The organism is Amycolatopsis sp. NPDC043885, from assembly GCF_056435685.1.
The window spans coordinates 54,430-166,448 of the sequence record NZ_JBWKEA010000008.1 but is presented as its reverse complement, the minus strand read 5'-3'; the positions used below and the strand labels follow the sequence as shown (position 1 = coordinate 166,448).

The following is a 112,019-nucleotide window of genomic DNA, read 5'->3' as shown; positions in this document are numbered from 1 at the left end:
TGGACACGAACGCGCCGAGGTGTGACTTGATCGAGTCCGAAGAGTGCCGATCAAGCCGCTGCCTGCGGTAAACCGCCAGGTGATCTACTGGTGAGTCACTTAGCCGGGTGCCCCGTCCCACGTGGTGGACTTTCCTGGTCCGGCTACCTCTTGTCAGCAGGTCACGGCCATACGCGACTACCCTTCGCGTCCGGACTTGACTCACCCGTTTGGGTCTCCTAGCGTCGTCGCGGGCGGAGCGGACCACGCTGTGTTGATCCGGCTATCGGATCCCGCGGGTAGGAATCCCCGGCGACCCGACACCAAAAACTGCCGGAAGGAAAACGGACCACGGTGAAGCAGAATTCCCTTCGACGAGGCCGCGGCTCTTCGATTCGTTCGCGCGTTCTGACGATCGCGCTCATTCCGAGCATCGCGCTGATGCTGGTCGGTCTGGCGATCGGCGGGTACCTGATCTCCGACGCGGTCGACGGCCGTGACTACGCGCAGCGAATCCGTGACTCGGAAGCCCCCTCTCTTCCCTTCTTCGTCCAGGTTCAGGAAGAGCGGCGCCTGACGCTGCGCGAGCTCGCCGGCGACCGGTCGCAGCACGCCACGCTCACCGAGCAGCGCGCCAAGACCGACGCCGCCGCCCAGGGCGTCGCCGCGCATCTGCAGAAGTTCGTCGGTGACTCGCCCGACAGCGTGCAGCGCAACATCGCCACGCTGAACGGGCTCCTGCAGAAGGCGCCGCAGATCCGGCAGTCGGCCGACTCCGGCCAGCTCCCGCTGCTGGACGCCTTCACTTTCTACAACCAGATCCTCGACCAGTTCGTCGAGGGCCTCACCGGGCTGGCCCAGGACGCGCCGAACGCAGAGAACGCCTATCAGCGGATCACCGCGGTCCCGTTGTTCACCGCTATCGACCAGATGCAGCGCGCGAACGCCCTCGCCGCCGCGGCCGTCGCCGGCGGCGGCTTCACCGACGAGACCTACCGCGCCTACGTGACCGAGGTCGGTTCCTACCGCTCGCAGCTGGAGTCGTCGGTCTCGCGGATGCTCCCGGACGTCAAGGCGAAGTTCGACCAGCTCGTCGCGAGCGATCCGTGGAAGGCCGTCACCACGGTCGAGAACACCTTCCTGCAGAACAGCAAGGCCACGCTCCCCATCCCCGAGCAGACGTGGCTGCAGGCCGCACGCGGCGTCAGCGACGCGATGATGCGCGGCTTCGTCGAGCAGAGTGGTACGGCCACGACGCAGGCGGTCGACGACGCCGACCGGACGCTGATCACGTCGGCCATCGCCGCGGCCCTCGCGCTGCTGGTGGCGATCGGCGTGTTCGTCATCGCCCTGCGGCTGTCCAACCGGCTCATCGGACGGCTGGCGCGGCTGCGTGAGGACACCCTCGACGTCGCCGAGATCCGGCTGCCGGAACTGGTGGACCGCGTGCGGGCGGGCGAACCCGTCGACCTCGACGACAAGGGCCACTTCCTCGACCACGGCGACGACGAGATCGGCCAGGTCGCCGAGGCCTTCAACAAGGCGCAGCAGACCGCCATCGCGGCCGCGGTCGAAGAGGCCAAGACCCGTGAGGGCACCAAGACGGTGTTCCTCAACATCGCGCACCGGAGCCAGGTCATCGTGCACCGCCAGCTCAAGGTGCTCGACCAGGCCGAGCGCAAGCAGGAGGACCCGGAGCAGCTGGAAACGCTCTTCCAGCTGGACCACCTCTCGACCCGCGCCCGCCGCAACGCGGAGAACCTGATCATCCTCGGTGGCGGACAGCCCGGCCGTCAGTGGCGCAAGCCGGTGACGCTGGCCGAGCTGACCCGCGGCGCCTCGGCCGAGACCGAGGACTTCGCCAGGGTGAAGACGGCGAAGATGCCCGCGATGGCGGTGCAGGGCCCGGTCGTCGGCGACCTCGTGCACCTGCTCGCCGAGCTGATCGACAACGCGACCTCCTTCTCGCCGCCGCAGTCGCGCGTCGAGCTGCGGGGCAACGTGGTCGGCAAGGGTGTCGTGATCGAGGTCGAGGACCAGGGCCTCGGCATCGAGCCAGAACAGGCCGCCGAGCTGAACGCGATGTTGGCCGATCCGCCAGACTTCGGCATCATGGCCCTGTCAGCCGAGCCACGGCTGGGCCTGTTCGTGGTCGCGCGCCTCGCCGCGCGGCACGGGATCTCCGTGCACCTGCGCGAATCCGCGTACGGCGGCACCAGGGCCATCGTGCTCGTCCGCACCGACCTGCTCGCGCCGGTCCCGTCTGATCAGCCGGAGGACGAGGTGGACCCCGAGAGCACCGAGGTGCCGGAAGCCGCGCCGCTGCTTCCGGGCCGTCGTGCCCGCCACCGCACCGAGATCCCCGCGGAGCGGCCCGAGCTGCCCGTGCCGATGCCGGTCGCGCCGCAGCCGCAACCCCAGCAGCAGGCCCCGGAACAACCCGGATCCGCGTTGCCGCCGTTGCCCCCACGTCCGCCACGGGTTCCCCGGCCGGAGACTCCGCGGCCCGAGCCGATCCGCCCCGAGCCCGTGCGTGCCGAGGGTCGTCCGCAGCCGGCGTGGCCGCCCGCCGACACCCGGCCGCAGGACGGCCGTCCGCCGCAGACCCGGCGGCCCGGCCCCGAGGCGCCCGGCAGGCCACCGCTGCCGCAGCGCCGCCGTCAGGCGAACCTGGTCCCCCAGCTGATGGAGGACCGGCCCGCCGCCCAGCGCGAGGACGTCCGCGAGGACACCCCCGAGCTGGCGAGGAACCGCCTCGCCGCGTTCCAACAGGGCACGCGCCGCGCGCGGGACACCGAACCGACCGACGATTACACCGACCTCGACATGTACGGAGATCGTGACTAGATGGCCAACGCGGGAGTCAGTGAACTCGACTGGTTGCTGGATGACCTGGTCAAGCGCGTCAGCGGTGCCGACAGGGCGGTAGTCCTGTCCTCCGACGGCCTGCTCATCGGTCGGTCCGGGAACCTGTCGGAGCAGGACGGTGAGCACCTGTCCGCGGTCGCGTCGGCGTTCCAGAGCCTCGCGCGGGGCACGGGACGGCATTTCGGTGGCGGCAACGTCCGCCAGACCATGGTCGAGATGGACCACGCCTTCCTGTTCGTCACCGCGGCGGGCCGCGGTGCGTGCCTCGCGCTGCTGGCGAAGGAGGACGCGGACATGGGCCTCGTGGCCTACGAGATGAACCTGATGGTCAAACGGGTCGGCGCGGTGCTCACCTCAGCGCCCCGCGCCGCGACTCCCACGTCGCCATGAGCGGGCGGCACGAGTCGTGGTTCGAGGAGGAGGCCGGGCCGCTGGTCCGGTCGTACGCCGTCACGGGCGGGCGCACCCGCTCGGACACGATCGGCCTCGACCTGATCACCCTGGTGGTCGCGATGCGCTCCTCGCAGGAGGTGGCGGGCTTCGAGCCGGAGTACGGGCGGATCCTCAACCTGTGCCAGAGACCGACTTCCGTCGCGGAGGTCGCCGCGCGTATAGACCTGCCGCTGCCGGTGGTGAAGGTGCTGCTGAGCGACCTCATCGAACAGAACCTCGTGCTGTTCCGCACCGCGACCCCGGTCACCGACACCCCCAACAAACACGTACTCCAGGCGGTTCTTGATGGCATCCGGAAACTCTGAGCCCCGGCGATCCTTGACCGCGAACGCGGTCAAGGTCCTCATCGCCGGCGGGTTCGGGGTCGGTAAGACCACGATGGTCGGTTCGGTCAGCGAGGTTCCCCCGCTGCGCACCGAGGAGGTCATCACCGCGGCGTCCGAGGGCGTCGACGACCTCACCGGTGTCGAGAAGAAAACGACCACCACGGTGGCGCTCGACTTCGGCCGGATCACCATCAACCCCGAGCTGATCCTTTACCTGTTCGGCACGCCCGGACAGGACCGGTTCTGGTTCATGTGGGACGAGCTGGCCGAAGGCGCGCTGGGCGCGGTCGTGCTGGCCGACACTAGGCGGCTCGACAGCTGCTTCGCGGCCGTGGACTTCTTCGAGCGCCGCGGACTGCCGTTCGTCGTCGCCGTCAACTGCTTCGACAACGCCTACCGTTACGGCACCGAGGAGGTCCGGCAGGCGCTCGACGTCGGCATGGACGTCCCGCTGCTGCTGTGCGACGCGCGGGAACGCGATTCGACGAAGCAGGTGTTGACCGTGCTGATGGAGCACGTGCTGACGCTGTCGGACCTGGCCGCGGGGCTGCCGCAGGGCCGCTGACGCCCCTCGCCGTTGTGCAATGAAAGGTCCTTTCCTCGCAAATTTTGCGAGGAAAGGACCTTTCCTTGCATCGGTGGGCGATCAGGACTTGCGGCGGCGGAGCAGGGTGTCGAGCGCGTAGGTGCCCGGTCCCACCACCGCGAACAGCAGGAAGATCCAGGAGTACAGCGCGGCCGTCTCGCCCTTGTTCTGCAACGGCAGCAGCGCGTCGGGCTGGTGTACGACGAAGTACGCGTACGCCATCGTGCCCGAGAGCAGCACCGCGACCGGGCGGGTGAACAGGCCCGCCAGGATCAGCAGCGAGCCGACCGTTTCGATCACCCCGGCGTACCAGCCCGGCCAGGTGGCGAACGGTACGGCGGGCTTGTCGAACAGGCCCATCTTCTGCAGGCCGTGGCAGAGGAAGAGGAACGAGACCACAACGCGGACGACGGAGAGGGCCAGTCCCTGCCACTTGGGAGAGGTCGGGCCGACTTCCGTGGTCGTGGCGGCGGCTGTCTGGGTCATGACGCATCCTTCCGGCTCAAGGTGGTCTAAACCATTGATGCGATAGAGGATGCCGGATACCCCCATCGGCAGGGAACTTTCTTTCGGGGGGTAATTCCATGGTATGCCCCGTTTATTGACAGCGAATCGACAGGTTCGCGATAAAAAGGCCCCTTTCCTGGAATGGTTCCAGGAAAGGGGCCTCGCGTTTTCCGTTCAGCGGCGGCGGCGCAAGGTGTCGAGGGCGTAGGTGCCCGGGCCGATCGCGGCGATCAGCAGGAAGATCCAGCAGTAGAGGGTCGACAGCTCGCCCATGTTCTGCAGCGGCAGCAAGCCTTCCGGCGCGTGCACGGTGAAGTAGGCGTAGGCCATGACACCGGAGAGGAGCACCGCGACCGGCCGGGTGAACAGGCCGACCAGCACGAAGGCGGCGCCGACGAGTTCGATCACGCTGCCGTACCAGCCGGGCCAGGAACCGAGCTCGACCGAGCCGCCCGCACCGTCGACGCCACCGAAGAATCCGAATCCCTGCAAACCGTGGCAGAGGAAGAGGAACGAGACGACGATCCGGACGGCGGACTGGATCGCGCCCTGTGCCTTGGCGGCACGCGGGGTGGTGGTGGCGGCGGTGGTCTTGGCGGGGGTGATGGTCTGCGTCATGGTTCCGGTCCTTCCGGGAGTGTCTGTCGGGCGGCTTCTGACAACGCGTCGGACAGGCTCGGCGTGAATCGACATCCGCGCGGAAACTTTTTTCGCGGGCCGGTCACATCACCCGGTCGGAGCAAGGCCAGACTGGACGGCATGGCGGGTAAGACGAGTGCCGGGATCCTGCTCTTCCGCAGGTCGGGCGAGGTGACCGAGGTGCTGCTCGGGCATATGGGCGGGCCGTTCTGGGCGAAGAAGGACGCGGGCGGCTGGTCGGTGCCCAAGGGCGAGTACGAGCCGGACGAGGCACCGGAGGTCGCGGCGCGGCGCGAGTTCCAGGAGGAACTGGGGTTGCCGGCGCCCGAGGGGGAGTACCTCCCGCTCGGCGTCGTGAAGCAGTCCGGCGGCAAGGTCGTGACGGTCTGGGCGGTGGAGGGCGACCTCGACCCGGCTCAAGTGGTGCCGGGCACCTTCGAGATGGAGTGGCCGCCGCGGTCGGGCCGGACGCAGGAGTTCCCGGAGGTCGACAGGGTCGCCTGGTTCGCGCTGGCCGAAGCGGAGGAGAAGCTGCTCAAAGGCCAGCGCCCGTTCCTCGTCCGGCTGGGTGAACTGCTCAACGGTTGAGTAACTCGCCGAGTGGTTTGTCGGCCAGCGAACCCAGTACGAGGTCGGCGTGGTCGAAGTTCAGTACCGCGGTGATCTCGTTCGGCACGGCGACGCATTCGAGCCCGGCGGCCTTCGCCGCGGTGACGCCGTGCGGTGAGTCCTCGAACGCGATCGCCTCGGCCGCGGGCAGGTCCAGCGCGGCGAGCGCGGCAAGGTAGAGGTCCGGGCTCGGCTTCGCCTCGTGGAGGTCACCGGTGAGGACGGCCTCGAACGCGTCCGCGAGGCCCAGGCGGTTCAGGTGCGTGGTGACCCAGTCGCCGGTCGAACTGGACGCGATGGCCAGCCGCAGCCCGTGCTCCTTCGCGTCCGCGAGGTACTTCACGACGCCGGGACGTGGCCCCGCCGACTCCAGCAGCTCGGTGACCCTGGCGCGGACGCCGGTGCGGACCGCGACCCTGTCCAGGTTCTCGTCGTTCTTCTCCAGTAGTTCGAACATCGCGACGGCGGTGTTCTGCGTGCCGATCACGGTGTGCCAGACGTCGAGGGGGAGCTCGCCGCCGCGAGCGCGGAAGGTCTCCTGCCAGGCCGCGAGGACGGCCGCCTCGGTGTCGACCAGCGTCCCGTCGAAGTCGAAGATCAATGCGCCGGTCATGGGACGAGTCTACGTCTTGACTCACTGAGTGGTACGGATTACCGTACGCATTCGTTAGGAAACTTACCAAACGAACATGTGTACTCGAAGTGAACGCCGCGCACCCGTCCCTCTCAACCCGCCGCCACGGATTCCCGGGGAGATCGATGTGAAGGCCCGAACCCGACTACTGCCACTAGGCGCGGCCGTCATCCTGTTGCCGACGCTGCTCAGCGGTAACGCACAAGCCGCTGATGTCCTTTTGTCCCAAGGTAAACCCGTCCTCGTCTCCTCGGTGGAGAACTCCTCTTACGGCGGTCCGCTCGCCGTCGACGGCAAGAGCACCACCCGCTGGGCGAGCGCGGAAGGCGTGGACCCGCAGTTCATCCGCGTCGACCTCGGCGGCCCTTCGGCCATCAACCGGGTCAAGCTGAACTGGGAAGCGGCGTACGCCACCGCGTACCGGCTGGAAGTCTCCAACGACGGCTCGGCGTGGACCTCGATCAAGTCCGTCACCAACGGCAACGGCGGGACCGACGACCTCACCGGGTTGGCCGCCCGCGGCCGGTACCTGCGCCTCGTCGGCACCAAACGCGCCACCAGTTACGGCTACTCCCTTTGGGAGATGCAGGTTTACGGGACGTCGGACTCCTCCGGCGACACGCAGGCGCCCACCGCGCCGGCGAACCTCAAGGCCGGTTCGGTCACCGCGTCCACTGTGGACCTGACGTGGACCGGCTCGACGGACAACGTCGGCGTCAGCGGCTACGAGGTGCTGCGGAACGGCCAGGTCGTCGGCACTACGGAAAGCGCTTCCTATACCGACAGCGGGCTGAGCGCGTCGACCGCGTACACGTACACCGTCCGCGCGAAGGACGCCGCCGGCAACACCTCGGCGGCCAGCAACCAGATCCAGGCGACCACACAGGCGGGCGGTTCGTCGTTCGTCCTCGCCGCCTCCGGCGACATCGCCGAACAGTGCACCGCTTCGTCGTCTTCGTGCATCCACCCGAAGACGGCCGCGCTGGTCGGCCAGATGAACCCGGCCGCGGTCATCACCATGGGCGACAACCAGTACGACGACGCCCACATCGAGGACTTCACGAAGTACTTCGACAAGACCTGGGGCAAGTACAAGAACATCATGCACCCGGTCCCCGGCAACCACGAGACCTACGACCACACTCCGCTGGGCGCCTACAAGCAGTACTTCGGCAAGATCGCGACGCCGAACGGGAAGACCTACTACAGCTGGGAAATGGGCAACTGGCACTTCGTCGCCATCGACAGCACGGAGTTCTCGCCCGGCCTCGCCGCGAACGCGATCAGCGACGAGCAGCTGAACTGGATCAAGCAGGACCTGAAGAACAACACGAAGCCCTGCGTCGCCGCGTACTACCACCACCCGCGCTACACCTCGGGTGACCACGGCGACAACAGCAAGATGGCCACCCTCTGGGAGACCCTGGTCCAGAACAAGGTCGACCTGGTGCTCAACGGGCACGACCACCACTACGAGCGGTTCTACCCGCAGAACGCCGACGGCGACAAGGACCCCGCGGGTCCGGTGCAGATCATCGGCGGCGGTGGCGGGGCGAGCCTGTACCCGGTCAAGACGGAGCACCCGGCCACGGCGAAGGCGATCTCGACCTACGGGGTGCTCAAGCTGAACATGTCGGACAACGCCTTCTCGACCCAGCTGATCGGTCTCGACGGCAAGACCATCGACTCCTCTCCCACCTACACCTGCCACTGATCCCCGTGAGGAGGTGCCGCGTCGCGGCCCGGCACCTCCTCACGGCGCTGGAGGTCTCCCATGTACATAGCCACCAGTAGAGGAGCGGACGCCGCGGCGGATGTCCCGAAGAGCGGTGTGAAACGGGCCGTCACCGGGAACGTCGTCGCGCTCGGCCTGGTCAGCCTGGTCACCGACATCTCGTCGGAGATGGTGACCGCGGTACTCCCGCTCTACCTCGTCCTCGGCCTCGGCCTGAGTCCGCTGCAGTTCGGTGTGCTCGACGGCCTCTACTCCGGTGTCACCGCCGTCGTCCGGCTCGTCGGCGGCCACCTCGCGGACCGCTGGCAGAAGCTCAAGGCGGTCGCCTGCTTCGGTTACGGGCTCTCGGCACTGGGCAAGATCGGCCTGATGCTGGCGGGTTCGTCCACCGTCGCGATCGGTGCCGTGCTCGCGGCAGACCGCACCGGCAAAGGCGTCCGGACCGCGCCGCGGGACGCGCTGATCACCTTGAGCAGCGACCCGGAACACCTCGGCCGCGCGTTCGGTGTGCACCGCGCGATGGACACCTTCGGCGCGTTCCTCGGACCGCTGGTCGCGATGGCGGTGCTCTGGCTCAGCCTCGGCAGCTACGACTCTGTGTTCTTCACGAGCTTCTGCATCGCCGCGATCGGCGTGATCATCCTGGTGGTGCTGGTCAAGGACCATCAGCCGAAGCCGCGAGCCGAGCGGCCCAAGGTCTCCTTGCGCGAGACCGCCGGCCTGATCCGGCAGGCGTCGTTCCGCCGGATCTGCGTCTGGGCGGCGCTGCTGGGCCTGGTCACCCTCAGCGACTCGTTCCTCTACCTCGTGCTGCAGCGCCGCTGGGAACTCGGCGCGGTCTTCTTTCCCTTGCTGCCATTGGGAACCGCCGGTGTGTACCTGCTGCTCGCCGTTCCGCTCGGCAGGCTTTCGGACCGGATCGGCCGCTGGAAGGTGTTCCTCGGCGGGCACGTCGCGCTGGTCGTCGCGCTGCTGGCGCTGCTCGGGCCGGTGGACGGCGGCATCCTCGCGGTGCTGGCGCTCGTGCTGCACGGTGTCTTCTACGCGGCCACCGACGGTGTCCTGATGGCCGCCGCCGGCCCGCTGCTGCCCGAGCACCAGCGGGCGAGCGGGCTGGCGCTGGTGCAGACCGGGCAGGCGACCACGCGGATGCTCGCGTCCGTCCTTTTCGGACTCGCCTGGACCACGTGGGATCTGCACGCCGCGGTCCTGGTCGCCGCGGGCGCGCTGGCCGTGGTGGTCGTCGTCGCCGCCGTGCTCCGTCCTTTGCGGACATACGCATGAAGGCGCGGATCCTCGGAGTGGTGGCGGCCGTCGTCGTCTTGATCGCGGCGGCCGTCGGCTACGGTGTCGTCTCCCGGGACCGCGGCCCGGACGTCAACGCCGTCGCCGTCGTGTCCGGGCAACCCGTTTCGGTGCAGGCGAAGGGACAGCTACTGTTCCGCAACACCGCCGAAGGCCCCGACTTCGGTCATCTCGCGACCGTCCCGGTCGACCGGCCCGGCGAGCCGAGGAAGGTGTCCGGCCTCAGCTGCGACCGGTTCGCCGCCTCGGCGGGGACCGCGCTGTGCCTGGCCGCGCAACCCGGCGTGCTGCCGCCGATGACCGACGTCATCGTGCTGGACAAGGACCTCAATGAGATCCGCCGGATCGAACTGCCCGGCACCCCCAGCCGCGGCCGGGTCTCGCCGGACGGGAAGCTCGCCTACTGGACGCTGTTCGTCAACGGGGATTCCTATGCGGAGACAGGGTTTTCGACCAGGGCGGGGATCTTCGACCTGACGACCGGGAAACTGATGAAGAGCATCGAGGAGATGGGGCTCCTGCTCGACGGCAAGCCGTACTACTCGTCCGACGTGAACTACTGGGGGATCACCTTCACCCCCGACGGCAAGCGCTTCTACGCGACTGTGGGGACGAAGGGGAAGACGTACCTGGTCGAGGCGGACTACGAGAAGCTCGTCGCGAGGATGATCCGGGAGAACGTCGAATGCCCGTCGCTCTCACCGGACGGGAAGCGGATCGCCTTCAAGAAGAAGGTTTCCGCCGACCTCGCGGCGCCGTGGCGGCTCGCCGTCCTCGACCTGGCCTCCGGGAAGGAGACCATGCTGGCCGAGACGCGCAGCGTGGACGACCAGGCGACCTGGCTCGACGACCGGACCGTGGCGTACGGCGTGGACTCGGCGATCTGGGCGGTTCCGGCGGACGGGAGCGGGGCGGCCCGGGTGGTGGTCGAGCAGGGTAGTTCGCCGGCGGGCGTGTAGTGGGCTCGTGAGTGGTAAGGACGGTTCTATTGAGGGGAAGGGCGAACGTGGCGTGATCGACTCCCTGTCACGCGGGCCGTCTTCGCCGGCTTCGTGATGAGATCGGCCGACTCCGGCGTGAAGTGTCCATCTGGGACGCTTCACGCCGATTGTGCGCCCGATTGATGTCATGATGTCCGCTTCTTGCCGGGGTCGTGAGTGACAAAGACGGTTAGAGCGATCATTGCCACTCACGACCCCCACGCAAAGCGCCCAAATCGGGCACGCGGGGTGTCTTTGTGTCCCTTGTGGACAGTGGGGTCGCGATCAGCCCGGCAGGCCGTGCCTCCAGCACGCAGCACGCCACATTTGCCTTACCCCTCAATAACCGTCCTTACCACTCACGAGGCCCATGGCTTCCGCCTGCTCGCGGAACACGTCGTAAGCGGGCTTCCCGAACAGTGCGAACCGCACCAGCTCCACGGAGCACGACCCGGCCGAGAGTGTGTTCACCACGGTCTCGAGGGCGATCTCCGCCGCGGATTCGACCGGCCATCGGTAGATCCCGGTCGAGATCGCGGGGAACGCCACGGTGTGCGCGCCGAGATCGGCGGCCACGTGCAGCGAGTTGCGGTGGCTGGCCGCCAGTAGTGCGGAGCGGTCTTCGGAATCGGACCACACCGGCCCGACGGTGTGCACCACCCAGCGCGCCGGGAGGCGGCCCGCCGTGGTGGCGACCGCCTCTCCGGTCTTCAGTCCCTTGCCGTAGTGCCCCGCGCGCAGCGCCCGGCATTCGGCGAGGATCTCCGGCCCGCCGCGGCGGTGGATCGCGCCGTCCACCCCGCCGCCCCCGAGCAGTGACGAGTTCGCGGCGTTGACCACGACGTCGACCCGCTGCTCGGTGATGTCGCCTTCGACCAGTTCGATCATCGTGATCGCTCCGTCAGTCGGTGAAGTACTCGATCAGGACCGGGGCCACGGCCTTCGGCTTGAGCATATGCGTCTGGCCTTCGATCGTGCGGTGCTCGGCGCCGGGGACCGCCTTGGCCAGCGCGGCGACACCGTTGCGGACCCACGCGGGGCTCTTGCCGCCGTCCATGACCAGCGTCGGCACGGACACGCTCGCCCAGTGGCCTTCGGGCAACGGGGTGCCGTCGTGCAGACCGTCGAACAGGGCGGCGTCGTAGCGCAGGGTCGGCGCGACCTTCTTCAGCTTCGGCCAGGCCGGCATGAACTGCATCATGAAGACGACCGGAGCCGGGACACGGACGCCTTCCCGCATGAAGGTCTTGATCGCGGTGCCGGGTTTGCCGGTGGCGATGGCCTTCTCCAGCCGTTCGGCGTAGTCGGCCGGGACCGGCGGGCGGGTGTCGTCGACGACCAGCGGGAACTCGTAGACCGCAAGTTTCGTGATCGGGAGCCCGGCTTTCGCGGCTTCGAGGGCGAGCGCGGCGCCGGACGAGATCCCGTAGACGTAGGCGGTCCCGCCCGCTTCCTTGATCAGCGCGGCGATGTCCTCGACTTCGCGGGCGACGGAGAACGGCGCGGTGTCGCCGCTTTCGCCGCGGCCGCGGCGGTCGTAGGTGTAGACGGTGAAGTGCGCGGCCAGTTCGGCGGCCAGCGGCGTGGCCGGGCCGAACTCCCGGTGGCACATCGCGCCGTCGACCAGGATGACGGCGGGGCCGGAGCCGATGCGGGTGTAGGCGATGGTGGTGCCGTCTTGCGAGGTCACGGTGCTCATGGCGGTAAGTCTCCTGGATGTGTTCAGCGGTTGGTGCGGAGGATGACGGCGGTGACCCAGCCCCAGGCCAGCATCACGGTGGCCCAGAAGGCGAGCATCACGACGGCGTTCGCGTTGCCGGAGCTCATCGTGGCGAAGGCGGCGAAGAACGCGATGCCGGTGGAGCGGGAGTAGACGGCCCAGCCGCGGCTGCCCTCACGGGAGAAGCGGCTCGCGAACACGAAGGTCGCGACGATCAGCGACAGGAAACCGATCGAGCCGGCGGCCATGTGCAGGACGCCCGCGGTGCTGAGGGTGGCGGGGCCGGTGCCGACCGGGAAGCCGTTGCCGGGGTCGGCCTTGAAGACCGCGGCGAACAGCAGGCTGACGCCGAAGACGCCCAGCAGCCGTGGCCCCCACGTGCTGCCTCTGCCCGATTCGAGCGTCCGGCTCAGCCCGATCGCTCCCGCGATCATCAGGACCCCGGTGACCAGGAAGTTCGTCACCTGGATCCAGCCGGCGTCGCCGTTGCTCAGCATGCTCGCCGGGTGCTTCGCCGGGTCGAAGCCGTCGCGTACGGCGGCCTGGGTGAGCGAGGTCAGGAAGTACAGCGGACCCGAGACGGCGCCGCAGGCAAGCAGGGCGCGAGTGGGGAGCGCGACGTGGGTTCGGGTGGCGGTGATGGTCATCGTTTCGGCCTTTCGGGGCGGCTAATGCGTTGGCACAACTCTCGCTCCGAAAGCCTCAGTTGTCAAGACAAAAAAATTTGTCGGTGGTGGGTGGTGCGACGCCGGAGGTGTCGCGACCCGGTGACTACTTGCCGTTTCGCAAGGTCAGGAGAGTGATCTCGCTCGGCGCGAAGACGCGCAGCGGCGGTCCCCAGAAGCCGGTGCCGCGGCTCGTGTAGAGCTGCGTGCGCTCGCCGTGGCGCGAAAGCCCGGCCAGTACGGGCTGGTCGAGCCGGACCAGGAGATGGAACGGCCAGATCTGGCCGCCGTGGGTGTGCCCGGAGATCTGGAGATCGATACGGGCTTCGGCGGCCTGCTTGACCTGCTTCGGCTGGTGGGCGAGCAGGACGACCGGAGTGCTCGCGGGGACGCCGTCGAGCGCGGCGGGCAGGTCGGGGCCGTGGCCGGGCAGGCCGGAGGCGGCGCCGGTCGGGTCGTCGATACCGGCGAAGACGAGCGTGTCCCCGCCGCGGCCGACGGGCACGTGCCGGTTGTGCAGCGTCTCCCAGCCGAGGTCGCGCATGTGGTCGAGCCAGGCCTGCGCCTCGCCGAAGTACTCGTGGTTGCCGGTGATGTAGAACTTGCCGAGCTTCGCCCGCACCTTCCCGAGCGGCGCGACCTGCTCCTGCCGCTTGGCGACGGTACCGTCGGCGAGGTCGCCCGCGTGGGCCACGACGTCCGCGTCGAGCTCGTTCACCACTTCGACGACCTTCTCCGACCACGTCGTCCGGTTCAGCGGGCCGAAGTGGGTGTCGGTGATGATCGCGAAGCGGAGACCGTCGAGCCCGGCGCCGAGGCGGGGGAGCACGACGTCGAGTTCTTTGAGCCTCGGCACGCGCCGGGCCTCGAACATCCCGTACGCCGCCAGCGCCGCGAAGGCGACCAGGACGACGCCGGACACGATTCCCGCCGCACTGTCCACTCCGGACACGGCGAGGACGAGCCGCAGCACGTTTCCGAGTACCGACAAGGAGAACAGCAGCCAGATCAACCCGAGCGAGAGATCACCGATCTTCGCCGCGAGATCACGCTGCCACGGGCCGTGGCCGAGGACCATGCACGCGGGGACGGCGACCGCGGCGGTGGCGAACACGACCGTGCCGAGGACTTCGAGCGCGGCCGGGAGTGCGGGGGAGCCGACGATCGTCCACCACGGCACTCCGAACAGGAGGGCGAGAACGGCGATCAGCGCGGCGACGCGGACAAGGATGCGGGGCATGATGTCGGCCAGACTAACAGACCATTGGTCTCTACCGTCGTCTTCGCTGAGGGCGTCTCAGGTACGTAGATGGGCGTACGCATGGTGTCGCTTCACGGCCGACGCTTTTCGTCTCGCCGCGGAAGAGACTCTTCGGCATGAAGACACGGACGATCGAACGCGTCGCCTACGCGACCGGGGCGCTCCTGTTCCTCAGCGGTCTCGTGCACGCGGTCGTGCTGGTCGCGTCCGGCGGTTCCTGGACCGGGCCGCTGTCGATGCGGAAGGCGGTCACGTTCGGCCTGTCGTTCGGGCTGACGCTGATCACCGTCGCCTGGGCGACGTCTTACGTCGCGGTGCGGCCGCGCGTGCGGAACATGCTGCTCGGCGTCTTCACGGTGGCGAGCGTCGTCGAGACGGTGCTCGTGAGCATGCAGGCCTGGCGCGGGGTGCCGTCGCATTTCAACTTCGAGACCGGCCTCGACAACGCTGTGTCGACGACACTCGCCGCGGGCGGCGGCGTCATCATCCTGACGGCGGTCTCGTTCACGGCCGCGGCGCTGCGCGGCGAAGGGGAGACCACGGCGAGTATGCGGCTCGCGGTGCGGTTCGGCCTCGTCGCGCTGCTGGTGGCGCTGGGCGCGGGCGCGGCCATGATCGCGAGCGGCGTCGTGGCGGCGCGGGGCGGGAACCCGCAGGCCGCGTACACCACCGCCGGTGCGCTGAAGCCGCTGCACGCGGTGGCGATGCACGCGATCCTCATCGTGCCGGGGCTCGCGTGGCTGCTGCGGTTCGCGGACTGGGCGGAACGGCGGCGCGTGCGGCTCGTGTGGGTGGCGATCGGTGCTTACTCGGTGCTGACCGCGGTGGTGGGGCTGGAGTCGGTGACCGGGGTTTCGCCGGTGGCGGCTTCGCCGGTCGAGATGGTGACTTCGGGGGTCGCTTTGGGGGTGCTGGGGCTTATCGGTGCGGTGGGTGCTCGTGAAGCGGTTCGGCGCCGGTCCCACGTGCTATGAAAGGCCCCTTCCTTGCGAAATTTGCAAGGAAGGGGCCTTTCATGGCACGCGCTAGCGGCCCACGTAGGTGCGAAGGTGCCGCGCCGTGAGCGTGTCACCGGAGGCGACCAGATCGCCCGGAGTCCCCGTGAACACCACCTGACCCCCGTCCGAACCCGCGCCCGGCCCGAGATCCACGATCCAGTCCGCGTGCGCCATCACCGCCTGGTGATGCTCGATCACCACCACCGTGTTCCCGTCGTCGACGAGCCGGTCCAGCAGGCCCAGCAGCTGGTCGACGTCGGCGAGGTGCAGGCCGGTGGTCGGTTCGTCGAGGACGTACGTCGCCGACTTCTCCGCCATCCGGATGGCGAGCTTGATCCGCTGCCGTTCCCCGCCGGACAGGGTCGTGAGCGGCTGCCCGAGCCCGAGGTAGCCGAGGCCGACGTCGGAAAGCCGGTCCAGGATCGTCCGTGCCTGCCCCGAGGGGAAGAACTCGCGCGCCTCGGCGACGGGCATCGCGAGGACCTCGCTGATGTCCTTGCCCCGCAGCTTGTACGTCAGCACCTCGGCGGTGAACCGCTTGCCCTCGCAGTCCTCGCAGACCGTCGCCACGCCGGCCATCATCGCCAGGTCCGTGTAGATCAGGCCGATGCCCTTGCACTTCGGGCAGGCGCCTTCGGAGTTCGCGCTGAACAGGGCCGCCTTGACGCCGTTGGCCTTGGCGAACGCGGTGCGGATCGGGTCGAGCAGGCCGGTGTAGGTCGCCGGGTTGCTTCGCCGCGAGCCGCGGATGGCCGACTGGTCGAGCACCACCACGTCGTCCCTTGTGGACAGTGAGCCGTGGATGAGCGAGCTCTTGCCCGAACCGGCGACGCCGGTGACCACCGTCAGCACCCCGAGCGGGATATCCACGTCGACACCGCGCAGGTTGTGCCGGGTCGCGTTCCGGATCTCGATCTGCCCGCGTGCCACGCGGACGTCGGTGCGCAACCGCGCCCGGTGGTCGAGGTGCCGCCCGGTCAGCGTGCCGGACGCGCGCAGTCCGGCGACGTCACCGGTGTAACAGATCTGCCCGCCGTTCGGCCCGGCGCCGGGGCCGAGGTCGACGACGTGGTCGGCGATCTCGATCGTCTCCGGTTTGTGCTCGACCACGAGTACCGTGTTCCCCTTGTCCTTCAAGAGAAGGAGGAGACCGTTCATCCGCTGGATGTCGTGCGGGTGCAGCCCGACGGTCGGTTCGTCGAAGACATACGTGACGTCGGTGAGGCTGGAACCCAGGTGCCGCACCATCTTCACGCGCTGCGCCTCGCCGCCGGACAGCGTCCCCGATTCACGGTCGAGGCTCAGGTAACCGAGGCCGATCTCGACGAGCGAGTCGAGGGTGCCGCGCAGGGTCTGCATCAGCGGCCCGACCGACGGATCGTCGATCTTGCGGAGGAAGTCCGCCAGGTCGTTGATCTGCATAGACGAGCAGTCGGCGATGTTCAGCCCCTCGATCTTCGAGGACAGCGCCGCCTGGTTGAGCCGCGCGCCTTCGCACGCCGGGCACCGCCGGAAGGTGATCGCCCGGTCCACGAAGGCCCGGATGTGCGGCTGTGTCGCTTCCTTGTCCTTCGACAGGAACAGCCGCTGCACCTTCACGAGCAGGCCTTCGTAGGTGGTGTTCATCCCGCCGAGCTTCATCTTGGTGGCGGGCTTGTGCATGAAGTCTTCCCACTGCTGTGGGGTGTAGTCCTTCAGCTTGACCGCGGGATCGACGAAACCGGACTCCGCCAGCCCCTTCCAGTACCAGCTGCCGGGCGTGAAGTTCGGGACGGTGATCGCCCCTTCGTCGAGCGAAAGCTCCTTGTCGACCAGCTGGTCGATATCGATGCTGGAGACCTTGCCCAGCCCCTCGCATTCGGGGCACATCCCCTCGGGAAGGTTGAAGCTGAACGCTCCCGACGTCCCCACGTGCGGCGTTCCCAGCCTGCTGAAGACGATCCGCAGCATCGTGTGCGCGTCGGTCGCGGTGCCGACCGTGGACCGGGAGTTGGCGCCCATCCGCTCCTGGTCGACGACGATCGCGGCGCTCAGGTTCCGCAGCGCGTCCACGTCCGGCCGTCCGACCGGGGCCATGAAGGACTGGATGAACGCGGTGTAGGTCTCGTTGATCAGCCGCTGCGACTCCGTGGCGATGGTGCCGAACACCAAGGACGACTTCCCCGAACCCGAGACACCGGTGAAGACGGTGAGGCGGCGTTTGGGGATGTCGACCGAGACGTCGGCGAGGTTGTTCTCTCTGGCTCCGCGCACCTGGATCATGTCGTGGCTGTCGGCGGCCGAAGGCATGGCTCTCCCCTGGTTGGAACTCTTTAGCCTGTAAAGTGAGGGTAGCAGAGGTTAGTTTATGCTGTAAGGAGTTGGCAAGTGGTCGTCTACGCGGCGCAGGGGGACCCCCGGCGGTCGATGGCACTGCTGTGGCGGACCGAGTCGCGGGACGCCGAGCGACCCGGCCCCAAACCGGGGCTTTCGGTGGATCTGATCGTCGAAACCGCCATCGCCATCGCGGACGCCGAAGGTATGGCGGGCCTTTCGATGCGGGCGGTCGGGGACCGGCTCGGCCGCACGGCCATGGCGCTCTACACCTATGTCCCGAGCAAGAGCGAACTCGTCGATCTCATGTACGACAAGGCGCTCGCCGAGCTTTCGACTGCTTACGACGGAGATGGCTGGCGGGCCGACGCCGCACGCTGGGCCGAGGACCTTTGGGACTTCTACCTGCGGCACCCCTGGGTCCTGCAGGTCTCGCAGGCGCGGCCGGTGCTCGGGCCGAACGAGTACGTCGTCCTGGAGGCGCTGGTGAAGATCCTGCGCCGGACCGGATTGCGGCCGACGGCGTTGCGGCGGCTGGTCGGCGCGCTGTACTCGTGCGTGCGCGAGCCTGCCAGGACGGCCTCGGAGGCGCGGCTGGCCGAAAAGGTGACCGGGCAGTCCGACGACGAGTGGTGGTACGCGCGCTCCGTGCATCTGAAAGAGGTCTCGCCGGACTTCGCCGAACGTTTCCCGACGTTGACCTGGATGGAGAGTGAGCACGCGTTCCGGATGGAGGACGAGACGGTGTCCTATCTGGAGCAGGAGGCGAGGGAGGCCTTCGAGTTCTCGCTGGCGGTCATCCTGGACGGAATCGAAGTCGCGACGAAAGCGGAGTAGCCTTCTCCGCATGCCCTCCGATTTCGCCTTGAAGACCATGAACGCCGTCCACCGCGTCATCCAGAAGGTCAGCGGCGGCCGCGCCGGCTGGCAGGTCGCCGGGATGACCGTCCTGGAGCTGACCACCATCGGCCGCAAATCCGGCCAGCCGCGCACCGTGCTGCTGACTTCGCCGCTGCGCGAGGGTGACGCGTACGTCATCGTCGCCTCGCGCGGCGGTGACGACCAGCACCCGGCGTGGTTCCTCAACCTCCGAGACAACCCCGACGTCCAGGTGACCCTGAAGGGCGAGAGCGCGAAGCCGATGGTCGCGAGCGTGGCCGACGCCGAGCAGCGCGCCCTCCTGTGGCCCAAGATCACCGCGGACTTCAAGAACTACGCGCAGTACCAGACCAAGACCGAACGCGAGATCCCCGTGGTGCTGTTGTCGCCCAAGGCGTAGGTGCGTGTTCGGTCCGGTTGGTCGTGAGTGGCGATTCGGGTTCTAACCCGAATCGCCACTCACGACCAACCGGCCCCATCCCCCGCACGGGCCGGGTCCATCGGCCCTACCGGCGAGTCGGTAAGCCGGGGACCGTGGATCTCGACGAACCACACGACGAGAACGCGGGGATGCCGATGTCCGACTCCTTGGGTCTCGCGACGCTCGGCCGCGAGCAGTGCCTGGCACTGCTCGCGGGTGCAGGGCTCGGCCGGGTGGTGTTCACTTCGCGGGCCATGCCTGCGATCCAGCCCGCGCGGTTCGCGCTGCACCACGGCGCGATCGTGGTCCGGACGCCGTCGCAGAGCGCGTTGTTCGCCGGGATACTCGACAGTGTGGTGGCGTTCGCCGTCGACGAGTTCGGAAAGGACCTGGGGACGGGCTGGTTCGTCACCGTCGTCGGCCGCGCCTCCGAGGTGCGTGATCCAATCGTGATCGCCGAACTCGAGACCCTGCCGCTGAGCTGCTGGACTGGTCAGGCGGATTTCCGGTACCTTCGCATCCCGATCGAATCGGTGACCGGTCGAAGGATCCTCGGCGCTTGCAGTAACGAAGCGCTGTCTGTGATCGACGCACCAGATGAGCTATCCGGGCGCGTCTGTCATTCCTGACCCCACTGCCCGGGGAGTTACTCCGGGACGGTGACGTCAGTGCGGCGGATGAGTGCGGCGAGCGACGCCAAGGCGCCCAGGATTCTGGACGCGGTGGCCGGGATCGCCCACGATCTCAGCCTCTCCGACGTCCTGCGGCGGATGGTCGAATCCGCCTGCGAGCTGACCGGTGCGCCGTACGGGGCGCTGAGCGTGCTCGATTCCGACGAGTTCATCCGCTTCGGCGACGCATGGGAGCTGCCGCCGTCCGAGGACGAGTCCCGCGTGATGCCGATCCGCATGCGCGGGCGCATCTTCGGGATGCTGTACCTCGCCCGCAAACCGGACGGCGAGGAGTTCACCGAAGCCGAAGAGGATCTGCTCGTCGCGCTCACCGCGGCGGCCGGTGTGGTGATCGAGAACGCCGCGCTGTTCGAGCAGGTGCAGCGGCGCGAACGCTGGCTCGAAGCCTCGTATCACGTCACCGGCGCGCTCCTGACCGACCAGGATCTGACCGCGACCCTGCGCCTGATCGCCGAGCGCGCCCGCGTCGTCGCCGGTGCCACCGCGGGCGCGGTGGCCCGTCCCCGCGGCGACGGGCAGCTGATCTTCGAGGTCGTCGAGCCGCCGGGCCCGGACGCGGACCGGCTCGCCGGGATGGTCGTGCCGACCGAGGGCACCGCGACCGGGATGGCGTTCACCACCGGTAAACCCGTCGTGGTCCGGGACTACGGCGAGAAGGTCGTCGAGTACCAGAGCGGGCGCGGTGCCGTCATGCCCGCGGCGATCAAGGACCTCGACTCCACGGTCGTCGTCCCGCTGATCGCCGGCGAGGAGAAACTCGGTGTCCTGCTGGTGGCGAAGTTCCGCGACAGGACCCCTTTCTCCGCCTACGACGTCCAGCTCGCGGAGACCTTCGCGGCGCACGCCGCGCTCGCGGTCGAATTCGCCCGCGCGCAGCAGGACAGGCAGCGGCTCGCCGTCTTCGAGGACCGCGATCGGATCGCCCGCGACCTGCACGACCTGGTGATCCAGCGGCTGTTCGCGATCGGGCTCGGTCTGGAGGGACTCAGCAGGCTCGCGGTCGAACCCGCCGTCGCCGGTCGCGTGACCGGGTTCGCGCACGAGATCGACCGCACGATCCGGGAGATCCGCAACAGCATCTTTTCGCTGCAGGAACCGGCGGAAGCACAGGGCAGCCTCCGGTCGGAGCTGCTGCGCGTCGCGCTGGACGCGGGCTGCGCGTCGGAACCCCGGGTCGGGTTCGACGGGCCGCTCGACTCGAGCGTGCCGGACACCGTCCGCTCGGACCTCATCGCGACCCTGCGCGAGGCACTGTCCAATGTGGTCAGACACGCCGCGGCGACGACGGTTTCGGTCGACGTCTCGGTCGACCGCGACGGGCGACGGCTGAAGCTTTCGGTGGTGGACGACGGCGTCGGCATGCCCGCCGAACCAGGTCATCGCAGCGGGGTGGCGAACCTCGCCGAACGCGCGGCACGCTGGAACGGGTCGTTCAGCGTCGAAGCGAGGCCGGAGGGCGGGACGAGGCTCGACTGGTCGGTGGAGCTGCCGGCCCGACAGGGGAGCGTGGGATGACGATTTCGGTGTTCCTGCTGGACGATCACGAACTCGTCCGCACCGGGCTGAAGACCGTCTTCGAGGCCGAAGACGATCTCACCGTGGTCGGCGAGGCGTCCACGGCCGCCGAGGCCTACGTGCGGATCCCCGCGGTCAAACCCCAGGTCGCGGTGCTCGACGTCCGGCTGCCGGACGGTGAAGGGGTCAGCGTCTGCCGGGAGATCCGGGCGTCCGTCGATCCGCCGCCCGCCTGCCTGATGCTGACCTCTTATTCGGACGACGACGCGTTGTTCGGCGCGATCATGGCGGGTGCGGCCGGGTACATGCTCAAGCAGGTCTCCGGCGACGCGCTCGTCAAGGCCGTCCGCACGGTCGCCGCGGGCGGATCGCTCCTGGACAGCACGCTGACGGCGTCGGTGATGAACCGGCTGCGCGGGGAGAGCGACCTCCAGGACCCGCGATACGAACAGCTGAGCCCGCAGGAGCGGCGGGTGCTCGACCACATCGCCGACGGGCTGACGAACCGCCAGATCGCGGAAAAGCTGTACCTGGCGGAGAAGACGGTCAAGAACTACGTGTCGTCCCTGCTGCACAAGCTCGGTTTCGAACGCCGGACCGCCGCCGCCGTCTACGCCACGCAACGCCGCAGGTCCCCCTCCTAGAAGAAGGTGAACCCGCCGGCGAAATCGGGATCCTCGCGCAGCACCCGGCGCAGTTCGTGGAGCGCCCGGTGCTGGGTGACGCGGACCGCGCCCGCGCTCGCCATGCCCAGCGCGACGGCGGTCTCTTCGGCGCTGTACCCGTGGACCACGCGCAGCACCAGCACGGCGCGTTGCTTCGCCGAAAGGATTTCGACCAGCCGCGACAACCGGCGGCCGCGGTCCGCCTTCTCGACCTCTTCGAACGTCGGATTCCACGGCCCGTCCTGTTCGGGCTCCGGATCGGGCACCGGCGCGGACGGGTCGCGGGCGAGGTTCCGGCGGACGTCGGCGACCTTGTGCGAGGCGATCCCGAAGACGTACGGCAGGAAGCTGACGTCCTGGTAGCTGTAGCGCGGCAAGGCGACGAGGACGGCCATCAGGACCTCCTGCGTGCAGTCGTCGGCGCTGGAGACGCCGCGTGTCGTCATGCCCAGCCTGCCCACGCAGTATCGGAACACGATCGGCCGGAGAAGCGCCAGCAGGCTCCCGACGGCCCGCCGGTCACCCTTGATCGCCGCACGGATCAGTTCACCGTCCGGCTCTCCCGGGCGGGGCTGATATGTCGGGCGTACGGCTTCGGACACGGTCATCACGCCGGATCGGCCGTTCTCGGCGCGCCCCTGTGCGTTTTCATCGTCCCCACCTCCCGAAAGCCCCCAGGCCTGTCTGGCCCTCTTGACGTTACGGAGCGCGTCCGCGCGTCACACCGGTACAGCAGCCCGGAGTAGTCGGGTCTTTAGGCCCTGGTGTCCCCGGGGTATGGACTTTCGCCAGATTGGTCTAGACAATTAGCCCAGCGCGGCGGCAGGCCGCCCTTTCACGGAGGAATCGCGATGAGGCGTTCCAGATCCTTGGCTTTCCTGGCCGTTTTGGTGCTCACCTTCACCGGCCTGATAACGGGCGGCGGCACCGCGAACGCGGCCAACCTGCTCCTCAATCCCGGTTTCGAGGCGGGTTCGACGTCCGGCTGGTCCTGCGCGGCGGGCGCGGCCGTGAGCACACCGGTCCGTTCGGGTGGTCATGCCGTCGCGGTGACGCCCGGCTCGACGATCGGCAAGTGCGCACAGACGGTATCCGTCCAGCCGAACACGACCTACGCGGTTTCGGCCTGGGTGAACGGGAACCCGGTGTATCTCGGGGTCACTGGCGGGCCGTCGACGTGGACCGCGGCGACCTCTTACACGCAGCTGTCGCTTTCGTTCACGACGGCGGCCACACAGACGACGGCGGAGGTGTACGTCCACGGCTGGTACGGGTCAGGCACCTTCTACGCGGACGACATCAGCCTCGACGGACCCGGCGGTGGCAGCCCTGGAGCACCGCCGACGCCGGGAAGTCCGGCCGTGGGCACGGTGACGAACTCGTCGATCGCGCTCTCGTGGGGCGCCTCGGCGGGGACGGTGACCGGCTATCGCGTGTACGAGGGCGGGAACGTGGTCGCGACGGTGACCGGCACTTCGGCGACGATCTCGGGACTGACGGCCTGTTCGTCGCACAACTACTCGGTGGCCGCGTACAACAGCGCGGGCGAATCGCCGAAGACCACGGAGGCGGGCGCCACGACCTCCGGTTGCGTCGATACCGGCCTGCCGAAGCACGCGCTGATCGGCTACTTGCACGCGAGTTTCGCCAACGGTTCCGGCTACACGCGGATGGCCGACGTCCCGGCGGCGTGGGACATCGTCAACCTGGCCTTCGGCGAGCCGACCTCGGTGACCTCCGGCGACATCCGCTTCACCCGGTGCCCGGTCGCGGAATGCCCGGCCGTGGAAAGCGACGCGGACTTCATCGCCGCGATCCGCGCGAAGCAGGCGCAGGGCAAGAAGGTCCTGATCTCCATCGGAGGCCAGAACGGACAGGTGCAGCTGACCACGACCGCGTCACGCGACGCGTTCGTCGGTTCGGTGTCCGCGATCATCGACCGGTACGGACTGAACGGGCTCGACATCGACTTCGAGGGCCACTCGCTGTACCTCAACTCCGGCGACAACGACTTCCGCAACCCGACCACGCCGGTGATCGTCAACCTCATCTCGGCGCTGAAGACGTTGAAAGCGAAGTACGGCGCGGGATTCGTGCTGACGATGGCGCCGGAGACGTTCTTCGTGCAGACCGGATACCAGTACTACGGCGGCCTCGGCGGCGCCGACAACCGGACGGGCTCGTACCTGCCGGTGATCCACGCGCTGCGGGACGCGCTGACCGTGCTGCACGTCCAGGACTACAACTCCGGGCCGGTGATGGGGCTGGACAACCAGTACCACTTCATGGGCGGCGCGGATTTCCACATCGCGATGACCGACATGATCAAGGCGGGCTTCACGGTGTCCTCGACCGGCTTCCGGTTCCCGGGGCTGCGTGAGGACCAGATCGCGTTCGGCCTGCCGGCCGCGGTGAGCGCGGGCAACGGGCACACCGCGCCGGCGGCGGTGCATGCGGCGCTGAACTGCCTGGTGAAGAACTCCGGATGCGGGTCGTATTCCTTGCGCGGCGGCGCTTCGCCCGCGTTGCGGGGGCTGATGACGTGGTCGATCAACTGGGATCGGTACTACGGGTGGGAGTTCCAGAACGCCCACGAGCCGTTCCTGAACGCCCTGCCCTGACCGCTCCGCGCATGGGGTGCGTTCTGACTTTCCGTGAAGGCCTCCTTCCCTACCCTCAAAGTAGGGAAGGAGGCCTTCACGGACCGGCTCGCGGCCTCCCGCATTCAGAGGACTAATTGCGGGAGAAAGGAGCGGGCCCGCACCGTGCAGCATCGGTGCGGGCCCGCGGTTCGAAGGGGACGTCAGAAGGCCGCGGTGATCCGCGTGAAGTCCCAATCGTTCTGCGCGATGCCACTGCAGTTCTCGGCGACCCCGCCGTTCGGGCAGCCCCGGTCACGGTTGGCCGACCAGAACGCGAGCCTGGCGATCTTGTTGGTCTTGGACCACTCGGTGATCCGAGTCCAGGTGTCGAGACTCGTCAGCTCCCGCTGGTCCGAAAGACCGTTCATCCCGCTGATGCCCAGGTGGCTGTACGCCGTGGCGTCGTTCCACCCGAAGGTCGACTTCAGCTTGTCCCGCAGGCCGTTCGCGGCCCGGATGGTGTTCCCGTACATGTCCGCGCCACCACCGAAATCGAACGGCATGATCGTGTAGACGTCGATCCCGGCGTTCAGCGCCTTCGACTGGTCGATGAGCCGGTTGCCCCAGGAGTTCGGGCCGCTGGTCGTCGTGCCGAAGGTGAGGATGGTCTGGATGCCGGGGTTGTTCGCCTTCACGATCTTCAGCGCGTTCAGCACGCGGTCCTGCACGACCGCGTTCTCGAACTCGTCGGTGTTCTCGATGTCGATGTCGATCGCCTTGAGAGCGTAGGCGTCGATCACCTTCTGATAGGCCCCGGCGAGCGCTTCCGGCGTCGAGCAGTTCGGGCCGAGTTTGTTGCCGCTCCACCCGCCGAAGGACGGCACGATCTGCCCGCCCGCGGTCTTGATCTGCGCGATCGCGTTCGCGTCGACGCCGCCCTGCAGCGGACGGCTGCCGTCCCAAGCGGGATTGCACCCACCGGACGACAGGATGAACGCCATCGTGAACCACTTGATCCCGGTCGCGTTCATGACCGTCTGCGGGTTCGGCGGGCTGCCCCAGCCCATGTACAGGTACGGCGCGCCACGGCCGCCGGGCAGCGGCGGGTTGCTCGTGGTCGTCGTCGAAGAGGTCGTGGTCGTGGTGGTCGGCGTCGTGGTCGGACCGCCCCCGCCCGGATCGCAGGACCCACCGTTGATCTTGCAGTTCGCCGGGGCGACGTAGCCCCCGGAGTACTTGACGTTGAAGCCGAAGCTGGTGGAACCGCCGTGGGAAAGGTTGCCGTTCCAGGTGTTCTTCACCGTCACGTGCTGCCCGGAGACCGAGTAACTGCCATCCCACAGCGAAGCGATCGAGTGCCCCGCGGGGAGGTCGAATTCGACCGTCCACGAGGGAAGGCTCGATCCGGAGTTGTTGCTGATCGTGTACTTGCCTTCCCAGCCGGAGCCCCAATCGGAGCCCTTGCTGAAGGCGGCGCCGACGCCGCCGGCCGCGGAGGCCGGCGCGATCACGAGGACCGCGCCGGCCGTTGCGGCAGCGGCGGCCAGGCCCACGGCCTGGATCCAAGTCCGCTCAGCCACTGTCAACCTCTCAGTTCAGGCCGTTGCGCATGGCCGTGACGAGCTCACCGTTGGAGGTGTCACCACTGAGTTCCCAGAAGAACGCGCCGCCGAGACCCTGGTTCTTGGTCCAGCCCATCTTTCCGTTGATGGTCGCGGGAGTGTCGTAGCTCCACCAGTTGTTGCCGCACTTCGCGTACGCGGTGCCCGCGATGGTGCCGGTCGACGGGCAGCTGTTCTTGAGGATCTTGTAGTCCTCGATGCCCGCCTCGTAGGTGCCCGGTGCCGCGCCGGTCGCGGTGCCGCCCGGGGCGTCCTGGGTGACGCCGGTCCAGCCTCGGCCGTAGAAACCGATACCCAGCAACAGTTTGCTCGCCGGGACACCCTTGGCCTTGAGCTTCTGGATGGCGTCGTCGGAGGTGAAGCCCTGCTGCGGGATGCCGGGGTACGAGGTCAGCGGCGAGTGCGGGGCCGTCGGTCCCTGCGCCGCCCACGCGCCGAAGAAGTCGTACGTCATGACGTTGTACCAGTCGAAGTACGCCGAAGCGGGGCCGTAGTCGGCGGCGTCGATCTTGCCGCCGCTGCTGGCGTCCGCGGTGATCGCGGCGGTGACCAGGAACGAAGAACCGAACTTGGTGCGCAGCGCCTGTGCCACGTTCTTGATCGCGGCGGGGCCACTGGTGTCACAGGTGAGACCGCAGGCGTTCGGGTACTCCCAGTCGATGTCGATACCGTCGAAGACGTCGGCCCAGCGCGGGTCCTTGATGAGCTTGTAGCAGGATTCCGCGAACGCGGCCGGGTTCTTCGACGCCTGGCCGAAGCCGCCGGACCAGGTCCAGCCGCCGAACGACCACAGCACCTTCAGGCCCGGGTACATCTTCTTCAGCTTGCGCAGCTGGTTGAAGTTGCCGCGCAGCGCGCCCGCGTCCCACGAGTCCGCGACACCGTCCACACTGGACCCGGCGTCGTAGAACTTGTCGTAGTCGGCGTAGGTGTCGTCGTTCGCCGTGCAGGAACCGTTGGTGACGTTGCCGAACGCGTAGTTGATATGCGTCAGCTTCGCCGCGGAACCGGAAGTGTGAATGTTCTTCACGTGATAGTTGCGGCCGTAGACGCCCCACTGCACGAAGTAGCCGAGGTTCTTCTTCGCGCCCGGGTTCGGGTTCGAAGTCGTGGTGGTCGGCGGGTTGCTGGTGCTGGTCGACGTCGGGGGATTGGACGTCGTGGTGGTCGGCGTGGTCGGCGTCGTGGTCGGGTTACCGCCGCCCGGGTCGCACGAGCCGCCGTTGATCTTGCAGTTGGCGGGCGCGGTGTAAGCGCCGGAGTACTTGACGTTGAAGCCGAAGCTGGTGGAACCGCCGTGGGAAAGGTTGCCGTTCCAGGTGTTCTTGACGGTCACGTGCTGGCCGGAGACGGTGTAGCTGCCGTCCCACAGCGAAGCGATCGAGTGCCCCGCGGGGAGGTCGAATTCGACCGTCCACGAGGGAAGGCTCGATCCGGAGTTGTTGGTGATCGTGTACTTGCCTTCCCAGCCGGAGCCCCAGTCCGACCCCTTGGTCAGAGTGGCTCCGACGCCACCGGCCGCGTTCGCCGGCACGGTCACCAGACCGACCGCCAGCGCCGCCACGGCCGTGAACAGGCCGACCAGATGCCATCTTTTTCTCGACATTTCACTCCTTACAACCCGGTGCAGGGAAATGATCTTGGAGATGATTTCGTCAAAGGGAAATCAGCGACATCGCGTTGCCGCGGCCGGAGCCGGGCAGGCGGGGATGCGTCTTCATCGACCACCTCCACGGGAGAACGCTTTGTTGCGGGAGACGGTACGTGGTCTGGACCAATATGGGAAGCATCACTACGTAGAGTGGTGATTTTCCTGCGAACGGCCTAATACGTTCGACAGCGTTAACCGTTCACTGGTTCGGTGCCGCCTATCGGCGAAAATCGTCCATTTCGCCGAGCCGGGCGATATTCGCCGATTCGTCGGGGTCGGGCAGGACACCGGAAAGGAACACGTCGGTGATTTCGACGGCCACGTCGGGGGCCAGCCGTTTGAGGCTCAGCGCCAGCACGTTGGCGTCATTCCATTTGCGCGCGCCCGCGGCGATCCAGGTGTCCCAGGCCAGCGCCGCGCGGACCCCGGGGACCTTGTTGGCCGCGATGGCCGTACCCGTCCCGGTCCAGCACATCACCACGCCGAAGTCGGCCTCGCCTTCCGCGACCGCCCTGCCGACCGCCGCGCCGAGTTCCGGCCAGACGTCCGACGTCGCGGGGCGGAGCACCTCGTGGCCGGCCTCGGCGAGATAGGCCTGGACGGCGTCCGTGGTGGCGTTCCGGTCGTCGGCGGCGAAGGCGATCCTCATGTCCGGATCGTAACGCCGCGTCGACGGGTGACGAACCGGAAGTCATGGGAGGATCGCGGCGTGGACTCGTCTGCGGAGGAGCACCAGGTCCAGCGTGACCAGGAGATCGCACGGACACGGATTCTCGACACCGCCGCCCGCCTGATCGGCGAAGCAGGTTTCGCCCGGCTGAAGATCGGCATGATCTGCGCCAGGACCGGCTATCCCAGCGGCGTCGTCTACCAGTTGTTCGGTTCGAAGGAGACGCTGGTGCAGCGGCTCGTCGAGTTCGCCGCGGAGAAGTTCGCCGACGTCTTCAGCGCCGCCGTCGCCACCCGGACCGGCGGGCTGACCCCGAGCCCGATGGACATGCTGCGCGCCCTGCTGGACGTCTTCTTCGAGCTGCTCACCGACATGCCGCCGCTGAACCGGGCGTTCGTGGTGCTCTGGACGGACGCGACCGTCGGCGATCCGGCGGTGCGGTCGGCGATGACCGAGGCCGATCGCCGGTACCGTTTCGCCATCGCGCAGACCGTCGCCGCCGGGATCGCGGACGGCTCCATCACGGGCGTCCGCGACCCGGACGCGTACGCGGCGGCGCTGGTCGGGCAGCTGCGGGGGATCGCCGTGGCCTCGATCATCGATCCCGGCGGCATCGACCTGCGTGCCGTCCGCGCGGAGATGGAGTACGCCGTGGACCGGCTCGCCTAAACCTTGGTCAGCGCGGCCGCACCGAAGGAGACGCTGAACCGCTCGCACCAGATGGTCACACTCGAATAGCGCGCCAGATCGATGCCCGCGGGCAGTGTGTAGTTCTGACTTCCCTTGTTGCCCTTGAGTTTCCCGGCGCTCACGTACGCGCCGTCGTCGAACACGAACCAGCCGTCCTTGCCGGGGATGACCGGCGCGTCGGTGAGCCAGACCCGCAGATCCGGCCCGTTGCTCGTGTCGAGGTTCTCCAGGCGCAGCACCAGCGATCCGTCGGCCGCGCGCAGGATCCGGACCTTGCCGCTGGTCGCGTGCTCGTGGCTGATCAGTTCGCCGGTGGCCACGACCGAGGGCTCTTTCGGGGCGGACGTGGCACTTTCCGAGGGTTGAGCCGTCGGCTGAGCCGAGGACTGGGCGACGACGGGCAAGGCCTCCTGGACCGTTTCGTTCACCCAGAGCTTCCACGGCTGGAACCAGTAGAGGCCCGCGGCCACCGCCACCATCAGTCCGGCCGCCACGACGGCGAGCACCCGCTTGCGTTTCATGGGGGACATTCAACCGCGCGAACCGTCCGGATCGCCCGGTTCGCCTGGTTACCGACTTCTTACGGCGCCGATCGGGCGGGGTCACGGCTGGGTTTCGGTACCTTGACCCCGTTCACGCCGCTTGACACGATTGCCGAGCTGAAAAGGGCATATCGGACGGAGGCCCCTCGATGGGTTCGGCGATGTTTTCCATCCTCCTGCCGGTAGCGCTGGCACTCGTCATGTTCGGGCTGGGGCTGACCCTGACCGTCGGCGACTTCACGCGCGTGCTGAAGTACCCGAAGGCAGCCGTCATCGCGCTGGTGTGCCAGATGATCGTGCTGCCCGTGATCTGCGTCGGCCTCATCGTGGTGTTCGGCCTCGAAGGCGTGCTCGCGGTCGGCATGATGCTGCTCGTCGCCTCGCCCGGCGGGACCTCGGCGAACCTGTTCAGCCACCTCGCCGGCGGCGACGTCGCCCTCAACGTCACGCTCACGGCGATCAACTCGGTACTGGCCGTGTTCACCCTGCCGCTGGTGGTCGGCCTGTCGATGGCCGAATTCCTCGACGGCGGCGCCTCGGTCGGGCTCCAGCCCGCGAAGTTCGTGCAGGTGTTCGCGATCGTGCTGATCCCGGTCGTGATCGGGATGGCGGTGCGGCACCGGTTCACCGACTGGGCCGAGCGGATGCGCAAACCGGTCAAGATCGGCTCCGCCGTGGTGCTCGTCCTGGTGATCGCGGCGGCGATCGCGCAGGAATTCCGGACGCTGGTGGACAACATCTGGACGCTCGGTCCGGTGGCGCTGGCGCTTTCCGTGCTCAGCCTCGTGATCGGGTACTACGTGCCGCGGCTGTTCCGGGTGGACCGCGGGCAGTCGATCGCGTCCGCCATGGAGATCGGTGTCCACAACGCCACGCTCGCGATCGCGGTGGCGATTTCCGTGCTCGGTGACAAGGCGATGGCCGTACCCGCCGGGATCTACGGCGTGCTCATGTTCCTTCCCGCCGGGATCGCGGCGTTCCTGTTGTCCCGCAGCAGGGAGGGCGCGCCGGTCTGAGCTAATTTGGGGGAGTGCCTCGTTCCCCCATCGGTGAATTCCTCGACGTGAACGGCGTCGCCGTCCACGTCCGGCAGGACGGTGCCGGGCCGCCGTTGGTGCTGCTGCACGGGTATTGCGGGTCGGTGCACTGGTTCGACAGGCTCACCCTCGGCCTGGCCGCGCGACATCGGGTGATCCGGGTGGATCTGCTGGGACATGGGTGCACCGGTGGTTCGTCGGGTTTCGACGCGGCGTCGCAGGGGCGCATGGTGGCCGCCGTCCTCGATGCGCTGGGCGTCGAGGATGTCCTGGTCGCCGGGCACTCTTTCGGTGCGGACGTCGCCTTGGCGCTGGCCGCGATCTCCCCGCGAGTCGGTTCCCTGGTGCTGATCGGACAGGCGCCGGACTACAGCTACGCGTCCTTTCCACCGGGCAGTTCGGTGCTGCTGCCGATGGTCAGCGCGCTGGTGCGGCGGGTCGCCGATCGGCGATGGGTCCGGTTCGCTTCCCGGTTCCGCCGAGGCGGCTGGTTCGACGATCCCTTGCGGGACTTGGCCGATCACGCCGTCACCGCGCCGGCGATGGTCCGGGTGGTGCTCGTGGAACGTGCGCGACTACTCGCGTTTCGTCCTCTCGATGCGCAAGTGGCGGCCTTGGGGTTGCCGTGCCTGGTGATTCTCGGGCGACGGGACCGTTTTTACGACTGTGACAAGACTTTCGCGCGGTACTCGGCGGCAGGGGCCCGCGTGGAGGTCGTGGAGGACGCCGGGCACTCGCCGTTCTTGGAGCGGCCGGGCGAGGTCGCTCGGTTGCTTCGCGAGTTCAGTGGGTCGTGAGTGGCGTTTCGGGTTGTTGAGGGGTAAGGCAAATGTGGCGTGTTGCGAAAGCCACTTTCGCACCGTCAGTTCAAAGTGATCGACCCGGGTGGTGGTGAAGGCCTCCTTGCCTACTCTGAAGGTAGGGATGGGGCCCTTCGCTACGCCGTCGACGTGGCTTTCGCGACACGATCGAAGGCGGCCATGAGCGGACCGCCCACCGCACCCGACACGTTTGCCTCACCCCTCAATAACCCTCTTTGCCACTCACGACCCCCTCGCCAAACCGCGCGAATCGCTCAACTCGGGCACTGACACCTCGGAAAACGTCCCTTATGGACAGTCAGGAAGGTGCCTCTTCGACGAGTCCCGCTCCTGCCGCCGACTTCGGCACGCCACGTTTGCCTTACCTCTCTATAGAACCCGAAACGCCACTCACGACCAGCGCGCCCCACGACCGACTTTGCCTCTTACGTGCTTGCTTCCCCGATCGCCTGATCCAGCACGGCCAGCCCTTCCGCCAGTTCGTCCTCGGTCGCGGTCAGCGGGGGAGCGATCCGGAAGACCCCGCCCATCCCCGGCAACTGCACGATGTTCATGTGCAGCCCCAGTTCGAGGCACCGCCGCGTGACGAGCGCGCCGAGTTCGTCGGAGCTGCGTTTCGTGGCTCGGTCCACGACGAGTTCCACGCCGACCAGCAGACCGCGCCCGCGGATGTCGCCGACGACGGGGTGACGGGCGGCGAGGTCGTCGAGACCGCGGCGGAGGAAGGCACCCAGTTCGGTGGCGCGTTCGTCGAGCCGGTCGCGGGTGAGGACGTCGAGCACGGTGTTCCCGACGGCCGCCACCAGCGGGTCCGCGACGTGCGTGGTGAAGAACAGGTAGCCGCGGTCGTGCGCCTCCTGCTCGATTTCCGCGCTGGTGATCACCGCCGCCAGCGGGAGTCCGGCGCCCAGCGTCTTGGAGAGCGTGAGGATGTCGGGGACGACGCCGTCGCGTTCGAACGCGTACCAGTTTCCCGTGCGGCACAAGCCGGTCTGTGCCTCGTCGAGGATCAGCAGCATCCCGCGTTCGCGGCACTTCTCTCGCAGAGCGGCGAAATACCCCACCGGTGGTTCGATGATCCCGCCCGAACTGAGGATCGGTTCGACGATGCACGCCGCGAGGCTGCCGACGGACTGGGCGTCGATCATCTCGAACCCGAAGTCCAGCTGCCGCTTCCAGTCCAGTTCCCCTTCCGGGGTGAGGAAGTCCGGCCGATAGGCGTTCGGCGCGGGAATGGCGAAGTTGCCGGGCGAGGTCGGCCCGTATCCCTTGCGGCCCGCGCTGTAGGTCGCGTTCGCCGCCGCTTGCGTCATCCCGTGCCACGACCTGGCGAACGACACGATCTCGTGCTTCCCGGTCACGAGTTTCGCCATCCGGATCGCGGCCTCGTTCGACTCCGCGCCGGTGGTCAGCAGCAGCGCCTTTTCCAGCGGTGACGGCAAAGTCTCGGCCAATCGTCGTGCGAGGTCGACGACGGGGCGGCTCAGCATCCCGCTGAACAGATGGTCGAGCGAGCCGATCTGCCGTCGTACGGTCTCGACGATCTCGGGATGCGAATGCCCGAGGATCGCGCTCATCTGCCCGGAAGTGAAGTCGAGGATCCGCCGCCCGGACTCGGTGAACAGGTAGCTCCCGGCGGCGTGGTCGATGATCTCGCGGGTGAAGTCGCCGGCCCCGGCGTAGCGCACGAGGTGCCGGTCGGCGTCGGCCCAGAAACGGTCGGCGGTGGACAGGTCGGTGATGGGAGCAGCCATGTCTCGACGGTAAGTCCCCGCCGAGCGACACGTCCATCTCGCGATTCCGGCTGTGCTGTGCGGCTGATCCGTACAACAATGGCGCCATGCTCAACCCCTGGAGGCTCAGCCTGCTGAGCAGGCTGGACACGCTCGGCACCGTCCGCGCGGTCGCGAAAGCGGCCAACCTGAGCGCGTCGAGCGTGTCCCAGCAGCTCGCGGTCCTCGAGGCCGAGACGCGCACGCAGCTGCTGGAGCGCACCGGTCGCCGCGTCCGGCTGACCCCGGCCGGGCGGATGCTGGCCCGCCGCGCGAGGGAGATCCTCGACCACATGGACACCGTCGAGGCCGAGCTGCGCGGTCTGGGTGAGGGACCGGCGGGGCTCGTCCGCCTCGGCGCCTTCCAGAGTTCGATCCACACCATCGCCGTCCCCGCGGTGAACCGGCTGGCGCGCTCGCATCCGCGCCTGCAGATCGAACTGCTCGAACTCGAACCGCACGTGAGCATGCCCGCGCTCCGCGTCGGTGACGCCGACGTCATCATCACCACCACGGACTTCGTCGAGCAGCCGCTGGGGCCCGACGTCGAACTCGTACCGCTCGCGACCGACCCGATCGTGCTCGTCGTCCCGCCCGGTCATCCGGCCGCGGGCCGCGGCCCCGCCGACCTCGCCGCCTACGCGAGCGAGCCCTGGGCGTTCGACGTCCCCCAGTCGTACATGGCGAACCTCGCCACCCGGCTCTGCCGCGAAGCCGGTTTCGAGCCGCGCGTGATCGCCCGGTTCAGCAACTACATGATGACCTTGCAGCACGTCGAGGCCGGGCTTTCGATCGCTCTCCTGCCCGGCCTCGCCGTCGACCGGCGCTACCGCGTCGCCACCCGTGAGCTCGCGACGCCGGTCGACCGCTCCATCACCGCGGCGATCAGGCGCGGGTCCGCGCCTCGCGCCGCCGTCGACCTGGTTCTCGAGGCGATCCGGAGTCATCCGGAACTGCCGCTGTGAACCCGTGCCGCCGCGCCACCAGCACCACGGCCAGCGTCGGCACGAGCAGCACCAGGACACTCCAGGGGAACGACCCCGCGCCGAAGCCGTCGAGGAGGACGCCACCGGCGATCCCGCCGCCCGCCATCGCCGCGTTCCACAGGGTGACCAGCATGGCCTGCGCGATGTCCGCCGCGCCGCCCTTGTCGCCCGCCTGCGCGGCGGCGGTCTGCAGCAGCGTCGGGATGCCACCCCAGCCGAGCCCCCACAGTGTCACCGCGAGATAGACCAGTGCCGGGTTTTCACCCGGCAGAGCCAAAATCGTCGCTCCGAGCGCCACGAGAAGGGTGCCGCCGACGGTCAGCGGACGCAGCCGGCGGTCGATGAAGAGGCCGACGAACCAGATGCTGACCATCGACGCCAGCCCGAACACCAGCAGGATCCGATCGACCGAGCCGCCCATCGACACGTGTCCGAGGAAGGTGGCGATGTAGGTGTAGAGGATGTTGTGCGCCAGCACGAACGTCAGCGTCACGAACAGGACCGCGGCCACGCCGGGCACGGCGAGGGTCCGGCGCACCGGGAGCCTGCCGCCCTTGTCCTGCCCGGGGAAGTCGGGGACGGCCAGCGCGATCCAGCCGAGCAGGCCGAGCGCGAGCGCCGACATGAGCGAGAACGTCACTTGCCAGCCGAAGAGGCCGCCCAGGAAGGTGCCGGCGGGGATGCCGAGCGAGAGCGCGAGCGGGATGCCGGTCATCACGACGGCGATCGCCTTGCCCCGCACCGGTTCCGGCGCCAGCCGCCGGGCGTAGCCGGCCAGCAGGGCCCAGACCACGCCCGCCGCGATGCCGGCGACGAACCGCGCGCCGAGGGTCAGGGGATAGTTCGTGGACAGCGCCGTGACCGTGTTGGCGACGGCGAAACCGGCCACTCCGGTCAGGAGCAAGCGTTTGCGGCGCCAGCCCGCGGTCGCGGCGGACAGGGGGATCGCGGTCAGCGCGGTGCCGAGGGCGTACACCGTCACCAGTTGCCCGGTCGCCGCTTCGCCGACGCCGAGGCCGGCGCTCATCGCGGGCAGCACCCCCGCGGGCAGGGCTTCGGTGAGGACGGTGACGAACGCCGCCGTGGTCAGCGCGAGCAGCGCGCCGAGTGGGAGTTTCGCGGTCATGCTCCGTATGCTCGAACCATCACATAGATGTGAAGGTCAAGTCGGCCGGGGTGAGGTGGCGCACATGCGGATCGGGAAGCTGTCGGAGCGGACGGGCACGTCGCGCCGTCTGCTGCGGTACTACGAGGAGCAGGGACTCATCGTCTCGGAGCGGCTGCCCAACGGCTACCGCGACTACGCCGAGCCGTCGGTCGACCGGGTCATCCAGGTCCGCGGCCTGCTCGACGCCGGGCTGCCGACCCGGATCATCAAGCAGATCCTGCCGTGCCTGGACAAACCCCGGCAGATCTACTTCCCGGACGCGACCCCGGAGATGCTCGGAACCCTGGAAGCCGAGCGCGACCGGATGACCCGGCGTGCCGAATGCCTGCTCCGCAACCGGGACGCCATCACCGAGTACCTCGACGCCGTCCGCGCCTACGACCCGGCGTCCTGAGCCGAAGGGACTTTCCTCGCACGGCCTTGACAGGGCGAGAAAGCGCTTTCAGGATGTGGGCAGGAAAGCGCTTTCAAAGGAGAACGGATGACCACGCGGAAACTCGGCGTCGTGATGAACGGCGTCACCGGGCGGATGGGCTATCGGCAGCACCTGGTGCGCTCGGTCCTGGCGATCAGGGAGGCCGGCGGGGTCGAGCTGGCCGACGGTTCGCGGGTTCAGCTGGAGCCGGTCCTGGTAGGGCGCAACGCGGACAAGCTCGAAGAGATCGCCACCCGGCACGGCCTGACCCGCTGGACCACCGACCTCGACGCCGCGCTCGGCGACGACGACCTCCCGCTCTACTTCGACGCGCAGCTGACCGCGGTCCGCGAGAAGTCGATCGTCCGTGCCATCGACGCGGGCAAGCACATCTACACCGAGAAGCCGGTGGCCGAGTCGGTCGAAGGCGCGCTCGCCCTGGCGCGGCACGCCGAGGCGGCCGGGGTCAAGAACGGCGTCGTCCACGACAAGCTGTACCTGCCCGGCCTGCTCAAGCTGAAGCGCCTGATGGACAGCGGCTTCTTCGGCCAAGTGCTGTCCGTGCGCGGCGAGTTCGGCTACTGGGTCTTCGAGGGCGACTGGCAGTCGGCGCAGCGCCCCAGCTGGAACTACCGCGCCGAAGACGGCGGCGGCATCGTCGTCGACATGTTCTGCCACTGGAACTACGTACTGGAGAACCTCTTCGGGGCCGTCAACGCCGTGACCGCGAAGGCCGTCACGCACATCCCGGAGCGCGTCGACGAGAAGGGCGACCGCTACGCCGCCACGGCCGACGACTCCGCGTACGCGATCTTCGAGCTCGAAGGCGGGATCATCGCCCAGCTCAACTCGTCCTGGTGCGTGCGGGTCCACCGCGACGAACTGGTCGAGTTCCAGGTCGACGGCACCAAGGGCAGCGCAGTCGCGGGCCTGCACAAATGCGTCATCCAGCCGAGGGAGGCGACGCCGAAGCCGGTGTGGAACCCGGACCTCGCCGAGACGCGGTCGTACCGTTCGCAGTGGCAGGAAGTGCCGGACAACGAGGACTTCGGCAACGGTTTCCGCGCACAGTGGGAGCAGTTCGTCCGCCACGTCGTGGAGGACGCGCCGCATCCCTACGACTTCATGGCGGGGGTGCGCGGCATCCGGCTCGCGGAAGCCGGCCTGGAGTCCTCGCGCGAGAACCGCCGGGTCTCGCTGGGCTAACGCCCGAAAACCGCTCTCGGGTCTTCCGCGATCAAAACAGAGATCTCCCGGATCTTGCGGTTCGTGTGCTGTGACGCCTCGGTAAGCCAGCGGAAGGCTTCCTCGGCGTTCAGCTCCAGACGTGCCATCACGATCCCCTTCGCGGTGGCGATGGCGTCCCTGGTCTCCAGCGCGGTGACCAGGGTCTCCGCCTGTCGTTCGGCGGCGGCCCAGCGGGACGCGGTCAGGATGATCGCCGAAATCGCCGAGGTGAACATCGCGACCAGGGCCGCCTCGACCGGGTCGAAGGCGTTCTCCTGGAAGCTCCAGACATTGAGGGCACCGGCCAGCGGCTCGGTCTCGCGCCGCTTGAAGTGGGATTCGCCGGGGACGAACAACGGGCAGGCCAGCGCGGTCCGCACGCCGAGCTGGTCGGCGGCGGCCGCGAAATCCGGCCAGCGCGCGGCCGCGTCGGTGTCCAGCAGGGTGCGGACGATCGACGCGCTCTCGGCGGCTTTCAGGCAGGGGCCTTCGTCCGCGCTGTACTGCGCCTTGTCCAGGGCCAGCAGGGACTCGTCGGTGGCGGCGACGGTGCTCGGCTCGTTGTCGGAGTACAGCGTCACCGTGGCCGCGTCCGCGCCCGGCAGCAGCCCGACCACCTTCTTCGCCACCCGTTCCAGCAACTCGTCGCGGGGCTCGTCGAGCCGCATCGACTCGGTGAGCTCCCGCAACGCCGAAGCGGTGTCGCGAAACTGATCCATCATGGCCCTTTCCCTCGGACGACGGATTTCGCCGACCACCAAGAACGTACTCGTTCCGGCTAGCCGGGCATTGGCCGATTCGGGCTAACCCGTGGCCGGTGACCCGCCGGTTCGGTGCTCATCAGGCCCTCGCCGCGGGTGAGCCCGGGCAACCGCTGCTCGAACCGGGCGACCTCTCCCGTGGGCAGGACACCCGTCAGCTCGGCCCGGTCGCCCCGCGCCACCGAGCCGGTGACGGTGCCGCCGCGTTCGACCAGCCGGGAGAGTGTCGCGGTCACCGAATCGGCGGGCAGTTCCACCTCGATCCGGCTGACCGGTTCGAGCACCTCGGTCCCCGCCTCCCGGAGCGCTTCTTCCAGCACGAACGGGGTGATCTTGCGGAAGTCGCCCGCCGCGCTGACCGGGCTGAAGTAGCCGGTGTGGGTGACGGTCACCACGCAGTCGATGACCTCCCGGCCGGACGGGCCACGCCGCAGCGTCGCGTCGACGGTCTCCTCGATGGCCTTGTGGAAGGCGAGCGGGAGGGAGCCGAGTTCGACGTCGAGGCCGAAGGTCAGCCCGGTGCCGATCGGCCGTTCGACACAGACCGGCAGGGTGAGGCTGAACGTGACGTCGAGGCCGTGCTGAGCGGCGATCGTCTCCGCGATGATCTCCTTCTGCACCTCGCCGTGGAGCCGCACCGAGATCCGGCGGGTCTCGTCGTCCTGCCGGACGGTGATCAGCGGATCCAGTTCCGCCAGTTCCCGCAAGGCCGCGAACACGGCGGGCGTTTGGGCGGGCAGGGCGGGGCTGGCCACGGTTTCCAAGGCGGGCGGCGGAAACCGCGTGGTGGCGTCCTCGCCCTCGGGAACGCCGATGAGGTCGCCGATCCGGATTTCCTTGAGCCCGGTGACCTTGGCGATCTGACCGGCTCGCGCGCGGCCCTCGACGGTCTCGTCGCCGAGTTCGGAGACGTGCACCGAGCTCACCTTCCCTTCCGCCGTGACCGCCCCGCCCGGGCGGTGGAACCGGACGTGGTCCCGCGCGCCGATCTCGCCGGAGAACACGCGGACATAGGCGATCTTCTCGTGCGCGCGGCCGCGTTCGATTTTGAACACCGTGGCGCGCAACCGGCTGTCCGGCACCGGTTTTGCCGCTCCGGCAAGGAATTCGCGGATACCGGAAGTCAGCTCGGCGATCCCCTCGCCGCTGCGCGCGGAGCCGAAGAATACGGGGGAGACGTGGCTGAGCCGGGTCTGTCGGACGACCTCGGCCCGGTGGTCCTCGGCCGTCACGGTGTCTTCGAGATACGCGGCGAGGAAGGCGTCGCTGTGCTCGGCCAGTCGTTCGGCCAGCCCGGGCGATGGTGAGATCGGCCGGACCTTCGCGCTCGCCGTGCCGATGCCGTCGACTTCGGACATCGGCACGCAGGCGACGCCGAGGCGTTCGGCGAGCTCGGCTGGAAGGCCGTCGTGGCGAGCGCCCGCCCTGTCGATCTTGTTGACGAAGAACAGCACGGGGATCCGCAGGCGGGCGAGCGCGCGCATGAGCACGCGGGTCTGGGCCTGCACTCCCTCGACGGCGGAAACGACCAGAACGACGCCGTCGAGCACCCGCAGCGCACGGTCGACCTCGGCGATGAAGTCCGGGTGGCCGGGCGTGTCGATCAGGTTGACGTGCAGGTCGCCGACGCGGAAGGCCACGACGGCCGAGCGGATCGTGATCCCGCGACGGCGTTCCAGCTCCATCGTGTCGGTGTGGGTGTTCCCGGCGTCGACGCGACCGAGGGTGCCGATGGCACCAGTGTGATGGAGCAGGCGCTCCGTCAGGCTCGTCTTACCGGCGTCGACGTGGGCGAGGATTCCCAGGTTCAGGTACTCCATGGATGAACGGCTCCAGGGCTGTCGAAAGGTCCGTACGGCTCGGGGACTCGACAGCTCGGCGCACGCCGTTCTCCTTCTTTCCGGGAAAGCACCTGGTCGCGCCGGAGCCGGGCGTTGACTTGTGGCGCTCAGTGGGCTGTAATTCTTGAACATTTCAGCGCAAGAACATGACAAGAGTCAGGAAGATTCCGCTCAGTCCCCTCCCGGAACAGAGGAATGTCATGAGAACGAGGCGCCTTCTGACGTACGCCGCCCTGTCCCTTCTTCTGGCCCCACCCGCCGTAGCCGCGAGCGAAGCTCCAACGAACCTCGCGACTCCTGCCGCCGCCGAAGCCGCCGACGCGATGTACACCGCCAGCAGCCAGCTGGCCGGCTACGCCGTTTCGAACGTCGGGGATGGCAACCAAGCCACCTACTGGGAAAGCACGAACAACCAGTTCCCGCAATGGATCCAGGCCGACCTCGGCGCGGCCACGAACATCGCCCGGCTCGTGCTCAAACTGCCAGCGGGCTGGGAAGCCCGCACGCAGACCTTCTCGGTGCAGGGCAGCGCGAACGGCACGAGCTTCAGCGATCTCGTGCCGTCGGCCGGGCACCGGTTCGACCCGGCGACCGGTAACACGGTCACCCTCGACGTCACCGGGAACACCCGGTTCGTACGGCTGAACATCACCGCCAACACCGGCTGGCCCGCGGCGCAGCTCTCGGAGTTCGAGGTGCGCGCTCCCGCGGGCGGGGACACGCAGCCACCGTCCGCGCCGGGGAACCTCGCCTACACCGAGCCGTCGAGCGGCAAGATCCGGCTCACGTGGTCGGCGTCGACCGACAACACCGGAGTCACGGGTTACGACGTGTACGCGAACGGGCAGCCGCGCGGCAGCGTCGCCGGGGAGGTCCTGACCTACACCGACGACCAGCCGGAGAGCGCGACGGTCGCCTATTCCGTGCGGGCCCGCGACGCGGCGGGCAACCAGTCGCCGAGCAGCGGCACGGTGACGAGGACCGGTACGAGGGCAGGGACGAATCTCGCGCTGGGCAAGCCGATCACGGCGTCTTCGGTGCAGCACGGTTATGTCGCGGCCAACGCCAACGACGACTCCGTGACCACCTATTGGGAGGGCGCGGCATACCCGAACCTGCTCACCGTCGCGCTCGGGTCCAACGCCGACCTCGACCGGATCGTCGTCAAGCTCAACCCCGATCCCGTGTGGGCACAGCGCACGCAGACGATCGCCGTCGAAGGGCGTGACCAGGGTGCGGCCGCGTTCACCACAGTGGTGCCCGCGCAGACGTACACCTTCACTCCCGCGAGCGGCAACACCGTGACGATCCCGGCCGGTGGCCGCGCCGCCGACGTCCGCCTGCGGATCACCGCCAACTCCGGTGCCCCCGGCGGTCAGGCCGCGGAGTTCCAGGTCTTCGGTGTTCCCGCGCCGAACCCCGATCTGACGGTCTCGGGGGTGTCCTGGTCGCCTCAGAACCCGGTGGAGACCGACGCGATCACCGTGTCGGCGACCGTCCGCAACGCCGGAACGGCGGCCTCGGGTGCGACGAACGTGAACCTCTACCTGGGCACGGCGAAGGCCGGTACGGCGCAGGTCGGCGCGCTCGCGGCCGGTGCGTCCGCGACGGTGTCGGCGGACATCGGCACCAGGGAGACGGGCAGCCATCAGCTCACCGCGAAGGTCGACGAGGCCAACTCCGTCGTCGAGCAGGACGAGAGCAACAACTCCTACACCGGCGCGACGGCGCTCGTCGTCGGTCCGGTGGCCGGCTCGGACCTCGTCGCGGCCACCGCCTGGTCGCCGAACAACCCGACGGCCGGTGACACCGTCACCTTCGCCGCCACGGTGCGCAACCAGGGCACGGTCGCTTCGGCGGGCGGCGCCCACGGCGTCACGGTGACGATCGCGGACCAGAACGGTGCCGTCGTCAAGACACTCACCGGCTCGTACACCGGCGCGATCCCGGCCGGGGCCACCGCGCCGCCGGTGAACGTCGGCACCTGGACGGCCGGGAACGGCCGGTACACGGTCAAGACCGTCGTCGCGAACGACGCCAACGAGCTGCCCGCCAAACAGGGCAACAACACCAGTACGCAAGCGCTGTTCGTCGGCCGCGGCGCGAACATGCCCTACGACCTGTACGAGGCGGAGGACGGCGTGGTCGCCGGCGGCGCGTCCGTGATCGGCCCGAACCGGAAGATCGGCGATCTCGCGGGCGAGGCGTCGGGCCGCAAGGCCGTGACGCTGAATTCGACCGGCTCCTCGGTCGAGTTCACCACCCGCGCGGCCACGAACACCTTGGTGACCCGGTTCTCGATGCCGGACGCCGCGGGTGGCGGCGGGCAGAACTCGACGCTGAACGTCTACGTCGACGGCACGTTCCTGAAGGCCATCGACCTGACCTCGCGCCACGCGTGGCTTTACGGTCCCGAAGCCTCTCCGCAGAACTCTCCCGGAGCCGGGCCCGCTCGTCACATCTACGACGAGGCCAGCATGCTGCTCGGCACCACAGTGCCCGCCGGGCACAAGATCAAGCTGCAGAAGGACGAAGGCAACGGCTTGAACTACGCGATCGACTTCGTGAACTTCGAGCTGGCCACCGCGGCCGCGAATCCGGATCCGGCGCGCTACGCCGTCCCGGCCGGGTTCACGCAGCAGGACGTACAGGCCGCGCTGGACAAGGTGCGCCAGGACCCGAACCTCACCGGTGTCTTCCTGCCGCCGGGGCAGTATCCGATGACGAGCAAGGTGACCGTGTACGGCAAGCCGATCAAGGTGCTCGGCGCCGGGCCGTGGTTCACGAGGTTCACCGCTCCGAGCGGGCAGGAGAACACCGACATCGGCTTCGACGCGCAGGCGAGCGCGAGCGGTTCGACGTTCGGCGGGTTCGCCGTGTTCGGGAACCACACCTCCCGGATCGACGGTCCCGGCAAGGTCTTCAACTTCACGAACGTCACGAACATGACCATCGACGACATCTGGGTGGAGCACCAGATGTGCCTGCTGTGGGCGACCAATGTGGACAACACGACGGTGAAGAACTCGCGGATCCGCGACATGTTCGCCGACGGGGTCAACTTCACCAACGGCAGCACGGGAAACCGGGTCACGAACAACGAGGCCCGCTCCACCGGTGACGACAGTTTCGCGCTGTTCGCCGCCACGGACCTCAACGCGGGCAACCAGTACGACAACGTGTTCGAGAACCTGACCGTGCTGCTTCCGTGGCGCGCGGCGGGGCTGGCGGTGTACGGCGGATACAGCAACACGTTCCGCAACCTCTACATCGCGGACACGCTGACGTACTCGGGGATCACGATCAGCTCGCTCGACTTCGGCTACCCGTTCCTGGGGTTCGGCCCGCGGCCGACGACCGTCCAGAATGTGTCACTGGTCCGCGCCGGTGGCCATTTCTGGGGGCAGCAGACGTTCCCCGCGATCTGGATGTTCTCCGCCTCCAAGGAGTTCCGCGGTATCCGGGTGTCCGATGTGGACATCCAGAGCCCGACCTACTGCGGCATCATGTTCCAGACCAAGTACACCGGAAGCCGTCCGGAGAACCCGGTCGAGGACACGGTGCTGACGAACGTGTCGATCACCGGCGCGCACCGCAGCGGTGACGAGTTCGACGCGAAGTCGGGGATCGGGATCTGGGTCAACGAGCTGCCGGAACCGGGACAGGGCCCGGCCGTCGGCTCGGCGACGTTCACCGGGCTCACCCTGAGCGACAACGCCGAGGACATCCGGAACACGACGAGCACGTTCACGATCGACCGCGACTGAGTGCCCCGCCTCGTGAGTGGCGTTTCGGGTTAGAGCCAACGGTGTCTTGAGTACCTACCGGAGGTGACTGCCGGTCGATCGCGGGTCCGTGAAGGCCTCCTTCCCTACACTCAAGGTAGGGAAGGAGGCCTTCACGGACACCAGAGCGCCGGCAACGGCACGTTCAGGCTGGCCCAGGTCCCCTCGTGAGTGTTTCGGGTCGTTAGAACCCGAAACGCCACTCACGACCACCTTGCGCCGACCATGCCACATTCGCCTTACCCCTCAACAGCCGTCCTTGCCACGCACGAGGCTGGACTGAAGAGCGGAATCCGTGCTTCACTCCTTGGCATGCCGTACCGCCGGACCCCGAAGACACAGGCCAGGCTGGACTCGCAGCGAGGCGAGATACTCGCCGCGGCCATCGCGCTGCTGGCCGAGACCGGTTACGCGGGCTGCTCCATGGCCGCGGTCGCCGCGCGGGCGGGCGTGGGCACAGGCAGCGTGTACCGGCAGTTCCCGTCCAAGGCCGACCTCGTCGTCGAAGTCTTCCGCGAGGTGGTCTCCCGGGAGGTCGACGCCGTCGAGGCCGCCGCGTCCCAGGGTGACGTCCGCGAGCGCGTGGTCGCCGTCATCGAGACCTTCGCCGGACGGGCGTTGAAGGCGCCGAGGCTGGCGTACGCGCTGCTAGCCGAGCCGGTCGACGCCGTGGTGGAGGCCGAGCGCCTGGTGTTCCGCCGCGCGTTCCGCGAGGTCATCGCCACGAACATCGCCGACGGCGTGGCGAGGGGACTGCTGCCACCGCAGGACGCGGAAGCGACAGCCGCGGCGCTGGTCGGCGCGGGCGCGGAAATGCTGGTCGGCCCCTTGGCCGGGGAAAGCGGACCGGACACGATCCCGCAGCTGGTCACGTTCACCCTGCGTGCGCTGGGAGGTTCCGATGGCGTTTGAGACGCTCACGTACCGCGTCGAAGACCGGAAGGCCTACCTGACGTTGAACCGCCCCGAGCGGCTCAACGCGATCAACGACGTCATGCCGCGCGAGATCCGCCAAGCCGTGGAGCTGGCGAACGAGGACGACGGGGTCCGGGTGATCGTGGTGCGCGGCGGGGGCCGGTCGTTCTGCGCCGGATACGACCTCAAGCAGTTCGCCGAGGACGACGCCGAAGGCCGCTGGAACCAGGGCCCGGTCTGGGATCCGGTCAAGGACTACCGGGTGATGAAGCGCAACACCGACGATTTCTTCAGCCTGTGGCGATCGCTGAAACCCACCGTCTGCCAGGTGCAGGGCCACGCGATCGCCGGCGGCAGCGACATCGCGTTGTCGTGCGACGTGCTGATCATGGCGACCGACGCGCGCATCGGCTATCCGCCCGCACGGGTGTGGGGCTGCCCGACGACCGCGATGTGGGTCTACCGCGTCGGCGCTCAGCGGGCGAAGCGGATGCTGCTCACCGGCGACACCATCGACGGCGCCACCGCGGCCGAATGGGGACTCGCGCTCGAGGCGGTGGAACCCGGACGGCTCGAAGCGGCCGTCGAGGAACTGGCCGACCGGATGGCGGGCGTGCCGACGAACCAGCTGGTGATGCAGAAACTGATGATCAACCAGGCCTACGACAACATGGGCCTTTCCGGCACCCAGACGCTCGCGACGCTTTTCGACGGCATCACCCGGCACAGCCCCGAAGGCCGCTGGTTCCGGGAGTTCGCCGAACGCGATGGTTTCCACGAGGCGGTGGCCTACCGCGATTCCGGGCAGGTCATCCCGGACGGCGGCGGACCGCTGCCCGAGCACAAGGATCCGAGGAGGTCGTCATGACCGCGAACACCGAAAGCGAACGCGTCGCCGAGCGCCTGCAGCGCTCCTCCGCGCGGCTCTCCTACGACCCGGACGTCGACGTCGACTGGCTCGCGCCGCTCGTCGACGGGGCGTACGGCAAGGCACCGGAGCGATGTTCCCTGTACGGCACGGAGTTGTGGGAACGTCTCGACGAAGACCAGCGCGCCGAGCTGAGCCGTCAGGAGGCCGCGGCCGCGGCGGCGTCGGGTATCTGGTTCGAGCTGATCCTCATGCAAGGCCTCGTGCGCCACGTCTACAACAGCGACCCGACGACGCACAACGCCCAGTACGCGCTTACCGAGATCGCCGACGAATGCCGTCACAGCACCATGTTCGCCCGCTCGATCGAGAAGAGCGGCGGTGTCGTCCGGCGCCCGAGCCGCTCGGCGCACCGCGCGGGCAAGGTGTTCGGCGCGATCTGCGGCCCGGCGCTGCTGTTCGCCGGCGCCATCTACGTCGAGGAACTCGCCGACGGCATGCAACGCGAGATGATGCGCGACGACAACCTGCAGCCGATGATCCGGATGATCTCGCGTATCCACGTCATCGAAGAGGCACGGCACATCAGCTTCGCCAAGGACGAACTGAGCCGGGCCTGGGCGCGTCACGGCCGCGTCGGCCGCGAACTGATCCGCTGGGCGATCGCCGGGATGGCCTACGTCGCGACGTCGGAGTTGTTGCACCCCAAGGCATACACCTCCGTCGGCCTCGACCCCCGCGAAGCCCGCCAGGCCGCCGCCGCGAACCCGCACTGGCGCCGGACCAAGGCGGCGTGGGCAGCCAAGGCCGTCGAACACTTCACCGAGATCGGCCTCATCGGCGGCCCCAGCCGTCGTCTCTGGCGCCGCGCCGGCGTCATCGACTGAACAAGGAAGGCACTCCATGTCCAAGCTCCTCGGCCTCGGCATCGCCGCGACCGGCCTCGCCCACTTCGCCGCCCCGGCGGCCTTCGAACCCGTGACGAAGATGGCCTTCGCCGACGAAGTCCGCGTGGTGCCTGGCGACGAAACATCCCTCTGCACAAAGAAAAGACGAATACATCGTCCACGGTGGACTATCAGGCCGGGCTCCTCGCGCCGTCGCCGGTGGCTCGCGCGAGGAACACACTCCGGGTGCGACGCGATCATCCGCCGATGAGTTCGGATCACGGAGCGCGGCGACGAGTGGACGCTCAGTGACTTTGCTCCAAGCAGGTGAACTCTTCACCGGATAGTTGCCTGTTCGCGGAGCCGGTCAATACGGTCAAGATCGCGGACGGACCTCGGGGGTCGGCGTTCCGTGTCGTACGCTTTCCGCGGAGACTGTCGCGGCGGGCGTTCCTTTTATTTTCCGATCACGCAAAGCGCGCATTCTGTCGTAATGCCTGCGCCGAAGATCGGTACAACGACTCTGTTGCGGGTGCCAATCCCGCGTGCTAGCTTGAATCGAGACGTACTGGGGAAGCAAGCCGGGGAATTCACCGGCCGGAAAACAAAGAATTACTGGGGAAGCAAGCGCGGGCGCCGTCGGGCGCTCGTGTGCAGTGCTCGCCGATACTGGGGAAGGCGCGCAACAATGACGAACTGGGGATCTTTCACGCCCATGCATGCCTTGTCCGAAGGTGTGTCCGGGTAAGCGCGGCTATCGCCGACATATTCGCGTTTCACACTGTCTCGTGTGCGCACGTTCCGAACTCTATTCGGCGTGCCCTGAAAACTTGGGGTCCGACCGTCGGTACCTCATGTGAAAAGGAGGAAAGAATGCCCAAGGTGACTATCAGTGCCAAGCTCGGCGACGGAATGCTCCAGCACCTCTACGCGGAGCCGACCGTGGTCGAGGAGGCCTGTGGCATGCCGGGTGACGGTTGTGCCTGGGACTCGCAGTGCTGCCCCGGCCACCTGTGCAACTGGTTCCACTGCCAGCAGATCTGAGCCGGTCGAGCCTGACGTGAGTTGACGGGGGGCGCGGGTCTCGGGTCCGCGCCCCCTCTCCCGGACGTACCGTGACGGAAAGATGAAGGCAGTGAGAGTAAAAGAAGCAGGGCGGCGGGCAGGAGAATTCGTCGAATCCGTCCGTGATCCGGCGGGTGGGTATCGGATCGAGCGCTGGCCCGCTCTCGAGGGACGCCGCGCCGGACGTTTCGACCTCACCCGGGCCGTCGCCCGATTGCGCACTTATCAGCGGAAGAGATTCGGCTTTCTCGACCCCGTCGACGACGCCCTGTTCCTCACCGCCGGACTGCGTGCCATGGGTGCGCCCGCGTCGTTCAATCTCGGTCGCGAGATAGTCCCCGCGAGGGCTCCTGCCAGTTTCTTCGCGTGGGTTTCCTGCGAAGAGGCCGTGGTCAGCACCTCCGTCCCGGTTCGCGAAGAGTATGTCGTCGTTTTCCAGTCGAACGGGGGTGAGTAGGCCGTGCTGAGGCAAATAGAGCTGGACGACGGGAAAATCGTCTGCCGTGGCGGGGATATCGATCCGCGGGCCGGCCTGACCGTGCGTTCCACCGCCTCCGAATTCGAGATCGGCCGACCGGAACCGACGTCGCGGGAGATCTTCTACCGGATCGGCGCCGGCCGCATCGAATTCAGCGAAGACGTCGAGGCGTTCCGAGCACGTTCCGACGCCGCTCTCGACCACGGACGGCTCCTCGCCCTCGTCGAGGGCTTGCCCGAACCTCCCGACGGCAGCCCGATGGCGGGCGTGTACCGCCTCACGGTCGGTTCGTACCTGACCCTGGGCGTCGACGGCGTTTCCGTCAGGCAGCGAAAATCCGAGGTCGTGCCCTCCCGTAAGCCGCTGCACAAAGCCGTCACCGGATACCTCGAGGGACTCGGCGGGGATTACGGGATCGCCTTCAGCGGCGGCCTGTCCTCGACGTTCCTCGCGACCTGCGCGCGTGCCGCCGGCCACACGCCCGTGCTCTTCCACGCCGGCGGCGCTCCCCGGCCGCCGTTCCCGGCGCCCGCCGGGCAGCGGATCGAGCACGTCCCCTGTGATCTGGCCGAGGTACTCGATCAGGACACGATCACCGGGGAGGAAGTGGCTCCGCCCACCCCGGAACTGGCGATGCGCCGCCATCTGGTCGATCGCCTCACGGGTTTCGCGCAGCGTCCGCTCGTGCTGGGGTCGCTGCTGGAAAGCCTGGTCACGACGACACTTTCCGAGGTCGAGGTCGGTCGCGGTGGACGGCATCTGCTGGCCTGCGAACCCTTCCACACCACCGGTGTGCTCCCCGACGTCGCCGCCGCGCTCGCCGCGCTCAAGACCCGGGGCGCCAACGCCGCGGCCGCCCGTGCGGCCGAGGAGCAACCGGGCCTCACCGCTCCCGCCACCGGTCACGGCGGGCACGGTCTGCCGGGGCTCACCGAAGAAGGACGGGAAGCGCTCAAGTCCGCGCAGCTGGCGACGGGCGCACTCTGGCGGGCCTACCTGGACCACCTTCCCGCGCCGGTCGGACGGGCACAGGCACGGCTGTGGGAGAACGGGGCGCTGGCCGTGGCGGGAGACCGGACGATCGTCCCCGGTCTCGACGCGGGGGTACTGGCGTCGGTCGCGGGTTACGACTCGCGGCGCCTCGGCCATATCCGCGACGGTCTCTTCGTCAACCAGGTCCCGATGCGCGAGGCGCTCGCGAAAGGCACCGGGCCCGTGCGCGAGGCGTCTTCGGCGTTCGCCCTGCGTGCCGCCGCGGCCCGGCACCTGCATCGCGAGCGCAAGAAGGTCGCCATCGAACTCTCGAACGGCAGCGTGCTCGCCGACCTGGGACTGCTCGACATCCGGCCGGTGCTCCGGATCCTCGACGACGCCGTGCTGACCGCGGACCGCGCGCCGATGCTGTTGCGCCTGACCTGGCTGGAGAGGTGGCTGAGGAAGCGATGACCTACGAACTCGCCGAAGGGGTCGTGTTCACCCGGCTCCCGTTCGGGGGTGGTGTGCTGGTCGAAGGCGCCACCCTGGCACTCGCCGAATGCACCGAATCCCAGGCCGTGGTGGTCCAGGACCTGCTGGGCTCGCCGGAGACGAAGCCGGAGGACGGCTTCGCCCGTGACCTGCTCGCATCGGGCTGGCTGGTCGAACGAAAGGACGTCCGTTGATCTCCGCACTGGGCCAGGCCGTGTTCGGCCTGCTGGCCGCGCCCCTGGTGGTCGCCGGTCTCTCCAAACTGTTCGTGCCCGCCGCCGAACTGTCGTGGCCGTACGGTTCCCGTCTCCTCGCCGCCCCGCACGGACCCCGGCTCGTCGGCGCGGGAGAGATCGGCGCCGCGGCCTTGATCATCGCGCTGCCCGGCGGTTTCGCCGCCTTGGTGGGGCTGGTCTCCTACACCGTGCTCGCCGTGGTGGCCTATCAGTTGCGCGGGCAGAAGTGCGCCTGCTTCGGGGCCGCGCGCCTCGCCTCCGTCGGCAGCGCGCATATCGGCGCGAACCTGGCGGGCGCGGTCGTCTCGGCCGCCGCTTTGCCCTTCCTCGCCGAACCTTCGCCGCTGCCGCGGCTCGCAGCCTGCGTCGCCGGTTCGGCGGTGCTCGTCGTCGTGCTGCGTCACTGGGACCGGCGGGCGGCCGAGGGCGACGGCGCCCCACCGTGCCTGGAACCCGTTTTCGGGGTGCGTCTCTACGTTTCCGGCTCGTGCCCGGCGTGCCGGTCGCTGCACACCCTGATCGACCGGATGGAGCCGGCGCGCCGGGACTCGATCACCACCGTGGTGCTCAACCCCGGCGACGAACGCCCGGCGGGTTTCGAAGGTCTCGGTGTGCCGTCCGCGACCGGCCTCGACGCCGCCGGGGAGCCGGTGTGTTCGGCCGTCGCGGGGATCGGCGACGTCAAGGCGCTCATCGACCGCATCGTGGTGCGCCTCCCCGGAGGGACCCATGCCGGTTAGCCACTCGCTCGGCCATCCGCACGGCGACGGCTCGCTCTCGGTGCGGACGACGCTGCCCGAGTGGCCGAGCCTGGCGGACCACCGGGGCGACCTCGGCGAATGGTGCGGTCTCGAACTCGACCCGCACCTCGTGGGGCTCGCGGTGGATCGCGCCGAACCCCTCTCCGTCGTGGTGCGGTATCCCGACGGTGACGAGTGGCGTCCGCCGGTGTCCCGGGCGACCGGCTTCGGGTACGCCTGGCATCCGCGTCTCCCCCTGCTCGCCGGCTTGGCGCACGGTCCCGGCGGGATCCACCCGTGGATCGCGGATTGCGCCGCGCGCACGGTGACCGAGCTGGACGGGATCAGGGTCGCCGCGTCCCTCACGACGTTCGGTAACGCCGCCGGCGCGCCCCTGTGCTGGCTCGACCGCGATCGCCTGCTGGTGCTCTGCCCCGAGAACAGCGAAAAGGCCGGGGCGGAGACCCCGGCCGATCCGCTCGTCTACGAGGCCGCCGGTCCCGGCTACGTGTCCTTCGAGCCCGGTATCGAAGCCTTGCTGGCAGCGGTGGGGGCGCGGGCGATCGAACTCGACCTGAACCGCGGCACCGGGCGTCCGTTGCTCCCCGAGGCACTTCTGGTGCGGCACCTCGAGCGGGGGACCGACGGCTCCGTGCTCGTCCACCACGTCTCCGGTCTGCGGCCGAGCGCCCGTGCGGGCACCGGGGCCCGGCGGCTGGCCTGGGCGGTCGGCAGGCTGACCGAAGCGGGCTTGGAGCCGCTGGCGCCCAGCGCCGGGCCGATGCCTCGCCCGGTCCGTCCTTCGTGGACTCCCCGGGCCGGGTCCGCGGAACGGGTCGTCACGATTCCGACGGGGTTCCACGACGCGGCGCTGACCGTGTCACCGCCGGGCGAGGTCGACGCGACGGTGCTTTGGCTGCGAGCGACGTCCGGCCCGCTGCGGGCCGAGCCACCCGCGCCGAACGGGTTCGTGGGGGCGGACTGCCGTCAAGCCGTCCTCGATCTGCCCTTGCATTGGCCCGGTGACGTCACCCTCGAACAGGTACACCGGCAACTCGAGCGCACCATCGGGGAGAGTCTCGAACACCTCGGTGACAGGGTCGTCGTCGCCGGGCACAGCTTCGGGGCCACGCTCGCCCTCTACGCGCTGGCGCACTTCCCCGCCCTCGCGGCGGGTATCGCGCAGAGCGGTTGCTACAACAGGACACGCGTTTGCGGCGGTTTCCAGTACGAGAAACGGCCCTATTGGGCGATTCCCGAGATCTACCACGCCTTCAGCGCGCTCTTGTTCGCCGACCGGATCCGGCGGCCGGTCCTGATCGCGCACGGTCTCGACGACGCCAACCCCGCGACGCATCCCGACCAGGCCGTCGAGTTCTACCAGGGACTCGTCGCCGCCGGAGGAGAAGCCCGACTCGCCTTGTTCCCCTGCGAGGGCCACACTTTCCGCTACCGCGAAACCCATGATCGGCTGCGCCGGATCCAGACCGAATGGCTGGCGAACGTGCTCGAACGAACCCCGGCGGGGCGATGACCGCCGCGAAGGGGCTCTCGACCAGAAGCCTCGCCGGCACGGCGGTCTTCGCGCTGCGCCTGATCTGGGCGGCCGACCGGAGACGCTTCACCGCGATCCTGGTCCACCAGCTGTTCTCCGCCGCCACCCTCAGCCTCGTGATGCTGTTCACGAAGGAACTGCTGGGCGGCCTCGGCGGAGACGGCCGCGCCGACCTCTGGTCGAAACTGATCCCGCTGCTGATGGCCGCCATGGTGCTGATGTCGATCAACGGTGCCTTCCGTGGCCTCGCCCAGTCGTGGCAGCGCGTTCTCGCGGTCAAGACGGATCGGCACATCCTTTCCCTGGTGCTGCGGTCGACGATGAAGACGGATCTGCTGACCTTCGAGGACCCGGCCTTCTACGACCGTCTCCAACGCGCGGTCTTCGCGTCTCGCGTGCAACCGATCACGCTGGTCTCGTCCGCTGTCGCGATCATCCAGACGTCGTTCAGCCTGATCGCGGTCGGAGCCACCTTCGTGGCCATGACCTGGATCCTGCTCCCGCTGTGCCTGCTCGCGCCGATCCCGTTGATCCGTGCCGCCAAACAGGAACGCGACGCGCGCTACGGGCTCAACGAGACACTCGCCGAAAACCGCCGTGTCCGTGACTACCTCGAACGCCTGCTGACCGGCCGTGACGAGGCGAAGGAGATCCGCGCGTTCGGTATCGGCCAGACGTTGTTCGACCGCTGGGATTCCTGCTACGAAAAGGAAATCGCGGACACGACGGTGGTGCAGCGACGGCATGCCAAGCGCAAGATCGCCGCCAGGCTGGCCGGGGATCTGATCACCGTGGCGATCATCGGCGGCGTCTGGCTCTACGTCGGTTCTGGAGGGATCGACGTCCCCACCGCGATCGCCGCCCTGCTGGGGCTCTTCCTGCTCAACACGCGGGTGCAGTCGATCACCTTCCTGTTCTCCGCGCTGGGCGACGTTCTCCTCTACCTGGCGGATCTCCGGCTCTTCGCGGCCGCGCGACCGGCGGAGGCGGCCGAAATACCTCGGCGGGCGTCGGCGGGATCGCTCACCGCCCGCGGCGTCGGCTTCCGTTATCCCGGCGCGTCGGAGCCGACGCTGCGTGGGGTGGACATCGACCTGCCCGCCGGCGGGATAGTCGCCTTGGTGGGCACCAACGGATCGGGGAAGACGACCCTCGCGAAGGTACTCGCGGGGCTGTACCCGCCGAGCACGGGCACGGTGTCGATCGACGGGGAACCCGTTCGTGAGCCCGAGGTCCTTCGTGATCGTGCGGCGGTGTTGTTCCAGGACTTCGTCAAATACCGGCTGACGGTCACCGACAACATCGAGTTCGGCAGGCCGGGTGCGGAAGATCCGGCGCGGCGGCTGGCCGAAGCCGCGCGCAGCGCCGCCGTCGACACGATCGCCGAGCGTCTCGACCACGGATACGACACGGTGCTCGGCGCGGAATTCTCGGGCGGAACCGACCTTTCGCTCGGGCAATGGCAACGCCTGGCGCTGGCGCGGGCGTTCTACCGCGATTCGCCGTTCGTCATCCTCGACGAGCCGACGGCCTCCCTCGACGCCCAAGCGGAAGCGGAACTGTTCGACAAGCTGCGCGACCTGTTCGAGGGGCGCACGGTCCTCTTCGTCTCGCACCGGATGTCGAACGTGCGCGGGGCCGACCGGATCTACACCTTGGACCGCGGCCGGATCGTCGAAACGGGCGACCACGAAAGCCTGCTCGCCGCGGACGGGATCTACGCGAAGCTGTTCCGCTTGCAGGCGGCCGGATACGAGGGACGCGTGACTACGCAGAGTGAGATCGTCTGAGTGTAGGGTGATCTTCGATGGTCGACCGACAGCGTCCGCGGAAATGGTGGGAAACCTTCCGCCACGTGGCATTCACCGGCACGGACACCCCGCCGACGCGCTCGGCGGGGCTGCGCACCCTGCGCCGCGTCGCTCTCACCGGATTCGGCCTATGGGCGGGTTTCCTCACCTTCGCGATCGTTTCCGCACCGCCCGCGGTGAAGACGTTCAACGTCGTCCTCAGCGTGCTGCCCTGTCTGCTCGCGATCCGTTCACCGCTGTGGGGCTGGCGGGTGCTGCTCGTGGGCATCGTGCTGACGCCGCCGACGCTGCCGCAGATGGTCCAATTCTGGAGCTGGCCGTGGTCTCCCGGCCTCGCGCTCGCCGCCGCTGTCGTCTTCTACCTCGTCGGGGTGGGCAACGACCAGCGGGAACTGACCTGCGTGGCGCTGATCTCGTTCGCCGTCATGGCGCCCTTCTTGCGCGATTGGCGGGACGGGGCGTTGCTCGCGGTGCTGGCCGGCGCGCTCTTCTTCCTCGGTAACACCGTCCGCCAGCGCCGTCTCGCCGACGAAGCCCGTGTCGCGCAGCAAGACCGCCGGATCGCCGAGGAAAGACGGGCGGCGGTGCTGGAAGAACGCGCCGTCATCGCGCGCGAGCTGCACGACGTGGTCGCCCATCACATGTCCGTCCTCGCGTTGCGGGCGGATTCGGCACGATTCCGCTTCGCCGGTCCCGGCAAGGCCGACGTCGACGACGGCGTGTGGCGCGAGTTCGCCGACCTCGCCGGGACGGCCCGCGAAGGGCTGACCGAACTGCGCAGACTGCTCGGTGTCCTCCGTTCGGAGGACCGCGAGGTCCTCATCGCCCCGCAGCCGGGGCTGGCGATGGTTTCCGAACTCGTCGAGCGGGTCCGGGCCGTCGGCACCCCGTGCGAGCTCGACGTCGGCGGCGACCTGGACGCCGTCCCCGCCGGGGTCGCGCTGTCGGTCTGCCGGATCGTGCAGGAGGCGCTCAGCAACGCGATCCGGCACGCTCCCGGCGCGCCGGTGTCCGTCGAACTCGTGACCGGCCCGCGGTCGATCCGGCTGGTGATCGAGAACGGGCCAGGGGAGCGGCCGCTGCGAACCGGGCAGACCGGCACCGGTCACGGGCTGCTGGGAATGCGGGAGCGGGCCGCTATGCTCGCGGCGGATCTCGAGGCGCGGGTGAGACCGGACGGTGGTTTCCGGGTCGCGCTGACGGTTCCACTCGACGACGGGGGGCGTTCGGAACCGTGATCACGGTGGTCATCGCCGACGACCAGACCATGGTCCGGCAGAGTTTCCGCGCCGTGCTCGACGCGCAGGACGACATCCGGGTGGTCGGCGAGGCGCCCGACGGGGCCGCCGCCGTCGCCCTCTGCGCCGAACTGGCACCGGACGTGGTGCTGATGGACGTCCGCATGCCTGGGCTGGACGGGCTCGAAGCGACCAGGCGCATCGTGGAGAGGTGGCACGAGATCCGCGTGCTGATGCTCACCACCTTCGACATCGACGAGTACGTGTTCGGCGGACTGCGGGCGGGTGCCAGCGGCTTCCTGCTGAAGGACGCTCCGCTGGACGACCTGGTCACGGCCGTCAGGGTGGTCGCCGCGGGCAACGCGCTCTTCGCGCCGGCGATCACCAAACGGCTGGTCGGTGAGTTCACCCGGACCCACGCCGCCGCGCAGGCGGGCAACACCCGGGTGGCGGACCTGACCGCGCGGGAAACCGACGTGCTCCGCCTGATCGCGCGCGGCCTGTCCAACGCCGAGATCGCCGGAGCGCTGGTGATCGCGGAACAGACCGCGAAATCCCATGTCAGCAGGGTCTTCACCAAACTCGGCGTCCGTGACCGCGCCCAAGCCGTCGTGGTCGCCTACGAGGCAGGGCTCATCGTGCCGGGCAGCGACTCCTAGTACCGGAGTACGGGTTCGCCGTCCGGCGGTACCCGGGTAGCGGGGACAAGACGGTTCCGCCGGGCGATGTGCCGCGGCCTCGAAACGGAGATCGTTTCACCCATGGTTCGGATCAACGCCCTGACCGCGGTCGGCACCGCGGTCACCGTGCTCGTCGCGATCGCGTTCGTCTGGTGGCTTTCGGACATCCCGCTGGGGGTCGACTCGGCCGTCTACCGCGCCGGTGGGTCCGCCGTGCTCCACGGGGAGCCGCTGTACGCACACCTGACGGCATTACCCGACTGGGCGCCGGAACTCCCGTTCACCTATCCGCCGTTCGCCGCGCTGCTCTTCGTCCCGCTGACCGCGCTGCCGGCACACGTGTGCTGGGGGCTGCTGGCGATCGCGGCGGCACCTTCGCTCTATGTCGCGCTCCGGCCTTTCACCGAGCGCGCATACGTCCCGCTCCTGCTGCTCGGCGCCTTCGCGCTGCAACCTGTATGGCAGACGATCGGGCTCGGCCAGGTCAATCTTCTCCTGATGGCCGTCGTGGTCGCGGATGTGCTGCTGCGCGAATCGCGTTTCCGCGGAATCGGGATCGGACTCGCGGCGGCGGTCAAACTGATCCCGCTGATCTTCATCGTCCACCTCCTGCTCGTCCGGCGGATCGCCGACGCGGCCCGCGCCTTGGCCGCCTTCCTCGGCGCGACGACACTCGCGTTCGTCCTGCTGCCGAAGGATTCCCTGCGCTACTGGACGTCCGCGATCTTCAACAGTCACTTCGCGGAGATGAAAGGCTGGGTGGGAAACCAGTCGTGGCAAGGATTCATCGCACGTACGCTGCCGGAGGGCAGCATCGCGACAGTGCTGATCGGCTGCTTCGGGGTCCTCTGCGCGGTGGTGATGATGTGGCTCGTCCGACGTCTCCACCGCGCGGGCGACGACCCCGCCGCCCTGCTGGTGACGGCCGGCTGCGCCTTGCTGGTCAGCCCGATCTCGTGGACGCACCATTGGGTTTGGGTGGTGCCCGCACTCGGCTACCTGTGCGCCAGGCGGCCGGCGATGGGCATTGCCGCCGTCGTGTTCACGGGCTGGACCGTCGCCGTGGTTCCCGGTGGAGGCGGCGCCGAACGAACGTGGAACTTCGGCCAAGCCGTCGTCGGCAACGCCTACCTGATCGCGGCGCTCGCCCTGATCTTCGTGCTCTACCGCCGGCTATCCGATGTGGACAGCGAGACCGCCGTTTCGGCCGTGGCGCGGGGGAGATGATCGTGCTCACCCTGAAGACCTGTGCCTTCGTACCCCTGACGGACAAGGCCGTGCCCTTGCAGCGCAGCACGTCGTCGCGGGCACGGCTGGTGGCGGTCGGTAACTGAATCGGGGTGACACGTCGGCTGCACCCGGGCTGCACCTACGATCAAAGCCCACCGACGGCATCCGGAAATCCGGGATAAGACCGTTGGTGGGCTTCGATTCGGAACTGTGCGCCATCAGGGACTCGAACCCCGAACCCGCTGGTTAAGAGCCAGCTGCTCTGCCAATTGAGCTAATGGCGCCTGCTTGTTCCGCCGCTTTGGTGTTCCCCTCGGCGACGTGGAAAACATTAACACAGGGTTGCTGGGGCCCGTTTCAGGGGGGTCCCCTAACGACGGGCCGGGACGTATTCGGCCATCCGGCCGCGAGCGTTGCGGCCGGTCAGGCAGACTATAGCCAGACGTTGGGGTTGGTACCACGCGAAACGGGCGGTGTGCATGAGGGTCTGGGGAGCGACGGGGCGGTCGCGGGTGGCTGTGGTGGCATTGGTGGCCGGGTTCACACTGGCCGCGTGCAGCAGTACACCGTCGGGTGAATCGCCGTCGCAGGGTGGTGCTCCTGGGGGTTCGCAGCAGAGTGCCGCGCCCGCGCCGGAGCCGAAGCCGGCCGTGATGACGCTGACCCCGGCACAGGGTGCGGCGAACGTGGCGCCCGGCGAGCCGGTCACGGTGGCCGTGGCCGACGGCAAGGTCGGCGAGGTCAAACTGACCGGCGCCGACGGCAAGGTCGTCGCGGGCAAGCCGAAGGAAGACGGTACGGGCTGGGAGTCGGCGGAACCGCTCGGCTACGGCAAGACCTACACCGTCACCGCGGCCGCGACCGGGACCGATGGCAAGCCGGTCACCGCGACCTCGACGTTCTCCACCGCCAAGCCTGGCCGCCAGATCGGCGTCTCGATCAACCTGGTCGAAGGCGAGACGGTCGGCGTCGGCCTGCCGTTGATCTTCACCTTCACCGGCAACGTGCCGGACAAGGCGGCGACCGAGAAGGCGTTGAAGATCGTCACCGAGCCGCAGGCCGAGGGCGCGTTCCACTGGTTCGGCGAGAAGACCGTGATGTGGCGGCCCAAGGAGTACTTCAAGCCGGGCACGAAGATCTCGGTCAACGCGGCGATCTACGGGAAGAACCTCGGCAACAACACCTTCGGCCGCGAGGACAAGCCCGCCAAGGTGGTCGTCGGGGACAAGCTGGTCGCGACCGCGGACGGTGGCACGCACCAGATGAAGGTCGTGGTGAACGACCAAGAGGTCAAGCAGATGCCGATCTCGATGGGCAAGCCGTCGAGCAGCACCCCGGCCGGGACCTACACGGTGATGAGCGAGCACAACGGGTACACGATGGACTCCAGCACGTACGGCGTCCCGACGGACAGCAAGGCCGGCTACCGGACGTTCGTGAAGTACGCGGTGCGAATGTCGAACAGCGGCATCTTCTACCACTCGGCACCGTGGTCGGTCGGTTCTCAGGGCAAGCGGAACGTGAGCCACGGCTGCATCAACCTGTCGACGGAGAACGCGAAGTGGCTGATGGACACTTCGAAGAAGGGTGACATCATCACGGTCACCAACTCGGGGCCGCAGGTGCTCGAGCCGACCGACGGCTGGTCGGTGTGGCAGATGTCCTGGGACGACTGGAAGACCGGCGGCGACCGGAACTGACCCACTGCCATGAGGGGTCCCCTTAGGACGGAATACGTCCTAAGGGGACCCCTCATGGCGTTCCGGGCTCGGGTGTCCCGTTGAGGGTGTCCCAGGTCTTCTCTGGATCACGGACGCGTCTTTGCTACTCGAGCTCGGCGAGGTACTTCTGAGACTGGGCCTTGGTGCAGTTCGGGTAGCCGGGCTCGCAGCGCCACGGTGACTTCTTGGCCGATGTGGTCGGCTTGGGCGGGCTCACCGTCACGGTCGTGACGGGTGTCGACGTCATCGCCGGTGCCGGTATCTGGTTCGGCGGAGAGGCGCTGCGCAAATCCGCCCGGACGATCGCCCCTCACGGCACCGATCTGATGGAGGTCCGGGGACTCGGCCCCGAAAAAAGGCGAAACCCCAGCCCGTTAGAAGGGGCCGAGGGCCCCGAACAGACTGGGGTGATGGGGTGAGCGACGGGTTTCGAACCCGCGACCTCCTGGACCACAACCAGGTGCTCTACCAGCTGAGCTACGCCCACCATCGCCGGGCTCGGGGAGCTCCCCATCACCTCGGCCGCACTATATTAGCGTGCCCGTTTCAGGGGCTCGCAACGGGTTACCCTTCGTGGCGTTCCTGCACTTCAGCGGCCGCGGCCTTGGCCTGTTCGGTGGTCGGGCCGGGCTGCGGGACGAAGGCGACGCGACGGTAGTAGTCGAGCTCCCCGATGGATTCCCTGATGTCGGCGAGCGCGCGGTGCGCGAGGCCCTTCTCGGGCTTGGCGTAGTAGATCCGCGGGTACCAGCGCCGGACGAGTTCCTTCACCGACGAGACGTCGACCATGCGGTAGTGCAGGTGCGCGTCGAGGAGGGGCATATCGCGGGTGATGAAGCCGCGGTCGGTGGCGATGGAGTTGCCGGCGAGCGGGGCGACGTTCGCCTCGGGCACGTGCGCGCGGATGTACTCGAGCACGCGCTGCTCGGCTTCTTCCATGGTCACGGTGGAGCGCCGGACCTCTTCGGTGAGGCCGGAGTGGGCGTGCATCTCGCGGACGACCTCCGGCATGCCGTCGAGAGCTTCGTCGTCGGCGTGGATGACGATGTCGACGCCTTCGCCGAGGACGTTGAGCTCGGCGTCGGTCACCAGCGCGGCGATTTCGATCAACGCGTCCTTGCCGAGGTCGAGCCCCGTCATCTCGCAGTCGATCCAGACTAGGCGGTCGTTCACCCCGGAACCCTAACCCGACCCGGGGATTCGTGACGCGCGACGTGCGGGTTCGGCGCGTTGCTGGCAGCGTGTGCATCCTCAGGTGAGTCATGTCACAGACCAGGGAGCGACAGTGGTCGAACAAGGTCCAGCCCAGGAGATCGCGCAGGGGTACGTGAGCGAGGGCGCGGCGGTCGAGCTCGGCGCGGTCATGATCGACGGCAAGGCCGACGCCGGCGCCGCGGTCCGCCTGCCGCTGGCGACGCTGAACCGGCACGGGCTGGTCGCGGGCGCGACCGGCACCGGCAAGACGAAGACCCTGCAGCTGATCGCCGAACAGCTGTCGGCCGCGGGAGTGCCGGTGGTGCTGGCGGACGTGAAGGGTGACCTGTCGGGGCTCGCCGCGCAGGGCGAGAGCAACGACAAGATCGCCAAGCGCGCGGAAGAACTGGGTGACTCCTGGGAGCCCGCCGCCTTCCCCGTGCAGTTCCTGTCGCTGGGCACGGGTGGGAAGGGGTCGCCGATCCGGGCGACGATCACGAGTTTCGGCCCGATCCTGCTGTCGAAGGTCCTGGGGCTCAACGAAACCCAGGAGTCGACGCTCGGCCTGATCTTCCACTGGGCCGATCAGCGCGGGCTGGCGCTGCTGGACACGAAGGACCTCCGCTCGGTCATCACGCACCTGACGAGTGACGAGGGCAAGGAGGACCTCAAGGGCATCGGCGGCGTCTCGGCCGCGACGGCCGGGGTGATCCTCCGCGCGCTGTCCAATCTGGAGGCTCAGGGCGGCGAGGACTTCTTCGGCGAGCCCGAGCTGGACGTCCACGATCTGATGCGCGAGGTCGACGGCAAGGCGATCGTGACCTTGCTGGAACTGGACAACCTCCAGTCGAAGCCCGCGCTGTTCTCGACCTTCCTCATGTGGCTGCTGGCCGAGTTGTTCGAGGAGCTGCCCGAGGAGGGCGACCTCGACAAGCCGAAGCTGGTGTTCTTCTTCGACGAGGCACATCTGCTGTTCAACGACGCGTCGAAGGCGTTCCTGGAGCGCATCGAGCAGACCGTGAAGCTGATCCGGTCGAAGGGTGTCGGCGTGTTCTTCTGCACGCAACTCCCGACGGACATCCCGAACAACGTCCTGTCCCAGCTGGGCGCGCGGGTGCAGCACGCGTTGCGCGCGTTCACGCCCGAGGATCAGGCGGCGCTGACGAAGACGGTGAAGACGTATCCGAAGACGAAGCACTACGAGCTGGACTCGGCGCTGACGTCGCTCGGTATCGGCGAAGCGATCGTCACCGTGCTTTCCGAGCGGGGTGCGCCGACGCCGGTCGCGTGGACCCGCCTGCGTGCTCCGCGTTCGAAGATGGGCTCCATCGGCGCCGAAGCCATCACAGCGGCGACGACGTCTTCGGACCTGCACGCGAAGTACTCCGAGACGATCGACCGTGAGTCGGCCTACGAGAAGCTCGCCGCGAAGGTGGCCGCGCCGCCCGCCGGTGAGGCTGCTCCGGAGGCGCCGGCTCCGAAACCGGAGACGGAAGGCCCCGGCATGGTCGAGCAGGCGATGAAGAACCCGGCGGTGAAGTCGTTCCTCCGCTCGGCGGCGAGCGCGCTGGGACGGGAGATCACCCGTGGTCTCTTCGGGAACCGGAGGCGGTGAGGAAAACCTGACGGGATCTGTCAGGTATGTCCGGCAGGGTCAGCGGCATGACCAACACCGCGACAGCGTCGTTCACCGTGGACGGCTGGGATCCGCAAGCCACCGAGAAGGCCGAAGGCACCGAGTTCTCACGGGTGCTGCTGACCAAGACGTTCACCGGTGACGTCGAAGGGGCCAGCGCCGTGGAGATGCTGACCGCGGTGAACGAGACGTCGTCGGCGTACGTCGCCTTCGAGCGGCTGGCCGTCTCCGTCGACGGGCGCAAGGGCGGCTTCGTCCTGCATCACTCGGCGGGGGAGAACGGGCACCACCTGATCGTCTTGCCGGGCTCCGGTCACGGTGAGCTGGCAGGCATCACCGGAACGGCGGAGATCGTCCAGGACGACGAGGGCAACCACACCTTCACCCTCAGCTACGAACTCTGAACGCGTGTGAAGGACTCCTTCCCCCGGAGGAGTCCTTCACACGCTCACCGGCTGGGCCGCCCCCTGACGCGGTCCAGACGGCCGGGTCAGCCGACGATCTGCTCGACGATCTTCTTCGCGTCGTTGATGGGGATCGCGAAACCGATGCCGATGCTGCCCGTCGAGGCCGGGTTGTACAGCGCCGAGTTGATGCCGATGACGTTCCCCTGCGCGTCCACCAGCGCCCCGCCCGAGTTGCCCTGGTTGATCGGGGCGTCGGTCTGGATCGCGGTGTAGCTCGGCCCGGCTTCGTTCGTGGTCCTGCTGTAGGGCGAGCGCCGCTCCTGGCCGCTGCTCAACTCGTCGAGCTTGCGGTTCAGCGCGCTCACGATCCCGGTGGTCACGGTGTTCTGCAGTCCGCCGGGCGAGCCGATCGCGACGACTTGCTGGCCGACGGCGAGCTTGCTCGAGTCGCCGAGCGAAGCCGGCGTCAGGCCGCTCGCGTCCTTCGCCTGGAGCACGGCGATGTCGGCCTTCGTGTCGGCGCCGACCACGCTCGCCTTGTACTGCTTGCCGTCCGACAGGGTGACGGTCACGTCGCCCTCGGCGTCGGCGACCACGTGGGCGTTGGTGAGGATGCGCCCGTCCGCAGTCAGGATGACGCCGGAGCCGACCGCCTCGCCCTGCGCGGTGGTCACGTTCACCTGGACGACACTCGGCGTCACCTTCGCGGCGACCCCGCTGACGTCACCCGAAGTGTTGTTCCCGACCAGTTGCCCGTTGGCGACCGCGGACGAACCCGTGCCCGACGCCGACGACGCGGTGCCGAGCCCCGTGATCGCCGCTCCGCCGACACCGCCGACGAGTGCGGCGGCGAGCGCCGTCGCGCTGACGAGGACGGCGACCCTGCCGCCCTTCTTGCGTGGTGGCGGGGTGACGAGTGGATTCGGCGCGGCCTGCCAAGGGGTGTAACCGGGGTACTGCTGCTGGTGCGGCGGCTGGTGCCCACCGATTGAGGCGGGACCTGGCCGACTCTCGTTCTCGGTCATGGAGCAAGATTCGCGCCCGTACTTGTGAACCGCCTGTGGAATCCCCCTGTGCTTTCCTGAGAAGAATTACCTGAGAACGCTCAGTCGAAGAACGCCGGGACGTCCAAAGCTCCGCCCGACGCCTCGAACTCCTCGTGTACCGCGGCGCGGAGTTTCGCGTCGGCCAGGTAGTCGACGGCGGTCAGCGCCAGCCCCAGCGCACCGTCGACGACCGCGCGATCGCCGTCCGGCGAACCGGCCGCGGCCGCGAACTCCTTGGTGTGCAAGGCGGTCGTCGGTCCGGCGATGGCGATCATCGGGTGGATCGCGGGCATCCGGTAGGAGAGGTTGCCGAGATCCGTCGAGCCGGTGAGGAATTCGGGCACGATACCGGGCGGCAACGGTTTGCGGCCGGCGTCGACCTGGTGCACCGACCAGCGGCCGGCGAGGGTGGAGTTGAACCGGATCGGCAGATACGCGGGCTGGGCGTCCCACAGCAGTTCGACTCCGCAGCCGGTCATTTCCGCCGCACCGCGCGCGATCGCCGAAACCCGCTCGGCGAGGTCGCGCAGCGTGTCCGGCTGCGCGGAGCGGAGATAGAACAGCAGGGCCGCGCGTTCGGGGACGACGTTCGGCCGCGCGCCGCCGTCGGTGAAGACCCCATGGACGCGGTCGCTGGAAGGCAGATGCTGCCGAAGCGCCGCGACTCCCTGGTACGCGGCGACGGCGGCGTCGAGCGCGTTGCGGCCCATGAACGGCTGAGCCGAGGCGTGCGCGCCGACACCGTGGAAGACCATTTCCAGCTGCCGCCTGCCGAGGAACGGGTGCATGGCGATGTCGTGGCTGAACGGATGCAGCATGACCACGGCGTCGACGTCGTCGAAAACGCCCGCGCGGGCCATCGTCTCCTTGCCACCGCCGCCTTCCTCCGCCGGCGTGCCGATCAGCGAGACCCGGCCGCCCAGCCGTTCGGCGACCGCCGCCGCGCCGAGGAAGCCGCCCGCGCCCGCGGTGCAGATGACGTTGTGCCCGCAGCCGTGGCCGAGCCTGGGAAGCGCGTCGTATTCGGAGAGGACCGCGATATGCGGCCCGCTGCCGGGGGTGGTCGCGACCAAGGCGGTGTCGAGGCCGCCCGCGCCGATCGTCACCTCGTGGCCGTGCCGCTCGAGCAGGTCGCCGAGCGCGCGGACCGAGCGGTGTTCGGCGAAACCTTCTTCTGGATGAGCGTGCAGGTCTTGGCTCAGCCCCACCAATTCCGCCGCCAGCGCGCGGATGTCGGCGCTTACGGCGTCTCGTGTGGCGGCGTCCGCGCCGTCATGGGGCGAACCGAGGGGTTCGGCCGCGGCGACGGCGTCCGCGGTCGCGTCGACCAGCGAGCGGAGGTAGCCGTCGTCGGGAGGAATCGGCGAAGCGTGCTCAGAGCGGATCATTTCCGGATGTTAACTCCTAGCTCGCCCGTGACGATCTGCGTGACACCGGAGTACCGCTCTTCGACGTGGTCGAAACCGCGCTGGAACAGCTTGCTCGCGATCTCGCCGCGGTCGAACATCCGCTGCCCGCTCAGCCTGCCGAGGACGGTGTCCGCGAGCCGCATCGGCTGATCGCTGTGCCGGGCACTGGTCAGCATCACCAGCGAGCCACCGGGTTTCAGCACACGGGCGAACGAATCCAGCGCCGCGTCCGGATCGGCGAACATGTGCAGCGCGGCGAAGCAGCAGACGGCGTCCACAGTGGAATCGTCGAGCGGCAGGTCGACGGCGTCGGCGCGCAGATAGGTCACCGAAGGGGGATTGGGCGCGGCGAGCGCCTTCTCCAGCATGGTGACCGAACCGTCGAGCCCGATCGACAGGCCGTCCGGCCCGACCGCTTCGCCGAAGGCACGGGTGAACCGGCCGGTGCCGCAGGCGACGTCCAGCGCGACCTGACCGGCGCGCAGGCCGAGCGCTTCGATCGCGATGCGGACCTCGTCCGCCATCGTCGGGCCGTTCAGTCCTTTCGCGACCCTGCCCAGCGCCGGGCGCCAGTGCCGCTCGTAGATCATCGGCACGGCGGAGGTGCGCATCAGCCGCTGCGCGAGTCCGGTCGGCGGCCCCGCCTGCGGGATTTCTCCCAGCAGGTCAAGGAAACCCTTCCCGGTGGTGGTGGGCGTGGTGCCCGGCCGCAGCAGGCTTTCGAGACGTTCGCGATGGTCCGGCATGGCTGCTCCCTTCACGGTCCTCACCGGAGAATCTGCCATGACCGGTCCGTTCGCGACATTCCCGCCGCCGCGACCCGAAACTGTCGGTGGCCGTCTCTAACGTCGGAGGGAGTCGCCGTTCCCCAGCCGAAGGAGCACGAAATGACCGGCTCGATCCTGCAGCACACCGCCACGACCACGCTCCGCATCCCGGTGCGCGGCCCGTTCGACCTCGACAAGTCCATCCGTTTCCTGACCGATTTCCCGCCCGCGTGCCGCGCGGACGCGGCCGCCGAACCCGGCACCCTGCGCTTCGCCTTTCCCGTCGAAGCGGGCTGGGAGCATGTCGGTGCGGCCGTCAGACAGAGATCGCCCGGTTCGATCGAGGTGGAGGTCTTCGCCGAAGAGGGGCTCGCCGTCGAAGTCGGCGCCCAGGTCCGGCGGATCCTGTCGGTGGATGTCGACGGCGTCGGCTTCGCCAAGATCGGCACGGCGGATCCCGTGGTGCGCCGCCTCCAGCAGGCGCACCCCGGCCTGCGGCCGGTGCTGTTCCATTCGCCCTATGAAGCGGCCTGCTGGGCGATCCTGAGCCACCGGGCGCGGATGTCCCAGGCCGCCACGGTGAAACGACGGCTCGCCGAGGAATTCGGCAGGCCGGTGGACGTCGGAGGGAAGGTCCTCAGGTCGTTCCCGGCGCCGGACGTACTGGCCGGGCCGGAGGTAGGGCGCGGCCTGCCGGAGGTGAAGGCCGAGCGGTTGCGCGCGGTGGCCAACGCCGCCAAGGACGGTCTGCTCGACGCCGCGTACCTGCGCGCGATGCCGGTGCCGGACGCGTTGCGCTGGTTGCAGCGCTTGCCTGGGATCGGCCCGTTCTCGGCACAGCTGATCCTGATCCGTGGTGCCGGGCATCCGGACGTCTTCCCCAGTGGCGAGCCCCGGTTACAGGAGGCCATGCGGGCCGCGTACGACCTGCCGATGGCGCCACCCGAGGAGTTGGAGGAGTTGTCTGCGGTATGGCGGCCGTTCCGCAGCTGGGTGGCTTTCGCCCTGCGCAACGACGGGAGTTTCGCACGCGCGGGATCGGGAGTTCGATGACCGCCTGACACGGGACATATCCGGCTTGTGGTGAGCTGGTGAGGTGAGCTCGTCTCCCGCCGAAACGGTTTCCGACATCGCCCAGTCCACCCCGCCCGGCACGATCACCCTGGTCACCGGTGGTCTCGCGCTGCTCGTGGTGCTCTCAGGCAGGCCTTGGCGGATCGCCCGCAACCTGATCACGCTCGTCCACGAGGCGGGTCACGCGCTGGCGGCGGTGCTGGTCGGCCGTCGGCTGCAGGGCATCAAGCTGCACTCGGACACCTCTGGAGTCACGGTCTCCCGTGGCAAACCGGAGGGCCCGGGGATGGCGTTCACCGCGCTGGCCGGGTACCCGGCGGCCGCGGTGCTCGGGCTGGTGTTCGCGGGGCTGCTCTCGTCGGACCTGATCACCGTCGTGCTGATCATGATGGCGTTGATGCTGCTGGGCGTGCTGGTGATGGTGCGCAACACCTACGGCGTGTTCACCGTGGTCGCCAGCTCGGTGGTGCTCGGGCTGGTCGCGCTGGTGGCGCCCTCGTGGTTCCAGGCGATCTTCGTCTACCTGCTGACCTGGTTCCTGCTGTTCGGCGGTGTTCGGCCGGTGGTCGAGCTCCAGATCAAGCGGCGCCGGGGAGCGGCGCGGGATTCCGACGCCGATCAGCTCGGCAGGCTCACCGGGATGCCCGCGGTGCTGTGGGTGCTGGTGATGGCCGTGCTGACGGTGAGCTGTCTCTTCGCGGGCGGGTTGTGGCTGCTGGAGCCGACCGTCGCCTGACCGGGGCGGTACGGCAGACTGATGGCTCGTTCCGCGCGGAAGGAGTCAGCAGATGGACGAGGTCGCCAAGGCCGTCGAGGAATGCGCTCGATCGGCGAAACGGGCCGCGCCGTCGCTGGCCGCCGCCACCGCGGAGGCGATCGACGCCGCGCTGAACGCCATGGCGGACAAGCTGGTCGAGCACGCCGACGTCGTGCTCGAAGCGAACCAGGCCGACATCGCCAAGGCACGCGAGGACGGCATGAGCGCGGGCCTGCTCGACAGGCTCACCATCACGCCCGAGCGGCTGACCGGCATGGCCGAACAGCTCCGTCTCCTGGCGGGCGCCCCGCATCAGGAGCGCTCCGTCGATGTGTCCACTTTGGACGGAGGGCTGCGGCTGGTGGAGCGTCGCCGCCCGGTCGGCGTGATCGGCGCGAACTACGAAGCGCGCCCGAACGTCACGGTGGACGTCGCCTCGCAGCTGGTGAAGTCGCGCAACGGTGGCGTGCTCCGCACGGGTTCCGCCGCGCTCGGCTCGGCCCAGCGTCTGCGCGAGACCGTGATCGCGCCCGCGCTCTCCGAGGCGGGAATCGACCCGGACGTCATCCAGCTGGTGCCGCGCGCCGAGCGTGAAGCGGCGTCCGCGCTGGTCCGTTTCCCCGAGCTCGTGCCGCTGGTCATCCTGCGTGGCAGCGGTGACAGCACCCGGGCACTGGCCACCGAGGCGGCCGTTCACGGCGTCCGCACGCTGGCGCACGCCGACGGCGGCGGCGTGCTGTACGTCGACGAAGCGGCCGACACCGACAAGGTGCGCGACCTGGTCTTCAACAGCCTCGACCGGCTCGGCGTCTGCAACCGGCTGAACCTGCTGCTGATCCACGAGAACGCCCACGACCGCGTCTGGCCCGGCATCTCCGGCGCGCTGGCCGAACGCGGCGTCACGCCCTCGCTCGCCCCGCACGAGCACGCCATCGGCTACGAATGGGCGCTCGACTCGGACCGCGAAGCGACCGTCACCGTCGCGAAGGTCTCCGGCCTGCCCGAAGCGGCGGAGATCGCCAACGAGCGGACCTCCGGCCTGGCCGCCGGCATCGCGACCGAGAGCAGCGAAGCCGCCGACGCGTTCTTCGACGCGTACACCGGCACCGGCGTCTTCTGGAACGCCCCGACCCGGCTGCTCGACGGCTTCAAGCTCCTCGCCGTCCCCGAGACCGGCATCAACCTGGACAAGGTCCCCGGCCCGCGTGGTCCGGTCACCTACACCGACCTCTACGTGCGCCAGTACGCCGTGCTGCCCGCCTGACGCGCGGTGGTCGTGAGTGGCGATTCGTGTTCTAACCCGAATCGTCACTCACGACCCGCGGGAGTGGTAGCAAAGGTCCCTTGCTCCCCGGCAGGGGATCAGCGCCGCCGCCGCTTGGACCGAGGCCGAGGAGGCATCGAGTCCGCGGTGGCGTCCTCGACCTCGTCCGAAGCAGGCGTCGGGTCCGGAGTGGCGTCGCCCAGCCCCAGCATCTCCGCGGCGAGCTGTTGCGAAGACGCGAACATGCCCGAAGGCCGGTCCCGCGCCCGGCGCAGGGACGAAGGCCTCAGCCGGTTGTAGCCCCGCACCGAAACCGGCCGCCGCGAGCGGACCTCGTACTGCGGGAACCCCGAAAGCTCGCCGGCGAGTTCCTTGTCGACCAGGATGGTGCCCGGCCGCGCGGTCGAGGTGAGGCGGGCGGCGAGGTTCACGACCGAGCCGTAGACGTCGCCGAACCGGCTGAGGATCCGGCCCGAAGCCAGCCCCGCGCGCACGGAGGGCAAGGTCTCGTCGGCATCGGCGCGTGCGGACAGGGTAAGGGCGATCTCGGCCCCGTCGACGGCGGAATCGGCGACGAACAGGACCTCGTCGCCGATCATCTTCACGATCCGCCCGTGGTGATCCGCGACCACCTCGGTGGCGACGGATTCGAACCGGTCGAGGATGTCGGTCAGCTCTTCTTCGTCGACCTGCCTGGTCAGCCGGGTGTAGCCGACCATGTCGACGAAGCCGACCACCTCGGTCCTCGCTTCGAGGTCTTCGTCCGGCAGTGCCAGCGCCCGGCCCGCGTAGGCGGCCAGGTGGCGGCGCCAGACGAATTCCTGCACCTTCTCCAGCTCGGGCAGCAGCCGCTCGACGAGCCGCCCGATCTGGCGTTCGCTGCTGCCGATCTCCTTGTTCTCGGTGATCATCGTCCACAGCATGTGGACCTGCCATTCCGCGAGACGCGAAAGGTGCTGGCCCAGCGCGCGTGTCACGGCCAGCTCGATGCTCGGGTCGATCAGCCCCGAGTTCATCAGCTGATCGGCCGTGCGGATCGCTTCGATGTCGGCGTCGGTGAAGACGACCTCGTCGTCGTCGACCGTCGCGAAGCCCAGCGCACGCCAAAGGCGCCGAGAGCGTTCCTCGGGAACGCCTGCCTTCTCGGCGACTTCGAGCCGGGTGTACTTGCGCCTTCCGCCGAGCAGGATCCGTTCGAGGCGCTGTTGCAGCGCGTCGGGCGAGATCTCGCCGGGTTCGGGCATCAGGTGGTGTGGACGATGAGCACGTCCACCCCGGACTTCCGCGCGACCTCGGACGGCACGGAACCCAGGATGCGGCCCGCGAGCGTGTTCAGCCCGCGGTTGCCGACCACCAGCAGGTCCGCGGAGCGCTCGGAGACGACCTTGCGCAGTGAGTCGACCGGGTCGCCGACGACCGCGGCGGTCTCGATGCTCTTCGCGCCGGCCTTCGCCGCCCGGTCACGGGCGGACAGGAGGGTGTCCTCGGCCGGGGCCGAGCCCACCACCTGGTACGCCTCGTCACCGAGGACGTCCTGTGCCTTCTCCACGTCGCCCTTGGTGGCCGGGTAGTAGGCGCACACGATGACCAGGGTCGCTCCGGAGTCCCCGGCGACACCCGCCGCCCGGTCGACCGCGGCGAACGAGGAATCCGATCCGTCCGTGCCCACGACCACGGTCCGATATGCAGCCATCCGCAACCTCCACCGATCTGACAGCCCGCACGTGCGCGCGAGCAGCGACGATAACCGCTCGTCGGCGGCCTCGCAGGCCGCCGTGAGCACGGTCGGGTGAAAAGGTTACTCGCCAGTCGGTTTCTGCGCTGCCGCAGGTCGCGGTGAAGGCTTCGCGCCGGATGTGGCCTTCGGCACATCGGCCGTCCGGAGCTGCACGGTGGCTTCCGCGTCGGGCGACGGCTTCGCCTTCAGGTCCGCCGGGACATGCGGTTCGTCGCCGAGCACGTGCGTCGCCTCGGCGAGCGCGGCCCGCGCGGAGCGGACCTGCTCGGCCAGGCTGGAGCGCACCTTGCGGAGCGCTTCGACCCGTTCGGTGGCCTGTGTGATCCGCCGGTTGGACTCTTCGGTGGCCTGCCGGACGCGGCGGCGTGCCTCGTCGGCCGCCTCGGCGAGCCGGGCGTTGGCCTCGGTGATCGAGTCCTGCTTGCGCTTGTTGGCGTCGGCGACGGACTCGCGCTGACGGCGCTCGATGTCGGCCTTGGCCGCCGTCTCCTCTTCGAGCACCTTCGCGCGGATGGCGGCGGCGTCCTCGGTGGCCTCGCGGACGCGGCGGGCCGCCTCGGCCTTGCTCGCGGCCTCCTGCTCGGCCAGCGCGTGCATGGCCTCGGTGCGCCGCGACGCCATCGCGATCTCGAAGTCCTCTTCGACCTGCGTGCGGCGCTGCTGCGCCTCGGCGTCGAGCTTGTCGCGCTCGGCCTTCGCCTTGTCGGTGATGTCCTTCGCCTCGGCGCGAGCCTTCTCCAGCACGCCGCGGTGCTCGGCCTCCATCTCCTTGCGACGGAGGTCGAGCTCGTTGAGCAGCTGCTCGTAGCGGGCCCGCATGGCGCTCGCGTCGGTCTCCGCCTTGGCGCGGATGTGCCCGGCTTCGGCTTCCGCGCGCGCCTTGGTGTCGGCGGCCTCGTCCTGCGCGAGCCGCAACATGCGCTGCAGGCGCTCGGAAAGGCCTTCGACACTCGTCGGCGGCTGGGCGAGCCTGTCGACCTGCCCGCGCAGGTCCGCGATCTCGCCGCGCGCGATCTCCAGCTGCCGTGCCAGGTCGCCCGCCTGTCCGATGGCGGCATCGCGATCGGCGGTGAGCATCTTCAGATCGGCGTCCAGCCGTTCGAGATGTTCGTCGACCTGCGCACGGCTGTAACCGCGCTTCGCCACGTCGAAGCCGGCTCCCAGCGGCACTAGCTCCCGTTCCTCGCCAAGGCTCATCCTTCTACCGTAGTCGAGCTGGAGTCACGGAAGGGTGAGCACCCACGCAACGCGCGGCGAAACCACGGTTCGGCGCGCTAAACGTTCCGGAAAGCGTTGATCCCGTCGATGTGCTTTTCGCGCAGCTCGTGGTTCCGGACACCCAGACCTTCTTCCGGCGCAAGGGCGAGCACGCCGACCTTGCCCTGATGCGCGTTGCGGTGGACGTCCAGCGCGGCCTGCCCGGTGTCCTCGAGCGAGTAGGTCTTCGACAGCGTCGGGTGGATCAGACCTTTCGCGATCAGCCGGTTCGCCTCCCACGATTCGCGGTAGTTGGCGAAGTGGCTGCCGATGATCCGCTTCAGGTTCATCCAGAGGTAGCGGTTGTCGAACTGGTGCATGTAGCCGGAAGTCGACGCGCACGTGACGATCGTGCCGCCCTTGCGCGCGGCGTAGACGGACGCGCCGAAGGTTTCGCGGCCCGGGTGCTCGAAGACGATGTCCGGGTCCTCGCCGCCGGTCAGCTCGCGGATCTTCTTGCCGAACCGCTGCCACTCCTTCGGGTCCTGGTTGTGCTCGTCCTTCCAGAACTTGTAGCCCTCGGCGTTGCGGTCGATGATCAGCTCCGCGCCGAGCTTCCGGCAGATCTCCGCCTTTTCGGGGCTGGAGACCACGCACACCGGGATCGCGCCGCCGTTGAGCGCGTACTGCGTCGCGTAGGAGCCGAGGCCGCCCGAAGCGCCCCAAATCAGCACGACGTCGCCCTGCTTCATGTCGGCGCCGTTGCGCGAGACGAGCTGGCGGTAGGCCGTGGAATTCACCAGGCCGGGGGAGGCGGCTTCCTCCCAGGTGAGGTGTCCCGGCTTGGGCATCAGCTGATTCGCCTTCACGAGCGCGATCTCCGCGAGCCCGCCGAAGTTCGTCTCGAAACCCCAGATCCGCTGCTCGGTGTCGAGCATCGTGTCGTTGTGCCCGTCCGGGCCCTCGAGTTCGACGTTGAGGCAGTGCGCGACGACCTCGTCGCCCGGCTTCCAGTTGTGCACGCCGGGCCCGGTGCGCAGCACGACGCCGGACAGGTCCGAGCCGACGACGTGATAAGGCAGGTCGTGGCGCTTCGACAGCGGCGAGAGCCGCCCATAGCGCTCCAGGAACTTGAACGTCGAGACCGGTTCGAAGATCGAGGTCCAGACGGTGTTGTAGTTGATCGCGCTCGCCATGACCGCGACCAGCGCCTCGCCGGGGCCGAGTTCCGGCGTCGGGACCTCGTCGACATGCAGGGACTTGCGCGGGTCCTTGTCGCGGCTTTCGAGGCCTTCGAACATGCCGGCCTCGTCCTTGTGCACGGTCACCCCGCGATAGGACTCCGGCACGTCGAGCGACGCCACGGCGCCGAGGTCATCGTTCAGAATGGCCTGCTGGATCTCGCCGAGCTGCGACATCGGAACCTCCGCGAATGGGGTGGTGGACGGCGTGTGGCGCCACTGCGCCGATGTGGCCTCACCGGCAAAGAGTGGTTCGCCCAAATTACTCATGGGTAACCAGGTCCACAACTGTACGAGACGTGGAGCACGTACACATCCCGAAGTGTTATCGACCGGTCTTGACCGGCCGGCCAACCAAGCGGACCATGGGCTGTGGAGATCTCTCCGACCTGCAGGTTCAGCCGATTTTCGGAGGTGAGCACGCATGAACGAACCCACGACGCGCCCTTGGACCCGTCCCCATGACTGGGCGGAGGTGGTCATCGGTGTCGTGGTCGCGCTTTCACCCCTCTGGATGACCACGGACAACACCGCCATGTGGACGCTCGTCATTCTCGGCGCGCTGGTCGCCCTAGACGGTTTCGCGTCGCTTGCGATGCCTGGCATGGTCTACGGCGAAGGCATTCAGATCGTCCTGGGCGCGCTGCTGTTCATTTCGCCCTGGGTGATGGGATACGCCGACTTCATGGGCGCGTCCTGGACCGCTTGGATCGGCGGCGTCCTGACCGTGGTGGCCGGGGCGGCGGCGATGCCGATCGCCCAGGCGACGCACCGGACGGCGGGGCAGCACTGACCCAGGAGGAAACGGCGTGAAAGAGGATTCGGCGAAACAGCGCATCCTGCGGGCCGCGGAGGCGCTCTTCGCCGAATCCGGTTTCGACGCCACGCCCACTTCGCGGATCGCGGAGCGGGCGGGCGTGCCGAAAGGCTTGGTGCACTACTACTTCCGGCGTAAGTCGGATCTGCTGGCCGCGCTGGTCGCCGAACTGCCCGACGCCCGGATCGAACCGGCCGTCGTGGTCGTCCCCGGCGACCTCGCGGGCAGTCTTCGCGGCCTCGTCGTCGAACTGGACAGGCGGTTCAACCGGTCCTTGGCGCTGTCACACCTGTTGTGGCGCGAGGCCGACACGCACCGCGCGGTCCGCGACGCGCTGGCCGAACGCTTCCAGCAACTCGTCCGGCAGGTGAAGGCCGTGATCGTCGCCGCGACGGGCGGCAAGGTCGCCATCGCCGACGTCGATTCGGCGTCGGGACTGCTCGCGCGGGCGGTCAGCCACCGTCACGCGACAGCACGGCACACCGAGGACGGGGACCCCGCCGAGATCGACCGCGAGGTCCTCTTCATCGCCTCAGCGTTGACGCGGGGTCAGTGACCGTCTTTCGCGGGCTCGACCAGTTCCACGAGCACACCGCCGGCGTCCTTGGGGTGCACGAAGTTCACCCGGCTGTTGGATGTCCCCCGCTTCGCCTCGTCGTAGAGCAGCCGCAGTCCCTGCGCGCGCAGCGCCGCGGCGGCAGCGTCCACATCGGACACTCGATACGCCAGCTGCTGCAGCCCGGGGCCGCTCTTCGCGAGGAACTTGCCGATCGCGGAATCGTCGCGCAGCGGCGCGAGGAGCTGGATCGCGGTCTCGGTCCCCGCGGTGCCCGGCGCGCGCAGCATCGCCTCGCGGACGCCCTGCTCCTCGTTGACCTCCTCGTGCGCGACCTCCAGGCCGAAATGCTCGGTGTGGAAGGCGATCGCGGCGTCGAGGTCGGGTACCGCGATGCCGACGTGGTCGATGGCGGTCACGAACGTTTTCAGCGCCTGGTTCATGCAGAGCAGGATAGGTGCGCGAGCGAGTGGACCGGCGTGCGCCGCCTCACACTGGCTCCATCAAGAGACCCGCGACCCGGGTATGGTCGCGAAGACCCCCTTTGCCCTTGCGCCGATGCTTGGAGGACGCCGTGTCCGGTTCCGTGATCCTGGGTGCCGCCCGTACACCGATCGGGCGATTGCTCGGTTCCCTGAAGGATTTCTCGGGCGCGCAACTCGGCGGATTCGCCATCAAGGCGGCGCTGGAGCAGGCCGGCGTCTCGCCGGACGCGGTCCAGTACACGATCATGGGCCAGGTGCTCACCGCGGGCGCCGGCCAGATCCCGGCCCGTCAGGCCGCGGTCGCCGCCGGTATCCCGATGAGCGTCCCGGCGCTGACCATCAACAAGGTCTGCCTCTCCGGCCTCGACGCCATCGCGCTGGCCGACCAGCTCATCCGCGCGGGTGAGTTCGACCTGATCGTGGCGGGCGGCCAGGAGTCGATGACCCAGTCGCCGCACCTGCTGCCGAAGTCCCGCGCGGGCTTCAAGTACGGCGACACCACGCTCGTCGACCACATGGCGTACGACGGCCTGTTCTGCGCCTTCGACCAGGTCGCCATGGGCTCGTCGACGGAGAAGTACAACAGCCGCTACGGCATCACCCGTGAGCAGCAGGACGAGTTCTCCGCGCGGTCGCACCAGCGCGCCGCCGCCGCCATCGCCGAGGGCCGGTTCAACGTCGAGATCGCGCCGGTGTCGATCCCGCAGCGCAAGGGCGACCCGATCGTCTTCTCGCAGGACGAGGGCGTCCGCGCCGACGCCACCGCCGAAAGCCTCGCGAAGCTGCGTCCCGCCTTCGCCTCCGACGGCACCATCACCGCAGGCTCGGCGTCGCAGATCTCCGACGGCGCGGCCGCGGTCATCGTCGCGAGCAAGGCCAAGGCCGAGGAACTGGGCCTGACCGCGCTCGCCGAGATCGGCGCGCACGGCGTGGTCGCCGGTCCGGACGCCAGCCTGCACGAGCAGCCGTCGAACGCGATCCTGGCCGCGCTGGCCAAGGAGAAGCTGACCGCGGACGCGCTCGACCTCGTCGAGATCAACGAGGCGTTCGCGGCCGTCGGCCTGGTCTCGGCCGACAAGCTCGGACTCGACCCGGAGAAGGTCAACGTCGACGGCGGCGCCATCGCGCTCGGTCACCCGATCGGCGCGTCCGGCGCCCGGCTCGCCGTGCACCTGGTGCACGAACTCCGCCGTCGCGGCGGCGGGCTCGGCGCGGCCGCCCTCTGCGGCGGTGGCGGCCAGGGCGACGCGCTGCTGATCCGCGTTCCGTAAAGCCCTTGCCGGTACAGCTGGACATCGACGAACTGGTCGGTCGCGCGCGGGACGGTGTCCCCCGCGCGATCGCCCGGTTGCTGTCGCTGGTCGAGGACGCTCATCCACGGTTGCCCGAGGTCGCGGCGAAGCTGACGCCGCACACCGGCAACGCGCGGGTCGTCGGTCTGACCGGTCCGCCGGGTGTCGGTAAGTCGACATCGACGTCCGCGCTGCTCACGGCCCTGCGGGCGCGGGGCCTGCGGGTCGGGGTGCTGGCGATCGACCCGTCGTCGCCGTTCTCCGGCGGCGCGCTGCTCGGCGACCGGATCCGGATGACCGAACACGCCACCGATCCGGGCGTCTTCATCCGTTCGATGGCCACGCGCGGTCATCTCGGCGGGCTGTCGTGGGCGACGCCGCAGGCGGTCCGGGTCCTCGACGCGGCCGGGTTCGACGTCGTGCTGATCGAGACCGTCGGCGTCGGTCAGTCCGAAGTGGACGTCGTGAAACTGGCCGACACCACGGTGGTCCTGCTCGCGCCGGGGATGGGCGACGGGATCCAGGCGGCCAAGGCGGGCGTGCTGGAGATCGCGGACGTGTTCGTGGTCAACAAGGCCGACCGCGAGGGCGCGGACGCCACCGTGCACGACCTCAAGCAAATGATCTCCTTGGTGCGCAGGGAGATCCGCGGTCCGAGCTGGCGTCAGCCGATCGTGCGAACGGTGGCCTCGCGGGGCGAAGGCGTCGAGGACGTCGTCCGCGCGCTCGACGAACATCACGACTGGCTGGTCCGGCGCGACGAACTGCCCCGCCGCCGTGCGGCGCGGGCCCGGGACGAGGTCGAGGCGATCGCCGTGCAGCGGCTGCGCGCGGAACTCGTCGACCTGCGCTCCGGCGACCGGCTCACCGAATTGGCCGAACGCGTGGTCGCGCGGAAACTCGACCCGTTCGCGGCGGCCGAAGAACTCATCGGAGATCTTCGCGACTCGTGAGTGGTAAGGACGGTTCTAACCGTCCTTACCACTCACGAGGTTGTTGGTGCGGCAGCGGTCAGAATTCGACGTACATCTTGATGTCACCGAAATCGCTGTCGAGATTGTCCAGATGGGCGATCGCGTCCTCTTTCCAGACTTCGAGCTGGTTCGTCTCGCCGTAGGTGAGCTGCTCGCCGTCGGCCACCTTGTGGGCGTACTTCGTGATCGTGACGGTCTGGCCCCGGCAGAACTCCACGCGTTCCAGGAACCTGTCTGCCATGTCGGGATCGAAGACGCGGCCCATCCGGACGTAGCCGTTGTTGATGTGCTCCTCGCAGTAGAAGTGCGCCGCGGCCGAGGCGATCCACTCGGTGAGCGACGCGTCGCGAGGCGGCCACTTCTCCCGGACGTGCGCTTTGATCTCCCTGGCGAGGCGGACGACCCGGCGCCGTTCGAGATCGGTCAGCCCGTCCTCCTTGCGAAAGTCGAGGATCATGTCGTCGACGACCTTGGCGAGCCTGAGCATGCGCGGCTTGTCGAGTTCGGCCGGTTTCTCCGGCGGCAGCCCGGCCATGACCCTCTCGTGCACGAGGACGTACTGCGTGTACGCGTACAGGAAGGTCAAGGCGTTCAGCTGCCATTGGTGTCGTTCGGCGATCTCCACGGCTTCGACCCTAATCGCGGACCTACTTCCGGACCTGTGTGAGCGCCGGGGATTCACCCTATGCTCTCTTCTTCGTCCACGGCTGGGAGGCAGGAACCGTGCAGAGGATCGCGAAGGTCTTTGTGGCAGTGCTGGGGGCAGGGCTGATGCTCGCGGCCGGCACCGGAACGGCGTCGGCGGAGGGCGCGCCACCGAAGGTCACGAAGGGGCCGTGCCAGTACACGCAGACCCCGGATGAGCCTGCCGCGCGGCCGGTCCCGCTGCCGCCGGACCCCCGGCGCACGCCGGACCGGGGCAAGGTCCCGGTGCAGCTGAGGACCAACCAGGGCAAGATCGACCTGACGCTCGATCGGGCGAAGGCGCCGTGCACGGTGCAGAGCTTCCTGCACCTGGCGAAGCACCGTTTCTACGACCGCACGACGTGTCACCGGCTGACCGCGTACCCGACCTTGAAGGTGCTGCAGTGCGGTGACCCGAGCGGTACCGGCGAGGGCGGCCCCGGCTACAAGTACAAGGACGAGCTGCCCGTGGGCCTGCCGCCCGCGCCGACCGACCCGACCGGCGAGCGCAAGGTGTACGCGCGTGGCGTCCTCGCGATGGCCAACGCGGGCCCGGCGACCAACGGAAGCCAGTTCTTCGTCGTGTACGGCGACTCCGCGCTGCGCCCGAACTACACGATCTTCGGCACCGTGGGTCACGAAGGCCTCGAAACCCTCGACGACGTCGCCGCCGGTGGCATCAAGCCGACCCCGGAGAACCCCGCCCCGGTCGACGGCGCCCCCGTCCTGAAGACCGACATCCTCCGGGCGCGCCCCTGGTTCTGCTGACCCCCCTTATGCATTTCGTCCTCTGAATGCGGTGGTTCGTTGGACGTACTACCGCATTCAGAGGACGAAATGCGGGGAGTCAGGTGACTTCGAAGATGGCCTCGCGCAAGGCTTGGGTGGCGCCGGCGAAAGAGTGCTTCGCGGCGGTGCCATACCCGATGATGAGCCCTTCGCGCCGCGGCTCGCCGATCCAGTACTCGCTGAGCCCTTCGAGCCCGATGGCGCGGCGGCGGCAGGCGGCCAGCACCTCCATCTCCCGCGGAAGCTCGCCGGGGAACTGGAGCACCAAATGCAGCCCGGCCGAGATCCCCTGCGGCAGCACGGAATCCGGCAGGGCCGCGAGCAGCTTGTCGCGCCGGGACCGGTATTCGACGCGGCAGCGGCGGATGTGCTGGTCGTAGGCGCCCGATTCGATCAGTTCGGCCATCGCCAGCTGGTCCAGCAGCGCGGGCCGCGCCCCGCTCTCGGCCAGCGCCGTGCGCACCGGCTCGACCAGGAACCGCGGCAGCACCATCCAGCCCAGGCGCAGCGACGGCGCGAGCGTCTTGCTCGTCGTGCCCACGTACACGACCCGTTCCGGAGCCAGCGCCTGTAGCGCGCCGACCTGCTGATGGTCGAAGCGGAATTCGCCGTCGTAGTCGTCCTCGATCACGACGGCACCGGTTTCCTCCGCCCAGCGGGTGAGTTCGGCCCGCCGCCGCGGCGCGAGGGTGACGCCGAGCGGGTACTGGTGCGCCGGGGTGACCACCACCGCCGGACTGTCCAAAGCGGACACCGTGATCCCGTGGTCGTCGACGGGCACGCCGACCACGCGGGGACCGTTGGCGGCGGCGATGTTCCGGTAGATGTGCAGCGACGGGTTCTCGAACGCGATCTCGTCCGCGCCGCGCGCGTGCAGGACCCGCGCCAGTACCGCGATCGCGTGCGAGAACCCGGAACACACCAGGATGCGGGCGGGGTCGGCGATCACGCCGCGGCTGCGGGCCAGATACGCGGCGAGCGTTTCCCGCAGCTCCGGGGCACCGGACTCGGCCGTGTAGTCGAACGCCGACATCGGCGCCTGGTGCAGTGCCCGCCGTGTCGCCGCGAGCCAGGCGGAGCGGGGGAACGCGGACAGGTTCGGCCTGCCGGGGCGCAGGTCCCAGCGCGGCGCCGGGTCGCGGGGGACGGGCCGCGGCGGTGACGCGGGCAGCGCGCCCGCCGTCGCGACGCGGGTCGGCGCGCCCTGCGTGGTCCGCAGGTATCCCTCGGCGGCGAGGTCGGAGTACACCCTGGTGACCGTTCCCCTGGCCACGCCGAGGTCCTGCGCCAGTGCCCTGGTGGAGGGCACCGCGGCGCCCGCCTGCCAGCGTCCCTCCCGGATGGCCGCGCGGATCGCCGCGGCGAGCCCGCTCCGGCCGCTTTCGGGACGCCAGTCCAGATGGACGTCTATTCCCGAACTGGACCACGATTCCGCCATGATACTGGACCATACTCGTGGGCCAGTCGCCGCTAGATTCGACGGCATGACCGAGCGAATCCATGTGGGCAAGCGAGTGCCCGAGATCTACCAGGCCATGGCGAAACTGCAGGCCGAAGTCGAGAAGGCCGCCGCCAACGCCGGTGTCGACCAGAAGATCCTCGAACTGGTGAAGATGCGGTCGTCGCAGATCAACCACTGCGCCTTCTGCCTCGACATGCACTCACACGACGCGCTGCAGATGGGTGAGTCGCCGCGGCGGCTGTTCGTGCTGCAGGGCTGGCGCGAGACCGAACTGTTCACCGAGCAGGAGCGCGCCGCGCTCGCGCTCACCGAGGCGATCACGAACGTGGCGACCCTGCACGACGTCCCGGACGACGTCTACGAAGAGGCCACCCGCGTCTTCACCGAGGAGCAGTACCGCGCCGTGGTCTGGGAGGCCATCGCGATCAACAGCTGGAACCGGATGTGCGTGACCAGCCACGCGCCGCTGCCCGAGCGCGCCGAATGACGGCGGCTCGGCTGCGGGAACTGCACGTCGCGGGTACTCCGCTGCTCCTGCCGAACGCGTGGGACGCCGACAGCGCGCGTCTCGTGGAAGCCGCCGGGTTCCCTGTTGTGGCGACGAGTTCCTTCGCCGTGGCCAAGGTCCTCGGGTACGAGGACGGGGAGGACGCGCCCGCCGCCGAGATGTTCGCGGCGGCGGCGCGGATCGCGCGTGCGGTCTCGGTTCCGGTGACCGTGGACGCGGAAGGCGGGTACGGGCTCGAAGCGGGAGAACTCGCGGCGAGGCTGGCCGAGGCGGGTGCCGTCGGCTGCAACTACGAGGACACCGATCACGCTTCAGGTGGGGTACGCCCGCTCGAGGCGCAGGCGGAACGGGTCGCGGAGTTGCGCGCGGCCGCCGGGGACGCACTGGTGATCAACGCCCGCGTCGACGTCTTCCTCGGCGCGTCCGACGAACGAGCGGCACTGGACGACGCGATCCTGCGGGCCAAGGCGTACTTCGAGGCCGGGGCGGACTGCGTCTATCCGATCCTGGTGAAGTCGCCGGCGGTGCTCGGCGAGTTCGTGAAGGCGGTCGCGCCGGGAGCGGTCAACGCCGCTCCGATGCCAGGAGGCCCCGATCTCTCCGCGCTCACCGCACTGGGGGTGGCGCGGATCTCGCTGGGCACCGGGCTGTGGAAGTCGGTCCGCGCCGATCTCCGCGCGAAGCTGGCCGAACTGACGGCGGGGAAGCTGCCTTACTGAATGGGAACCGGGGCGGTGCGGCCGGGGGCGTTGGATGCCGGCCGCACCGTCCCGGCGACTAGTGGGCGATCGCCTTCTCGGCGCCCGCACCGGTGAGCGAGCGGACCTCCATCTCGGCGTACTTCTTCTGGTTGTGCTCCTTGGACAGCACGGTCCCGAGCCAGCCGAGGAAGAAGGCGACCGGGATCGAGACGATGCCCGGGTTGTCCAGCGGGAACCAGTGGAAGTCGACGCCCTGGATCATCGAGGCGCTCTTCCCGGTCTTCGGGTCGACGGGCTTACCCGAGACCGCCGGCGAGAAGACGATCAGCACGACGCAGACCGCGAGACCGCCGTAGATGCTCCACAGCGCGCCCTGGGTGTTGAACCGCTTCCAGAACAGCGAGTACAGGATCGTCGGCAGGTTCGCCGACGCCGCCACCGCGAACGCGAGCGCCACGAGGAACGCGATGTTCTGCCCGTTGGCGAGGATGCCGCCGAGGATCGCGACCGCGCCGATCACCAGCGCGGTGATCCGGGCGACCTTCACCTCCGAATCCGGGGACGCCTTGCCCTTCTTGATCACGCTGGCGTAGACGTCGTGCGCGAACGACGCCGATGCGGTGATCGTCAGCCCCGCGACCACCGCGAGGATCGTCGCGAAGGCGATCGCCGCGATCAGGCCCAGCAGGACCGGCCCGCCGAGTTCCAGTGCCAGCAGCGGTGCCGCCGAGTTGACGCCACCCGGCGCGGCCTTGATCTTGTCCGCGCCGACCAGCGCGCCGGCGCCGTAGCCGAGCACCAGGGTGAACAGGTAGAAGACGCCGATCAGTGCGATCGCCCAGACCACGGAACGACGGGCTTCCTTCGCGGTCGGCACGGTGTAGAAGCGCATCAAGACGTGCGGCAGGCCGGCGGTACCGAGGACCAGAGCGATGCCCAGCGACAGGAAGTCGAGCTTCGTCGTACCGGTCTTGCCGTACTGGTTACCCGGCCCGAGCAGCGCTTCACCGGCGCTGCCCGCCCTGTCCACCGCGCCCTGCAGCAGCGCGGAAAGGTTGAAGCCGTACATGCCCAGCACCCACAGCGTCATCGCCAGCGCGCCGGCGATGAGCAGCGCCGCCTTGATGATCTGGACCCAGGTGGTGCCCTTCATCCCGCCGATGAGCACGTAGGCGATCATGATGATGCCGACGATCACGATGATCGCGGCCTGCCCGGCCTTGCTCTCGATCCCGAGCAGCAGCGCGACGAGGCCACCGGCCCCCGCCATCTGCGCCAGCAGGTAGAAGAACGAGACGGCCAGCGTGGACGTCGCCGCCGCGGCCCGCACCGGGCGCTGCTTCATCCGGAACGCCAGCACGTCGCCCATGGTGAACTTGCCGGTGTTGCGCAGGAGTTCGGCGACCAGCAGCAACGCGACCAGCCACGCCACCAGGAAGCCGATGGAGTAAAGGAATCCGTCGTAGCCGTAGACGGCGATCGCGCCCGCGATCCCGAGGAACGACGCGGCGGACAGGTAGTCACCCGCGATGGCGACGCCGTTCTGCGGGCCGGTGAACGCGCGGCCGGCGGCGTAGTAGTCCGACGCCGTCTTCGTGTTGCGGCTCGCCCGGAACACGACGAACAGCGTGACCACCACGAACAGGCCGAAGATGGTGATGTTGAGTACGGGGCTGCTGCCCTCGACTCCGGCGGCGAGGGTCATTTGGTCTCACTCTCGATGTCCGTGCGGATCTTCTCCGCGATGGGGTCGAGTTTCTTGTTCGCGTAGCGGACGTAGAGCCCGGTGATCACGAAGGTCGAAACGAACTGCAGCAGACCGAAGACGAGGCCGACGTTGATGTTCCCGACCAGCTTCGTGCTCATGAAGCCGTGCGCGTAGTCGGCGAGCAGCACGTAGAGCAGGTACCAGAGGAGGAACAGCGCCGAGACGGGGAACACGAACCGGCGCAACCGAGCCCGCAGTTCCTTGAACTCCGCGCTGTCATGGGCTTTGTCCCAGTCCGTTTCCGGCGGACTGGGAGCGTTCGTTTCGGTACTCATCGTGCTCTCCTCGCACCGCGAATGTGTTCCGCGACACGTTAAGGAGAGGTCAAGGAGACCGGAACCTTCAGCGGTTCAAACGTCTGCCGAGACGACGAACGGTCGACGAACGGTAGTCCGACCACGACGAGGGGGTTTCGGCTGTGCGATCGTCCAAGTGCAGCCGCAGCATGGCGGCCGTCGACCAGGCGGGAGGCCTGCCCCGCCAGGAAACCACGATCATTACTCCGAATGCCAGCGGAACCGACCAAGGTGCGGGCTGCGACACGAGAATCGCGGGCAGACCGCTCAGGCTGGGGACGAACAAGGCCACGAGGATCGAGCCCGAAGACGCGACGAGCCCGGCGAGGACGCCGCTGATCGCGCCCGCGGCGGTCAGCCGGTTCCACCAGATGCCGAGCACCAGCAACGGGCAGAACGTGGACGCGGCCACGGTGAAGCCCCAGGTGACGAGGACGCCCGCGTCCAATCTGGCCGACGGCAGCGCGAGCAGGACCATCACCGCCGCCGCCCCGAGCACCGACCAGCGCAGTCTCCGCAGGCCGCCGGGCGCCAGGTCGTGCGCGACCGCGCCGGAGATCACCAGCAGCAGCCCGAGCGACGTCGCCAGGAAAGCCGCGAACGCGCCCGCCGTCAGCAATCCGGTGAACAACGACCCCGCCCAGCCGTCGTCGATCTGCGCCGGCAGCGCGACGACGACCGTGTCCGTCGCGCCCGAGACGTACAGCTCGGGCACCAGCACGCGGCCGAAGACGCCGTAAACCCCTGGGAACAGGTAGAAGACGCCGAGCAGGGCGACGGTGATCGCCGCGGTCCGGCGGGCGGCGCGGCCGTCCGGGCTGGTGTGGAAGCGCATCAGGACGTGCGGCAGGCCCATGGTGCCGAGCATGGTGGCGATCAGGATCGCCCACGTGCCGAGCAGCGGATAACCCTGATCGCCGAGGTCGAGCAGCGGCCGTTGCCAGTCCGGCCCGCCCAGCGGGGCACCGCCCCGGACGGCGGGAACCGGCGTGCCCTCGGCGAATTCCAGCGTTTCCCCGCTCCTGGCCACCAGTTCTCCCGGCGGCACCACGTGCTTTTCCGGGGTGAGCAGGGTGGTCGGCTCGCGCAGGGTCAGCGTCACGTCGATCTCGAAGGACAGCTGGGTGTCGCGGGCGAAGTGGGTGAATTCCACCGGGTGCACCGAAGCCGACCGTTCCTCCGGGGAGACCTGGGAGACCAGCCAGATCGCGGGGATGATGAACAGCAGCAGTTTCAGCACGAACTGGAACGCCTGGACGTAGGTCGCCGCGCGCATGCCGCCGAGTGCCAGTGTCGCGCTGACGGCGGTGCCCGCGATGACGACGCCGACCCAGTACGGCGTGCCGCCGACGGCGGTCAGCACGAGCCCCGCGGTGCGGAACTGCGGGACCAGGTAAAGGGTTCCGATCACGAGGACGACGACGGCGGCCAGACGGCGCAGTGCGGGGGAAGCGAGCCGCGCCTCGGCGAAGTCCGGGACGGTGAGCGCGCCGGAGCGCCGCATCGGCGCCGCGACGAGCACGAGCATCGCGATGTACCCGGCGGTGAATCCGACCGGGTACCAGAGCGCGCCGATGCCGTCCTTCACCACCAGGCCCGCGACGCCGAGGAACGACGCCGCGGACAGGTATTCGCCGGAGACCGCGGCGGAGTTGACCAGCGGCGAGATCCGGCGCGAGGCGACGAGGAAATCCGACGTCGTGCGCATGGCCGCGACCCCGCGCAACCCGATCAGCAGGGTGACCAGCACGACGGGGGCCACCGCGAACGCTGTGACCACTACTCGTCCTCGATCTTTTCCGCCCGGCGCAACTGCCACCACGACAGCAGCGCCATCGCCGGGTACGGGAGGATCGCGATCATCAGCCAGGACAGCGGGATACCCAGCAGCCGCACCGAATCCAGCCCGGGGAACACCCCGAACACCAGGGGGAGCCCGAACACCAGCCCGAACATCCCGGCCAGCGCGGGAATCCCTCGGCGGCGCTGGGCCCGGTAGAGCGCGTCCGCGCGTTCGGCGTCACTCGCTGCCAGCCGGGGAACCCGCCAACGTCCGCGCGAACGGCGCCGCGAATGCGCGAGCCGGGTCTGCGGGCTGGTGACGGCGACCCGTTTGACACGGCTCACGAGCGGCTTCCCCGGCCCAGTTCGCCGCGCTGCGCGGCGGCGAGCAGCCGGTCGCGCAGGTCGCGCGCGTGGCGGCGGCTCACCGGCACGTCACCCGCTTCGGTATGCGCCAACAGCCCGCCGGTCGTGTCGCTGCGCAGTTCGAGCACGGCGTCCACGGCGAGCAGGAAACCCCGGTGCACGCGGGTGAATCCCGTTCCCTCCCAATACTCTTCGAGCCGGGAGATGGGCATCCGCGTGACGTGGACGCCGGATTTCGTGTGCAGCCGGACATAGTCGCCGTGCGCCTCGACGAACTGGACGTCGTCGCGGCGGACGTACCGCGTGCGCCCGCCGGATTCCACCGGCAGCGCGGACATCGCGTCCGGCGCGGGTTTCGGCTCGTCGGGCTGGTTGCCCGCCATCCGGACCACTTTGGACAGTGCGGCGGACAGCCGTTCCGCGCGGACCGGTTTGAGCAGGTAGTCGACCGCGCCGATCCCGTACGCGGCCACGGCGTGCCCGTCATGCGCGGTGACGAACACGATCACCGGTGGTTCGCTGAGCCGCGCCAGCAGCGAGGCGAGCTCGAGCCCGTCGAGGCCGGGCATGGAGATGTCGAGGAAGACGGCATCGAAATGACTGCCCTGCAAAAGTTTGAGCGCGTTGACGGCGTCACCGGCGGCGACCACCTCGGCGACTTCCGGTGCCTCGCGCAGCAAGCTGCACAGCTCGTCGAGGGCGGGCGGGACGTCGTCGACCGCCAGCACCCGCAGCCCGTTCGTCACGGCAGCACCCCCGGCTGGAAACGGGGCACGCGCACCACGACCCTGGTGCCCGCGCCGGTCTCGGTCTCGACCGTCAGTCCGTACCACGGGCCGTAGACGCTGCGCAGCCTTCTGTCCACATTGGCCAGTCCGACGCCGCCGTCGTCGCCGCGCCCGGCCAGGATCGCCGCCGCGCGTGCGGGGTCCATGCCGACACCGTCGTCCTCGACGCTGATCACGCAGTCGTTCCCTTCCGCCATTCCCTGAACCTGGATGAACCCCGCCTCGGCGCGTGGCTCGATCCCGTGCCGGATCGCGTTCTCCACCAGCGGTTCCAGCACGAGGTACGGCACGGCGACGGCCAGCACCTCCGGCGCGACGCGCACCTGCACCCGCAGCCGCTCGCCGAGTACCGCGCGCTGCAGGGCCAGATACGTCTCGATGGCGCGGAACTCCTCGGCGACCATCGTGTACTCGCCGTGGCGGGCGAGGCTGTAGCGGGTGTACTCGGCGAAGTCGAGCATCAGATCGCGGGCGCGGTCCGGGTCGGAGCGGACCAGCGAGGAGATCACGGTGAGCGCGTTGTAGACGAAATGCGGTGAGATCTCGGCCCGCAGCGCGCGCAGTTCGGCCTCCGCGGCCTGCTCGGCGGAGGCTTCCAGCCTGCCGCGTTCGAGCGCGTGGACGACGAGCTCGGCGGCCTGCCGGGCGAGGGCGTTCTTGCCATCGGCGACCAGGAGGACGCCGGCCAGTTCGTCGTGGACGTGGAGCGGCAGGGCCAGTAGCCCGGGCTCGGACACCGGCGTCTCGGAGTGGAGGACCTCGTCGAGCGCCGCGATCACGACGTCGTCGGCGGCCGGTCTGCCCGACCAGATCAGCGAGCCGGAGAGGTCGGTCAACCCGAGGCCGGGGACGCCGAACAGCCGCCGGAGGCCGTGCGCCGCGTGGCGGGCGCGGGGCCCGGCCAGGCCGTCCATGAGATCGTCGGAGACACGCTGGGCGGCGGCGAGCACCGGCACCGGATCCGCGCTCGCGGCGGGACGCCAGGGCAGACGGGTGGTCATCCGGCCTCCTCCGCGACGTCGGGGCCTAGATCCTAACGTCGCTGCGTGGATTCGGCGGTTACGCTCCGGGCATGGTCACTGGGGATGCGGTGGTGCTCCGGCTGGACGTCGTGATGCGCCGGTTCGCGTGGGCGGGGTTCGTGGTGTTCGGCGGGGGCGGCCTGGTGGCCGTCGTTCTGGCGTTGTTCTCCGGCTCGGTTTCCGGGGTGGTGTTCGGCCTGCTCAGCGTGGCCTTCGCCGGGCTGATCCTGCTCGCCCTGCGGCGCTCGGCGGGCTCGTTGGCGATTTCCGCCGCGGGGTTCGCGGTCCCGGGTGTGTTCGAGGTCCGGTGGACCGAAGTGACGCGGCTGCGGGTGTGGCGGGAGAAGCGCCGCGTGGGGCGGTGGATGCACTGGTGGCACTACCGGATCGAATGGACCGGCTCGGGGCCCGAAGTGTTGCTTGAGGACGGCGAGTACGCGTACGCGCTGGGGCACCTTGGCGGTGGCGCCCGGCTGTACGCGGGTCTCACGCTCTTCGCACCCGCTGGGGTGGTCGAGTTCGCCGAGTGAGCGCCCCCCGAACGCTATGAAAGGTCCTTTCCTTGCGAAATTTGCAAGGAAAGGACCTTTCATAGCAGTACCGAGGCGCGTCAGCAGCTCTGCTTGTAGAAGTACTGAGCGTTCGCGTCCATGTTCGCCTTGGTGATGGAGTGCAGCGAAGCGGTCAGATTGCGCGTCACCGGCTTGCCCTCCAGCGCCGCGATGGCCTGCTGCACACCCTGCTGCCCGATGGCGGCCGGGTCCTGCGCGATGAGGCCCTGGTACTCGCCCTTCTTCAGGCCCTCGATCTCCGACGGCGAAGCGTCGAAGCCGATCAGGTTGACCGCGCCGATCTTGCCCGCGTTCCGCAGGCCGGTCGCGGCGCCCTCACCGGTGTTGAGGTTGGTCGCGAAGATGCCGATCAGGTCCGGGGTGGAGGCCAGCGCGGCGGTCACCTTGGACGCGGCCTGGTCGGGCTCGTTCTGGGTGAACTGCACGCCCGCCGACTTCAGGTTCGGGTGGTTCTTCAGCTCGTCCTCGAAACCCTTCGCGCGGGTGTTCGTGGTCGAGGTGCCCGCGATGGTGTCGAGAACCAGCACCGACCCGGTCTTGCCCGCGGCCAGCTCCGCCATGGTCTTCGCGGCGAGCTTGCCGCCCTCGGCGTTGTCCGAGGAGATCGACGACTCGGCCACACTGGTGTCCTTCAGCGCGGTGTCGACCTCGATGATCTTCGCGCCGCGGTTCTTGACCTGCTGGATCGGCGCGAGCATCGCCTGCGCGTCGGTCGGCGCGATGAGCAGCGCGGCGGGCGGGTTGGAGCCCAGCGCGTTGACCAGCTGGGTCTGCATGGCCGCGTCGAATTTCTGCGGGGCCTGCGTGGTGAGCTCGTAGCCCGCCTTCTTGGCCTCGGCCTCGGCGCCGCACTGCATCGAGATGTAGAACGGCTCGGCCTGCACGCCCGGGATGAGCGACAGCTTCTTGTTGTTGGTCTTGGCGCCGGAATCGCCCGACGGCGCCTCGCCGACGGTGCCACCGCCGCACGCGGTGAGCAGGAGGGCCGCGGAAACGGCGGCACCGGCGGCGAGCAGGGTCTTCTTCATGGGGAATGCACCTCTTTGTGCGTAGGGAGAACTAACGAGAGTTGCGGCGACGACGGCGCCGCTGGTCGAACCAGACCGCGGCGATCAGCACCGCGCCGACCGCGATCATCTGCCAGAAGTCCTGGACCTGCGTGATGTTGAAGCCCTTCTTCAGCACGGCAGGGATGAACACGCCGATCACCGTGCCCAGCACCGAACCGACACCGCCGAAGAGGCTCGTCCCGCCCATCACCGTGGCGGCGATGGCGTTGAGGTTGTCGGTGGTGTGCGCCGAAATGGTCGTCGACGCGTAGTACGCCAGCGAGAGGAAACCGGCGACACCGGCGAGGAAACCGGTGAGCGTGTACACCTTCAGCAGGTGCGCGGTCACCCCGATGCCCGCTCGGCGCGCGCCCTCGGCGTTGGAGCCGACGGCGTAGGTGTAGCGGCCGAATTTGGTGGTGTGCAACAGCCAGGCGCCGATCAGCGTGATGACCACGGCCACCAGCACCAGATTCGGCACGCCGCCGAACGACGTCCCGTAGCCGAGCGTCTTGTTGAGCTCGGTCGGGACGCTGCGCACGTCGGACCCGTTGTTCAGCAGGTACGCGGCGCCGAGCGCGGCACCCATCGTGCCGAGCGTGACGATCAGCGGCGGGATGTTCGCCACCGCGATCAGGAAACCGTTGATCAGGCCCCAGATCGTGCCCGCGACGACGGCCGCCACGAGTCCGGCGGTGATGACGCCCCATCCGGCCTTCGTCGCGTCGCCGTCCAGGCTGAGCGCCTCCATCGTCTTGCCCGCCACCATGCCCGCGAAGATCAGCACCGAACCGACCGAGAGGTCGATACCGGAGGTGATGATCACGAACGTCATGCCGACCGAGAGCACCAGCAGCACCGAGGTCTCGATGAGCAGGGTCTGGAAGGTGAACAGCGTCGCGAACTCGGCGGGCGCGATCGCGGTGAACACGATGATCAGCGCCAGCAGCACCAGCGCGATCCAGAACGTGTTCGCCCCGATCAACCGCTGGCCGATCGATCGTTTGCCGAAACCACCGTCCACCGAGGTCTGGATCTCGGGGCCGTTCTTCGTCGGAGTGGACACGGTCACGCCGCCTCCTCTTGTACGAGGGCGCCCGTCATCGCGGCGACCAGGTCTTCCAGTTTCGTGTCGGCGCCGGTGAACCGGGCGACGCGTTTGCCGAGCCGCAGCACCTCGACGCGGTCGGCCACCGACAGCACCTCGGGCATGTTGTGGCTGATCAGCACGACGGCGATGCCCTTGTCCCGCACCTTCTTGATCACGTCGAGCACGCGTTCGCGCTGCACGACGCCGAGCGCGGCCGTCGGCTCGTCCATGAACACGACCTTCGACGCCCAGACGACCGACCGCGCGACGGCGACACTTTGCCGCTGCCCGCCCGAAAGCGAGCCGATCGGGACGTCGGTGCTCTGCAGGGTCACGCCGAGCCGCTGGAACTCCTCGACGGCCTGGCGCTTCATCTCCTTCTTGTCCAGCATCCCGAGCTTGCCGAGGATCCCCTTGCGGTGGATCTCCCTGCCCAGGAACAGGTTCGCGGCCGGGTCGAGTTCCGGTGCGACCGCGAGGTCCTGGTACACCGTCTCGATCCCCATCCGCCGTGCCGTGGTGGGGGAGTCCAGCACCACTTCGGCACCGTCGAGCAGGATGCTGCCCGACGTCGGCTGTTCCGCGCCGGACAGACATTTGACCAAAGTGGACTTCCCGGCGCCGTTGTCGCCGATCAGCGCGGTGACCTCACCGGCCCGCGCCTGGAACGACGCGCCGCGCAGCGCCTCCACCGAGCCGTAGCGTTTGACCAGGTTCTGTGCGTCGAGCAGGAGTTCGCTCACGATCGCTCCCTCTTCTCGGGTGCGGGCGGACGGCAGCGGATGACGGTGACCTCCCCCTCCACAGTGGACTGTCCGGCGTCGTGCGGGACCACGTACGTCTCGCCCTTGCGCAGCAAGTATTCGCCGCCGTGTTCGGTGCGGAGCGTGCCCGAACCGTCCATGACGACCAGCACCGCGAACGACGGATCGAGTGACAACGTTGTCGACCTACCGGAAACGGCGGGACGGAGCTGGTCGGCGCGGAAGAACGCGTCACTGCCGTCGGCGAGGAGGTCCACAGTGGACGCTTCGTCGGCCGCGGTGCGCTTGACGATCGAGCCGAGCCGTTCTTCGTCCCAGCCGGAGGTGTCCAGGGTTTCGATGGCGCTCTCGAAGCCGATCCCGAGGTGCGCCTTCTCCGGGTTCGCCAGGAAGTCCCGCCATTCCAGGGTCAGCGAGAAGTCGGTCGGCTGCTGGAGCTCGACGACGAAGACGCCTTCGCCGATCGCGTGCGGCAGGCCCGCCGGGATGTACACCGTGTCGCCGGGCGTCACCGCGACGCTGTTCAGCGCTCCGAGCATGGCGGGCGCGTCCTGGGTGCGGGCCCATTCGTTGACCGTCGCCTTGTCGACGGTCTCCTTGAACCCCGGGTAGACGCGCGGGTCGTCGCCGTAGGTGCCGACCACGATCCACGCCTCGGTCTTGCCGAAGTGCGAGTCGAAGTGCCGCCTCGCGAACGAGTCGGACGGGTGGAAGTGCACCGGCAGGCGCTGGCCCGCGTCGAGCAGCTTCACCAGCAGGCCGGTCGAATCGCCGAGCGCCTCGACGTGCTTGGCGCCGAGCCACGCGGACGGGTTCTCACGGACGGCGTCGCGGAGCCAGACCCCGCTGGGCAGCTTGGTCAGGCCGTTGGTCTCCTGGCCGAACATCGTGGTGGCCGAGCCGACCCAGTCTTCGGGGCCGAATTTCGACTCCGAGGGGGCGCCCCGCAACGCGGCGATGGCGTCGCCGCCGCGGTAGAACTGCGGCGGCTGGTTCGCCGGCAGGCGGATCGGTTCGAGGTGGCCGCTCATGAAGGGGCGACCTCCCCGGAACCGCGGGCTACGAGGTGCACGGGCAGAACTACCTTTCTCGGTGCGGATTGATCTCCCTGGACCCGGGCGAACAGCAGGTCCGCGGCCGCCCGGCCCAACGCGCTCACGTCGTGCGCGATCACGGAGACCGGCGGATCCAGCAGATCCGCCAGTTCGAAGTCGTCGAAGCTGATCATCGCGGGACGCCGCTCCGCGTGCGCCAGCGCGCGCAGCAGGTGGACGGCGACCCGGTTGTTGCCCGCGATCACGGCGGTGGCCGGATTCGGCCCGGTGAGCAGCCGCCGTACGGCGTCGCCGACGCTCTCGGCGGTCGGCGTACGCATCACGACAAGGTGCTCGTCGTAGGGGATCCCGTTGCGGACACAGCCTTCGCGGAAGCCGCGCAGCCGTTCGCCCGCGGTGAAGATGTCCGGGCTGTCGGCGAGGAACGCGATCCGGCGGTGGCCGTGTTTCGCGAGGTGGGCGACCGCTTCGACGGTGCCGCCGATGTTGTCGACCAGCACCGTGTCGGCCACTATGTCGCCGGCGGGCCGGTCGAGGAACACCACGGGCGTGCCCGCGCGCATCTCGGGGACCAGGTAGCCGTGCTGCATCCCGGCCGGGACGACGAGGATGCCGTCGACGCGACGGGAGCAGAACTCCAGGACCAGTTCGCGTTCGCGGTCGGAGTTCTCCTCCGACGAACCGGTCAGTACCTGGCGGCCGAACGAGGTCGCGATACGTTCGACGGCCCGGTTGAGCTCGGAGTAGAAGGGGTTTCCGACATCCTCGACGATCAGGCCGATCGTCCCGGTCGTCGAGCCGCGCCGCAGGTTCCGCGCGCCGAGATTGCGCCGGAACCCGAGCTGCTCGATCGCCGCCATGACGCGCTCCGCGGTGTCCGGATGGACGGCGGGCTCGTCGTTCACCACTCGCGAGACGGTTTTGATGCTCACGCCCGCGAGCCGGGCCACGTCACTCATCGTGGCCCGTCGGCCGGTAGTGCGGTGGCCGTTGTCCGGTCCGCTGGAAGACAACGTTGTCATAGTGGCGGGAATTGAACGCCAGCGGCGCGGTGATGTCAATGCCCGGTTCGTCCTGGAGGCGCCTTCCGAAGTCGAACCGTTACGCGGGCCGGGGCTTCGTGCCCCGCTGTGGCAGGGTCTTGTCCGATCGAGGGGAGTGCGGAATGCCGTATGTCGAAGCGTCGGTGCGCAGCAGGCAGTTCGTCGCCGCCGCCCGCGAAGTGATGCAGCGCGACGGCGTCGCCGCGACGACCTTGCGGGCGGTCGCGGCCGAAGCCGACGTCCCGCTCGGCACGTTGCAGTACGTCTTCTCCAGCAAGGAAGCGCTGCTGCGGGCCGTGATCGAGGACGTGGTCGAGGAGATCTCGACCGTGCTGACCGGGACGGTCGAACTCGACCGGGGGCTGGCGCACGCGATCCGCCAGGGACTGACGAGCTTCTGGTCCGAGCTGGTCGCCGATCACGTCAAGCTGCAGCTGATGCAGGGCGAACTGCTCCATTACGCGCTCCGCAAGCCGGGGCAGGAAAGCATGGCGAGCTGGCAGTACCGGCGCTACGTCACGGTGCTGACCGACTGGTGCCGGGAGGCGGCCGTCAACGCGGGCGAGCAGTGCGCGCTGCCCTACGAGCGGCTCGCCAGGGTCATGCTCGCCGGCGTCGACGGGCTCATCGTGCAGTACGTCTGCGAACCCGACGAAGAGCGCGCTCGCGCCGACCTCGAAACCGTCATCGGGATGCTCATCGCCTCGGTGGACATCCGGCCTGTCTGAGGTCTGACCGGCATCGTTGCGGGTCGCCGTAAGCTGCTCTAAGGTCAAGTCATACGACTGACTGAATTGCGGAGGTTGACGAATGGACACGACTGTCGTGGTCGTCGGTGCCGGTTTGTCCGGGCTGGTGGCGGCACGTGCTCTGCACCGGCGAGGCGTCGAAGTAGTCGTACTGGAGGCCGCCGGCCGGATCGGCGGACGTGTCCTGAGCGAGACGACCGCGCTGGGTTCCCGGCTCGACCTCGGCGGGCAGTGGATCGGGGCCGACCATCATCGGGTCAGGGCGCTGGCGGCCGAATTCGGCGCCACCGAGTTCCCCATGCACACCGGGCCGCATCCCGTGTTGATCGAGGCGGGCCGGCGGGTGCCGCTCTGGTCGCCCGCCCTGCTGCCCGCCGGTCTCGCGCTGGTCGCGGCGGGAGTGCTGGGCAGGACGGGCACGCCGAAACGGTGGAACCGCACGACGCTGGGATCGGTGCTGCGCGCGGTGCCGGGCCGCCGGGCCCGAGGGTTGCTGGAGGCGGTGGCCGCGGTGTCGTGGACCGCCGACCTCGACCGGTTCTCCGTCGAAGCGATGACCAGGATGATCCGCGCGCAGGGCGGATTGCGGACCATGCTCTCGACGGCAGGCGGGGCGCAGGAGGCCCTGCTCGCCGAGAGCATGGGGGCGCTCGTCGACGGTCTCGCCGCCGAACTCGGCTCACGGGTGCGGACCGGGGCGGCGGTCACCTCGATCGACCGTGACGTCGACGGGGTCACCGTGCGGACCGGGACGGACACCCTGCGGGCAGCGAAGGTCGTCATCGCCGTGCCACCGCCGGTCGCCGCCCGGATCGCGCACGAGCCCACGCTTCCGCGACAGCGGCTCGATCTGGAAAAGAACTCGTACATGGGGACGGTGCACAAGGCGATCGCCGTCTACGAGCGGCCGTTCTGGCGGGAGCGCTCGAACGGGGAGTTCCTCGTCCTGGACGGTGTCGGACACACGGTGTTCGACACGACCGCCCCCGGCGGGCCCGGACACCTGTGCGTGCTGGTCGGCGGACCCCGGGCGCGGCGGCTCGACGAACTGGACACCGCTGCCCGCCGTGACGCGCTGCTCGGGCCGCTGGTCCCGCATCTCGGCTCCGCCGTGCTCGAACCCGTGGGCTGGCACGAAAAGGCGTGGCATCTCGACGAGCACGTCGGTGGTGGTTACACCGCGCTTCCCGTGCCGGGCACGACCGACGGTTTCCCGCCGCTTCCGTCGGCTCCGGCCGGGCATGTGCACTGGGCGGGTTCGGAAACCGCCCGCGAGCACCCCGGTTACCTCGACGGCGCCATCGAGGCCGGCGAACGCGCGGCGCGAGAGGTGGCCGAAGCGCTCAGGTGAGCTTGTCCCGAAATGGACAGGGTTTGGCGGCCCTCTTGACCAACTGGTCTGTTCTTGTCGAAGGTGAACAGGCAGCGACAACGTTGTCAGGAGGCGGCCTTTCCCATGCCCGCACGTACTTCGATCCGCGTCGCCGGATTGCTCACCGCGCTCGTCGTCCCCGCCGGGCTGGTCACGCCCGCCGCGGCGGCGGCGCCCGGTGGCGACTCCGTGGACGCGGTCAACACCTTCATCGGCACCAAGGACGACGGCAACACCTTCCCCGGCGCTTCGGCGCCTTTCGGGATGACGCAGGTCAGCCCGATTTCCTCGCATTACGCCGGCTACCGCTACGACGACACCGCGATCCGCGGCTTCGGGCATTTCTTCCTGTCCGGCGCGGGCTGCTGGGAACAGGGCGGTCTCGTGTCGACCCTGCCCACCACCGGCGCGGTCGGGCCCGGCGCGGCGTTCGACACCACGAAACCCGAGACGTTCGACCACAGGAAGTACGCCTCGCCGTACACGCACGAGGGCGAGGTCGGGAAGCCCGGCTACTACAAGGTGCGGCTCACCGGCTACGGCGGCGTCGACGCGGAGACCACCGCGACCACGCGGACCGGCGTCGAGCGGTACACCTTCGCGAAGTCCGGCGACGCGAACGTCTTCGTCAACGTCGGGCAGGCCAACGACAAGGAACCCGTGACGGCGAGCCAGATCCGCGTCGTCGGCGATCGGACGGTCGAGGGCATGGTGGAGTCGCAGGCGTTCTGCGGCGGCAAACCGTACAAGACCTGGTTCACCACGACGTTCGACAAGCCGTTCAAGTCCTTCGGTACCTGGTCGCCGACGGGCGGTACCCCGGGCTCGAAGGAGTCCGCCGGTGGTGAAGGGCTGCGTGGCGCGTGGCTGACCTTCGGCGGCGGGCAGGTCACCGCGACGACGGCGATCTCCCATGTGGACGCTTCCGGCGCGAAGCTCAACCTGGCCTCGGAGAAGGGGCGTTCGTTCGACGCGGTCCGGGACGGCGCACAGCGCGCCTGGCGCAAGGAACTGTCCTCAGTGGACATCAAGGGCGGTACGAAGGACGACCGCACGGTGTTCTACACCTCGCTGTACCACGCGCTCCTGCAGCCGTTGACCGGCAACGACGCCGACGGCCGTTACCGTGGGTTCGACGACAAGATCCACCGCGCGCTGGGCTGGACGTACTACGAGTTCTTCTCGCTGTGGGACACCTACCGCACGCAGAACCAGTTGCTCGCGCTTTTGCGGCCGGCGCGCGCGAAGGACGTCGCGAAATCCGTGCTCGCCATCCACGACCAGGGCGGCTGGTTGCCGCGCTGGGCGTACGCGAACCAGGAGACGAACACGATGACCGGCGATCCGGTCACCCCGTTCCTGGTCGACCTGTGGCGGTTCGGTGCGCTGTCCGGCCAGGAATTCAAGGCCTACCAGGCGCTTCTGCAGAACTCGCGGGAGATCCCGCCCGCGTCGTCGCCGTTCCAGGGCCGCTCGGGGAACGCGAGCTACCAGAAGGACGGGTTCGTCCAGTACGACAAGGACTTCCCGAAGAAGGGTCAGGACACCGACCCGAACCACGGCGCTTCGGCCACGCTGGAATACGCGCTCGCGGACTGCTCGCTGTCGATCATGGCCGCCGGTCTCGGCAAGCAGGAAGACGCGAAGGCCTTGGCGGAGAAGGGGCGCAGCTATCGCACACTGTGGGACTCCTCGGTGACCGACCGCGGCTTCACGGGGTTCTACCGGCCCAAAGTCGAGGGCGGCGAATGGTTCAGCCCGGCGGGCAAGCCGTTCGACCCGCAAAGCCAGGACGGCTTCCACGAGGGCACGTCGTGGCAGTACCAGTGGCTGACCCAGCAGGACGTCCCCGGACTCGTCGAGCGCATGGGCGGCAAGGAGAACGTCGGCGAGCGGCTCGACGACTTCTTCGCCTACGGGGATCTGGTCAATGACCCGGCGAAGACCGTGCGCGAGGAATGGGTCGTCGGCCCGTACAACTACTACAACCAGTTCCGCTACAACCCGAACAACGAGCCGGATCTGCACTCGCCCTGGATGTACACGCTGACCGGGCAGCCGTGGAAGACCTCGGCTGTCGTTCGCGCCGCGCACACGCTGTTCACCAACGCGCCCAACGGTGTCACCGGCAACGACGACCTCGGGACCATGTCCGCGTGGTACGTCTTCAGCGCGTTGGGGCTGTATCCGGCGGTGCCGGGCACCGGGCAGTTCGTGCTCAACGCGCCGCGGTTCGAGAAGTCCGTGGTGCGTCTGGAGAACGGCCGTGACATCACCATCAAGGCCGACGGCGCCGACGGGTCGAAGCTCCAGTACGTCCAAGGACTGGGAGCCGGTTCGCAGCGGGCGTATGTCGGGTTGGAACAGTTGACGCGAGGGACCACTTTGGACTTCAAGCTCACGGACGACCCGTCGAAGGCGACGTGGGCGACCGGTCCCGAAGGTGCCCCGAAATCGCCCTGCGCCGGGTGATCCGAGTGGTTTAGACCGGTTCGTACCGGGGGTCGTGAGGAGCATCACGGCCCCCGGTGTTCCGGTGAGCGTCGTCACGCCTCACACTGGTATTACCACGTCCGACAGCGCTGTTGACGTTCTTGGCGAGTCCGCCTTGGACAGTGCTCGTCGGACGTAGTCATTTAGACACACACAGTGGTGAGACCCCACAGGAGGAGAAAGTGTCCAGCAAGGCCGCTCTAGTATTCCGCGTGGCCGCGGTAGCCGAAGCCCTTTCGTGGGCCGGGCTGCTGGTCGGGATGTTCCTCAAGTACGGCGTCAAGCTCGGCGAGGGCGGCGTTCCCGTCCTCGGCATGGTGCACGGCGTCGTGTTCGTCCTCTACGTGCTGGTCTCCCTGTCCGTGGCGAAGCCGCTCGGCTGGCGCCCGAAGACCCTGATCCTCGCGCTGCTCTCCAGCATCCCGCCGCTGTTCACCTGGCTGTTCGAGTCCTGGGCGCTGCGCAACGGCAAGCTGGACGGCCCGCAGCGGCTCTCGCACGGTGGGGTCGGCCTGTTCGCCAAGACCCCGGAAACCGCCGCCGCCTGATCTTCTTTTAAGCGCGTGAAGGCCCCCTTCCCTCGGCTCAGCCGAGGGAAGGGGGCCTTCACGCGCTATTCGGTGAAGTCGCCGGTGGCCTTGCGGACCTTGGTGAGCAGGTCGGTCAGCTGCTCGGTCTGCTTGCCGGTGAGCCCGGTCAGCCCGAAGTCGATTTCGGTGACCGCCTTCGTGGCCTCTTCGCGGCGTGCGCGGCCTTCGCCGGTGATCTCGACCAGCGTGGTCCGGCGGTCGGTCGGATGCGGCACGCGCTTGACCAGGCCGTCCTTCTCCAGCCTGTCGACGATGTTGGTGACGCTCGTCGGATGCAGTTGCAGCCGCTCGCCCATCACGCGCATCGGCAGCCGGGACGCGCGGGCGAAGGTCAGCAGGACGAGCGCCTCGTACCGGGCGAAGGTCAGCCCGTGCGGTTTGAGCGCACCGTCCACCGCGGACTGGATGATCTGTTGCACGCGCATGATCCCGGTCACCGCGGCCATGGTCTCGGACGGCCCGATACGGGCCTCCCACAGCTGCGCCGCGCGGGCGATCGGGTCGAACGGCAACGGACGGCTCATGGCGCTCGAAGTTACCAGCGGGTACCCGTGCCACGCCGCACCACCGGGTGTTATGCGTGGGAAAAGCGTCTGAACGAGGAGCAGAACATGATCGTGGCCTTCAGTGTCAGCCCGTCCGCGGCCGAGGAAGACGGCGGGGTCAGCGAAGCGGTCGCCCGTGCGGTGAAAGTGGTGCGGGAGTCCGGCCTGCCGAATTCGACCAACGCCATGTTCACGAACATCGAGGGTTCGTGGGACGAAGTGATGGACGTCGTCAAGCGGGCCGTCGAGGCGGCGGGCGAGGGTTCGTCGCGGGTCGGGCTGGTGCTCAAGGCCGACATCCGGCCGGGTTACGAAGGCCAGCTGACCGCGAAGGTGGAGCGCGTCGAGAAGCACCTGAGCGAATGAGTCAGGGGAGTGGCGGGGTGAACGAGACCAGCCACAGCCTGTCCTTGACCGTGATGGCCACCGGATAGCCGAAAGAACTGCCGTCGCCCAATTTTCCGCTGACGGTCGCCGAAGTCGGCGCGAGATCGTCCGGGGCGAACTTCACCGTGACGTCGTGGGCGCCACGGTCGGCCAGCGCGTCGATATAGGACTTCGCGAAGTCGCCCGCCGAAGCGGGCGGATAGTCGATGAGTTCGGAGAGGGCCTCGACGTCGTGTTCGTTGAGCGCGGCGGTGAGGGCCTCCCGGAGTTGCCCGGGACTGGCGACACCGGGGTCGGGTTGATGGGCGATCAGGACCGTGATGACGCTCACCCACGTGATGGCGATGGCGATCGCGACTGCCACCGTGGCCGTCCTGCGTGTCGGAATGTCGATCACCCCCTCGTGGCGAGCCTGCCGGAACGTGACCGTCCTGCCAAGCGGGTAGCCGGGGGCATGCGGTGAAACGCTCGGGGATGCGTGCCAGGATGGAACCGTGACACACCCACGCGGATCAGCATCGAAGACGGCGGCCCTCTCCGCCGCGCTTTCCGGCGCGGTCGACCTTTCCGCGCTCAAGGCGCGTGCCGAGGCGCCCCAGAAACAGCCTCCTGCCCCACCTCGCCCGACAGACGGTGCCACCCCCGCCGTGGGTGGCACCGTGATCGACGTCACCGAGGCGACGTTCCAGGCCGAGGTCGTCGAGCGCTCCCTGCAGCAGCTGGTGGTCGTCGACCTGTGGGCCGAATGGTGCGGCCCGTGCAAGCAGCTCAGCCCGGTGCTGGAGCGCCTCGCCGCCGAGTCCGGTGGTGCCTGGATGCTCGCGAAGGTGGACGTCGACGCCAACCCGCGCATCGCGCAGCTCTTCGGCGCGCAGTCCATCCCGACGGTCATCGCCATCGGCGGCGGCCAGCCGGTCGACGCGTTCTCGGGCGCGCTGCCCGAACCCGAGATCCGCAAGTGGCTCGGCTCGCTGCTCGACGCGCTGCGCGACCGGCTGCCGGGCATCAAGGCCGCCGAGCAGGACGGCGGCGGTGTCGAGGTGCCGGAGGATCCGCGGTTCACCGAGGCCGAAGAGGCCTTCGAACGCGGTGACTTCGCCGCGGCGCAGGCGGCCTACGAGCGCATCCTCGACGTCGAGCCCGCGAACGAGGAGGCCAAGACCGCGCTCGCGCAGGTCAAGTTCACCGCCCGCGCCGAGGCCGCGGGCCCGGACGCGGTCGCGAAGGCCGACGCCGACCCGGCCGACCTCGACGCCCAGCTCGCCGCCGCCGACCTCGAAGTCGCGGGGCAGCAGCCCGAGGCGGGCTTCGCGCGGCTGATCGCCGTCGTGCGGCGTACCGCGGGCGACGAGCGCAACAAGGTGCGGGAGCACCTGGTGGCGCTGTTCGACCTGTTCGACTCGGCGGACGAGCGCGTCATGAAGGCGCGGCGGGATCTGGCGAGCGCGCTCTACTGAGGTTTCTTTCGGTACATGAAGGCCCCCTTCCTTGCGCCAGGCGCGAGGAAGGGGGCCTTCACGTACCCAGGGGCGTCCAGCCCGTGCGCTCCCGAGCCAGGTTTCGCCCCCCCCGAACGCCATGAAAGGTCCTTTCCTTGCAAAATTTGCAAGGAAAGGACCTTTCATGGCACTTCAGGGAGCGGTGACCGGACCGATCAGCCGTACTGGGTCGAGCAGACCGACGAGCTCTCCAGGTAGCCCTTCCGCAGTGCCTCGATCCGCTCGAAACCGTTGTCCACGCGCTTGCCGTTGACGTCGGCCGAGACGAGGCTCTCCGGGCTCAGCAGGTCCGAAATGGCCTCGTCGAGGTCGCCGGAGGAAAGCCGCAGCGTCGCGCCGGGCACGGTGCTGGCCTTCGCCCACGCGCCGACCAGGCAGGCGGTGCGCAGCCCCGCGTTCGCGTTGTCGATCGACGCGCCGACACCCTTCTGGATGCCCATCGCGTACCGGGACGCGATTTCCGAGAACGCGGCGAAGTCGCCCTTGCCCTCGCTGTGCCCGCTTTCCCATTCCGCCTGCTGGTCGACCGGCTGGGCGAGTTCGCGCAGCTTGGCCATGTCGATGCTGACGGTGTTGTTCGACGGGCAGTACGACGCGGGCGGGGTGCTCGGGCCGCCGGGGCAGCTGCCGTTGCCGTCCTCGGTGATCTCCGGGCCAGGGACGCCGGCGCCCTCGAAGGCCTTGTCCAGGCTCTTCTTGAGGATCCCGACGACCTCGGCATTGAACTTCGAGTCGCCCTTGCCCTTGTCACCCTTGTCGAACGGGCGCTCGGTGATCCGCGCCTTGATGTTCTCCTCGTTCATCGCCGCGCATTCCTTCGGGCCCTTCTCGAACCCGACCTGGAACGCGTACGTGCGGTCGAACGCCGTGCCGTGCGCGCCCTGTTTGGTCGCGCTGGTGCCAGCCTGGTCGCGGATCAGGAACAGCGACGCCATGACCTGGTTGAGGCCCTCGGACGTGGAGACGCGGTAGAACTTGCTCTTGTCCTCGGCGACCCAGCGGAAGTAGCCGCCGGCGAAGCAGTCGGCCTGCTGCTCCTTGACGATCGACGGGGTGTTCTTCTTGATGCTGGCCTTCTCGCCGAGCCGGTACTGCACGGCGTGCCCGAGTTCGTGCGCGAGTACGACGGCGCCCGCCATCTTCCCGAACCGTTCGCGCAGCATGGGCAGCAGCACGCCGCGGTCCCACGCCACCAGGTCACCCGGCGGGCAGTAGAACGCGTTGACGAGCTTCTTGACGCTCCCGCATTCGGTCTCTTCGTTGTCGGTCTTCGCGCTGTAGGACAGCAGTGACTTCAGCGGCTCGTACGGCTGCCCGAAGTCGCGCGGCATGACCTCGGTCCAGTAGGCCTGCGCGTCGGCGATCGCGGCGATGGCGAGCTGGTCGTCTTCGGAGCCGTCCTCGTTGCGGACCTGCAGGTCCGGCTTGGGCGCGTTCGGCTTCAGCCCGCTCTCGAAATGCGTGACCGGCAGACCGGCGATGTCACCGGCGCCCGGCTGGCTGCCCTGCTGGCCGGTCGAGCCTCCCTTGTCGCTGCAAGCGCTCAGCCCGAGGGCCAGCACCGTCACGACCGCGATCAGAGCCGGGCGGCGTATACCCCGCGCTCCCCCTTGGATCATGTTCACTCGCTTGTCGTCAGGGCCCCGACCGGGCCGCGTACTCCGGCAAGCAGGGACCCTACCCAGCGCTTATGGCCCGCGTGCAGGTAATCCCCGAAGTGGGTCTTGAGCGGGGGAGGGGCGCTGCCGATATGGTCGCTCCTCATGAGAGCAGTCCGCCGGTTCACCGTCCGCGCGAGCCTGCCGGAGTCGCTCTCCGGCCTCGGTGACCTCGCCACGAATCTGCGCTGGACCTGGCACCCGCCCACGCGCGACCTGTTCGCGTCGATGGACGCGGAGCTGTTCAACCGCGTCCGCGACCCACTGCGGATGCTCACCGCCCTGCCACCGGCCCGGCTCGACGAACTCGCCGTCGACGACGCCTTCCTCGCCCACGCGCGCGAGGCGGTCGCCGATCTGGACCGCTATCTCGCCGAGCCGCGCTGGTACCAGAAGCAGGACGACGCCGACCTCCCGCCCGCCGTCGCGTACTTCTCCATGGAGTTCGGGGTCACCGAGGCGTTGCCGAACTACTCCGGCGGCCTCGGCGTGCTCGCCGGTGACCACCTCAAGGCGGCGTCGGACCTCGGCGTGCCGATGGTCGGTGTCGGGCTGCTCTACCGCGCCGGGTACTTCCGGCAGGCGCTGTCGCTCGACGGCTGGCAGGTCGAGCACTACCCGGTGATCGATCCGAACGCCTTCCCGCTGGAGCTCGTGACCGACGGCGGCAAGCCGGTGCTGGTCGACGTCGCGATGCCCGCCGGGCGCACACTGCACGCCCAGATCTGGAAGGCCCGCGTCGGCCGGATCCCGCTGCTGCTCCTGGACACCGACACCGAGGCCAACGACGAGGACCTGCGAGCGGTCACCGACCGGCTGTACGGCGGCGACGCCGATCATCGCATCCGCCAGGAGATCCTGGCCGGGATCGGCGGCTTCCGCGCGGTGCGGCGCTACTGCGAGCTGACCGGGCATCCGCAGCCGAAGGTGTTCCACACCAACGAAGGCCACGCCGGATTCCTCGGGCTGGAACGCGCCCGCGAGATCATCCAGGCCGACGGGCTGGCGTTCGACGAGGCGCTGCCCGCCGTCCGCGCCGGCACCGTGTTCACCACGCACACCCCGGTGAGCGCCGGGATCGACCGGTTCCCCGTCGACCTCGTCCAGCGGTACTTCACCGACGGCAGGCTGGTCCCGGACGTCGACCCGCGCCGCGTGCTCGCGCTCGGCGCGGAGGACAACCCCGGCCTGTTCAACATGGCGCACATGGGACTTCGGCTCGCCCAGCGCGCGAACGGCGTCTCCGCGCTGCACGGTCGCGTGTCGCGGCGGATGTTCTCGCGGCTGTGGCCCGGGTTCGACTTCGACGAGGTGCCGGTCTCGTCGGTCACCAACGGCGTCCACGGGCCGACCTGGGTGGCGCGCGAGCTGAGCGCGCTGCTCGGGCGCAACCACGAGGAGCTGGGTCTCGACGGCGGTCAGGGCAAGCCGCTGCGGGACGGCGTCACCGACGAGCAGCTGTGGGCGCTGCGACGGGAGCTGCGCGAGAAGCTCGTCGCGGAGGTGCGGCGCCGGGTGCGGGCCGCCTGGATGCAGCGTGGCGCGTCCGCGCTCGAACTCGGGTGGACCGACACGGTCTTCGACCCGGACGTGCTGACCGTCGGCTTCGCGCGCCGCGTGCCGACGTACAAACGGCTCACGCTGATGCTGCGCGACCCGGATCGCCTGCGCGCGCTGCTGCTGGACGAGCGGCGCCCGATCCAGCTCGTCGTCGCGGGCAAGTCGCATCCGGCCGACGAGGGCGGCAAGCAGCTGATCCAGCAGATCGTCCGGTTCGTCGACGATCCCGAGGTCCGGCGCCGGATCGTGTTCCTGCCGGACTACGACATGTCCATGGCGCGCTACCTCTACCGCGGCTGCGACGTCTGGCTGAACACGCCGGTGCGGCAGCTGGAGGCGTGCGGCACCTCGGGGATGAAGTCCGCGCTCAACGGCGGCCTCAACCTGTCCATCCGCGACGGCTGGTGGGACGAGTGCTACGACGGCAGCAACGGCTGGGCGATCCCGACCGCGGACGGCGTCACCGACCCGCTGCGCCGCGACGAACTGGAGGCCGCCGCGCTCTACGACTTGCTGGGCCACCAGATCGCGCCGCTGTTCTACGACCGCGGCGCCGATGGCGTTCCCGGCGGCTGGATGTCGATGGTGTGGCACACGCTGGAGACCCTCGGGCCGCGCGTGCAGGCTTCGCGGATGGTGCGTGAGTACGTCGAATCGGGGTATCTGCCCGCCTCGCGCATGGTCGCCGAAGCCACCGGCGACGGATACCGCGGCGCGCTGTCGCTGGCCGACTACCGGACCAAATTGGACGTCTCCTGGCCGCGGGTGCGGATCTTCGACACCGAACTGCTCGTCGAGGACTCCGCGCCGATGGTCACCGGGACCGAGGTGACCATCCGGGCGCGGATCGACCTCGCCGGACTCGAACCGTCCGAAGTGGACGTTCAGGCCGTCGTCGGGAAGGTGGGTGACGGGGACGAACTGAGCGACCCCGTCACCGTCCCGATGTCGGGTGACGGGATCGGCGCGTTCGCGGCGCGGCTGAAACTGCCGCATCCCGGCTCCATCGGTTACACCGTCCGTGTGCTGCCGAAACACCGTCTGCTGGCCACGCCGGCGGAACTGGCGCGGGTCGTCCACGCTTAGGCCGGTACCGAACAAAAGAAACCGCCGATTCCTGATTTCCGCCGGACAATGCGGAACGGCCAGGTGAAATACACTTTGCCGGGCCCTTCCCGAACGGCGGAGGAATGGTGGCTTCGGCTAAGGAAACGAAAACATCGCGCAGAGCCAAGGACCGGCTGCACCATGTCCACTCCCGCGCCGGGATCCGGCAGGAGGGGCTGAGCCAAGCGCTGGGGCCGGAACTGCGGGGCATCTGGGGGATCGCCGAGGACGCCGAGCCCGGCCGGGTGCGCGAAATCGTTCTTCTGCGGCTGAACCGTGTTCTCGAGCGGTTCGCCGACCCGCTCATGCCCGAGATCGTCTGGACCGCCTACAACCTCGGCGTGGATCCGGTGCACGGCGGGGCGGGCATGGTCGGGCGGATCAGGACCATGGTCGGCCGTGGCCGGGTGCCGGTCTCCGAGCGGACCTGCACCCGGCGGTTCTACGACTTCCTGGGGAGCGTCAAGAACAGTCTCGACGGTTTCCAGGAGGACCTCACCGGCGAAGACTTCAGGCTCGCTTCGCGGTGGATCGCCGAGAACGTCCGCCCGGGACCGGAACAGCCCGGTGGCGCTCCGCGCGACCCCGTTCCCTCGGTCATGCGGATGTTCCTCGACGGCACGGTGTGCGGCCCGGCGGACGAAGCCGGCGCCCCGGTCCCGGCCCGGCTCGGCGCGCACGGCGACTGGCTCTGCGTCTTCACCGACGAGCGGTTGCTGGCCGAGTACCGCGCCGTCACCGGCATGGGCTGGGGCCGGATCCGGCACCGGACCGGCCGTGAGGTCGTGCTCGCGGCCGCCGGCCGTGCCGCGGCGACGGGCGTGCTGGTCAACCCCAGGCCGACGCGAGGCGCCGGGATCCACGCCGCGCTCCCGCTCTCCCCGGAGTCGGTCGCCAGGCTGGCGGTCCGCCGGTAGCGGTTCAGGGAATGGCGGGGGTGCCGCCCTCCCGGATCGGGAGACCCGCCGAACGCCAGGCCCGGAACCCGCCTTCGAGGTCGGTGGCACCCGGCAGGCCGAGCCGCTGCAGGTCGGCGGCGGCGAGGCTCGACGAGTAACCCTCGTTGCACACGACGATCACCGTCGAGTCCGGTTTCACCTCCGGCAGCCGCCATTCGCTGTCCGGTGCGAGCCGCCACTCGAGGTGGATCCGCTCGACGACCACCGAGCCGGGGATCTCGCCCTCTTCGGCCCGGTTGACATACGGGCGGATGTCCACGATCAGGGCACCGTCGCGTTGCAGCCGCAGCGCCCGCTCGGGCTCCGCCCGGTCCAGACCGGACCGGGCGGTGGCCAGCAGTGCGTCGATCGCGCTCATCGGCCCAGTATCGGGGTGAGCGAGGGGATCTCGGCGGGAACGTCGGCGAGCGTGGCGTATTCGCGCGTCGCGACCAGCGGCGGCGAGTAGGCGTGGACGCTGGCGGCGGGCTCGGTGCCGATGCCGGTCACCTGGTGCGCCCGCCCCGCGCCGAAGCCGATGCCTTCGCCCGCGACGTGGGTGCGGCGCCGGACCGGGCCGCCGGGGTAGCGGTACTCCTCGCCGATCTCGCCCTGCAGCACGGTGAACGAACCGGAAGCGCCGCCGTGGTCGTGCGGTTTGGTCTGCTGGCCGGGCAGCCACGACAGCAGCCACAGTTCGACGCCGTCGGTCAGCGCGAGCCGCGCCCACCAGCGGTGATCGGGGTCGAAACGCAGCAGGCCGCGCAGGCCCGAGGTCAGCTCGGTGGTGACCGTGGAGGTCAGCTCGGCCAGTTCGCGGGACGTCCAGAGCAGGCGATCGGGGTGCAGCAGTTCGGGGAGCAGCGGATCGGCCAGCTGCGGGTGGATCTCGAAATCCTGGCGGGGCGTGATGGACGTGGTCACGGAGAGGCTCCTCGTGAAGGTTCGCGGGCGCGGAAGCAGGGCCGAGCGCGGCGCGACACGGGGTGCCGTCGGAAGAGGGGAACTCAGCCGTGTCGCGCGGTGGTACACCCGCACGAGGCGACGAGGAGCAGGTCGATGGTCCGGCGGCGCCAGAAAGAGCCCCCGATGACGGGGAAGGCGGCGGACACGGACCTGATCACGCCGTCGATGGTGCCACAGTGTCCCGCCAAGAGTCGCTTCGTCCCACTTCCTGGACCAGCCGCTTTCCACCGACCGGCGGCCCGGTGCACACACGCGCGCGAGTGCGGACACAATGGGCGCGTGAGCGAGCCGATCCAGCCCAGCGAACTTGACGACCTCGTGGTGAGGATGACCGGTGTCGGGGTCCGCCGAACAGGCAACGACCTCCTCGCCGACCTCGATTGGACCGTGGAACTGGACGAGCGCTGGGTGGTGCTCGGCCCGAACGGCGCGGGCAAGACCACCCTGCTCCGGCTGGCCGCGGCCGAACTCCACCCGACCACCGGAACGGTCGACCTGCTCGGCGACCGGATCGGCAAGGTCAACATCTTCGAGCTGCGCCCGCGGATCGGGTTCACCTCGGCCGCGATCGCCCAGCGTGTGCCGGGCGAGGAGCGCGTCGTCGACGTCGTGGTGAGCGCCGGTTACGCCGTCGTCGGCCGCTGGCGTGAGGAGTACGACAGCCTCGACACCGACCGCGCCATGGAGCTCCTGGGCGCCCTCGGCATCGCGCACCTGGCCGACCGCACCTTCGGCACACTGTCGGAAGGCGAGCGCAAGCGGACGCTGATCGCGCGTTCGCTGATGACCGACCCGGAGATGCTGCTGCTCGACGAGCCCGCCGCCGGGCTAGACCTCGGCGGCCGCGAGGACCTCGTCGCCCGCCTTTCGGAGCTGGCACTCGACCCCGAGGCCCCGGCCATGGTGCTCGTCACCCATCACGTGGAAGAAATCCCGCCGGGATTCACCCACGCGCTGTTGCTGCGCGACGGCCGCGCGGTCGCTTCCGGACTCGTGGACGACGTCGTGACCAGCGACAACCTGTCCAAGACGTTCGATCAGGACCTCTTGCTCGAACGGTCCGGTGATCGCTTCTTCGCCCGTCGCCGCTGACGGGTCGTACTGACCGGTAGCCTGCAATCTGTCTTGGACGGTTAAGGAGGACGGCGTGGGAGAGTTCGTAAGTCTCGAGGTCGAAGGCGGGGTCGGCACGATCCGGCTGGACCGCCCGCCGGTCAACGCGCTGAACAACCAGGTGCAGGCCGAGCTGGCCGAAGCGGCCCGTGAGGCCTCCGAGCGCGACGACGTGCGCGCCGTGATCCTCTACGGCGGCGAGAAGACCTTCGCGGGTGGCGCGGACATCAAGGAGATGGCCGAGCGCACCTACCCGGAGATCGCGAAGTTCGGCGCGGCGCTGACGGCGTCGCTGGCCACCATCGCGAACATCCCGAAGCCGGTCGTCGCGGCCATCACCGGCTACGCGCTGGGCGGCGGGCTCGAACTCGCGCTGACCGCCGACCGCCGGATCGCCGGCGACAACGTCAAGGTCGGCCAGCCGGAGATCCAGCTCGGCGTCATCCCCGGCGCCGGCGGCACGCAGCGCCTGGCGCGGCTCATCGGCCCGAGCAAGACCAAGGACCTCGTGTTCACCGGCCGTTTCGTGAAGGCCGAAGAGGCCCTCGCGCTGGGCATCCTCGACGAGGTCGTGGCGCCGGACGACGTCTACGCCGCCGCGCACAAGTGGGCCTCGCAGTTCGCGAACGGCCCGGCCGTGGCGCTGCGCGCCGCGAAGGCCGCCATCGACGGTGGTCTCGACACCGACCTCGCGAGCGGTCTCAAGCTCGAATCCCACCTCTTCGCCGCGCTCTGGGCGACCGAGGACCAGCGCAACGGCATGAAGTCGTTCATCGAAAACGGCCCTGGCAAGGCCACCTTCGAGGGGAAGTAAGCGCGATGACGCAGGTGAACGATCCGGCGCCGAATCCGCACGCCACCGCCGAAGAGGTCAAGGCCGCCTTCGGCGACCCCAAGCTCGCCAACGTGCTCTACCACGACTGGGAAGCCGGGACCTACGACGAGAAGTGGTCCATCTCCTACGACGAGCGCTGCATCTCCTACGCGACGGACGTGTTCAACGCCGTCGCCGGTGAAGACGGCCAGCCGTACCCGACCGCGATGGAATTGGGCAGCGGTACCGGTTTCTTCCTGCTCAACCTGATGCAGGGCGGGGTGATCAAGAAGGGTTCGGTCACCGACCTCTCGCCGGGCATGGTGCAGGTCGCGCTGCGCAACGCCGAGAACCTCGGCCTCGACGTCGACGGCCGGGTCGCCGACGCGGAGCGGATCCCGTACGAGGACAACAGTTTCGACCTCGTCGTCGGGCACGCCGTGCTGCACCACATCCCGGACGTCCGCGCGGCGTTCGCCGAGGTGCTGCGGGTGCTGAAGCCGGGCGGACGGTTCGTCTTCGCGGGCGAGCCGACCAAGGTCGGCGACTTCTACGCGCGCAAGCTCGGCCAGATCACGTGGTACCTCACCACCAACCTGACCAAGCTCCCGGTGCTGAACGGCTGGCGGCGTCCGCAAGAGGAACTCGACGAGTCCTCCCGCGCGGCCGCGCTGGAGGCCGTGGTCGACATCCACACCTTCGACCCGTCCGAACTGGAGTCGATGGCCCGCGGCGCGGGCGCGCAGGACGTCCGCGCGGTCACCGAGGAGTTCGCCGCGGCGCTCGCGGGCTGGCCGATCCGGACCTTCGAAGCCGCTGTACCGCAGGAGAAGCTGACCCTGCGCTGGCGTCTGTTCGCGTACCGGCTGTGGCTGCGGCTGTCCGCTTTGGACAAGAAGCTGCTCGCCAAGGTGCTGCCGCGCGAGCTGTTCTACAACGTGATGATCACCGGTACCAAGCGATCGTAGGTTGCCGTACCACTTCACCCTCGACGACGTCGCCTTCCTGCGCTCCGGCGCGGGAAGCGCGGCGCTCGCCGAATGCTCGGCCCTCCCGCTGACCGACAAGACCCGTATCGCCGACGTCGCCGCCGTGCGCCGGATCGCCCCGGACCACGCGGCCGCGGTACTGGAAACGGTGGTGCTCCGGCGGAAGTCGTCGCCCAAACTGGACGCCGCGGGCTCGTGGCTCTTCACCGGCGACGCCCTCCAGCAGGCCAGCGCCACGCTGGTCGCCCGGCACCGGGCCGCGCGGCTCGTTGGTCGCGACGTCCACGACGTGACGTGTTCCGTCGGCGCGGACCTGATCGAGATCGCCCGCGTCGCTTCGAAGGCGCTGGGTTCGGATCTGGACGAGATCCGCCTGGAGATGGCGCGCCACAACGCTTCCGAGGCTGGGGTGTCGCCGGCGTTGCTCAGGGCCGACGCCTTGCGGCCGGTCAGCCGGGCATCGGTCGTCGTCGCCGATCCCGCCCGCCGTGACTCCGCCGGGCGCCGGGCGTGGAAGCCCGCCGATTTCCTGCCGCCGCTGGACGGTTTGGTCGACGCCTATCCGGGACGCGAGCTTTCGGTCAAATGCGCGCCGGGCCTCGATTTCTCCATCGCGCCCTGGGCGGACGAGGTCGAACTGGTCTCTTTGGACGGTCAGGTCCGCGAGGCCTGCCTGTGGCGCGGTGTTGGCTCGACGGTGTCACGCCGCGCGACGGTCCTGCGTTCGGACGGTACACAGTGGACGGTCACCGACGCCGATCCCGACGAGATCCCCGCGCGTGAGCCGGGAGAATGGATCGTCGACCCCGACGGCGCCGTCGTCCGGGCCGGGCTCGTGCGGCATTACGCGGCGCGGCACGGTTTGTGGCAGCTCGACGAGCGTATCGCGTACCTGACGGGGGACACTCCTCCGCCGGGAATCCGGGCGTTCCGGGTATTCGAGCACGGACCGTACAGCGAGAAGAATCTTCGTGTATTACTGAAAAAACACGATATCGGTCGATTGGAGATCCTCGTCCGAGGTCTCGACATAGACCCGGATGCCTTGCGGCGCAAGCTGAAACCTCGCGGTGGTGAAGAAGCTACTTTGGTACTGACCAGAATCGGTCGTTCTGGAGTAGCGTTCCTTTGCCGCGCACAGCTGACGTGAGGAGCATTTCCATGAGCCGGTTCACCGGTCTGCTGAAACTGGCCGCCGCCGCGGCCGCCGGGGCCGTTCTCGCGGGCGGCGCCACCGCCGTCGCGAACACCGGCGACGCCACCGGGTGGCACGGTCGCGAGCCCGCCAACATCGGCCAGGTCAAGCTCGACGTGAAGGCCTACTACGGCGATGTCGTCGGCAGCGACGGCAAGCACCGGTACTCCGACGGCAGCCGGTTCGTCTCCGACACCCGGCGCCAGGTCGACGACGCCAAGCGCTACCTCACGCGGAGGCTGGACCGCGGCGTCGAGAACCCCGCCGTCGTGTTCGACGTCGACGACACCGCCGAGGTCACCTACGGCTGGGAAGCGGACAACGACTTCGGCTTCGACCCGGTGAAACAGCAGGAAGCGATCGACAAGGGCACGTTCGTCGCGAACAAGCCCGTACTGGAGCTGGCGAACTGGGCGGCGCAGCGCGGTGTGAAGATCTACTTCCTGACCGGGCGCAACGAGTTCCAAGGCCCGCAGTCGCTCAAGAACCTCGCGAACGAGGGCTACCCGGCGCCGGCGGGGGCGTTCTTCAAACCGAAGACCACCGCGCCGGACTATCTGCCGTGCGGGCTGACCTGCACCACCGTTCAGTACAAATCGGGCACGCGGAAGCATATCGCCTCGACCGGCGCGGCCATCCTCGCCAACTTCGGTGACCAGTTCAGCGACCTCGAAGGCGGTTACGCCGAGTTCCCGGTCAAACTGCCGAATCCGATGTACTACCTGCCTTGAGGGGAATATCCGCGCGGGCGGCGTCGCTGTGCCCGGTATGTCTGACAAGAAGGTGTTGAAGCCCAGCGCGGCCCACCCGATCACGGTGGAGCCGAACAAGGCGCGCGTGGTCGTCACGGTCGGCGGGAAGGTCGTGGCGGACAGCGCGAACGCGCTCACGCTGCGGGAGGCGAACTATCCGCCCGCGCACTACATCCCGCGTGCCGACGTCGACTTCGGCCTGCTGGAGCGGACGGACCACTCGACGTACTGCCCGTTCAAGGGCGACGCGTCGTACTACAGCGTCCGTACCGGTGACGGCGTCGCCGAGAACGCCGTCTGGACCTACGAAGCGCCGCACGACGCGGTCGCCGAGATCAAGGACCACGTGGCGTTCTACCCGACGAAGGTCGACGCGATCGAGGAGCGCTGACCGTCACGGGAGCTGGTTGATCCGGTCCCCGTCGGCCGCGAGCGAGGTGTCGGATTCGATCCGCCAGACCTCCAGCCCCGGTGCCTTGACCAGGGCGTCGACGAGGGCCTCCTCGCCCGCGACGAGGGTCGAATCGAAGTCGACTTCGGTGGCCACGCACCACGCGCGGTCGTCCGGCCAGAACAGGTTGGGCGACTGCGCCTCGAACCAGTTCGGCCGGGGCCGCCAGCCGAGTTCCGTCGCGGACGTCAACGGTCCGTGGAAGAGCAGGTAGTCCCGGCCGGGGTGGCGCAGTCGCGGCGCGTCCAGGTGCTCGCGGGACAACGTCGCCTCGTCGGCCCAGCCGTAGCCGTCCCAGAGGCCGAACCAGGCGTCCGAAGCGGACGTGTGGTCGCCGAGAACGGCCAGCAGCGCGGTGAGACTGTGCGACGGCAGTGTGCCGCGCCCCGGCGGTGAGCCGCGCCAGAGCGAGCCGGTGAGATTCACCGGATCCGGGGAGCCGACCAGCGCGTGCCACTGCATGGCGCCATGGGCACGCCGTCCCGTTTCGGCGGCGGCTTCGCTCCAGCTCGCCCAGCCACCACGGTCGCGCTCGGCGGGGTGGCAGAGGCGCGCGTAGGCCGCGTAACCACGCGGAACCGTGCGGCCTGCCGCGCCGAATGCCCCGCCGAGCCTGGGGGAGATCCACTCGGCGGGGGACGGGTCGAGCACCGGTCGCAGCACGGCGGCAAGTCTTCATCAAGATCATGTGAAGCGCATCTTGTCGGCGGGCGGGGGCATACTGCCGGACGTGGGTGTCCCGCTGCGTCGCCGTTCGGGCCGTTCGGTGTACCGCCAAAGCACGCCGGTCGCGGCCGTGGCCGGCGTGGTCGAGTGCGCCTGGACGGGACTGGTGGGCTGTCGTCGTCCGCTGCGGGTGTTCCCGGACGGCTGTGTGGACCTCGTCTGGGACGGGACGGTGCTCGCCGCGGTCACCACGGTGCGCGGGGTGCTGCGGCACGAGCTGCCGCCGGCGGAGTGGACCGCCGGGCTGCGCCTGCGGTGCGGCGTCGGCGGCGCGCTGCTGGGCCTGCCGATGACGGAGTTGGGAGCGGGTG

General features: G+C 68.9%; 110 protein-coding genes and 2 tRNA genes (1 of these 112 running past the window's edge). 65 read left to right on the top strand and 47 right to left on the bottom strand.

The features are described 5' to 3' along the window. Positions 1–333 precede the first annotated feature (333 nt). The 4 genes from AC069I_RS23865 to AC069I_RS23850 are packed head-to-tail and all read left to right on the top strand — an operon-like array spanning position 334 to position 4,191. Positions 334–2,826, top strand: coding sequence for a sensor histidine kinase (locus AC069I_RS23865; RefSeq protein ID WP_478228648.1), 2,493 nt, complete (start codon positions 334–336; stop codon positions 2,824–2,826). After that, positions 2,827–3,237, top strand: a complete 411-nt coding sequence (locus AC069I_RS23860; protein WP_037341577.1) for a roadblock/LC7 domain-containing protein — start codon at positions 2,827–2,829, stop codon at positions 3,235–3,237. Further along, complete coding sequence (locus tag AC069I_RS23855; protein WP_034315285.1) at positions 3,234–3,605, top strand: DUF742 domain-containing protein; 372 nt, start codon at positions 3,234–3,236, stop codon at positions 3,603–3,605. Before AC069I_RS23860 ends, AC069I_RS23855 begins: the two co-directional genes overlap by 4 nt. After that, the gene (locus AC069I_RS23850; RefSeq protein ID WP_478228649.1) at positions 3,586–4,191 is read left to right on the top strand and encodes a GTP-binding protein; all 606 of its coding nucleotides are present in this window, start codon (positions 3,586–3,588) and stop codon (positions 4,189–4,191) included. The genes AC069I_RS23855 and AC069I_RS23850 overlap by 20 nt, the downstream gene beginning before the upstream one ends. A gap of 81 nt (positions 4,192–4,272) precedes the next feature. Here AC069I_RS23850 and AC069I_RS23845 read toward each other — a convergent pair whose 3' ends face one another. Together AC069I_RS23845 and AC069I_RS23840 are read right to left on the bottom strand one after the other, a co-directional pair. Beyond that, entirely contained in the window at positions 4,273–4,698 is a 426-nt protein-coding gene (locus AC069I_RS23845; protein WP_478228650.1) for a DoxX family protein, read from the bottom strand. Positions 4,699–4,893: 195 nt separating this feature from the next. Next, entirely contained in the window at positions 4,894–5,337 is a 444-nt protein-coding gene (locus AC069I_RS23840; protein WP_478228651.1) for a DoxX family protein, read from the bottom strand. Between the two features lie 141 nt (positions 5,338–5,478). On the opposite strand from AC069I_RS23840, the gene AC069I_RS23835 reads away from it, so the two are divergent. Next, the gene (locus AC069I_RS23835; protein WP_478228652.1) at positions 5,479–5,946 is read left to right on the top strand and encodes an NUDIX hydrolase; all 468 of its coding nucleotides are present in this window, start codon (positions 5,479–5,481) and stop codon (positions 5,944–5,946) included. Here AC069I_RS23835 and AC069I_RS23830 read toward each other — a convergent pair. Then, entirely contained in the window at positions 5,936–6,580 is a 645-nt protein-coding gene (locus tag AC069I_RS23830) for an HAD family hydrolase (protein WP_478228653.1), read from the bottom strand. The two genes, AC069I_RS23835 and AC069I_RS23830, sit on opposite strands and share 11 nt — an antisense overlap. Before the next feature lie 148 nt (positions 6,581–6,728). Between AC069I_RS23830 and AC069I_RS23825 the strand changes: the two genes are divergently transcribed. The 3 genes from AC069I_RS23825 to AC069I_RS23815 are packed head-to-tail and all read left to right on the top strand — an operon-like array spanning position 6,729 to position 10,600. Further along, positions 6,729–8,315 (top strand): discoidin domain-containing protein, encoded by a 1,587-nt coding sequence (locus AC069I_RS23825; protein WP_478228654.1) that lies wholly within the window; start codon positions 6,729–6,731, stop codon positions 8,313–8,315. 60 nt (positions 8,316–8,375) lie between these two features. Next, positions 8,376–9,620 (top strand): MFS transporter, encoded by a 1,245-nt coding sequence (locus tag AC069I_RS23820; RefSeq protein ID WP_478228655.1) that lies wholly within the window; start codon positions 8,376–8,378, stop codon positions 9,618–9,620. Further along, positions 9,617–10,600 carry a TolB family protein gene (locus AC069I_RS23815; protein WP_478266425.1) on the top strand — a complete coding sequence of 328 codons (984 nt, stop codon included), beginning with the start codon at positions 9,617–9,619 and terminating at the stop codon, positions 10,598–10,600. The genes AC069I_RS23820 and AC069I_RS23815 overlap by 4 nt, the downstream gene beginning before the upstream one ends. 360 nt (positions 10,601–10,960) lie before the next feature. Here AC069I_RS23815 and AC069I_RS23810 read toward each other — a convergent pair whose 3' ends face one another. The 4 genes from AC069I_RS23810 to AC069I_RS23795 all read right to left on the bottom strand — a co-directional run bounded on the left by AC069I_RS23810 (position 10,961) and on the right by AC069I_RS23795 (position 14,246). Further along, positions 10,961–11,509, bottom strand: a complete 549-nt coding sequence (locus AC069I_RS23810; RefSeq protein ID WP_478228657.1) for an O-acetyl-ADP-ribose deacetylase — start codon at positions 11,507–11,509, stop codon at positions 10,961–10,963. Between the two features lie 13 nt (positions 11,510–11,522). Continuing rightward, positions 11,523–12,320 (bottom strand): alpha/beta fold hydrolase, encoded by a 798-nt coding sequence (locus AC069I_RS23805; RefSeq protein ID WP_478228658.1) that lies wholly within the window; start codon positions 12,318–12,320, stop codon positions 11,523–11,525. A gap of 23 nt (positions 12,321–12,343) precedes the next feature. Further along, a complete protein-coding gene (locus tag AC069I_RS23800) occupies positions 12,344–12,988 on the bottom strand; it encodes a DUF998 domain-containing protein (protein WP_478231775.1) in 645 nt (214 codons plus the stop codon). A gap of 124 nt (positions 12,989–13,112) precedes the next feature. Further along, positions 13,113–14,246 (bottom strand): metallophosphoesterase, encoded by a 1,134-nt coding sequence (locus AC069I_RS23795; protein WP_478266424.1) that lies wholly within the window; start codon positions 14,244–14,246, stop codon positions 13,113–13,115. Positions 14,247–14,383: 137 nt separating this feature from the next. Between AC069I_RS23795 and AC069I_RS23790 the strand changes: the two genes are divergently transcribed. Then, a complete protein-coding gene (locus AC069I_RS23790) occupies positions 14,384–15,241 on the top strand; it encodes a hypothetical protein (protein ID WP_478266423.1) in 858 nt (285 codons plus the stop codon). Positions 15,242–15,292: 51 nt separating this feature from the next. Here the strand turns inward: AC069I_RS23790 and AC069I_RS23785 are convergent, their stop codons facing one another. Next, positions 15,293–17,554 carry an ATP-binding cassette domain-containing protein gene (locus AC069I_RS23785; RefSeq protein WP_478266422.1) on the bottom strand — a complete coding sequence of 754 codons (2,262 nt, stop codon included), beginning with the start codon at positions 17,552–17,554 and terminating at the stop codon, positions 15,293–15,295. 78 nt (positions 17,555–17,632) lie between these two features. On the opposite strand from AC069I_RS23785, the gene AC069I_RS23780 reads away from it, so the two are divergent. From AC069I_RS23780 to AC069I_RS23760, 5 genes are all read left to right on the top strand, one after another. Beyond that, positions 17,633–18,415: a TetR/AcrR family transcriptional regulator gene (locus AC069I_RS23780; RefSeq protein WP_478266421.1), complete on the top strand. Its 783-nt coding sequence runs from the start codon at positions 17,633–17,635 to the stop codon at positions 18,413–18,415. A 10-nt stretch (positions 18,416–18,425) separates the two neighbouring features. Then, positions 18,426–18,857 carry a nitroreductase/quinone reductase family protein gene (locus tag AC069I_RS23775; RefSeq protein ID WP_478228664.1) on the top strand — a complete coding sequence of 144 codons (432 nt, stop codon included), beginning with the start codon at positions 18,426–18,428 and terminating at the stop codon, positions 18,855–18,857. A 134-nt stretch (positions 18,858–18,991) separates the two neighbouring features. Next, on the top strand, positions 18,992–19,507 hold the full coding sequence (locus tag AC069I_RS23770; protein WP_478231770.1) for a pyridoxamine 5'-phosphate oxidase family protein: 516 nt from the start codon (positions 18,992–18,994) through the stop codon (positions 19,505–19,507). A gap of 48 nt (positions 19,508–19,555) precedes the next feature. After that, entirely contained in the window at positions 19,556–21,085 is a 1,530-nt protein-coding gene (locus AC069I_RS23765; RefSeq protein ID WP_478228666.1) for a sensor histidine kinase, read from the top strand. Continuing rightward, the gene (locus AC069I_RS23760; RefSeq protein ID WP_478266420.1) at positions 21,082–21,729 is read left to right on the top strand and encodes a response regulator; all 648 of its coding nucleotides are present in this window, start codon (positions 21,082–21,084) and stop codon (positions 21,727–21,729) included. Before AC069I_RS23765 ends, AC069I_RS23760 begins: the two co-directional genes overlap by 4 nt. On the opposite strand, the gene AC069I_RS23755 is transcribed toward AC069I_RS23760, so the two are convergent. Further along, the gene (locus AC069I_RS23755) at positions 21,726–22,358 is read right to left on the bottom strand and encodes a sigma-70 family RNA polymerase sigma factor (protein ID WP_478228667.1); all 633 of its coding nucleotides are present in this window, start codon (positions 22,356–22,358) and stop codon (positions 21,726–21,728) included. The genes AC069I_RS23760 and AC069I_RS23755 overlap by 4 nt on opposite strands. Before the next feature lie 243 nt (positions 22,359–22,601). Between AC069I_RS23755 and AC069I_RS23750 the strand changes: the two genes are divergently transcribed. Then, on the top strand, positions 22,602–24,371 hold the full coding sequence (locus tag AC069I_RS23750) for a chitinase (RefSeq protein WP_478266419.1): 1,770 nt from the start codon (positions 22,602–22,604) through the stop codon (positions 24,369–24,371). Positions 24,372–24,553: 182 nt separating this feature from the next. Here AC069I_RS23750 and AC069I_RS23745 read toward each other — a convergent pair whose 3' ends face one another. From AC069I_RS23745 to AC069I_RS23735, 3 genes are all read right to left on the bottom strand, one after another. Beyond that, on the bottom strand, positions 24,554–25,912 hold the full coding sequence (locus AC069I_RS23745; RefSeq protein WP_478266418.1) for a cellulose binding domain-containing protein: 1,359 nt from the start codon (positions 25,910–25,912) through the stop codon (positions 24,554–24,556). 10 nt (positions 25,913–25,922) lie between these two features. Beyond that, positions 25,923–27,560 (bottom strand): glycosyl hydrolase family 18 protein, encoded by a 1,638-nt coding sequence (locus AC069I_RS23740; RefSeq protein ID WP_478266417.1) that lies wholly within the window; start codon positions 27,558–27,560, stop codon positions 25,923–25,925. A gap of 262 nt (positions 27,561–27,822) precedes the next feature. Further along, positions 27,823–28,254: an RpiB/LacA/LacB family sugar-phosphate isomerase gene (locus tag AC069I_RS23735; RefSeq protein WP_340683649.1), complete on the bottom strand. Its 432-nt coding sequence runs from the start codon at positions 28,252–28,254 to the stop codon at positions 27,823–27,825. A 60-nt stretch (positions 28,255–28,314) separates the two neighbouring features. Here AC069I_RS23735 and AC069I_RS23730 point away from each other — a divergent pair, with 60 nt between their 5' ends. After that, positions 28,315–28,944: a TetR/AcrR family transcriptional regulator gene (locus tag AC069I_RS23730; protein ID WP_478228671.1), complete on the top strand. Its 630-nt coding sequence runs from the start codon at positions 28,315–28,317 to the stop codon at positions 28,942–28,944. Here the strand turns inward: AC069I_RS23730 and AC069I_RS23725 are convergent. After that, complete coding sequence (locus AC069I_RS23725; protein ID WP_478266416.1) at positions 28,941–29,486, bottom strand: DM13 domain-containing protein; 546 nt, start codon at positions 29,484–29,486, stop codon at positions 28,941–28,943. The genes AC069I_RS23730 and AC069I_RS23725 overlap by 4 nt on opposite strands. Positions 29,487–29,668: 182 nt before the next feature. Between AC069I_RS23725 and AC069I_RS23720 the strand changes: the two genes are divergently transcribed. Next, complete coding sequence (locus AC069I_RS23720) at positions 29,669–30,523, top strand: bile acid:sodium symporter family protein (RefSeq protein WP_478228673.1); 855 nt, start codon at positions 29,669–29,671, stop codon at positions 30,521–30,523. A 14-nt stretch (positions 30,524–30,537) separates the two neighbouring features. Further along, positions 30,538–31,341: an alpha/beta fold hydrolase gene (locus tag AC069I_RS23715; RefSeq protein WP_478266415.1), complete on the top strand. Its 804-nt coding sequence runs from the start codon at positions 30,538–30,540 to the stop codon at positions 31,339–31,341. 449 nt (positions 31,342–31,790) lie between these two features. Here AC069I_RS23715 and AC069I_RS23710 read toward each other — a convergent pair whose 3' ends face one another. Beyond that, a complete protein-coding gene (locus tag AC069I_RS23710; RefSeq protein ID WP_478266414.1) occupies positions 31,791–33,119 on the bottom strand; it encodes an aspartate aminotransferase family protein in 1,329 nt (442 codons plus the stop codon). 86 nt (positions 33,120–33,205) lie between these two features. On the opposite strand from AC069I_RS23710, the gene AC069I_RS23705 reads away from it, so the two are divergent. Next, entirely contained in the window at positions 33,206–34,102 is an 897-nt protein-coding gene (locus AC069I_RS23705; RefSeq protein ID WP_478266413.1) for a LysR family transcriptional regulator, read from the top strand. On the opposite strand, the gene AC069I_RS23700 is transcribed toward AC069I_RS23705, so the two are convergent. Continuing rightward, entirely contained in the window at positions 34,023–35,249 is a 1,227-nt protein-coding gene (locus AC069I_RS23700) for an MFS transporter (RefSeq protein ID WP_478231760.1), read from the bottom strand. The two genes, AC069I_RS23705 and AC069I_RS23700, sit on opposite strands and share 80 nt — an antisense overlap. A 64-nt stretch (positions 35,250–35,313) precedes the next feature. On the opposite strand from AC069I_RS23700, the gene AC069I_RS23695 reads away from it, so the two are divergent. Together AC069I_RS23695 and AC069I_RS23690 are read left to right on the top strand one after the other, a co-directional pair. Continuing rightward, positions 35,314–35,685, top strand: coding sequence for a MerR family transcriptional regulator (locus tag AC069I_RS23695; RefSeq protein WP_478228678.1), 372 nt, complete (start codon positions 35,314–35,316; stop codon positions 35,683–35,685). A gap of 87 nt (positions 35,686–35,772) precedes the next feature. Beyond that, complete coding sequence (locus AC069I_RS23690; protein WP_478228679.1) at positions 35,773–36,912, top strand: Gfo/Idh/MocA family protein; 1,140 nt, start codon at positions 35,773–35,775, stop codon at positions 36,910–36,912. Here the strand turns inward: AC069I_RS23690 and AC069I_RS23685 are convergent. Continuing rightward, on the bottom strand, positions 36,909–37,652 hold the full coding sequence (locus AC069I_RS23685; RefSeq protein WP_478266491.1) for a GAF and ANTAR domain-containing protein: 744 nt from the start codon (positions 37,650–37,652) through the stop codon (positions 36,909–36,911). The two genes, AC069I_RS23690 and AC069I_RS23685, sit on opposite strands and share 4 nt — an antisense overlap. Positions 37,653–37,711: 59 nt before the next feature. Continuing rightward, positions 37,712–39,514, bottom strand: a complete 1,803-nt coding sequence (locus AC069I_RS23680) for a GTP-binding protein (protein ID WP_478228680.1) — start codon at positions 39,512–39,514, stop codon at positions 37,712–37,714. A 221-nt stretch (positions 39,515–39,735) separates the two neighbouring features. On the opposite strand from AC069I_RS23680, the gene AC069I_RS23675 reads away from it, so the two are divergent. The 14 genes from AC069I_RS23675 to AC069I_RS23610 all read left to right on the top strand — a co-directional run bounded on the left by AC069I_RS23675 (position 39,736) and on the right by AC069I_RS23610 (position 56,487). Next, positions 39,736–43,302, top strand: a complete 3,567-nt coding sequence (locus tag AC069I_RS23675) for a discoidin domain-containing protein (protein WP_478266412.1) — start codon at positions 39,736–39,738, stop codon at positions 43,300–43,302. Positions 43,303–43,632: 330 nt separating this feature from the next. Continuing rightward, positions 43,633–44,232, top strand: coding sequence for a TetR/AcrR family transcriptional regulator (locus tag AC069I_RS23670; RefSeq protein WP_478231757.1), 600 nt, complete (start codon positions 43,633–43,635; stop codon positions 44,230–44,232). Continuing rightward, a complete protein-coding gene (locus AC069I_RS23665) occupies positions 44,222–45,103 on the top strand; it encodes a crotonase/enoyl-CoA hydratase family protein (RefSeq protein ID WP_478266411.1) in 882 nt (293 codons plus the stop codon). The genes AC069I_RS23670 and AC069I_RS23665 overlap by 11 nt, the downstream gene beginning before the upstream one ends. Further along, entirely contained in the window at positions 45,100–45,990 is an 891-nt protein-coding gene (locus AC069I_RS23660) for an AurF N-oxygenase family protein (RefSeq protein ID WP_478228575.1), read from the top strand. The genes AC069I_RS23665 and AC069I_RS23660 overlap by 4 nt, the downstream gene beginning before the upstream one ends. An 873-nt stretch (positions 45,991–46,863) precedes the next feature. Beyond that, positions 46,864–47,034, top strand: a complete 171-nt coding sequence (locus AC069I_RS23655; protein WP_158509147.1) for a hypothetical protein — start codon at positions 46,864–46,866, stop codon at positions 47,032–47,034. A 91-nt stretch (positions 47,035–47,125) separates the two neighbouring features. Then, positions 47,126–47,512: a hypothetical protein gene (locus AC069I_RS23650; protein ID WP_478228574.1), complete on the top strand. Its 387-nt coding sequence runs from the start codon at positions 47,126–47,128 to the stop codon at positions 47,510–47,512. 3 nt (positions 47,513–47,515) lie between these two features. Then, the gene (locus tag AC069I_RS23645; RefSeq protein WP_478266410.1) at positions 47,516–48,979 is read left to right on the top strand and encodes a hypothetical protein; all 1,464 of its coding nucleotides are present in this window, start codon (positions 47,516–47,518) and stop codon (positions 48,977–48,979) included. Then, positions 48,976–49,194 (top strand): actinodefensin-associated protein B, encoded by a 219-nt coding sequence (adfB, locus tag AC069I_RS23640; protein WP_478228572.1) that lies wholly within the window; start codon positions 48,976–48,978, stop codon positions 49,192–49,194. Before AC069I_RS23645 ends, adfB begins: the two co-directional genes overlap by 4 nt. Further along, positions 49,191–49,976 (top strand): hypothetical protein, encoded by a 786-nt coding sequence (locus tag AC069I_RS23635; protein WP_478228571.1) that lies wholly within the window; start codon positions 49,191–49,193, stop codon positions 49,974–49,976. Before adfB ends, AC069I_RS23635 begins: the two co-directional genes overlap by 4 nt. Then, entirely contained in the window at positions 49,966–51,510 is a 1,545-nt protein-coding gene (locus tag AC069I_RS23630) for an alpha/beta hydrolase family protein (RefSeq protein WP_478228570.1), read from the top strand. The genes AC069I_RS23635 and AC069I_RS23630 overlap by 11 nt, the downstream gene beginning before the upstream one ends. Beyond that, positions 51,507–53,321 (top strand): ABC transporter ATP-binding protein, encoded by a 1,815-nt coding sequence (locus tag AC069I_RS23625; protein WP_478266409.1) that lies wholly within the window; start codon positions 51,507–51,509, stop codon positions 53,319–53,321. The genes AC069I_RS23630 and AC069I_RS23625 overlap by 4 nt, the downstream gene beginning before the upstream one ends. A gap of 17 nt (positions 53,322–53,338) precedes the next feature. Continuing rightward, entirely contained in the window at positions 53,339–54,580 is a 1,242-nt protein-coding gene (locus AC069I_RS23620; RefSeq protein WP_478266408.1) for a sensor histidine kinase, read from the top strand. Continuing rightward, entirely contained in the window at positions 54,577–55,239 is a 663-nt protein-coding gene (locus tag AC069I_RS23615; RefSeq protein ID WP_340683625.1) for a response regulator transcription factor, read from the top strand. The genes AC069I_RS23620 and AC069I_RS23615 overlap by 4 nt, the downstream gene beginning before the upstream one ends. 102 nt (positions 55,240–55,341) lie before the next feature. After that, a complete protein-coding gene (locus AC069I_RS23610; protein ID WP_478266407.1) occupies positions 55,342–56,487 on the top strand; it encodes a glycosyltransferase 87 family protein in 1,146 nt (381 codons plus the stop codon). 214 nt (positions 56,488–56,701) lie between these two features. On the opposite strand, the gene AC069I_RS23605 is transcribed toward AC069I_RS23610, so the two are convergent. Beyond that, positions 56,702–56,774 (bottom strand) — tRNA-Lys (locus tag AC069I_RS23605). A gap of 195 nt (positions 56,775–56,969) precedes the next feature. Between AC069I_RS23605 and AC069I_RS23600 the strand changes: the two genes are divergently transcribed. Then, on the top strand, positions 56,970–58,190 hold the full coding sequence (locus tag AC069I_RS23600; RefSeq protein ID WP_478228558.1) for a L,D-transpeptidase: 1,221 nt from the start codon (positions 56,970–56,972) through the stop codon (positions 58,188–58,190). A gap of 206 nt (positions 58,191–58,396) precedes the next feature. Beyond that, complete coding sequence (locus AC069I_RS23595; RefSeq protein ID WP_478266406.1) at positions 58,397–58,630, top strand: hypothetical protein; 234 nt, start codon at positions 58,397–58,399, stop codon at positions 58,628–58,630. Here the strand turns inward: AC069I_RS23595 and AC069I_RS23590 are convergent. Continuing rightward, a tRNA-His gene (locus tag AC069I_RS23590) sits at positions 58,623–58,698 on the bottom strand. The genes AC069I_RS23595 and AC069I_RS23590 overlap by 8 nt on opposite strands. A gap of 77 nt (positions 58,699–58,775) precedes the next feature. Next, positions 58,776–59,384, bottom strand: a complete 609-nt coding sequence (orn, locus tag AC069I_RS23585; protein ID WP_478228556.1) for an oligoribonuclease — start codon at positions 59,382–59,384, stop codon at positions 58,776–58,778. A 112-nt stretch (positions 59,385–59,496) separates the two neighbouring features. On the opposite strand from orn, the gene AC069I_RS23580 reads away from it, so the two are divergent. After that, entirely contained in the window at positions 59,497–61,020 is a 1,524-nt protein-coding gene (locus AC069I_RS23580; protein ID WP_478266405.1) for a helicase HerA-like domain-containing protein, read from the top strand. Between the two features lie 47 nt (positions 61,021–61,067). Continuing rightward, positions 61,068–61,445, top strand: coding sequence for a DUF3224 domain-containing protein (locus AC069I_RS23575; RefSeq protein ID WP_478228554.1), 378 nt, complete (start codon positions 61,068–61,070; stop codon positions 61,443–61,445). An 86-nt stretch (positions 61,446–61,531) separates the two neighbouring features. Here AC069I_RS23575 and AC069I_RS23570 read toward each other — a convergent pair whose 3' ends face one another. From AC069I_RS23570 to AC069I_RS23560, 3 genes are all read right to left on the bottom strand, one after another. Beyond that, positions 61,532–62,473 carry a S1C family serine protease gene (locus tag AC069I_RS23570; RefSeq protein ID WP_478228553.1) on the bottom strand — a complete coding sequence of 314 codons (942 nt, stop codon included), beginning with the start codon at positions 62,471–62,473 and terminating at the stop codon, positions 61,532–61,534. Positions 62,474–62,553: 80 nt separating this feature from the next. Next, complete coding sequence (locus AC069I_RS23565; protein WP_478228552.1) at positions 62,554–63,882, bottom strand: M20 family metallopeptidase; 1,329 nt, start codon at positions 63,880–63,882, stop codon at positions 62,554–62,556. Beyond that, positions 63,879–64,649, bottom strand: coding sequence for a class I SAM-dependent methyltransferase (locus tag AC069I_RS23560; RefSeq protein ID WP_478228551.1), 771 nt, complete (start codon positions 64,647–64,649; stop codon positions 63,879–63,881). Before AC069I_RS23560 ends, AC069I_RS23565 begins: the two co-directional genes overlap by 4 nt. Positions 64,650–64,790: 141 nt before the next feature. On the opposite strand from AC069I_RS23560, the gene AC069I_RS23555 reads away from it, so the two are divergent. From AC069I_RS23555 to AC069I_RS23545, 3 genes are read left to right on the top strand one after another with little or no spacing between them, the layout of a single operon-like run. Further along, on the top strand, positions 64,791–65,723 hold the full coding sequence (locus tag AC069I_RS23555; protein WP_478228550.1) for a DNA-3-methyladenine glycosylase family protein: 933 nt from the start codon (positions 64,791–64,793) through the stop codon (positions 65,721–65,723). Positions 65,724–65,766: 43 nt separating this feature from the next. Then, positions 65,767–66,480: a M50 family metallopeptidase gene (locus AC069I_RS23550; RefSeq protein ID WP_007031724.1), complete on the top strand. Its 714-nt coding sequence runs from the start codon at positions 65,767–65,769 to the stop codon at positions 66,478–66,480. Between the two features lie 52 nt (positions 66,481–66,532). Beyond that, positions 66,533–67,765: an aldehyde dehydrogenase family protein gene (locus AC069I_RS23545; RefSeq protein ID WP_478228549.1), complete on the top strand. Its 1,233-nt coding sequence runs from the start codon at positions 66,533–66,535 to the stop codon at positions 67,763–67,765. A 98-nt stretch (positions 67,766–67,863) separates the two neighbouring features. Here AC069I_RS23545 and AC069I_RS23540 read toward each other — a convergent pair whose 3' ends face one another. From AC069I_RS23540 to ccrA, 4 genes are all read right to left on the bottom strand, one after another. Further along, complete coding sequence (locus AC069I_RS23540) at positions 67,864–69,009, bottom strand: adenylate/guanylate cyclase domain-containing protein (RefSeq protein ID WP_478228548.1); 1,146 nt, start codon at positions 69,007–69,009, stop codon at positions 67,864–67,866. Then, positions 69,009–69,458: a universal stress protein gene (locus tag AC069I_RS23535; protein ID WP_478228547.1), complete on the bottom strand. Its 450-nt coding sequence runs from the start codon at positions 69,456–69,458 to the stop codon at positions 69,009–69,011. Before AC069I_RS23535 ends, AC069I_RS23540 begins: the two co-directional genes overlap by 1 nt. Before the next feature lie 105 nt (positions 69,459–69,563). Then, on the bottom strand, positions 69,564–70,700 hold the full coding sequence (locus tag AC069I_RS23530) for a coiled-coil domain-containing protein (protein ID WP_340683601.1): 1,137 nt from the start codon (positions 70,698–70,700) through the stop codon (positions 69,564–69,566). A gap of 77 nt (positions 70,701–70,777) precedes the next feature. Further along, positions 70,778–72,118 (bottom strand): crotonyl-CoA carboxylase/reductase, encoded by a 1,341-nt coding sequence (gene ccrA, locus AC069I_RS23525; protein ID WP_340683600.1) that lies wholly within the window; start codon positions 72,116–72,118, stop codon positions 70,778–70,780. A gap of 247 nt (positions 72,119–72,365) precedes the next feature. Between ccrA and AC069I_RS23520 the strand changes: the two genes are divergently transcribed. Together AC069I_RS23520 and AC069I_RS23515 are read left to right on the top strand one after the other, a co-directional pair. Next, complete coding sequence (locus tag AC069I_RS23520) at positions 72,366–72,734, top strand: SPW repeat protein (protein ID WP_478228546.1); 369 nt, start codon at positions 72,366–72,368, stop codon at positions 72,732–72,734. 16 nt (positions 72,735–72,750) lie between these two features. Continuing rightward, a complete protein-coding gene (locus tag AC069I_RS23515) occupies positions 72,751–73,314 on the top strand; it encodes a TetR/AcrR family transcriptional regulator (RefSeq protein WP_125673592.1) in 564 nt (187 codons plus the stop codon). Here AC069I_RS23515 and mce read toward each other — a convergent pair. Beyond that, positions 73,308–73,757 carry a methylmalonyl-CoA epimerase gene (gene mce / locus AC069I_RS23510; protein ID WP_478228545.1) on the bottom strand — a complete coding sequence of 150 codons (450 nt, stop codon included), beginning with the start codon at positions 73,755–73,757 and terminating at the stop codon, positions 73,308–73,310. The genes AC069I_RS23515 and mce overlap by 7 nt on opposite strands. Before the next feature lie 131 nt (positions 73,758–73,888). On the opposite strand from mce, the gene AC069I_RS23505 reads away from it, so the two are divergent. After that, the gene (locus AC069I_RS23505) at positions 73,889–75,070 is read left to right on the top strand and encodes an acetyl-CoA C-acetyltransferase (RefSeq protein ID WP_478228544.1); all 1,182 of its coding nucleotides are present in this window, start codon (positions 73,889–73,891) and stop codon (positions 75,068–75,070) included. Between the two features lie 5 nt (positions 75,071–75,075). Next, a complete protein-coding gene (meaB, locus tag AC069I_RS23500) occupies positions 75,076–76,044 on the top strand; it encodes a methylmalonyl Co-A mutase-associated GTPase MeaB (protein WP_478228543.1) in 969 nt (322 codons plus the stop codon). A 58-nt stretch (positions 76,045–76,102) separates the two neighbouring features. Here the strand turns inward: meaB and AC069I_RS23495 are convergent, their stop codons facing one another. Next, complete coding sequence (locus tag AC069I_RS23495; RefSeq protein ID WP_478228542.1) at positions 76,103–76,690, bottom strand: hypothetical protein; 588 nt, start codon at positions 76,688–76,690, stop codon at positions 76,103–76,105. Between the two features lie 146 nt (positions 76,691–76,836). On the opposite strand from AC069I_RS23495, the gene AC069I_RS23490 reads away from it, so the two are divergent. Further along, positions 76,837–77,517 (top strand): peptidylprolyl isomerase, encoded by a 681-nt coding sequence (locus AC069I_RS23490; protein ID WP_478228579.1) that lies wholly within the window; start codon positions 76,837–76,839, stop codon positions 77,515–77,517. A gap of 79 nt (positions 77,518–77,596) precedes the next feature. Here AC069I_RS23490 and pdxR read toward each other — a convergent pair whose 3' ends face one another. Next, positions 77,597–78,976: a MocR-like pyridoxine biosynthesis transcription factor PdxR gene (pdxR, locus tag AC069I_RS23485; protein ID WP_478228541.1), complete on the bottom strand. Its 1,380-nt coding sequence runs from the start codon at positions 78,974–78,976 to the stop codon at positions 77,597–77,599. A gap of 46 nt (positions 78,977–79,022) precedes the next feature. Between pdxR and AC069I_RS23480 the strand changes: the two genes are divergently transcribed. Beyond that, positions 79,023–79,487, top strand: a complete 465-nt coding sequence (locus tag AC069I_RS23480; RefSeq protein WP_007031709.1) for a carboxymuconolactone decarboxylase family protein — start codon at positions 79,023–79,025, stop codon at positions 79,485–79,487. Continuing rightward, positions 79,484–80,227: an isocitrate lyase/PEP mutase family protein gene (locus AC069I_RS23475; protein WP_478266404.1), complete on the top strand. Its 744-nt coding sequence runs from the start codon at positions 79,484–79,486 to the stop codon at positions 80,225–80,227. The genes AC069I_RS23480 and AC069I_RS23475 overlap by 4 nt, the downstream gene beginning before the upstream one ends. Before the next feature lie 58 nt (positions 80,228–80,285). Here the strand turns inward: AC069I_RS23475 and AC069I_RS23470 are convergent, their stop codons facing one another. The 6 genes from AC069I_RS23470 to AC069I_RS23445 all read right to left on the bottom strand — a co-directional run bounded on the left by AC069I_RS23470 (position 80,286) and on the right by AC069I_RS23445 (position 86,210). Further along, complete coding sequence (locus AC069I_RS23470; RefSeq protein ID WP_478228539.1) at positions 80,286–81,914, bottom strand: solute symporter family protein; 1,629 nt, start codon at positions 81,912–81,914, stop codon at positions 80,286–80,288. Then, positions 81,911–82,252 carry a DUF485 domain-containing protein gene (locus tag AC069I_RS23465; protein ID WP_340683592.1) on the bottom strand — a complete coding sequence of 114 codons (342 nt, stop codon included), beginning with the start codon at positions 82,250–82,252 and terminating at the stop codon, positions 81,911–81,913. Before AC069I_RS23465 ends, AC069I_RS23470 begins: the two co-directional genes overlap by 4 nt. Positions 82,253–82,319: 67 nt before the next feature. Then, positions 82,320–84,053, bottom strand: coding sequence for a sodium/solute symporter (locus AC069I_RS23460; protein ID WP_478266403.1), 1,734 nt, complete (start codon positions 84,051–84,053; stop codon positions 82,320–82,322). Further along, positions 84,053–84,400 carry a hypothetical protein gene (locus AC069I_RS23455; protein WP_478228537.1) on the bottom strand — a complete coding sequence of 116 codons (348 nt, stop codon included), beginning with the start codon at positions 84,398–84,400 and terminating at the stop codon, positions 84,053–84,055. Before AC069I_RS23455 ends, AC069I_RS23460 begins: the two co-directional genes overlap by 1 nt. Continuing rightward, positions 84,397–85,167, bottom strand: coding sequence for a LytR/AlgR family response regulator transcription factor (locus AC069I_RS23450; RefSeq protein WP_340683590.1), 771 nt, complete (start codon positions 85,165–85,167; stop codon positions 84,397–84,399). Before AC069I_RS23450 ends, AC069I_RS23455 begins: the two co-directional genes overlap by 4 nt. Beyond that, positions 85,164–86,210 carry a sensor histidine kinase gene (locus tag AC069I_RS23445; protein ID WP_478228536.1) on the bottom strand — a complete coding sequence of 349 codons (1,047 nt, stop codon included), beginning with the start codon at positions 86,208–86,210 and terminating at the stop codon, positions 85,164–85,166. The genes AC069I_RS23450 and AC069I_RS23445 overlap by 4 nt, the downstream gene beginning before the upstream one ends. 71 nt (positions 86,211–86,281) lie before the next feature. Here AC069I_RS23445 and AC069I_RS23440 point away from each other — a divergent pair, with 71 nt between their 5' ends. After that, positions 86,282–86,761 carry a hypothetical protein gene (locus tag AC069I_RS23440; RefSeq protein ID WP_478266402.1) on the top strand — a complete coding sequence of 160 codons (480 nt, stop codon included), beginning with the start codon at positions 86,282–86,284 and terminating at the stop codon, positions 86,759–86,761. An 80-nt stretch (positions 86,762–86,841) separates the two neighbouring features. Here the strand turns inward: AC069I_RS23440 and AC069I_RS23435 are convergent, their stop codons facing one another. The 5 genes from AC069I_RS23435 to AC069I_RS23415 are packed head-to-tail and all read right to left on the bottom strand — an operon-like array spanning position 86,842 to position 91,720. Beyond that, positions 86,842–87,831, bottom strand: a complete 990-nt coding sequence (locus tag AC069I_RS23435; protein WP_478228534.1) for an ABC transporter substrate-binding protein — start codon at positions 87,829–87,831, stop codon at positions 86,842–86,844. Between the two features lie 31 nt (positions 87,832–87,862). Further along, positions 87,863–88,924, bottom strand: a complete 1,062-nt coding sequence (locus AC069I_RS23430; protein WP_478266401.1) for an ABC transporter permease — start codon at positions 88,922–88,924, stop codon at positions 87,863–87,865. After that, complete coding sequence (locus AC069I_RS23425) at positions 88,921–89,685, bottom strand: ATP-binding cassette domain-containing protein (RefSeq protein ID WP_478228533.1); 765 nt, start codon at positions 89,683–89,685, stop codon at positions 88,921–88,923. Before AC069I_RS23425 ends, AC069I_RS23430 begins: the two co-directional genes overlap by 4 nt. Then, complete coding sequence (locus AC069I_RS23420) at positions 89,682–90,737, bottom strand: class I mannose-6-phosphate isomerase (protein WP_478228532.1); 1,056 nt, start codon at positions 90,735–90,737, stop codon at positions 89,682–89,684. The genes AC069I_RS23425 and AC069I_RS23420 overlap by 4 nt, the downstream gene beginning before the upstream one ends. Continuing rightward, a complete protein-coding gene (locus tag AC069I_RS23415) occupies positions 90,734–91,720 on the bottom strand; it encodes a LacI family DNA-binding transcriptional regulator (protein WP_478228531.1) in 987 nt (328 codons plus the stop codon). The genes AC069I_RS23420 and AC069I_RS23415 overlap by 4 nt, the downstream gene beginning before the upstream one ends. Positions 91,721–91,926: 206 nt before the next feature. On the opposite strand from AC069I_RS23415, the gene AC069I_RS23410 reads away from it, so the two are divergent. From AC069I_RS23410 to AC069I_RS23395, 4 genes are all read left to right on the top strand, one after another. Beyond that, positions 91,927–92,532 carry a TetR/AcrR family transcriptional regulator gene (locus AC069I_RS23410; protein ID WP_478266400.1) on the top strand — a complete coding sequence of 202 codons (606 nt, stop codon included), beginning with the start codon at positions 91,927–91,929 and terminating at the stop codon, positions 92,530–92,532. An 82-nt stretch (positions 92,533–92,614) separates the two neighbouring features. After that, complete coding sequence (locus tag AC069I_RS23405) at positions 92,615–93,904, top strand: flavin monoamine oxidase family protein (protein WP_478266399.1); 1,290 nt, start codon at positions 92,615–92,617, stop codon at positions 93,902–93,904. Positions 93,905–94,009: 105 nt separating this feature from the next. After that, positions 94,010–96,397 carry a GH92 family glycosyl hydrolase gene (locus tag AC069I_RS23400; protein ID WP_478266398.1) on the top strand — a complete coding sequence of 796 codons (2,388 nt, stop codon included), beginning with the start codon at positions 94,010–94,012 and terminating at the stop codon, positions 96,395–96,397. A 203-nt stretch (positions 96,398–96,600) separates the two neighbouring features. Continuing rightward, positions 96,601–96,966 (top strand): DUF3817 domain-containing protein, encoded by a 366-nt coding sequence (locus AC069I_RS23395; protein ID WP_478228527.1) that lies wholly within the window; start codon positions 96,601–96,603, stop codon positions 96,964–96,966. Positions 96,967–97,031: 65 nt separating this feature from the next. Here the strand turns inward: AC069I_RS23395 and AC069I_RS23390 are convergent, their stop codons facing one another. Next, complete coding sequence (locus AC069I_RS23390; RefSeq protein ID WP_478228526.1) at positions 97,032–97,532, bottom strand: MarR family winged helix-turn-helix transcriptional regulator; 501 nt, start codon at positions 97,530–97,532, stop codon at positions 97,032–97,034. An 87-nt stretch (positions 97,533–97,619) separates the two neighbouring features. Between AC069I_RS23390 and AC069I_RS23385 the strand changes: the two genes are divergently transcribed. Next, on the top strand, positions 97,620–97,919 hold the full coding sequence (locus AC069I_RS23385; protein ID WP_005167823.1) for a thiamine-binding protein: 300 nt from the start codon (positions 97,620–97,622) through the stop codon (positions 97,917–97,919). 1 nt (position 97,920) lies between these two features. Here the strand turns inward: AC069I_RS23385 and AC069I_RS23380 are convergent, their stop codons facing one another. Beyond that, positions 97,921–98,337 (bottom strand): hypothetical protein, encoded by a 417-nt coding sequence (locus AC069I_RS23380; protein ID WP_478231720.1) that lies wholly within the window; start codon positions 98,335–98,337, stop codon positions 97,921–97,923. Positions 98,338–98,434: 97 nt separating this feature from the next. Between AC069I_RS23380 and AC069I_RS23375 the strand changes: the two genes are divergently transcribed. Next, positions 98,435–99,397, top strand: coding sequence for a tetratricopeptide repeat protein (locus tag AC069I_RS23375; RefSeq protein WP_478266397.1), 963 nt, complete (start codon positions 98,435–98,437; stop codon positions 99,395–99,397). Positions 99,398–99,594: 197 nt separating this feature from the next. Here the strand turns inward: AC069I_RS23375 and AC069I_RS23370 are convergent, their stop codons facing one another. Next, positions 99,595–101,064 (bottom strand): neutral zinc metallopeptidase, encoded by a 1,470-nt coding sequence (locus tag AC069I_RS23370; RefSeq protein WP_478228523.1) that lies wholly within the window; start codon positions 101,062–101,064, stop codon positions 99,595–99,597. 138 nt (positions 101,065–101,202) lie between these two features. Here AC069I_RS23370 and glgP point away from each other — a divergent pair, with 138 nt between their 5' ends. Next, complete coding sequence (gene glgP, locus AC069I_RS23365) at positions 101,203–103,743, top strand: alpha-glucan family phosphorylase (protein ID WP_478228522.1); 2,541 nt, start codon at positions 101,203–101,205, stop codon at positions 103,741–103,743. 104 nt (positions 103,744–103,847) lie between these two features. Next, positions 103,848–104,681, top strand: coding sequence for a hypothetical protein (locus tag AC069I_RS23360; RefSeq protein WP_478228521.1), 834 nt, complete (start codon positions 103,848–103,850; stop codon positions 104,679–104,681). A gap of 4 nt (positions 104,682–104,685) precedes the next feature. Here AC069I_RS23360 and AC069I_RS23355 read toward each other — a convergent pair whose 3' ends face one another. Beyond that, positions 104,686–105,081 (bottom strand): rhodanese-like domain-containing protein, encoded by a 396-nt coding sequence (locus AC069I_RS23355; protein WP_478266396.1) that lies wholly within the window; start codon positions 105,079–105,081, stop codon positions 104,686–104,688. Further along, complete coding sequence (locus AC069I_RS23350) at positions 105,078–105,626, bottom strand: cysteine dioxygenase (protein WP_478231715.1); 549 nt, start codon at positions 105,624–105,626, stop codon at positions 105,078–105,080. Before AC069I_RS23350 ends, AC069I_RS23355 begins: the two co-directional genes overlap by 4 nt. A gap of 321 nt (positions 105,627–105,947) precedes the next feature. Between AC069I_RS23350 and AC069I_RS23345 the strand changes: the two genes are divergently transcribed. The 6 genes from AC069I_RS23345 to AC069I_RS23320 are packed head-to-tail and all read left to right on the top strand — an operon-like array spanning position 105,948 to position 110,922. Beyond that, positions 105,948–106,760 (top strand): ABC transporter ATP-binding protein, encoded by an 813-nt coding sequence (locus AC069I_RS23345; protein WP_126732852.1) that lies wholly within the window; start codon positions 105,948–105,950, stop codon positions 106,758–106,760. Between the two features lie 55 nt (positions 106,761–106,815). After that, complete coding sequence (locus AC069I_RS23340) at positions 106,816–107,595, top strand: enoyl-CoA hydratase/isomerase family protein (RefSeq protein ID WP_005167845.1); 780 nt, start codon at positions 106,816–106,818, stop codon at positions 107,593–107,595. A 5-nt stretch (positions 107,596–107,600) separates the two neighbouring features. Next, complete coding sequence (locus AC069I_RS23335; protein ID WP_470276583.1) at positions 107,601–108,563, top strand: methyltransferase domain-containing protein; 963 nt, start codon at positions 107,601–107,603, stop codon at positions 108,561–108,563. A gap of 1 nt (position 108,564) precedes the next feature. Continuing rightward, entirely contained in the window at positions 108,565–109,734 is a 1,170-nt protein-coding gene (locus tag AC069I_RS23330; RefSeq protein WP_478266395.1) for a class I SAM-dependent methyltransferase, read from the top strand. An 11-nt stretch (positions 109,735–109,745) separates the two neighbouring features. After that, positions 109,746–110,510, top strand: coding sequence for an HAD family acid phosphatase (locus AC069I_RS23325; protein ID WP_478228516.1), 765 nt, complete (start codon positions 109,746–109,748; stop codon positions 110,508–110,510). Between the two features lie 37 nt (positions 110,511–110,547). Continuing rightward, entirely contained in the window at positions 110,548–110,922 is a 375-nt protein-coding gene (locus tag AC069I_RS23320) for a DUF427 domain-containing protein (RefSeq protein ID WP_478228515.1), read from the top strand. A gap of 3 nt (positions 110,923–110,925) precedes the next feature. On the opposite strand, the gene AC069I_RS23315 is transcribed toward AC069I_RS23320, so the two are convergent. After that, positions 110,926–111,645, bottom strand: a complete 720-nt coding sequence (locus tag AC069I_RS23315; RefSeq protein ID WP_478228514.1) for a hypothetical protein — start codon at positions 111,643–111,645, stop codon at positions 110,926–110,928. A gap of 25 nt (positions 111,646–111,670) precedes the next feature. Between AC069I_RS23315 and AC069I_RS23310 the strand changes: the two genes are divergently transcribed. Next, positions 111,671–112,019: the start of a helix-turn-helix domain-containing protein gene (locus AC069I_RS23310; protein ID WP_478266394.1), read on the top strand. The gene runs 470 nt beyond the window's last position; only the first 349 of its 819 coding nucleotides appear in the window; its start codon is at positions 111,671–111,673; the stop codon falls past the right edge of the window.

Excerpts from the sequence above, each read along its gene's own strand:
- AC069I_RS23545 (WP_478228549.1), top strand. The coding sequence starts at position 66,533 with ATGGACGAGGTCGCCAAGGCCGTCGAGGAATGCGCTCGATCGGCGAAA.
- AC069I_RS23335 (WP_470276583.1), top strand. The coding sequence starts at position 107,601 with ATGACGCAGGTGAACGATCCGGCGCCGAATCCGCACGCCACCGCCGAA.
- AC069I_RS23690 (WP_478228679.1), top strand. The coding sequence starts at position 35,773 with ATGACCACGCGGAAACTCGGCGTCGTGATGAACGGCGTCACCGGGCGG.
- AC069I_RS23400 (WP_478266398.1), top strand. The coding sequence starts at position 94,010 with ATGCCCGCACGTACTTCGATCCGCGTCGCCGGATTGCTCACCGCGCTC.
- AC069I_RS23760 (WP_478266420.1), top strand. The coding sequence starts at position 21,082 with ATGACGATTTCGGTGTTCCTGCTGGACGATCACGAACTCGTCCGCACC.
- AC069I_RS23390 (WP_478228526.1), bottom strand. The coding sequence starts at position 97,532 with ATGAGCCGTCCGTTGCCGTTCGACCCGATCGCCCGCGCGGCGCAGCTG.
- AC069I_RS23685 (WP_478266491.1), bottom strand. The coding sequence starts at position 37,652 with ATGGATCAGTTTCGCGACACCGCTTCGGCGTTGCGGGAGCTCACCGAG.
- AC069I_RS23405 (WP_478266399.1), top strand. The coding sequence starts at position 92,615 with ATGGACACGACTGTCGTGGTCGTCGGTGCCGGTTTGTCCGGGCTGGTG.
- AC069I_RS23360 (WP_478228521.1), top strand. The coding sequence starts at position 103,848 with ATGGTGGCTTCGGCTAAGGAAACGAAAACATCGCGCAGAGCCAAGGAC.
- AC069I_RS23355 (WP_478266396.1), bottom strand. The coding sequence starts at position 105,081 with ATGAGCGCGATCGACGCACTGCTGGCCACCGCCCGGTCCGGTCTGGAC.
- AC069I_RS23830 (WP_478228653.1), bottom strand. The coding sequence starts at position 6,580 with ATGACCGGCGCATTGATCTTCGACTTCGACGGGACGCTGGTCGACACC.
- AC069I_RS23700 (WP_478231760.1), bottom strand. The coding sequence starts at position 35,249 with ATGACCGCGAAACTCCCACTCGGCGCGCTGCTCGCGCTGACCACGGCG.
- AC069I_RS23805 (WP_478228658.1), bottom strand. The coding sequence starts at position 12,320 with ATGAGCACCGTGACCTCGCAAGACGGCACCACCATCGCCTACACCCGC.
- AC069I_RS23385 (WP_005167823.1), top strand. The coding sequence starts at position 97,620 with ATGATCGTGGCCTTCAGTGTCAGCCCGTCCGCGGCCGAGGAAGACGGC.
- AC069I_RS23680 (WP_478228680.1), bottom strand. The coding sequence starts at position 39,514 with ATGGAGTACCTGAACCTGGGAATCCTCGCCCACGTCGACGCCGGTAAG.
- AC069I_RS23755 (WP_478228667.1), bottom strand. The coding sequence starts at position 22,358 with ATGACCGTGTCCGAAGCCGTACGCCCGACATATCAGCCCCGCCCGGGA.
- AC069I_RS23610 (WP_478266407.1), top strand. The coding sequence starts at position 55,342 with ATGGTTCGGATCAACGCCCTGACCGCGGTCGGCACCGCGGTCACCGTG.
- AC069I_RS23470 (WP_478228539.1), bottom strand. The coding sequence starts at position 81,914 with ATGACCCTCGCCGCCGGAGTCGAGGGCAGCAGCCCCGTACTCAACATC.
- AC069I_RS23855 (WP_034315285.1), top strand. The coding sequence starts at position 3,234 with ATGAGCGGGCGGCACGAGTCGTGGTTCGAGGAGGAGGCCGGGCCGCTG.
- AC069I_RS23530 (WP_340683601.1), bottom strand. The coding sequence starts at position 70,700 with ATGAGCCTTGGCGAGGAACGGGAGCTAGTGCCGCTGGGAGCCGGCTTC.
- AC069I_RS23800 (WP_478231775.1), bottom strand. The coding sequence starts at position 12,988 with ATGACCATCACCGCCACCCGAACCCACGTCGCGCTCCCCACTCGCGCC.
- AC069I_RS23750 (WP_478266419.1), top strand. The coding sequence starts at position 22,602 with ATGAGGCGTTCCAGATCCTTGGCTTTCCTGGCCGTTTTGGTGCTCACC.
- AC069I_RS23465 (WP_340683592.1), bottom strand. The coding sequence starts at position 82,252 with ATGAGTACCGAAACGAACGCTCCCAGTCCGCCGGAAACGGACTGGGAC.
- AC069I_RS23415 (WP_478228531.1), bottom strand. The coding sequence starts at position 91,720 with ATGAGTGACGTGGCCCGGCTCGCGGGCGTGAGCATCAAAACCGTCTCG.
- AC069I_RS23725 (WP_478266416.1), bottom strand. The coding sequence starts at position 29,486 with ATGAAACGCAAGCGGGTGCTCGCCGTCGTGGCGGCCGGACTGATGGTG.
- AC069I_RS23785 (WP_478266422.1), bottom strand. The coding sequence starts at position 17,554 with ATGCCTTCGGCCGCCGACAGCCACGACATGATCCAGGTGCGCGGAGCC.
- AC069I_RS23565 (WP_478228552.1), bottom strand. The coding sequence starts at position 63,882 with ATGATCCGCTCTGAGCACGCTTCGCCGATTCCTCCCGACGACGGCTAC.
- AC069I_RS23540 (WP_478228548.1), bottom strand. The coding sequence starts at position 69,009 with ATGCCCGAACCCGGCGAGATCTCGCCCGACGCGCTGCAACAGCGCCTC.
- AC069I_RS23445 (WP_478228536.1), bottom strand. The coding sequence starts at position 86,210 with ATGACCACCCGTCTGCCCTGGCGTCCCGCCGCGAGCGCGGATCCGGTG.
- AC069I_RS23860 (WP_037341577.1), top strand. The coding sequence starts at position 2,827 with ATGGCCAACGCGGGAGTCAGTGAACTCGACTGGTTGCTGGATGACCTG.
- AC069I_RS23420 (WP_478228532.1), bottom strand. The coding sequence starts at position 90,737 with ATGAGCGGCCACCTCGAACCGATCCGCCTGCCGGCGAACCAGCCGCCG.
- AC069I_RS23555 (WP_478228550.1), top strand. The coding sequence starts at position 64,791 with ATGACCGGCTCGATCCTGCAGCACACCGCCACGACCACGCTCCGCATC.
- AC069I_RS23810 (WP_478228657.1), bottom strand. The coding sequence starts at position 11,509 with ATGATCGAACTGGTCGAAGGCGACATCACCGAGCAGCGGGTCGACGTC.
- AC069I_RS23435 (WP_478228534.1), bottom strand. The coding sequence starts at position 87,831 with ATGAAGAAGACCCTGCTCGCCGCCGGTGCCGCCGTTTCCGCGGCCCTC.
- AC069I_RS23665 (WP_478266411.1), top strand. The coding sequence starts at position 44,222 with ATGGCGTTTGAGACGCTCACGTACCGCGTCGAAGACCGGAAGGCCTAC.
- AC069I_RS23775 (WP_478228664.1), top strand. The coding sequence starts at position 18,426 with ATGCCCTCCGATTTCGCCTTGAAGACCATGAACGCCGTCCACCGCGTC.
- AC069I_RS23410 (WP_478266400.1), top strand. The coding sequence starts at position 91,927 with ATGCCGTATGTCGAAGCGTCGGTGCGCAGCAGGCAGTTCGTCGCCGCC.
- AC069I_RS23740 (WP_478266417.1), bottom strand. The coding sequence starts at position 27,560 with ATGTCGAGAAAAAGATGGCATCTGGTCGGCCTGTTCACGGCCGTGGCG.
- AC069I_RS23850 (WP_478228649.1), top strand. The coding sequence starts at position 3,586 with ATGGCATCCGGAAACTCTGAGCCCCGGCGATCCTTGACCGCGAACGCG.
- AC069I_RS23625 (WP_478266409.1), top strand. The coding sequence starts at position 51,507 with ATGACCGCCGCGAAGGGGCTCTCGACCAGAAGCCTCGCCGGCACGGCG.
- AC069I_RS23670 (WP_478231757.1), top strand. The coding sequence starts at position 43,633 with ATGCCGTACCGCCGGACCCCGAAGACACAGGCCAGGCTGGACTCGCAG.
- adfB (WP_478228572.1), top strand. The coding sequence starts at position 48,976 with ATGACCTACGAACTCGCCGAAGGGGTCGTGTTCACCCGGCTCCCGTTC.
- AC069I_RS23795 (WP_478266424.1), bottom strand. The coding sequence starts at position 14,246 with ATGCCCCGCATCCTTGTCCGCGTCGCCGCGCTGATCGCCGTTCTCGCC.
- pdxR (WP_478228541.1), bottom strand. The coding sequence starts at position 78,976 with ATGGCGGAATCGTGGTCCAGTTCGGGAATAGACGTCCATCTGGACTGG.
- ccrA (WP_340683600.1), bottom strand. The coding sequence starts at position 72,118 with ATGTCGCAGCTCGGCGAGATCCAGCAGGCCATTCTGAACGATGACCTC.
- AC069I_RS23705 (WP_478266413.1), top strand. The coding sequence starts at position 33,206 with ATGCTCAACCCCTGGAGGCTCAGCCTGCTGAGCAGGCTGGACACGCTC.
- AC069I_RS23440 (WP_478266402.1), top strand. The coding sequence starts at position 86,282 with ATGGTCACTGGGGATGCGGTGGTGCTCCGGCTGGACGTCGTGATGCGC.
- AC069I_RS23840 (WP_478228651.1), bottom strand. The coding sequence starts at position 5,337 with ATGACGCAGACCATCACCCCCGCCAAGACCACCGCCGCCACCACCACC.
- AC069I_RS23560 (WP_478228551.1), bottom strand. The coding sequence starts at position 64,649 with ATGCCGGACCATCGCGAACGTCTCGAAAGCCTGCTGCGGCCGGGCACC.
- AC069I_RS23835 (WP_478228652.1), top strand. The coding sequence starts at position 5,479 with ATGGCGGGTAAGACGAGTGCCGGGATCCTGCTCTTCCGCAGGTCGGGC.
- AC069I_RS23675 (WP_478266412.1), top strand. The coding sequence starts at position 39,736 with ATGAGAACGAGGCGCCTTCTGACGTACGCCGCCCTGTCCCTTCTTCTG.
- AC069I_RS23570 (WP_478228553.1), bottom strand. The coding sequence starts at position 62,473 with ATGACCGAGAACGAGAGTCGGCCAGGTCCCGCCTCAATCGGTGGGCAC.
- AC069I_RS23695 (WP_478228678.1), top strand. The coding sequence starts at position 35,314 with ATGCGGATCGGGAAGCTGTCGGAGCGGACGGGCACGTCGCGCCGTCTG.
- AC069I_RS23815 (WP_478266425.1), top strand. The coding sequence starts at position 9,617 with ATGAAGGCGCGGATCCTCGGAGTGGTGGCGGCCGTCGTCGTCTTGATC.
- AC069I_RS23480 (WP_007031709.1), top strand. The coding sequence starts at position 79,023 with ATGACCGAGCGAATCCATGTGGGCAAGCGAGTGCCCGAGATCTACCAG.
- AC069I_RS23735 (WP_340683649.1), bottom strand. The coding sequence starts at position 28,254 with ATGAGGATCGCCTTCGCCGCCGACGACCGGAACGCCACCACGGACGCC.
- AC069I_RS23720 (WP_478228673.1), top strand. The coding sequence starts at position 29,669 with ATGTTTTCCATCCTCCTGCCGGTAGCGCTGGCACTCGTCATGTTCGGG.
- AC069I_RS23820 (WP_478228655.1), top strand. The coding sequence starts at position 8,376 with ATGTACATAGCCACCAGTAGAGGAGCGGACGCCGCGGCGGATGTCCCG.
- AC069I_RS23575 (WP_478228554.1), top strand. The coding sequence starts at position 61,068 with ATGACCAACACCGCGACAGCGTCGTTCACCGTGGACGGCTGGGATCCG.
- AC069I_RS23320 (WP_478228515.1), top strand. The coding sequence starts at position 110,548 with ATGTCTGACAAGAAGGTGTTGAAGCCCAGCGCGGCCCACCCGATCACG.
- AC069I_RS23600 (WP_478228558.1), top strand. The coding sequence starts at position 56,970 with ATGAGGGTCTGGGGAGCGACGGGGCGGTCGCGGGTGGCTGTGGTGGCA.
- glgP (WP_478228522.1), top strand. The coding sequence starts at position 101,203 with ATGAGAGCAGTCCGCCGGTTCACCGTCCGCGCGAGCCTGCCGGAGTCG.
- AC069I_RS23475 (WP_478266404.1), top strand. The coding sequence starts at position 79,484 with ATGACGGCGGCTCGGCTGCGGGAACTGCACGTCGCGGGTACTCCGCTG.
- AC069I_RS23710 (WP_478266414.1), bottom strand. The coding sequence starts at position 33,119 with ATGGCTGCTCCCATCACCGACCTGTCCACCGCCGACCGTTTCTGGGCC.
- AC069I_RS23535 (WP_478228547.1), bottom strand. The coding sequence starts at position 69,458 with ATGGCTGCATATCGGACCGTGGTCGTGGGCACGGACGGATCGGATTCC.
- AC069I_RS23620 (WP_478266408.1), top strand. The coding sequence starts at position 53,339 with ATGGTCGACCGACAGCGTCCGCGGAAATGGTGGGAAACCTTCCGCCAC.
- AC069I_RS23520 (WP_478228546.1), top strand. The coding sequence starts at position 72,366 with ATGAACGAACCCACGACGCGCCCTTGGACCCGTCCCCATGACTGGGCG.
- AC069I_RS23325 (WP_478228516.1), top strand. The coding sequence starts at position 109,746 with ATGAGCCGGTTCACCGGTCTGCTGAAACTGGCCGCCGCCGCGGCCGCC.
- AC069I_RS23845 (WP_478228650.1), bottom strand. The coding sequence starts at position 4,698 with ATGACCCAGACAGCCGCCGCCACGACCACGGAAGTCGGCCCGACCTCT.
- AC069I_RS23765 (WP_478228666.1), top strand. The coding sequence starts at position 19,556 with ATGAGTGCGGCGAGCGACGCCAAGGCGCCCAGGATTCTGGACGCGGTG.
- AC069I_RS23490 (WP_478228579.1), top strand. The coding sequence starts at position 76,837 with ATGCTCGCGGCCGGCACCGGAACGGCGTCGGCGGAGGGCGCGCCACCG.
- mce (WP_478228545.1), bottom strand. The coding sequence starts at position 73,757 with ATGAACCAGGCGCTGAAAACGTTCGTGACCGCCATCGACCACGTCGGC.
- AC069I_RS23790 (WP_478266423.1), top strand. The coding sequence starts at position 14,384 with ATGAAGACACGGACGATCGAACGCGTCGCCTACGCGACCGGGGCGCTC.
- AC069I_RS23655 (WP_158509147.1), top strand. The coding sequence starts at position 46,864 with ATGCCCAAGGTGACTATCAGTGCCAAGCTCGGCGACGGAATGCTCCAG.
- AC069I_RS23660 (WP_478228575.1), top strand. The coding sequence starts at position 45,100 with ATGACCGCGAACACCGAAAGCGAACGCGTCGCCGAGCGCCTGCAGCGC.
- AC069I_RS23630 (WP_478228570.1), top strand. The coding sequence starts at position 49,966 with ATGCCGGTTAGCCACTCGCTCGGCCATCCGCACGGCGACGGCTCGCTC.